Source organism: Nitratidesulfovibrio sp. (genome assembly GCF_040373385.1).
Classification (GTDB): Bacteria; Desulfobacterota; Desulfovibrionia; order Desulfovibrionales; family Desulfovibrionaceae; genus Cupidesulfovibrio.
The window spans coordinates 1-115,343 of the sequence record NZ_JBDXXH010000002.1 but is presented as its reverse complement, the minus strand read 5'-3'; the positions used below and the strand labels follow the sequence as shown (position 1 = coordinate 115,343).

Genomic DNA, 115,343 nt, shown 5'->3' with positions numbered 1-115,343 from the left:
CCCTGACACCCTCCCCAAACCCTCCGCGCGGCCCTTTCCGCTATCCGCGCCATCGCAAGAACACGACATCATGCATACTGCGTTGGATATGCATTGCAGTATTGCACAACGCAACACGCAGCCAATGCGACATCAGAAACAGCATTCATCCCGCATTGCGCACAGACCAAAAGACCACCTGAACATGGTTTTCCGCACAACCAATGGTTGGCATGAAATTTCGCAAACCGGCTTGACTTAAGCTTCCGGCCATGGAATCATGACACCGAGCATCTGATTCACCATGCACACTCTGTCAAGACGTGCGTACACACATCACGATCATGCAGCAGCAGAACACGCCCCCAAAAGGCCCCTCCTTCCTTTCCAGTACGCTACAGGTTAAGTGCGCCGCACATGGCCGTGTTTCGCGTACCGGGGCCTTCCGCCCCACCGCCGCCCCGCGCGGCATCTTCCTCCGTGCCGCCCGCGAGGCGCACGGGGGGTAGTCCTGCTTACCTAGGCCATTCCGGCCACGGACGTCCCCCCTTTCTCCGCAACGGAAAGGGGGGACTTTTGCGTCGTCCGCCCATCGACCGCTTCAGGCTCGCACCCATCACCTTCACGAGGTATCCACCATGCCGCTTTCCGCGCAACCGCCCTGGCACACCGACGCTCCTTCCCGCAGCGCCGTCGTACCCCATTCCGTGATTCCTCCCGTGCCCCCTCCCGCAGCGCCAGCCATGCCAGACACACCGGACACGCCGGACACGCCGGACACACCCGGCTTCCATGGTCCGCATGCCCCGCAGGGTACCCGCGCTCCAGCACAAGGGGCATCCCCGGCAGCAACGCCGCCCCCTGCCCCGGCGGGCCTGCCCCCGGCCACCCTGGCCGCGCGCCACTGCTACCTGCGCCACACCACGCCCGCGCCGGGCAGTCGGTCCGGGTTCCGGCAACTGGGGCCGGTGCGCATGCTGGTGTGCTTCTGGCAGGACCGCATGTCGTTGCTGCAAATCCATTCCGACGCCCGGCGCGCCGGGCACGGTTCGCAGGCCATGGCCCTGCTGGTGGCCATTGCCGAACGGCACGGACTGCACATCGTGGCCAACGCCCTGCCCCTGGCCCACGGCAACGGCTGCCTGGACCAGCGCACGCTGACCGCATGGTACCTGGGGTTCGGCTTTCAGCGAATTCCGGGCAGCACCATGAACGCCATCATCTATTCCCCCGCCCGCCTTCACCGTTCCGCAGGTGCGACCTGAGCCTGCGTGCGCACACCATTGCGCGCGCCGGGCCACCGGGAAACGTTTTCCCTTTACACGACTTTTGCATTCCTTCGGGCACGCCGAAAAGGGCGGCAGGTCCTGCCGGATGCCGTGCGCGTCCTGGCACGCCCGGATGCACCCCGAAACTACCGGGCGCTTCCGCCAACGCCGGGCCGGGCAGCCGCCAGTCATGCACGGAGGATGCGGTGATGAGCGATTGGACAATGGAACTGATGCAGGGCTACGGGGTGTCGTCCACGGACTACATCTCGGGCATCTCCACCACCCGGCGTGCCACGCAAAGCGTTGCCACCACGCAGTCGGGCGACCGGGTGTCCATATCCGAGGAGGCCATGCGCCTTGCCCGCGAAATGCTGGCCGCACGCCAGCAGGCCGAGGCCGATGCCGCGCAGGAAGCGGGCACCCTGACCGAGGCGGGCGCGGCGACCGGCGACGACGACCTGCTGGAAGGTGAAAGCCTGGACGATACCGCCGCTGCCGCCGCCGGGGGCGCTGGCGGGGGAGATTCCACGGCCAAGCAGGTCGAGGAACTGGAAAAGAAGATCGAGCAGTTGCAGCAGCAGATAGCGCAGGTGGAACAGGGTTCCACGCCCGACGGGGTGAAGGAATCGATCACCCGCCCGCTGTACCAGCAGATCAACGAATTGCAGCAGCAAATCAACGAATTGCAAGCCCAGGCAGCCAAGCAGTCCTCCGGCGGGGGCGGCGGGGGCGGCGGGGGCGGCGGGACGGGCAGCGTCGTGTCGTTCGCCTCGCTGGGCAAGTCGACCAAGTAGCACAGGCCGGGCAGATCGAGGGGTTCACCATATCCCCCGCTCCAACCAGCTCCCGCCTGTTCACCATCTGTTCCGCAACGCATGCGGGGCGCGGTCCCTCGGACCGCGCCCCGTTTCGCTTGCGCTTTTTGCCGGGCGCTGCCCGGCCTTGTCACATGAAGAAATCCGAAGGCACGCCCGGCTACTTCACGCCGGACACCCGCTTCACCCCGGCCACGAAGTTGGCCAGCGTGTCCGAGATGGCCCCCTTTTCCAGCCGCACGTCGATAAGCTGGAAGCGCCCGCGCTCCGTGGTGGCCGCAGCGAAGGCCGCCGCCAACTCGCGCCGGGTGGTCACGCGGTGGCCGCGTCCACCCAGCGCATCGGCAAAGGCGGCGAAGTCCAGCGTGTTGATGGCGCTGTACGAAGTTTCCGGCTGGAACACCCGCAGCATTTCCCACGAGGCGTTGTTGAACACCACGATTACCGGGTCGATGCCAAGACGTGCGCAGTTGCCAAGCTCCATGCCAGTCATCTGGAAGGCCCCGTCGCCCACCAGGGTCAGCGAACGCTGGCCGGTGGTCACCTGCAAGCCCATGCCCGCGGGCACGCCAAAGCCCATGCTGGCGTAGTACCCCGGCCCCACCATGGGCACGGGGCGCACCGACAGCGCGGTGAACAGGCAGTCGCCAATGTCGCAGGCCAGCGGCCACGGAAAGGGGTCCGGCTCGGCACCGCCGACGGTTCCGGCATCGCGCCCGGCGCCCACCTGATCGTAGAAATCGTTGAGCAGCACGGCAATGTCGTCGGGGGTGACCGGGGCGTCGTCGGCCACAAAGCCGCGCCGGTACACCACGTTGCGGCCAAGGGGCGCGGTGGCCCCGTCCGTGCCGTCGTCGTTCAGACCAGCCGGAGCCGCACAGGCCCGCGCCCCTTCGGGCATGGCCACCAGCAGGGCATCCACCAGCCTTTCCAGCGGGATGTCATGGTAGGTGTGGAAGCCCATGCGCACCTGGCGATCCTCGGCGTGCATCAGGCGGCGGCGATCGATGTGGCTGGCTGACACCCCGAAGTTGGTGTCGGACATGATCACCCCCAGCAGCAACAGGCCGTCGGAGCCTTCCACTGCCCGGGTGATGGCGGCATCGCCCGCCACGCCCATGTAGGTGCCCTGCAGGCAGGCCTTGCCCGCCAGCAGCCCGCGCCCCATGAAGCTGGTGACCACGGGCACGCCCAGCCTGTCGGCCAGTTCCGCCACGCGGTCCTCAAGGCCGTAGCGGCGCACCTCCACCCCCACCATCAGCACCGGACGGCTGGCGGCGCGCAGCCGGGCCAGCACTTCCGCCGCGCAGGCGGCCACCGCCTCTTCGTCACAGGGGGTGGGGGCATGCGGCGGTACCGGGTCGCAGGCCACGGCGGGCATGTCGCGCGGAATCTCCAGATACACCGGGCGCGAATGTTCCAGGCAGTTGCGCAGCACCCGCTCGATGATGGCGGGCGCGGTGGCCGGGTCGTCCAGAATGCCCTGGTCGCAGGTGACTTCCTGATACATGCGGAACTGCGAGCCCACGGTCTTCACCTGATGGTGCAGCAAAAGCCCACGCGCCCGCTCCGCCGTGCCCGGCGCCCCGGAAATGACCACCACCGGCGACTTTTCGGCAAAGGCCTGGGCTACGGCGTTCAGCATGTTGATGGCCCCGGCCCCGTAGGTGACGGCAGCCACGCTGAGCCCCCGGCGGATGCGCGCGGCGGCGTCTGCGGCAAAGCCCAGACCCGGTTCGTGCGTCAGGGTGATAAGCGGCAGGATGCCGGTCTGTTCGATGATCTTGAAGTAGGGCAGCGCGAAGTCGCCGGGAATGCCCCAGACCTCGCGCGCGCCGCGTTCCTTCAGGGCGTGCAGCAGTGCTTCGGTGATGTTCATGATAATCCTCGCAAGGCTTGTGATCGCGGTAATGTGCCGGGAATATGCCGGGCGATGCGCAGCACGGCCGCCACGCGGGCGGCCAGACCACAGCACACCGCACCTAGACCAAAAGCCGGGGCGCGGCAAGCCGATGCCGCCGCGCCCGGTGGAAAAAAGTCCAACGCCCCGGCGCGGGTCAGCCTGCGTCCCTGCCCAGCGCCCTTGCCACCCGCTCCGGCAGGCTGGCAAGGTCCGGGCACACGGCAAAGCCCGCATCGCGCATGGCCTGCAACTTGCCGTCCACCCCGCCGGTGGCCTCGTCCAGAATGGCCCCGGCGTGGCCCATGCGGCGACCGGGCGGCGCCGTGCGCGCGGCGATGAAGCCCAGCACCGGCTTGGCAAAGCCGGTGGCGGTCACCCAGCGGGCCAGGTCCTCTTCCGCCGTGCCGCCCACTTCGCCCAGCACCAGCACGGCCTCGGTGGCGTCATCGTCGCGGATGCATTCGAACAGCGCAATGAAATCGCTGCCGATGAACGAATCGCCCCCCACCCCGGCGCAGAACGACTGGCCGATGCCCGCCGCCGAAAGGCGGGCCGCCGCCTCGTAGGTCAGCGTGCCCGAGCGCGAGAAAATGGCCACCGGCCCCGGGGTGAACACGTAGCCCGGCATGATGCCGATCTTGGTGGCCCCCGGCACGATGATGCCCGGCGTGTTGGGGCCGATGACCCGCGTGGGCGACGGCGGCACGTTCTTCAGCGCGGAAAGCATGGCCCGCTGCGGAATGCCCTCGGTGATGCACACCGCCCACGGGATTTCCTCCGCCGCCGCCTCCATGACCGCATCCGGCGCGAAGGGCGCGGGCACGAAGATGATGGAAGCATCGATGCGGTGGTGCCTGCACGCCTCGTGCACCGAATCGTACACCGGCACGCCCAGCACGCTCTGCCCGCCCTTGAACGGGGTGACCCCGGCCACGATGCGCGTGCCGTATTCCTGCATCAGCTGCACATGGCGCTGGGCCACCTTGCCGGTGATGCCCTGGACCAGCACCTGCGTGTCCGGCCCCAGCCACGGCACGCCGCGCCTTCCGGAGCGCCGGTAGCCCTTGCGGGCAGCGGGCGGCAGCGGCCACGCCTCGTCGGCCAAAGGATACGCGGCAGGCGGCACGGCGTCCACGCCTTCACGGGCGCGATTGGCGGTGTCGATCCCCCGCAGGGCATCCAGCGCGTCGGACACCTCGTCCGCGATAACCACGTCCGGGTGGGCAAAGGCGCGCAGCAGTTCGCGCCCCTCTGCCGATTCGTGCCCGGCCATGCGCACCACCACGGGCTGGGCGGCGCGTTCCGCGCCCAGCGCCTCCATCAGCGCGCGGGCCACCCCGGCGCAGGACACGATGCCCCCGAACAGGTTGATGAACACCGCCCGCACCTTGGGATTGGCGAACAGCAAGTCCAGCGCCCGGCGCATGCGCGCGCCGTCCGCCGCACCGCCAAGGTCCATGAAGTTGGCGGCGGGCAGGCCGGAAAAGTTCAGCAAGTCCATGGTGGCCATGGCAAGGCCCGCGCCGTTGACCAAAAGGCCCACCCAGCCGGAAAGGCCCACATAGCTCAGCCCGGCATCGCGCGCGGCGTTTTCTTCCGCGCCCTGGTGCTCCGGCGTGTAGTAGCCTTGCAGGTCGGGCCGCAGGTCCATCACGTTGTCATCCAACTCCACCTTGCCGTCCAGGGCCACCCACTGCCCTGCCCCGGTGAACACCAGCGGGTTGATTTCCGCCAGCAGCAGGCCGTCGTCTCGCACGGCGCGGAACAACCGTTCCGCCAGATCGCGGAAGCCCGCCCAGCCCGCCGGGTCTGCCCCCAGCTCGAAGAACGCCGCCCGCAGGTGATGGTCGCGCAGGCCCGCGTCCAGCGGCACCCGCTGCACCAGCGGCTTGCGGGCATCCGCCGTGGCCTCCACCTCCATGCCACCCCGGTGGCTGGTGGTCAGCAGCATTTCGCGCCGCTGGCGCGAAAGCATGAACGACAGGTAACATTCCTTGCGGATGTCCGTGGCCGGTTCCACCCGCACGAAGGGCACGGCGTGGCCCTTGATGGTCATGCCCAGGATGGTCCGCGCGGTGGCGCGCAGCGCATCGGGCGTATCGGCCCGCAGCACCCCGCCCGCCTTGCCGCGCCCGCCTGTAAGCACCTGCGCCTTGACGTACCAGGGGCCGGGAAACGGCGGCGCATACGCGTCCACGTCTTCCGGCCCCAGACAATCCCCGGCGGGGACGGCAATCCCCGCTGCGGCAAACAGCTTCTTGCTCTGGTGTTCGTTCAGGAACATCCGTCCCCCTGCGTGCGGCGTGCGGTGCGCGGGCCGCCAGCTACCGGGGACGCCGCGCGCTCCGGTCCGGCCCGTGTCGCCTCCCCTGCACCCGGAAACATCCCGAAGGACGTTCGATGCATCACCCTTTCAGGGACGGCGCAATCTCAAACAGCCTCGTGTCAGCAAGTGGCCCAAATTAGGATTTTCGTTCGTTGGCGAGGAAAACGAGCCTGCCATGAGGGAGTGCGGCAGCCGTTAGGCGAGCTTGCGAGCCTTACGGATGGCGACCGCAACGCGTACTCTTATCGTATTCGACCGACATGGCAGGCGAAGTTTGACGACGCCAACGGGCGAAAAGACAATTTGGGGGCGAGGCTACAGCCCGGTATCCTCATTGATCAGGACCACGTGAATGCGCTTGGCCGGGAAGGCCTTTTCCGTGATGGTCCAGACATTACAGATGCGGTCGGGGCTCTTGCAGTCCATGCATTCCGCAACCTTGGTGCACGGGGTCTTCTTGGCCAGGCGGATGGCGTTGGTGGGCGCGGAGAATTCCTTGATGCGGCGCATGCCGTCGTCCACGCTGTCCACCACCTTGTTGCGGCCCACGAACAGCACCACCTTCTTGGGGCCGAAGTTGATGCCGCCCACCCGGTTGCCGATCATGTCCAGGTTCACCAGCTTGCCGTCCACGGTAAGGGCGTTGGTGCTGGACAGGAACAGGTCCACCAGCAGGGACTGGCGGCGCAGTTCGTACATTTCCGCCGCAGGCAGCTTGTAGTTCATGGTGTCCAGCAATTCGATGGAATCCATGGCGCGCAGGGCTTCGGGCACACCGCTCTTGCCGATGCTCATGGAACCGCCGAAGGACACGGTTTTGGCGCCGGATGCGGGCAGGATGTCTTGCAGAAAGATGCGGGCAGCGTCGGCCAGGCTTTCGGCCATGGACACCTCGAAGTTGTTGGCTTCAAGGGCTTCCTTGGTGGTGGCCAGGCGGATGGTCCAGAAGGTGTCCACAGGATTGGCGGGCGGGGTGGCGGTCTTGCTCATGGTATTTCTCCAAAAGGATGTGCGTTCCATGCTTATCTGTTGATTAAGAGCGGGGCGGCACGAGTAGGATTTTTGTTCTCTGCCAAGGAAGAATGGTTTTTTATGAAGGGAGTGCGGCAGCCGTTAGGCGAGCCTGCGAGCCTTACGGATGGCGACCGCAGAGCGCACTTTTGCGGTATTCGACCGTAATAAAAAACCATTCTGACGCAGACAGAGGGCAAAAAGGCACTCGTGCCGCCCCGCTCTAAAACCCGTAACGCGTGTATCTCTTCGCCTTTCTGTCAATGCACTGCACGTAGCGATAATTGCCCTTCAGGTGGGCTTCCTCCAGCAGGCGACGGCCAATGCCCGCGCACCTGTCGCAGGCGCTGATGGGAATCTCTATGCCCACGCTGAGCGGGTTCACCGTGGACCAGGTTTCTATCTTCACCGTGCCCGAACAGTCCTGGCACAGCAGCACCGACTCCACCTGGCTTTCACTGATGCCATCGGTATCGTAGTAGATGTCCTTGGTGCGCACCCACCAGTCGCCGGAGCGCTCGCCCTGCTTGGGCAGGGCCGGGGGCTTGCGCCACACCTTCAGCATCTCGTCGCACAGCCGCTCGATGTACGTGCTCACCTGATCGGACTGGGCGATGGCCGCCGGGTCGAATTCCGGCTCGCGCACCCCGTCGAAGTCCAGCCCGGCCATGGCCAGGCAGATGCCCAGATTGACGTACGGCAGCGCCCCCTGGATGGCGTAGCCGCCTTCCAGCACGGCGATGTCGGGGTTCAGCCGCCTGTTCAGCATGGCATAGCCCTGGGCCGAGAAGTTCATGTTGGTGATGGGGTCGGAAAAGTGGTTGTCCTGCCCGGCGGAATTGATGACGAGGTCGGGCTTGAAGTCTTCCAGCACCGGCAGCACCAGGTTGTCGATGACGTGCAGGAAGCCCTTGTCCGACGTGCCGGGCGGCAGCGGAATGTTCAGGGTGCGGCCCATGGCGTTGGGGCCGCCCAGTTCGTGCGGAAAGCCGGTGCCGGGGTACAGGGTGCGGCCATCCTGATGCAGCGAGATGAACAGGGTGTCGCGGTCGTTCCAGTAGATGTCCTGCGTGCCGTCGCCGTGGTGGCAGTCGGTGTCCACGATGGCCACGCGCAACGGGCCGTAGTGCTCGCGGATGTGTTCGAGCATCACGGCTTCGATGTTGATGTTGCAGAACCCCCGGTTGCCGTGCACCACCTTCATGGCGTGGTGGCCCGGCGGGCGCACCAGCGCGAAGGCCTTTTCCTCTTCCTTCTCCATCACCAGCCGGGCGGCGGTAATGGCCCCCCCGGCGGAGATGAGGTGCGACTTGGTGCACACGCTTTCCACGCCGGGAATGCAGAAGTGCACGCGCTCCACGTCTTCGCGGGTGGCGATTTCCGGCTTGTATTCGGTGATGCCCGCGATGTCGAACAGCCCTTCCTCACGCAGTTGGTCCTGCGTGTAGAGCAGCCGTTCCTCGCGTTCCGGGTGGGTGGCGCTGATGGCCCAGTCGAAGGCCGGAAAGAAGATGATGCCCAGCCGGTTCTTTGCTTCCAGCATGGGGATGTCCTTCGCGGGTAATGCCCGCCGTTACGAGTGACCCGCCGTTATGCGCAGTTCGCCGTCATGAGCATCCGTCGTCATGAGCAATTCGTCGTCATGAGCAATTCGTCGTCATGAGCAATTCGTCGTCAGGGATGCGCCGGGACGCCCGCCGGAAAGGCCGCCAGGGCAGACCGCACGGCGCGCATGACGTCCTCGAACACCTCGTCGAGCGTGCGGGTGGCGTCCACCACCCGGAACCGCGCCGGATGCAGCGCGGCCCACGTCAGATAGCCTTCGCGCACCCGGGCGTGAAAGGCAAGGTGCTCCGCCTCGAACCGCCCTTCGGAAACGCTGGTGCCCTCGCGCAGGTTGCGGGTCATGGCCCGGCGCAGGCCTTCTTCCGGCGGCAGGTCGAACACCAGGGTCAGGTCGGGCCACAGCCCGCCCACGGCCATGTCGTTCAGCTCGCGCAGCCGTTCCGGGTCCAGCCCGCGCCCGTAGCCCTGATAGACCACGGTGGAGTCGGCGTAGCGGTCGGACAGCACCACCACGCCCTCGGCCAGGGCCGGGCGGATCACCTGCCCCACGTGCTGGGCGCGGTCGGCCAGGTACAGGAACAGTTCCGCCTCGGGCACGATGTCGTCGTTGGAAAGGTCCAGCAGGATGAAGCGCAGCGTGCGCCCCAGGCGGCTGCCGCCGGGCTCGCGCGTCAGCAGCACCCCGTGCCCTTCGTCCAGCAAGGCCTGCTGCACGCGGTTCAGGGCCGTGCTCTTGCCGGAGCCTTCCATTCCTTCAAAGGTGATGAACATTGCGGGTTCCTGAAAAAAGGGCCTGCGGTTGGGGGCGACAGCGTGCTGCCGCCGTGGTCTACAGCAACGATGCCTGTACGCTCTGCGGCCCGGCCTTGGCGGCATCGTCCGCGTTGTCCGTGGCCGCCTTGCTGGCGCCCTTGTGCGTGCCCCCCTCTTTGCGAACGGGGCGTGCCGGACGGGGTTCCTCGGGCGAGCGCGCCGGGCGGTACAGAAAGCGCCCCAGCGTGGGCTGGAACGGCGTCCAGCCGGTGGCGTCTTCTTCGTAGTTGGCGAACAGCCCCCGGAACTGGGCCATCTTGGCGTCCAGGTTGTCCGCGTAGTGCAGGGCCATGGCTTCCGCCGTCTTGGGCCGCCGGGGCGAGCCGAATTCGTACTCGCCGTGGTGGCTGAGGATCAGGTGCTTGAAATGGGTCACCAGTTCCGGCGCAAGGCCGGACTTGCGCAAGTGCGGCTCTATGCGTTCCAGCCCCATATGGATGTGCCCCAGCAGGCGCCCTTCGTCGGAATAGTCGTTGGCAAGGCCGCCGGTAAGCTCCCACACCTTGCCGATGTCGTGGAACAGCGCCCCGGCCAGCAGGGCCTGGCGGTCCAGTTCCGGGTAATGGTCGGCAATGCGCAGGGCCAGCCCGGCCACGGACAGCATGTGCTCCACAAGGCCGCCCACATAGGCGTGATGCACCGACTTGGCGGCGGGCGCGACCAGCAGGCGGGGGGTGATGTCCTCGTCACGCAGCACGGCCAGCACGAACTTGCGCCACGGCGCGTGGGTGAATTCCGCCTTGCACAGCGCTATCAGCTCATCCAGCATTTCCTGCGCGGGGCGCGGGCTGGCGGGCAGGAACAGGCCAAGGTCCAGCCCGGCCTGCTCTGCGTCGTCCAGCACACGCAGGCGGCCAATGGTCACCTCTACCTTGTCGCGGTAGGTGCCGGAGCGGCCCTCCACGTCCACGATCTGCCCGGCGGCCAGATCCGGATAGGCCTGGCTCTGGGGGCTCCATATCTTGGCCTCCATGCTGCCGGTGGCGTCGCGCAGTTCCAGCCGCCAGAAGGGGCCGTTGCGCGATTGTTGCAGGGTGGCCGAACCGAGCAGGAACAGCCCGCTTACCTCGTCGTTGGCGGCGATATCTCGTATGGTTTGTCTTTTTTCCATGTGCGTCGTAAGGAAGCGGCCATGCCCGATGCCCTGAATGCGCCGGTTACACCGGAAACGCCGGGGCGCGGACAAAAGAAATGCCCGCGCGGGTACGGCCAATTTGCCACAAGGTGCCTGCTTTTCGGCCACGTTGTCAATGCGCGGAGGCACCGGACGCGCGACAGGTGCGCGCACGCACGCTGCCCGTACTCCGCCCGCGCGCGGCCAGACGGAACGCCATTTGCCCGCAACGCGCCCGCCATTCCGCCGCCTCCGGGCTGTCGCCGTTCTGGGGGCAGCATGCGGCATCGCGGCACGGAAACATCACGCAACAGCACCACAGGCGCGCGGCATCACGCCGCCCTACAGAGAAAAGGATACCCCATGATCGTAGCCCTGACCAACGACGACGGCATCCAGGCACCCGGCCTGCGCGCCATGTACAAGGCCCTGCTGGACGCCGGGCACGAAGTGCACGTGGTGGCCCCGGTCACCGAACAATCCGCCGTGGGCCACGCCGTGACCATCAGCCTGCCCCTGCGGGTGAAGGAATTCCACGAAAATGGCTTTCGCGGGCGCGGGGTGTACGGCACCCCCACCGACTGCGTGAAGCTGGGCCTGTCCTGCCTGCTGGACAAGAAGCCCGATGTGGTGGTGTCGGGCATCAACGCCGGGGCCAACGTGGGTCCGGACATCCTGTACTCCGGTACGGTGTCCGCCGCGACGGAGGCGGCGCACATGGGCTACCCCGCCCTGGCCGTGTCCTACGATTCGTTCCGGCCCGCCGATCTTTCCGGGCAGGCCGCCCACGCCGCCGGGCTGCTGGCCACACTGGACTGGAAGGCCCTGCCCGCCCGTTGCGTGGTGAACCTGAACTACCCCGCCCTGCCCATGCCCGAGGTGAAGGGCGTGCGCGCCTGCCCCCAGACCCGCGCGGTATGGAAGGACTGGTACGATCACCGGACGGACCCGCGCGGCAGCTCGTACTGGTGGCTGAACGGGGTCATTCCGCCGGAAACGGTGGCCCCCGGCACCGACCGCGCCCTGCTGACCGAAGGGTGGATCACCCTTACCCCGTTGCGCTTCGACTTCACCGACCACGCGGCCATGGAACTGCTGGCCGGGGTGCAGTGCGAGAATACCGGCGGCCAGACCAACGGTCAGACTGGCGGCGAGATATAGCCACGCGCGCGGCCCCAGCCATTCACGGCGCCATAGGGAGAGTGTCATCCACCTTGCACCGTCCGTGCCGGATCCCCACCGTACCCCATGCAGTGAAGGACGGGCCGCCCTGCGCGGCCCATCTTTATTTTTTCCACGGTTTCAGGTATCTTTCCCGCGCCTTCGTCGAGAGGCCATACCCGTTCCCTGCGCCATGGCATCATGCGCGGCTGCGTCTTCACGGACAGGCCCCGGAGAAACCACGGACAAGCCTGGGACGGGCCACTGCCTGGCTTCATGGACGGGCCTTCCGAAGGCATGCCCGGATCGCGCGCGCCACCCCCGCAGGGCTTGCCGGCGGGACGCGACCGACGAACTCATTTCCACCGCCGGACCAGCAGGCATCACGCCCGTCCGGCGCAGCAGGAGGAATCCATGCCGCTGACCGGTCCCAAGCAGATGTTCGAGCGGGCCTACAAGGAAGGGTACGCCATCGGCGCCTTCAACGTGAACAACATGGAGATCATCCAGGGTATCATGCAGGCGGGCGGTGAAGAAAAGGCCCCGCTGATCCTTCAGGTTTCCGCCGGTGCCCGCAAGTACGCCGGGCAGAACTACATCGTGAAGCTCATCGAGGCGGCCCTGCTGGACACCGACCTGCCGGTGGTGCTGCACCTGGACCACGGCCAGGACTTCAACATCTGCAAGGACTGCATCGACGGCGGTTTCACCTCGGTCATGTATGACGGTTCGCACCTGCCGTACGAAGAGAACATTGCCGTCACCAAGCAGGTGGTGGAATACGCCCACGCGCGCGGCGTGTGGGTGGAAGCGGAACTGGGCCAGCTGGCGGGCGTGGAGGACGAGGTTTCGGCCGAACATTCGGTGTACACCGACCCCGACCAGGCCGTGGACTTCGTGAAGCGCACCGGCTGCGATTCGCTGGCCATCGCCATCGGCACCAGCCACGGGGCCTACAAGTTCACGGGTGATGCCAAACTGGACTTCGCGCGGCTGGAAAAGATCACCAACATGCTGCCCGGCTATCCGCTGGTGCTGCATGGTGCATCCAGCGTGCCGCAGGAATTCGTGGAAATGGCCAACACCTACGGCGGCAAGGTGGGCGGCGCCAAGGGCGTGCCCGAGGACCTGCTGCGCAAGGCGGCCACCTTCGGCGTGTGCAAGATCAACATCGATACCGACATCCGCCTGGCCATGACCGCCACCATTCGCAAGCAGTTCATGGAAAAACCGGCGGACTTCGACCCGCGCTCGTACCTCAAGCCCGCGCGCGATGCCGTGAAGAACATGGTGCAGCACAAGATTCGCAACGTGCTGGGCTGCTCGAACAAGATCTAACCGTCTCAGGGGAACGGACTCATGATCAAGCTTGGGATGAACGGTTTCGGCCGCATCGGTCGCTACCTCGTCAGACTGCTGGCCGACACCGACGACCTTGGCGTGGTGGCCATCAACGCCCGCGCCGACAACGCCTCGCTGGCCCGCCTGTTCAAGTACGATTCGTGCCACGGCACCTTCCGGGGTGAAGTGGCCCACGACGACGCCGGGCTCATCGTCAACGGACGCCGCATCGCCGTCACCCGCGAGCGCGCGGGCGAATGGAAGTGGAAGGACCTTGGCATCGACATCTCGGTGGAAACCACCGGCACCATCAAGGACCGCGCGGGCCTTGCGCAGCACCTGGCCTGCGGCGCGAAGAAATCGGTCATCAGCGCCCCGGCCAAGGACGCCGACGTCACCGTGGTCATGGGCGTGAACCATGGCGATTACGACCCGGCGAAGCACGACGTGATTTCCGCCGCCTCGTGCACCACCAACTGTCTGGCTCCCGCCGCCAAGACCATCCACGAGGCGTTCGGCATCAGGCACGGCCTGATGACCACGGTGCACTCGTACACCATGAGCCAGCGCATCCTGGACGGTTCGCACAAGGACCCGCGCCGCGCCCGTGCCGCCGCGCTGTCCATGATTCCCACCACCACCGGGGCGGCCAAGGCCACCACGCTGGTCATTCCCGCGCTTGTCGGCAAGCTGGACGGCATGGCCGTGCGCGTGCCCACACCCAACGTGTCGCTGGTGGACCTGACCTGCGAACTGGAACGCCCCACCAGCGTCGAAGAAGTGAACGCCCTGCTGAAGGCCGCGGCCGAGGGACCGCTGCTGGGCAACATGGGCTACACCGAAGAACCGCTGGTGTCCGTGGACTACATGGGTTCCATCTACGGCGGTGTGGTTGATGCGCTGTGCACCAGCGTCATCGACGGCACCATGCTGAAGCTGATCATCTGGTACGACAACGAAGCGGGCTTCACCAACCAGCTCGTGCGACTGTTGCGCATGGTCGGCAAGGACATCTAGCCCCACCCCGCATCGCGAACAAATGCAGACGGCGTCCACCCCCTTGCGGGATGGACGCCGTTTTCTTTTCGGATATGGGCAAAAAGCCGGTCAGCACTCCACAACGCTGACAGCAAGTCCGCCGGAAGAGGTTTCCTTGAACTTGGCGTTCATGTCGCGCCCTATCTCGGCCATGGCCGCGATGACGCTGTCCAGCGTCACCCGGTGGTGGCGCGGGTCTTCGCAGGTGGCCAGCAGGCAGGCGTTGTAGGCCTTCACCGCGCCCACGGCGTTGCGTTCGATGCACGGAATCTGCACGTAGCCGCCCACCGGGTCGCAGGTCAGGCCCAAATGATGTTCCAGGGCGATTTCCGCCGCGTTCTCCACCACGTGCACCGGGTTGCCGCGCGCGTGGGCCAGCATGGCGGCAGCCATGGCGGACGCCACGCCCACCTCGCCCTGACAGCCCATCTCGGCCCCGGCGATGCCCGCGTTGTGCTTGGCCAGAAAGCCCACCGCCGCCGATGCCAGCACCCCTTCGCGCACGGCCCGGTCGCCGATGGCAAGGTCGTGGCGCATGGCGTAGAGCAGCGCGGGCATTACCCCGGCGGCACCGCAGGTGGGCGCGGTGACGATGACCCCGCCCGCCGCGTTTTCTTCTGCGGCGGCAAAGGCATAGGCGTTCAGCCGCCCCAGAAAGACATCCACCTCGTTGGGCAGGCGCTGGGCGCGCAGCAGCAGTACGCGGGCCTTGCGGTGCACCCCCAGGGTGCCGGGCAGCGGCCCGCCGTCCTCAATGCCGCGCCGCACGCTGGCTTCCATCAGCTCGATGATGGCGGCCAGCCGGTCCAGGATGGCGGCGCGACCCATGCCGGTAACCGCCATTTCGTTCTCCAGGATCAGTTCGTGGATGGTCAGCCCGGTCTCTTCCAGCCGCGCGCGCAGTTGCGCCATGCTGCGGTAGGGGTGCACGGGCCTGCCGCGCTCTTCGGGCTGCCAGCCCTTCCACTGGATGAACCCGCCGCCCACGGAATAGTACTCGCGCTCGCACAGCACCACGCCGTGCGCGTCCAGCAGTTCCATGACCAGCGTGTTGCTGAAGGGATAGGCGTGCTGCACCGCATCGCGCTGCACCGTGCCATCGGCAAGCACCAGGGTTGCCGGTCCCATGCGCAGGATGCGTTCCGCCTCGGGCAGCGCGGGCAGCGATTCCTGCAGCCCCGGCGGGCAGGTGGCGGGCCGGTGGCCCAGCAGCCCGGCCAGCACCGCGCCGGTGGTGCCGTGGCCCACGCCGGTGGCGCTCAGCGAGCCGTACAGGCGCACCCGGATGTCCGCCGCGCGGGCCAGCACCTCGGGCGGCAGTGCCGTGCACAGGGAGCGGAAGTCGTGCCCGGCCTTCATGGGGCCGATGGTATGGGAACTGGACGGGCCGGGACCGGCCTCGAACATGTCGAACAGCGACGTTTCTATGGTGGCGACCAGAGGCTGCATTCCTACTCCCGGCTGTCGTGAAAGAAGGCGCTCCATTCCAGCGCGCCCGCATAGGCCATGGCCAGATCCACCTGGGTGAGGCCCATGGCCGCGCCGCGGGCCAGCACCTCGTCCCAGCGGCCCCGTTCGTAATGTTCCATCAGTTCCAGCCATGGCGCGTAAGGGCCGGTGTGCTCGGCAAGGGCCTCGGCCAGTTCATCCATCAACGGCAGTGACCGCAGCAGTTCGGCCAGCGGCAGGCACAGCAGGGGTTCCAGCAGCGAGAACAGCCCGAGCATGAACAGCGCCCCCGATTGCGGAACGGGACGGGGCACGGAGAGGGGTGCGACCTCGGGCTGCATCTGCCCGGCCTCCATTTGTCCGGACCCCATTTGTCCGGCCCGCACTTGTCCGGCCCGCACTTGTCCGGCCCGCAACAGGGCGCGGGATGCGCACAACTCCAGGAACTTGGCGCGCAGGGCGGAAACGGCGATGAGCTCGCGCGCGATGGGGCCGGTGTCGAATTCGGAAAGCACGGTGACGCACAGCCACTGCACCAGATTGCGCGTGCCCAGCAACGATATGCCGTGCTGGATGGAGGTAATCTTCACCGGCAACCCGAAGTGCACGGAATTGATGTACCGCAGCAGCTTGTACGAAAGGGCCGCGTCGGACCGTACCACCTCGGTGGCGGCCTTGATGTTCACGTCCTCGCGGGCCAGGGTGGCCAAAAGGCGCATCTTGGCCGCCTGCGAACTGTCCAGCCGCCTGCCGTGCACCAGTTCCGGCCTGCTGAAGAAAAACCCCTGGAACAGCGAAAAGCCCAGGGCCTCGCACTGCCTGTGGGTGGCGAGGTCTTCCACCTTTTCGGCCAGCAGCTGACACTGGCGGGGGCGCAGCCCGGCCACGTCGCGGGCCAGGTCCGGCAGCGGGCGACCCAGCACGTCGATCTTGACGATGTCCGCCATGTCCAGCAGCGCGTCCATGCCGGGCTGTCCCGCGTAGTCGTCCACCACGATCAGGTAGCCCTCGGACTTGAGGTCGGAAAGCACCCGCAGCACGGCCTCGGTGGCGGGCACCGTTTCCAGCACCTCCACTCCGCACACGTCGGGGGGCAGGATGCGCGGCGTGCCCGCCAGCAGCATGTCCTCCGCAAAATTCACCAGCAGGCGCTGGCCCTGCCCAAGGGCCGGACGGGCCATGGCAAAGCCGTCGGCGATGACCGAGGCGGTGGCCACGCTGGCGTCCACGTCGCCGCTGCAACATTCCGGCGAACCGGGATGGCGGAACAGTAGTTCATAGCCCCACACCTCTCCCGAGGCGTCGAAGATCGGCTGCCGGGCCACCAACAGCACCGGGCCGCAGGCCGGACCTTCCTGAGCGGACGGCGAGGCAGACGGCACGACGGACGGCGAGGCGGCCTGCGCGGGGAAACCGCACGGCACGTCGCACGCCGCCTTCCCCGCATCTTGCCCGCTCGCCGCCGACGGGGCGCGGGAAGGCCGGTCGTCACCATCCGCAAGGCCGAGCAAAGACCGCATGCGCCTGAGCATGTGCGATATCCCTTCCCCCCGCTGTTCCCACAATCCCGCGCCAACGGCACGGTACCCTGCGGACCTCCGCACGGTCGTGGCGGACTGTATGCGGTATGCCGCAGGTCGGTCAACACGGCGATACCGCCGGGCGGGAGGGAGGAAAAACGAAGGGGAACGACTCAGCGCCGCCCGCCGCGCCCCTTGCCCGAAGTGCCGGACGGTGACGTTCCGGCGGGGCGCGGGACGGCGTCGTCTCCGGCGTGCTCCAGACGCAGTGCACCTTCCAGCGCGGCGTCGGGCGCCACGGAAAGAGACCGGGCCACCGCATCGACCCGCACGGCACCGGGGGCGGCGCCCTTGACGGCACGCACGTCACGCACCAAGGCCACCATGATCCGGGCGCGGGCGGCGTTGCGCTGCCAGCTTTTCACCGCCACCAGCGCGGCGGCCTCGGCCAGGGTGCGTTCCGGCACCTGATGCGCCGGGTGGTCGCGCCGGATGATCAGGTGCGCGCTGGGGCCATCCTCGGCATGCAGCCACCAGTCGAAGGGCGAGGCGATGCGCAGCAGTTCGGCATTGCCTTCCGCGCAGCGGCCCCGCAACAGCAGAAAGCCGTCGGAACTGCGAAAGCGCTGCACGTCGCTGCCGGTTCCGGCGTCGCGAGGCTGCCTGCGGGAACTGGAACCGCCCTTGCCCGCCCTGCCCGCCCTGCCCGCCTTGTCCGCCTTGTCCGCCTTGTCCCGAAGGCCGGACGCGGGCGTGAACCGGGCCTGCACCGGGGGCAACCCGCCGCCGGGGGGCATGGCCGCGCCCTGCTCGGCGGCGGCCAGGTCGCGGGCAACGTCTGCCCGGCGCCGGGCAAGAATGGCAAGCCCGCGCGCCCCCCGGTCGGACCGGTGGAACATGGCGGCCATGTTCTCGCGCACGGTCAGCAACGGGTCGAGGCGGATGGTGCGAACGGTGTGGGCGCAAACCGGGGCGGACACGTCCGCCGGAGACGATGCGTGACCGTTCCCGACGTCCTGCGGCATGATGTCAGGCTCTGCCCCGTCGGATACCACCACCTCCGACAGGCGGGCATCCGGCGCGTATCGGTAGAGCACCGCTTGCAGGGCTACACCATCGGCGCGCTGGTCCAGCAGGCCGCGCAGGCGGCGTTCCTCGTCGTCCAGCTTGGTCAGCAGCCGACGCAGGCGCTTTGCCTCGGCCTTGAACGGGGCGGCGGCCTCCGTGCGCGCGGCGTCGGCAAGGCCGGTGAACGCGGCGGCCTCGCCCAGGATGGCGGCGGCATCCAGTGCGGATTCGCAGGATTCTTCCGTGCGGTTGCCGCGCAGGGACGCAGGCAGGGGCCACGCGGAAAGCTCGTCGGGTTCGCCGGTCCCGTCCGGGGCGCCCGATTCGCCCGATTCGCCTGATTCCCCCGATCGGCCTGATAGACCAACGTCACACGGGCCACTTGCCCCACCGGGCTCTGCCCCAGCCTTCCTGCTCCTGCGGTACAGGAACACGTCGCCCTCGCCGGTATCCAGGTCCACCAGCAGGGCACAGGCGTCGAGCACGCCGTCCTCCGGGACGTTGCTGGAAGAACCGGGGAGAGCGCCCTCGGATAGGGCGGGGTGGCTGCCGGGTGTGGCATCGGGTGAAGGGCCGGACAAGAGGCATGGCGACGGCAGGGGGCATGGCGACGGCAGGGGGGCTTCGGGCGGCCCGCTGCCCACCAGAGCGGTCAGGGTGCGCCGTAGCGCCGGGGTAAGCACCGGGTCGGACCCTGTGGCTGCACCATCGCACAACGCGCGCAGGGCGGCCCTCAACGCGTCCGGTTGCGAAGGGGGCGGCAGTTGCGGCCAGACGGGTTCCACGCCGAAGTCGGGGGGCAGCGCATCAACAAGATGCATGCCCTCGCGCAGGTCCAGCAGCACCAGCATGCCCTGCCCGTCCGCCAGCCCGTTCGGCTGTCCGGCTTGCGGTGCCATGCGCAGGGCCAGCCTGCGGCGTGACCAGTCGCACCCGGCCCAGACCACGCGGCGTCCGGCCAGATGTTTGCGCAGCAGCATGACTTGGGCATCGGGCCGGGCGGGATTGGGCGGCTTGTGCGCGGCCAGATACAACAGCGGTGCGCGGCGCCCGTGGCGCAACACCAGCACCTGCTTGCGCCCGGCGGCGAAGATGGTGAGGGAGTGGATGTCCGGCGCGGGTGCGTGGATCTTTTCGATGCGGCACCCGGCCAGCAGCGGAAGCAGCGCCCGGCAGACGCGGCGGAACAGATGGGCGTCCATCGTCGTATCCCTGGCAAAGCGACCCGAAACCGAAAACATGGGCGGGACAGGCCCAGGCAGCCCCGGACAGGCCCGGACAGCCCCGAACAGGCCCAGCATGCCCGGACAGGCTGCGGCATGCCGAACAGCCAGTCCGGCAGCCACCGAAAGGCCGGCATGGCCCAACGAAAACGGCCCCTCATCCCGGAAGGGTGAGGGGCCGTGATGGGCTCCTAATCGCCTCGGACGCGCTCGTCGTCTTCCTGCTTGCTCTTGCAGTTGATGCACAGCTTGGTCACGGGGCGCGCCTTCAGGCGCGGTACGCCGATCTCCTCGCCGCAATCATCGCAGATGCCGAACGAACCGTCCTCTATGCGGCCCAGTGCCGCCTGAATTTTCTTGATCAGCCGCCGCTCACGGTCGCGGATGCGCAGCGTGAAGGCGCGGTCCGATTCCATGGTGGCGCGGTCTGCCGGGTCGGCGAAGACCTCGTTGTTATCCGTCATGTCTTCCAGCGTGAGGTCGCCCTTTTGCGTGGCTTCTTCCAGCATCTGGGTCAGCAATACGCGGAAGTATTCAATATCCTTTTGATCCATGGGGAACCTCCTCGCGGTACGCAGCGCGCCGCCGCCAGGCGGCACGCGTGCCGGGTGGGGCTGTCGCTTGCAAGGCAACTGCCATAAATCATCCGGACGATAAAAGTAAAGGGGCGAGACCTGATTTCCGTTCACGGAAACCCGCGCGAAGTGCATGGCGCGTTGGTGGGCGCAGACTGACGGCCTCCAAAGTAGCGGATGGCGCGGAACGGAGGGATGAACGGCCTGGACGCCCCGCGCCGCGTCCAGACTGAACCTGTCCGGCCCGGTCTGAACCTGTCCGGACAATTCTGGGCCGGTCCGGACCAATCCGGTCTGATCGGGCCGGAACCGGACTTGCCGACTTGACCGCACCGTGCCCGCAAACCCGCACCGGACAACTTCTTGCGGGAATCAGTCGAGTTTTTCGGGAACCTCGCTTGACAGGGGACGGGGCTGTGACGTAGAAGGCTCTCCTCGTTGAGCGGGAGTAACTCAGTGGTAGAGTGCAACCTTGCCAAGGTTGAAGTCGCGGGTTCAAATCCCGTCTCCCGCTCCAACGAAACCGACGAGGCGGCATAGCCAAGTGGTAAGGCAGAGGTCTGCAAAACCTCCATTCTCCGGTTCAAATCCGGATGCCGCCTCCAGCATCGGTGCGGGAGTAACTCAGTGGTAGAGTGCAACCTTGCCAAGGTTGAAGTCGCGGGTTCAAATCCCGTCTCCCGCTCCACCGTCTTCTCCGGGTCTGCCGCCAGGCGCGGAAAACCCTAGCAATACCCCACCATTAGCGGGAATAACTCAACGGTAGAGTGTCAGCTTCCCAAGCTGAAGGTTGCGGGTTCAAATCCCGTTTCCCGCTCCAGAACATCAGGCCCTTGTGCAACACGCACAAGGGCTTTTCCATTTCAAACTGTTTTATCTCGCGCAGTTACGGTGCACACCTGCTTTTTTTCCTCTCCCCGGGCAGGCGGGCATCCCCCACCGGGCTGCGACGGGGTGCCCCCACCTTGCCTGATGCGGCGGCGAAGCCGTCCGAAACACTATGCGGCGATCGACTCCCAATGTGTGGAGTCGGCCAACATGAGAATCCGTATCCCTTGGGTGAGATAGCCCACTTCTCATGTTAAATGACCGGGACTAGAGTTGCTACGCGCGCCCCCGCGTGAGTGTATGCCCCCGGCAGGTTCTCCCCTGCCGGAGGCGTTGCGTTCTACTCCATGGCCAGCGTGTCGCGTTGGGCCTCCGCGTCCTCCTCCAGCAGCTTGACGGCCAGCCAGCGCGGCGGGCAGTGCGCGGCCAGAGCGGGCACGCGAGCAAGCCGTTCCGCCAGTTCGCCGATGTACTGTTCCAGCGCCCCGTAAGGTACCCGGATCGGCTCCTCCGCCCCCTGCCCTTTTTTTCCGGCAAGGCGCTCCAGTCCGTCCCTGATGTCTTCCGCCCCGCGCCCCTTCTTGCCCACGGCGGGCAGCACCGGCACCCCCAGCCGCGCGGCAAGGGCGGGCAGGTCCAGACGGATGCCCCGGCGCGCGGCCACATCCATCATGTTCACCACCAGCAGCAGGGGCCTGCCCATTTCCATCAACTGGAGCGTCAGATACAGGCTGCGCTTGAGGTTCGAGGCGTCGGCCACGTCGATGATGGCACCAGGCCTTGCGTGCAGCAGAAAATCCCGCGCCACGCGTTCTTCGAGGGAATAGGACGTCAGGCCGTAGGTACCGGGCAGGTCCACCAGGTGCACGTGCAACGTGGGGGTGCGCAGGCTTCCGCTCTTCTTCTCCACCGTGACGCCGGGATAGTTGGCCACATGCTGTCTGGCCCCTGTGAGCATGTTGAAAATGGTGGACTTGCCGCAGTTGGGCTGCCCGGCCAGGGCCACCAGCGCTCGCGTACGGGTCATGCCGGGCAAACCCCTATCTGGCGCGCCTCGGTGCGGCGGATGCTGATGCAGCAGCCGTCAAGCTCGATCTCCACCGGATCATGCAGCGGCGCATGGCGCAGCATCCTGACCTCGACACCCGGACAGAAACCGAGGTCGGCCAGCCGCTGCCCCAGGGAGCCCGTGGCGGTCATGCGGCTGATGACGCACCGCGCTCCGGGATCGACATCGCAAAGGGTCATGGTGGCTTTCGTCCTGTTCCGCGATGAAAGGTTACGGGGTCTGGCCGGGTGCATCGCGCGACCGTACCGCTGGCGACCACAACGCGTACCGCTGGCACCCTCCGCTACCGGCAGCGCAAGGGACCGGGCGACGCCATGGCAGCATCGCCACCATGCTTCTCTTTGACGCACGAGCAGCCGCATCCGTAACCGGACCGCGAAAGAAAACGCGAATTCGGTGCAAGGGAAGGCGCCAACGCCTTGGGCAGGGGGCCGTCGCACGCCCCGGTCTGGGTGTCGGGGTGGTCTGGGGTGGTCTGGGGTGGTCTGGGGTGGTCTGGGGCGGTCTGGGGCGGTCGGGGGCGAATCGCCGGGTCCATCAGGAAACCCCACACCGGCCAAGGGCGGGTGTGGGGTTGGAAAACAGAGGCCCGCACCGGCAGGCCCCGTCAGGGTGTACAGCCGGGCGGCACGAGCAAAGAGACGCCACGGGCAAACGGACACCGCAACGACGCGAAACCTACCTGAGCACGAACGAAAACGGCAGGATGACCACCGTCATCACGCTGCGGCCATCGATGCGGCCCGGCAGGAACCGATGGCGGCAGGCGGCGGACACGGCCGCATCCTCGAACATCCCAGCGGGCTCGGCGCTCTGCACGGCGCAATCGCGCGGCTGGCCCTGCGTGTCGATGAGCACCCGCACCAGCACCCTGCCCTCGATGTTCCGTCGCCGCGCCTTGTCCGGATATTCGGGGCGCACGCCCCGGACCACGGAGGGCCGTTCGTCCACCGCGTCCGCCTCGTAGGCCTGCATGTCCCCCACCTGCACGGACCGGCGGGCGCGGGTGCCGGAATCCGACGGCGATGCGGGAGAGGCCACACCGGCCGAGTCCCGCACGGGGGCAGGCTCCGCCACGGTGGGGGCCACCCGCTCGGGTTGTTGCGGCGGCACGGCGGCCTGTTCCTGCTTGCGGGGGCTGATGGACCGCACCGCAGGCGTGGGCGTGGTCCTTGGCAGGGGTTTCGGGGCGGGCGCGGGTTTGGGCGCGGGCGCGGGTGGCTCCGGCACCGCCGGTTCGGGCTGTCGGGACGGTACGGGGGCGGGTTCCGGTTGCGCGGGCGGGGCGAACTCCGCCAGGCTCACCTCGTAGACCAGGGGCGGCGGCCCCGCATCTTGCGACGGCAGGGCAAGCGCCACGGCCAGCACCGCCGCATGCACCCCGCAGGAAAACAGGATGTCGGCAAGACGCATGTCAGCTCCGCGCCTGCGGGCCGTGCCCTTCACGTTCCGACACCATGCCCACCTTCTCGATGCCCGCCGCCCGGACACGCCCGATGGCTTCCACTACCGTTCCGTAGGGCACGTCGCGGTCGGCCCGCAGGAACACGGCGGTGGGGCGTTCCGCCGCCCGCGCGGCAAGCAGCCGCTCCAACCCGTCCATGTCGGTGCGGTGGTCGTCCACGAACAGCGTGCCGTCCGCCCGCACGGTCAGCACCACGCTGCCGTCGTCCTCGGGCAGCACCTGCACCGTCTTCGTCTGCGGCAGCGCCACGTCGAGGCCCTCGGTCATCATGGGCGCGGTAACCATGAAGATGATCAGCAACACCAGCATCACGTCCACGAAGGGCGTGACGTTGATCTCGGCCACGAAGCCGCCGCCCGATCCCGTGCTTGCGCCCATGTTCAGCCCCTTCCGCCGGGGACGGCCAGCCCGGCGGCATGGGTGACCGCCTCGTGCTGCAAGCGGTTCAGCAGCAGCCCGGCAAAGCTGATGCATTGCCCTTCCAGCGTTGCCAGCCTGCCGAGCAGCACGTTGTAGGCCATGGCGGCGGGTATGGCCACGGCAAGGCCCAGCGCGGTGGCGATGAGCGCCTCGGAAATGCCCGGCGCCACCGTGGCCAGCGAGGCGGACTTCATCTGCCCGATGGCCTGGAACGAATGCATCACCCCCCACACCGTGCCGAACAACCCGATGAACGGTGCCGTGTTGGCGGTGGTGGCCAGCAGGGGCAGCGCACGCGACAGCCGCCGGATTTCCTCGCCCACGCCGTGGCGCAGGGTGCGGCGCACGTTGTCCGCCAGCAGGCGGTCGGCATCGCCGGTGCTGGCCAGGCGGTTGAATTCGTCCACCCCCAGCCGGGCCATGCGCCGCAGGGGCGAGGTGCCGCGCCCGCCGCGTTCCAGCCGTTGCAGCAGATCGGCAAGGCCGGAAGCCGACAGGGCGTCGGCAATGCCCCCGGCAATGCCCCGGCGGGCGCGTTCCAGCATGCGCCACTTGGCGCAGATGATGGCCCAACTGCCCAGCGACATGACCACCAGCATCAACAGTACCGCCTTGGCCACGGGCGTGGCCTGCGCGGCGAGTTCCAGCATTCCGGAATCCATGTGTGCGTCTCTCCGTTGTTGCGCCAGGGGCTGTTTCTAAATGAGGATTTTCGTTCGTTGGCAAGGAAAACGAGCCCGCCATGAGGGAGTATACTCTTATCGTATTCGACCGATATGGCAGGTGAAGTTTGACGAAGCCAACGGACGAAAGGACAATTTAGAAACATCCCCTAGGCGATGCCCGCCCGGCGAAAATGCCGGTCCAGCATGCGGTAGCCCATGATGCCGCCAAGGCATGCGGCGACCACGTTGGCCAGCAGGATGGCCGCGCCCATGGCCGGGCTGAGGTTGTTCACGAAGATGTCCAGGAATTCCTGGTTCACCTTGCCCGATGCGGCCAGGTCGCCCACGAACGAGTCGGCCCAGAGATAGAAGGGAATGTAGGTGCCCACGGCCTGCGCCACCCGGAAGACCACGTAGGCGGCCACGTTGCTCCACGGCCTGCGGAAATCGCCCGTGGCCGCCACGGCATCCGCAAGGATGCCCCCCACGGCCACGACGAGCGATACGGTGAAGAATCCGGTCAGCATGAAGGCCACGGCCGTGGCCAACCCGTTGGCGGTAAAGGCGCCGCGCCGGGGCACCTTGATCAGCATCAGCACGTAGACGGGACCGGTGACCAGCGCCACCACCGCTTCCTTGAACAGCACGAGGGTGCCGGGCAGGAAATGCAGCGTGGCCAGCAGCAGCATGTTCAGCATCAGCGCCAGCGCGGTGAATATGCCGAGGGTGATGCTGTCGCGAACGTCGAGGGATGGCCGTTTGTTCATGGCAGTACTTCCTTGCGGGTGGGCCAGGCACGGAACGTGCCGTCATGGTTCAAGACGCGGTACGCGTCGTCATGGTTGGGGGCGCGGTACGCGTTGTCATGGTTCAGGACGTCGCAGGCGTCGTTGTTGTTCGGAAAGCGCAGTGCGTCGTTGTTGCAATCTCCACAGGCAACGCCGGGCACAACCGTTTGCCGCAGGGCCTTGCCCAGCGGCACTCCATCAACTTCGCGGGACAGGATGCGCCCGCCGCGCAGGCACAGGGTACGCGTGCAGGCCTGCTGCACGAAGTCGGCATCATGGGTCACGACGAAGACCAGCTTTCCCTGCCCGGCCAGTTCGCGCACCACGTCGGCCAGTTGCAGCATGCGGGCATGGTCCATGCCGCTGGTGGGTTCGTCCAGCAGGACGATATCCCTGCCCGCCATCAGGACGGCGGCGATCAGGGTGCGCTGCTTCTCGCCCATGGAAAGCGCGCCAGGGTGCCGGTCGAGCAGCCCGGAAAGGCCGAAGCGTCCGGCCTGGGCCGCCACGCGGGCGTCAAGGTCGGGCAGCCCCTCGTTGCCCAGGCGCAGTTCGTGGGCCACGGATTCGGTGAACAGCTGATAATCCGGGTCCTGCATGACCACGGCGCAACGCCTGCGCCGTTCCCGGCTGCCCGCCCGCGCGCCGTTGATCAGGATGTTGCCCGACGCCGGACGCAACAGCCCGCACAGGGCGCGCAGCAACGTGGTCTTGCCTGCCCCGTTGTCACCGGTCAGGGCCACCACCTCGCCCGCGTGCAGGGTGCAGTCGGCGGCGTCAATCACGCGCGTGCCGCGCAGTCGCAGGGATACCTTGCGCAACTCCAGCAGGGGCGGCGAACCGGACATGCCGGGTGCACGGGGGGACGCAAGGGCCGCCGCCCCCGACCATGCCCCACCTGACAGCCCAGCGCCGACCGCCACGTCCGCGCGCTCGCCAAGGGCACCGGCCAGGTCTTCCACGGGCCGGATGCGGCCATTCGCCACGCAGGCGGCCCCGTCGGCCACGTCGCGCAGGTAGTTGGTGCGATGATCGGCCACCAGGATGGTGGCGCCTTCTTCCCGCAGGGTTCGCAACAACACGCCAAGGCGCACCAGCCCCGCCGCATCGAGGTTGGACGAGGGTTCATCCAGCAGCACCACCTCAGGACCGTGCACGGCCACCGAGGCGATGGCCACCCGCTGGCGCTGGCCGCTGGACAGCCGGAACACGCTCTTGTGCAGCAGCCCGCCAAGGTCCATCAGGGTCACGGCGCGTTGCAGACGATCGCGGATGACGTCCTGCGGCAGGCCGAAGTTCCCTGCGGCGAACACCAGTTCCTCGGCCACGTGGGTCATGAAGAATTGGGAACGGCAGTCCTGAAACACCGTGCCCACGCCGCGCCCCACGTCATGCAGGGGGCGTCCGGCCACATCGCGACCCGCCACCCGCACCGAACCGGCCACGCCCGCCGTGACGATGGCGGGCACCACGCCGCTGACCAGCTTGAGCACGGTGCTCTTGCCCCCGCCGCTCCGCCCCAGCAGCACCGTGCATCCGCCCCGCCGCACGTGCAGGCTCGCGTCTTCCAGTACTGGCTGCGCGGATGCGGGAAAGCGACAGGTCACCCCGGCAAGGCGGATCATGACAGCAGTCCCCGCATCAATGCTTTCATCAGCGCCCTCATCTGGCCCCCAATTACGCCGCCCCCCACCACCGTTGCCCAGCAGACCGCCACGAATTCCGCGCGGCCCCACAGCGGCAAATCGCGCCGCAGGCTGCCGGGGGCTTCCACGCCACGGGTCATGGCCGATGCGGAAAGCTCGTCGGCCAGACGGGTGGCGCGCATCATGAGCGGCAGCAGGATGTATTCCACCTGCTTCAAAGGCCGGGTGAGCAACCCGTACAGGCCGGTGCGCACGCCCCGCACGGCCATGGCATCGCGGATGCAGGCGTACTCGCCGCACAGCGTCGGCACGAAGCGGTAGGTCACCGCCATGGCAAGCACAATGTCGCGCGGCAAGCGGGCGCAGGTCAGCGCGCCCAGCAGGTCGCCCAGCATGCTGGTGGCCCCGATGGCCGCGAAAAGTGCCGCCAGCGGCGCCACCTTCAGCCCGAAGTAGCAGAGGTAGGCCGCAAGCCCGCCTGCGGTGCCCCCCAGTTGCGCCAGCAGCACGTACCCACCCCACAGCAGGGGCATGGCCCCCGCCAGCAACGCCACCGGGCGCCACTGGCGCAGATGCAGCATGACGGGCAGGGCCATGACCACCGGCGCAAGAATGCCCGGCCTGCCCGCAACGATCACGGAAACAAGCCCCGCCAGGGCAACCACCGCCAGTTTTGCCCGTATGTCCAGGCGTGGCGCGGCCATCGTGCACATGAAAGACATCCGTGAAACTCCGGCGATGCGCGGCCGGGTACCAGCCCCGGCCGCGCACCGGATGCTAGAAGTACAGGCTGGCGGATACGCCGAAGGCCTGGGGCTCGCCCGAACGACCGAACCAGCCCGCACCGGCGGCGCTTTCCACCGCGCGGGTCACGTATTCCTCGTCGAAGATGTTGCGGCCCCACAGGTAGACGTCCCAGCCTTCCTGCTCGTAGCCGAACTTGACGTTGACCGTCTGGTATTCGCCCTGCGACTCGGAGTTGGCGGCGTCGAAGTACACCTTGCCCACCCGGCGGTAAGTGGCCCCGGCGAACCAGCCATCCAGGAAGCGGTAGGTGGCCCCGAGGCTGGCCGTATATTCCGGGGAATCGATGACGTTCTTGCCCGAATAGTCCTCTGACGCGGAGGGGGAGTATTCGTCGTATTCGGCGCGGGTGTAGCCGTAGCTGCCGGTCAGCTCCAGCCCCTGCACGGGGCGGGCGATGGCCTCGATTTCCACGCCGTCGCTGGTGGACTCGCCCGCGTTCTCGATGTGGTACGAACTGCCGCCGGAAGACAGCACCTCCACCTGGCGGTCGGTCCAGTCGATATGGAACAGGGCCAGGTTGACTTGCAGCCGCTTGTCCAGCCACTCGGTCTTCACGCCGACTTCGTAGTTCCACGTGTATTCGGCGTCGTAGGCCTCGCCTATTTCCTCGTTGTCGTTGAAGCCGCCGCTGCGGAACCCGCGCGAAACGCTGACATAGGGGCGGATGTCGTCGGTGGCCTTGTAGCTGATGGCCGCCTTGGGCAGCCAGGCCTCAAAGGTCTTGTTCTCGTCGCCGTCCATGGAGGCGTAGCCCAGCATGTCGCCGTCCTGCTGGGAGTAGGAGAAGTCCTTGGCGATGCGGTCGTAGCGCAGGCCCGTGGTCAGTTCCAGCCGTTCCCACAACGTGTAGCTGGTCTGGAAGAACAGGGCCGAACCCAGCGAGTCTGTGGTGCTGTCCTGCCGGATGGTCTGGGTGCCCATGCCGGTCATGCCCATGTTTTCGAGGTTCATGCGGGTGCTGTAGGCGCGGTCGTCCTTCTCGTAGAAGGCGTAGGCACCCGCCAGCCATTGCAGGGGCGAGGCCTTGTCGTCCGATACCAGGCGCAGTTCCTGGCTCAGCAGGCCCACTTCCTTGTCCAGCTTCAGGCGCACGAGATCCATGGGCAGGAAGTCGATGTCGTTGTCCATCAGGTAGTTTTCCTGCCTGCCGGAGGTGATGGACAGCAGCTTCATGTCGCCAAGGTCGTATTCGCCGCGCATGGCCGTGCCGTAGGCATCCTTTTCGGCCATGCCCGCGTAGTCCACGTCCACGCTTTTGGCGAGGCTGGCGGAATCGATGGGCGCGAATTCCGCGTACCCGTCGCTGCGGTAGTTCTGCACGTCGAAGGTAACGGACAGGTCGAGGTCGGAGGAAGGCAGGGCCTGCACCTTGAACCGGCCGTCGAAGTTCTCGTAGCCGTTCACGCTGTCGTCATCGTCGAACTTGTTGGTGAAGTAGTTGTCGGAGGCCTCGTAGTTGCCCGTGGCCCGCAAGAAGACGGTGTCCTCCACCAGCGCCCCGGTGGCGGTGCCCTGCATACCCCGGGTATTGAAGCTGCCGTAGTCCATGGTCAGCTTGCTCTTCCAGTCGTTCTCGGGCTGCTTCGTGATGATGTTGATGACCCCCGCCTCGGTGTTCCGCCCGTACAGGGTGCCCTGCGGACCGCGCAGAACCTCGATGCGCTCGATGTCCAGCAGGGTCATGTCCAGGCCGGGGTAATAGACGTCATCCACGTAGTAGCCCAACGCGGGGCTGCCCCCCATGGACGAGGTGACGCCGCGCACCGTGGCGAAGGTGGTGAACGCGGCCGCCGGACCGGTCTTGGTCAGGTAGATGTTGGGCACCAGCGGAAAGATGTCCTCGGTCTTCGTCACGCCCTTGTCCTCGACCTGCGTGGCGCCGATCACCGAAACGCTGACCGGTACTTCCTGCACGCTCTGCTCGCGCTTGTCGGCGCTGACGGTAATCTCGTCGAGCACATAGGTTTTCTGTTCGGTGGCGTTGGCGTCCGCCGCGCGGGCAATGCCGATGCCCCCCGGCAGGAAGCCCGCCCCGCCAGCCAGCAGCATGCACAGGACAGCGGCCCCCGATGCATGGGCCAGTGCCTTCAACTGTTGCTTTGCCTTCATCCCTTGGCCCTCGTTCGTTCTTGTTGATGGTGATAATCAGAGTTGTTTTCAGTCGCAAATGGCAGGCTGCGCCCCATGCGAGAAAGGGACGATTGCCCGAACCCCCAGGAATGCCGGGGCAGGCCGGACCCAACCGTTACAGCCGCCAGCCCTGCGCCTGTTCGCGCCTGCGCCAGAAATCGGCGTACAGGCCGCCACGTTCCAGAAGTTCCTCGTGCCTTCCGGCATCCACAACGGTTCCCTGCGCGCCCAGCACCACGATGTGGTCGGCATCGCGAATGGTCTGGAGCCGGTGGGCTATCACGACGATGGTGCGCGTACCGCGCAGGCTGTCGATGGCCTGCTGCACGGCGCGCTGGTTTTCCGGGTCCAGCGCCGCCGTGGCTTCGTCCAGCAGCAGGATGGGGGCGTCCTTCAGCATGGCGCGGCCAATGGCGATGCGCTGGCGCTCTCCGCCGGAAAGCGCCGTGCCGCCCTCACCCACCTGGGTGGCCAGGCCCAGGGGCAGGCGTTCCAGCATCTCGTCGATGCGGGCCCGGCGGATGACCTCCGCCAACTGGACATCGGTGGCGTGCTCGTTGCCGATGCGCAGGTTTTCCTCGATGGTGGCGTCGTACAGATAGACGCTCTGGAACACGAAGGAGAAGCGGCGCATCAGGTCATCGGCGGGCACGTTGCGCACATCCGCCCCGGCCACCCGCACGTTGCCCGCGTCCACGTCGCGGAACCGGGCCGCCAACTGGAGCAGCGTGCTCTTGCCCGCTCCCGACGGCCCCACCAGCGCGGTGACGGCGCGGGATTTCGCGTGCAGGGTCACGCCCCGCAGAACCTGCGTGGTTCCGTAGACAAAACGCACCCCGTCGAATGCGATATCGAAATCATCACCCATGGCCTCCGGCAGGCCGGGTTCCGGCAGCGGGGGGGTATCCAGCACCATGCGCATGCGCTGCAACGTGTTGCCCGCGATGCGCACGGACGCGCCAAGGTCGGCGGCGATGACCATGGGCTCCATGAACCGGGCCGCCAGCACCAGCAACGCCACCAGTTCGGCCAGCCCCAGCGCGCCGGAACGCACCAGCAGCACGCCCTGCCCCAATATGCCCGTGAAGCACAGTTGCAGGACCACGGAAAAGAGAATCAGGCCGGGGACGGCGGTGCGCAGCAGGGCGTGGCCGGTGGCATGCTGCCGCTCGAGCGCCGTGTGCAGCAGTGCTGCGCCCTTGTCGCCCCTGTCATAGGCGCGCAGCACGGCCTGCATGCGCGCGAATTCCACCAGCCGCCCGTTGGCTTCGCTCCCCGCCGCGTCCGCCGCGTGCTCGGCCCGGGCGGCCAGCACGCCCGCATACCGGTAGGCGCCCCACAGGCAGGGAGCCCCGACGGCTGCGGCCAGGGCCACGCGCCAATCGAACAGGAACATGCAGACAAGGACGGTCGCCGGGGTGACGAAGGCGCCGACGATGGGCCGCAGCAGGTGCGCGGGCACCCCCATGACGTCGATGACGCCCTTGCTCATGAGGCGGCTGACCTGTCCCACCCGCTCGCCGCCGAACCAACCCAGCGGCAGTCGGACGATATGGCGCGAAAGGGCCTCGTACAGATCGGCGGCCAACCGTTCGCCGCCTGCGTAGCAGGCCAACTGCGCCCGGTACTGCACCCACGCGTACAGGCCAAGCACCCCGACCATGCCAGCCAGCCACCACCCTGCCGCAGCAACCTGCCCGCGCAGCAGGGCGGAGGTGAACGGCACCAGCAGGGCAAAGCCGATGCCCTGGACAACCGCCGCCATGGCCGTGAGACGCAGGGGGGCCGCCACATCCCGGTCGGCATGCGCCGATACGCTGCGCAGCACCCGGATCATGCCTCCACCTCCTGCATCGCGGCAGGTCGGGGCGCGGGAGCGCGGGGGCCCTCCCCGTCTGGTCCGATATCCGGCAAGGCGGCGCTCCGGCGCCGATGCACGGGCGGCGCATCGGCATCGCCACCGGCCTCTGCGCCCACGTGCGCGGCCCACATCCGGGCATAGTCGCCGCCCTTTTCCAGCAATTCCCCATGGGTACCCGCTTCCGCGATACGCCCTTCAGCCAGGACCACGATGCGGTGCGCGCCGATGATGGTATCCAGCCGGTGGGCAATGACCAGCAGGGTACGCCCGGCGACGAGTGTCGCCAGGGCCTGCTGCACCTCGGCCTCGGAAGCCGGATCGGCGAAGGCGGTGGCCTCGTCCAGGATCAGCACCGGGGTATCGGCCAGCAGGGCACGGGCAATGGCCACGCGCTGGGCCTCGCCTCCGGAAAGGCGGACGTCCTCGTCCATCACGCTGTCGTACCCGCACGGCAGCGCGGCGATGACATCGTGGATGTGCGCGGCACGGGCCACCCGCTCCACCTCGTCCTGCGGTGCGTCGGGCCGGGCGAGGCGGATGTTGTCGCGGATGGAGGCGCGCAGCAGTTGCACCTCCTGAAACACGAAGCCGATGTAGCGGCCCAGTTCCTCGGGGGGCATGTCCCGCAGGTCCACGCCGCCCAGCGTGATGCGGCCCGCTGCGGGGTCCGCGCAACGCAGCAGCAGGTTGGCCAGCGTGGACTTTCCCGATCCGGAACGCCCGACCAGCGCGGTCATGGTGGCGGGCACCAGGTCCAGGGTGATGTCATGCAGCACGGTGCGCACGCCGTCGTAGCTGAAGCTGACCCCGTCGAAGCGGATATGGGAACCCTGTGGCGTTCGTGGTGCGGCCGGACGGGCCAGGGGCGCAACCCCCAGCAGTGCCGCCACGCGGTCGGCTGCGTCCGCCGCCCCCTGCAACTTGGGCACGGTGCTGGTCAGGGTGCCGAGGGGGGCGGCAAGCCCGGTGCCCAGCAGCAGGAAGGGCAACATATCCACGGGCGGCAACCCGCCGCGCGCCACGAACACAAGCCCTGCCGCGCACGTCCAGGCCAATGTCCCCCCCGGCGAAAGCAGCACCTCGTTGGCCGCGGAAAGACGCACCAGCCCGCGCACCCAAGTGCCGAAGGCATCAAGGAATGCGCGTGTCGCCCGTGCAAGCCTGTCATGGGCTTGCCGCGTGCGCCCGAACACCTTCACCACCTCTATGCCGTGGACGAATTCCACGGAGGCGGCGTTTATCTCGGCGAGATGGGCATTATAGGCGTCGAGGTGCCGGGAAAAGTCCGTCATCTGGCGCAGGTACACGACCACGCTGACGGCGCACGGCACGACGGTGAGCAGGGCAAGGGGCCAATGGATCGACGCCAGGTAGCCGAGAATGAGCACCGTCAGCACCAGCGCCCCCACGATGTCCAGACAGGTGTGCGCCACCATGTGGTGCATGGCTGCCACATCGTCCTGCACGGCCTTTTTCACCGCGCCGGATGCATGCCCCGAAAACCAGCCGAGCGGCGCCCGGCGCAGCACTTCCGTCATGCGGTGGCGTACATGAAACTGGAAGTCGTTATCAGCAAAATGTGTCAATGCGCCTGCGGAAAACGAGCACACCACACGCAGGACCACCGCCCCCAGCACCATGGCCGCGATGCCCCATGTTTCCGTTGTGTCCAACCCTGGGCCGTCGAGCAACCGTGCAAGCTCCACCACGGCCACGAACGGAACCATGCCGCAGGTTGTCGCCACCACTTGCAATGCGCAGGCCGCCAGCAACCGCCCCCGAATGGGGCGCAGCAACTGCCACAGTTTGCGGAGTCTGGTCGTATCGATCATCCGTGTTCCTTCGGGACTGGTGGTGTCCAAAGTGTTCAGCAGCTAAACACTCTGCCCAACAAAAAAGGGTACCGCGTACCCCTTGGCGTGGAAGCGCTGCACGCGCCTCATTCGTCAAGGTACCCGCGCATCCACTCGCTCATCCGCCGCCCGAACTCGTTGATGCTGGCGAACGAGCCCTCATCCAGCGTGCCCAGCCAGGCCAGGAATTCCTTGTCGTGGCGGGCATGGAATGCTTCGTGACTAGCGCTGGCACGCTCGCCGGCGCCGGTGGTACAGACCACCACCCGCGAGCGGTTGTCCGGGTCCACGTTCTTTTCAAGCAGGCCCTTCTGCACCAGCTTTGAAACCAGCATGGACACGGCCCCCTTGGTCACGCCCGTCTGCTGGGCCAACTCGGTTATGCTGGCGCCGCCAAGCTTGTGGACCTTGGAAATCATGTGCATCTCTGCCGGATAGAGCGGCATCCCCACCCCGAAATCGTAGGCTTTCCGCTCGATTTCCGAGTAGGTTACCAGCGTCTTTTCCAGGCTTTCGAAAAGAACGGCGATGGCTGCATGTTGTGGCATGGGGAAGTGTTTAGCAGCTAAACACATACCCGTCAACGCCCGGCAGGGTGAGAGTTCAACAGAGGCCGCCCCCTCAAAAAATAAGTGGAATTTGTACGATTTGGAATGGCTTGAGGCATAACGGAGCGCTCTCAAGCCCAGAAAACAGCTATGCACGGCCCTTCCGCTGGTTTGAAAAAAAGTAACATTCAAGAATATCTTCCAGTACACACAGCAACACAAACAGACACCTTTAAATGCCATTCAATAATCACGCATAAACCAATTCGCGCTCGAATAGTGAAGTCTGAAGCGCACCAATGGACAAACGACAAGCATCGACCCGGTGTATCTGTTGGAAGCGGTCCGGCAAGGGTAAGGCGGCGCGGCGGAGGCAAGGCGGTCCGGGCCGCTACCCGTCTCGCGGTACGGACCACGCCCGGACGGCCCGCCCCAAAAGGCTGAAAGCGACGGCGTTCCGAAAAAACACCCAAAAGGGGCATCCTGTTGTTGACAACCCCCGGCCAAAAAGGGTAGCTCTCCCTCCGCACGAGGGAACAGTGGTTTCGCCCGTCCCGCGTGCCGCCCCGAAAGGGCGGGAGTAACTCAGTGGTAGAGTGCAACCTTGCCAAGGTTGAAGTCGCGGGTTCAAATCCCGTCTCCCGCTCCAAAATTTTGCCCCCAGGGCACGGAAGGCCGCCGCAAGGTGGCCTTTGTCGTTTCCGGCGGCAGGAACAGCCACGGATGACGGGGCACGGCACCATGCCCCTGCCCCCTGATCCACCCCGCTCCCCTATCCGGTGCCGGCCACGCCACTCCCGCCTCCTTCCATCCAACGCCCTCCAACCCGGCCCCCTTCCATCCCGCACGCGTCACCACGCTGCCCGCATCCGCTCACGCCACTGCACCGCCGCCACGCCATTGCCGCAATCTGGCAAAGCGGTTGCTCCCCAGCCGTACTCGGCATATGCCGAAAGCATCACCACCAGCCGCAGGACGCCCCATGCCCCGCATTGCCATCCGCCTTGCCACTCCGGACGATGCCGCCGCCGTCACCGCCGCGTTCCATGCCGCCATCCACGGCAAGGCGGCGTGCTGCTACGACGCGGAGCAACTGTCCGCATGGTGCGCGGGTCGGGACGTGGAGCAGTTCCGGCGCGAGCTTGAACTGGGCATGAATCCGTTCCTGGTGGCCGAGGCATTGGCCGCCCCCCCCCTTGAGGTGCTGCCGGAGGCCGCATCCGTGAACGCACGAGAGGCGGAAGCCAGTGAACCACGGAAAGCCGCGCCGCCCGCAACCGTGCCTTCCCCTCGCGTGGTCGGCTTCGGCGCGCTGCGCGGCGACGAGGTGGCCTACCTGTATGCCGCTCCCCAGGCCCCGCCCGGCACCGGCAGCGCACTGCTGCGCGAACTGGAACGCCACGCCGAGGAACTGGGCTGGCCGGAACTGCGCCTGACCGCCTCGCTCAACGCCCTGGATTTCTACAAGGAGCACGGCTACCGCGAACTGCGCCGGGATATCCGGGTGATGTCCGTGGAGGGCGGCTTCGTGCGGCTGGTGGCCATAGAGGCCCGCAAGAGACTCAAGCCGCATGACGGACGGCCTTCCAGAACGTCCGGCGAACCGGCCCTGACGGAATGACCCCTGTGCCGGGCGTCAGGCTTCAATCCCGCGCGCCCGCCTTTCGCATTCCCGCCCGGGCAACCGGGTTCCGCCCTGCCCCCCACCCGACTTCAGCCCCCGTCCCTCCCACCCGGACCATCCATACGGCAGCGCCCCCTTTACGCCGCCGCAAACCGCAAAGCGCGTGCTTACCGTCGCCCAACTTGCACTGGCCGCGCGGTTGAGGCATGAACTCCGGACGCGCCGCCGCAGCCCTCTCGTACCTGCTGGCACGCCGGGTTCTTCCGGCCTTCGCATCCGCCCTGCCCGGCGCATTTCCCGGCAACCGGCACATTCCCTGGCAACCGGCGCATTCCCTGGCAACCGGCGCATTCCCTGGCAACTGGCCCACATCGGCTCCCGCAGCCATCGGCCCACAAAAGGACAGCCCATGACCGAACAACCGGGCACCCTGCCCCCCCATAGCACCGAATCCGCGCCCACGGCGGAATCACACGCCGCCGAACTGGAACGCCTGCTGGCCAAGGCGGGCGAACGCTACGAAGTGGGGTTCGAAACCCTCACCGTGGATGACGCGCCGCTGGAAATCCTGCAAATCCGCAACATGACCGGCCACCTCGACCGGCTCATCGCCACCAACGCCATCAAGGACCCCCTGCGCGACCTGCCCCTGTGGGCCAAGATATGGCCTGCCTCGTTCCTGCTGGGGCGCTTTCTGCGCAAGCTGGACCCGGCAGGCAAGAGCCTGCTGGAAGTCGGCGCGGGATGCGGCGTTACCGGGCTTATCGCGGCGCGCTACGGCTTTGCCCGCGTGACCATCACCGACGTGAACGACGACGCCCTGCTCTTTGCGCGCATCAACGTGCTGCGCAACGGTCTGGCCGACCGGGTGGAGGTGCGCCGTTGCGACATCACCACCGCGCGTCTCGACGCCCGCTACGACGTCATCGCCGGGGCCGAAATCCTGTATCTGGAAGACCTGCACCGCCCGCTGGCCAAGTTCCTTGCCCGCCACGTGGCCCCCGGCGGACAGGCCATGCTGTGTACCGACAAGCGCCGCAAGGCCGCCCACTTCCTGAAGCTGGCCGGGCGCGACTTCGACGTGGCCGAGCAGCCCGTGGGCATCAAGTCCACCGGCGACGACGGGCAGGAAGAACGCCGCCTGTTCCTGGTGCACCGGCTTACCCCCAAGCGCACGGGCGCGAGCCCCGCCGCTCCGGCCCAATCGGCGTAGCCGATCAGGTCAGCAGTCGGCATAGCCGACCAAAACATCAGGCGGCGTTGCCGACCAAAGCATCAGGCGGCGTTGCCGACCAAAGCATCAGGCGGCGTAGCCGCCCAGGCCACCAATCGCCTCGCATCCGCAACCTCGACCCTTCACGGACCAGCGCATGATCAAGCTCTCTCCCTGCCCCAAGGGCTATACCAAGGACCAGGACAAGGCCACCTCGCCGGTGGAAACCGTGCGCCGCGTACGCCAGCGCCTTGCCAGCCTCGACGTGGACATCCTTGCTGAAACCCGCCGCGTGGACGTGGACCGGCTGGGCATTCCCGTGTTTCTCAGCATGTGCGGGGCCGACGCCAAACGCGTCATGCCCACCCGCAAGCAGATGGGCAAAGGCGCGTCCGTGGAGCAGGCCGAGGCATCGGCCCTGATGGAGCTGATGGAGCGCTACAGCTTCTTCACCTTCTGGCGCGACATGCCCGGCATGGTCGAGGCCACCTGGAGCGAGGCGCAGGCCCGCTTCGGCGATGCCCTGCTGCCGGTGCAGGAAATCGCCAAATCAGTACACGACCCCATCGCCCCGCAGGATGCCGTGCGCGCCCTGGACCTGATCCGCTGGAAGTTCTTTCCGGCCACGGTCATCCCGCGCGACGGCACCGAAGGCCGAGAGGTGTGGCTGCCGCTGGACTGGTTCAAGAAGCTGGGCGAGTTCAACGGCTCGTCGGCGGGCAACACCGAAGAGGAATCCATTCTTCAGGGCGCCTGCGAACTGGTGGAGCGCCACGTGTGCTGCGTCATCGACCAGACCATGCCCGAACTGCCCACCATCGACATTTCTCCCGACGGCTCCATCGACGATGCCGTGCTGCGCGACCTGCTGGACCGCTTTGCCCGGCACGGCGTGCAGGTGGCGCTGAAGGACTTTTCGCTGGGCCTGCCCGTGCCCACCGTGGGCGCCGTGGCCTGGGACCCGGCCACCTTCCCGGTGCGCTCCGAGATCGTGTACACTGCGGGCACCGCCGCCACCCCGGCCAAGGCCGCCGTGCGCGCCCTGACAGAAATCGCCCAGCTCGCGGGCGACTTCATCACCGGCGCCTGCTACGAGGCATCCGGCCTGCCCAAATACGAACGGCTGGAAGACATCGAATGGCTGCGGCGCGGCCCCGTGGTGCCGCTGTCCTCGCTGCCCGGCGTGGAGTCGGATGACATCCTGCGCGAGCTCACCACCCTGTCCGACGGCCTTGCGCAGCAGGGCTACACCCTGTTGTCCATCTCTACCCGCAACCCCGACGCGGACGTGGCCACCCACTACAACATCGTGCCGGGGTTCCGCTTTCGCGAACGGGACAAGAACGCCTCCATCGGCCTCTTCGTCGGGCGCATCCTGAGCGAGGAAGCCGATGTCGAAACCGCCCTGCACGGCCTTGAGGTGCTGGCGGAACTGTACCCCGGGGCGCATTTCGTGCCGTTCTTCCGGGGCATGCTGGCCTTGCGCGCCGAAGCCCTGGACGAGGCGCGCCACTGGTTCGAAACCAGCGAGCCCCTGCAACCCGACGCCGACGCGCGTGGCCTTGCCGCCTTCTACGGCGCCTACGTGCATACCCTGGCCCAGGACTGGGCCGCCGCCCTGCCCGGCCTGGACCGCGCCGTGACCGCCTGCCCGGAAATGAAGGAATACTTCAACCTGCGCGGCGTGTGCCACTTCAAGCTCGGCGACTACGCCAAGGCCGCCGCCAACTTCGAAAGCGTGCTGCGCCTGGACAAGGGCTCGGTCATCGACCTCGCCAACCTGGGCCTGTGCCACAAGTTCCTCGGCGATGCCGACACGGCAGCACACCTGCTGGAAGCCGCCCTCGAAATCGATCCCTCCCTCGACTTCGCCCGTACCCATCTTGCGGAGTTGCAGGCCCAGACAGGGTAGAGAAGAGAAGAAAATACAAAGAAGTAACCGGGGGGAAGGAACCTTTTGCGGCAGCCGTTAGGTGAGCGCGAAGATCGACCCGAAGGGCGCGAAGCGTGGCCGTTGGCGAGCTTGCGAGCCGTACGGCCATCGTACGCAACGCGCGAATCTTACGGATGGCGACCGCAGAGCGCAAAAAGGTTCCTTCCCCCGGACCCCCTACCTCCCAAACTTTTTAATTGGGGTAGAAAATTGGCTCATGGCTATCAGCCATGAGACTCACAGAAAACTTTACACGAAAGCAAAGCGGGGAGAAGGCGATGCGCCTTCTCCCCGTTCCTTTTTTTTACCTTGAAGGGGGTGCAGGGGGCGGTAGCCCCCTGCCCGCCGGAGGCTTACAAAAAAGCCACCCACCTACGCCGAAGTCCCACCGGCCTGCTGGTCGCGTTCGCGGATTTCGGCGCGCTTGATCTTGCCGCTGATGGTCTTGGGCAGCTCGGCCACGTAGTCGATGATGCGCGGGTACTTGTACGGCGCGGTCACCTTCTTCACGTGGTCCTGAAGCTCCTTGGTCAGTTCGGGCGAGGCGGTGTAGCCAGCGGCCAGCACCACGGTGGCCTTCACGGCCTGCCCGCGCAGGGGGTCGGGCACGCCGGTCACGGCGGCCTCCACCACGGCGGGGTGGGCCACGAGGGCGCTTTCCACCTCGAACGGTCCGATGCGGTAGCCGGAACTCTTGATCAGGTCATCCACGCGCCCCAGGAACCAGTAGTAGCCGTCTTCGTCCATCCAGGCCTTGTCGCCGGTGTGGTAGTAACCGCCGAACATGACCGAGGCGGTCTTTTCCGGCTCTTCCAGATAGCCCCGGAACAACCCCACGGGCAGCCCCTCGGCCACGCGCACGCAGATTTCGCCCTCTTCGCCGGGGGGGCAGACGTTGCCCGCCGCGTCTTGCAGCACCACGTCCCAGCCGGGCATGGGGCGACCGATGGAACCGGCCTTGGGCGCCATGCACGGCAGCGTGGCTATTTGCAGGGTGGTTTCGGTCTGGCCGTAGCCTTCATGGATTTCAAGGCCGGTGGCGGCCTTCCAGTCGTGGAACACGCTGTCGTTCAGCAGTTCGCCCGCCGTGGTGCAGTGGCGCAGCTTCGACAGGTCGTAGGCGGACAGGTCCTGCCGCACCAGAAAGCGGTACACGGTGGGCGGCGCGCAAAAGGTGGTCACGGCGTGGTCGGCCAGCACGCCCAGCAGGGCCGCCGGTTCGAACTTGCCCCGGAAGTCGTACACGAACACCGATGCCCCGGCCATCCACTGGCCGTAGAACTTGCCCCACACCGCCTTGCCCCAGCCGGTGTCGGCCAGGGTCAGGTGCAGGTCGCCGGGTACCAGGTCGTGCCAGTACACGCCGGTCAGCAGATGGCCCAGCGGATAGGTGTGCACGTGCTCCACCATCTTGGGCATGCCCGTGGTGCCGGACGAAAAGAAGATCAGCAACGGGTCTTCGCCGCCCGCGAATTCCAGCGGACTTTCCGGGCGGGGAAACTTGGCCTCCGCCGGGGTGAAGATGGTGTCGTAGTCCACCCAGCCGCGCGGCAGCCCATCGCCCCCCACCTGCACGCACACGGCAAGGCCGGGACAGTCTGGCCGGGCGGCCTCAACGCGGTCGGTAATGGAGTGATCGACGATGACGCACCGGGTCTTGGCACGCTCCACGCGGAACACGATGTCCTTGGGGGTGAGCTGTGCCGGGGCGGGAATGGCCACCGCGCCAAGGCGGTGCAGGGCCAGCATGGACACCCAGAACTCGATGCGCCGGTACAGCACCAGCATCACCCGGTCGCCCTTGCGGATGCCTTGCAGGCGCAACGCGTTGGCCAGCTTGGCAGAGGCCTCGGCCATCCAGGCAAAGGTGTAGTCGCGCCGCACGCCCGCATCATCCACATGGGCGATGCACAGCCGCCCCGGATCGGACGCCGCGATGGGGTCCAGCACGTCGAAGGCGAAATTGAAGGTCTCCGGGGCGTCGATGCGAAACGTGGCGCAGAATTCCTTGTAATCCCTGGCGGTGAATTTTGTCGTGTAGGTCATGGGTGCATTCCTGCGAAGCAATCCCTTGCGGGCTTGTTGACTGATGGCGTGTACGGCGCGCCCCCCTATTGGCGGTGGGGGCGTTTTCCTGCGGCGTAATCATGGGGGACGTTGGCGCCGACGCTAACGCGACACCGTGCCTCAGGGACCTTCGTACGATGAGGATTTTCGTTTGCTGGCAAGGAAAACAAGTCCGGCATGAGGGAGTATACTCTTCTCGTATTCGACCGAAATGCCGGACGCAGTTTGACGCCGCCAGCAAGCGAAAAGACCATCGTACGACGGTCCCTAGCTAATTACGTCGAGAAACACCGCGTCCGCGCCGTCAAGGCCGCGCAGGGCGTGCGGGATGCGCGAACTGAAGTACAGGCTGTCGCCCGCGCCCAGCACGTGCCGCGCGTCGTTCAGCCAAATCTCCAGGCGGCCTTCCAGGATGTAGATGAATTCCTGGCCCCGGTGGTAGTTGAACACCAGGTCCTTCTCTTCCTTGGGCGGCACGCGCACCAGAAACGGCTCCATGCGGCGGTTGGTGAAGCGCGAGGCAAGGTTCCAGTAGTCGTAGTCCTTGCGGCGCTGCACCGAAAGGCCCTCGCCCTTGCGCACCAGGCTGTAGCCGTGCAGGTGGGCGTCACCGCCAGAAATCAGCGCGGTCAGGTCAACGCCGCATTCACGGGCCACGTCGGTGAGAAAGCTCACCGGTATCTCCACCTCGCCGCTTTCGAAGCGGGCCACCTCGTCCGCAGTGACGCCCACCTTGTCCGCCAGTTCCTGCTGCGAGAAGCCGCAGGCGTCGCGCAGCCCGGCCAGGCGTGGCGCGATCTCCTTGTAGGGCGGTTGTTGCATCGTCCGTTCCTCCTGTTGTGCTCCCACGCCCCCGCACCTTGCAGTGGCGCTCTCGACTGCCGGGGGAAGCATTGCGATACCCCAGCGTGCCGTAAATGAAAAGCCCGCTATGCCAATGGCATCCGCCGCCCGCGTGGCTGACCGCATGGGGTTGCGGGGCCTGTGGGTCAATCCGGCCATTCTCGCCAATCGCACTCGTCCGGTCGGTCGGGCAGCCCGTCAATCCGTCGAATCAGGAGCGCACCAAAACGAAAGGCGGCGCGGACCGGGAGGCCCGCGCCGCCGTGATGGCATGCGCCTTGCCGACCGCAATCGCTGCGGCCCCCCACCTGTTTAGGTGTAGGTAATTCGGCCGTTGCGTTCGATGAGCGACAGCGTGTTGGTCACCTGGCGGCCCAACGGCGTTTCGCGGCTCATCTCGCGCTCGATGGAGGTAATGCCCTTCAGCACCGTGGAGTGGCGGCGGCTGAACCGGTCGCCGATTTCCTTCAGCGAAAGGTCGGTGTGCTTGCGGGCCAGGTAGAACACGGAGTTGCGGGCAACCACGTATTCACGCTTGCGGCTGCGCGAATTGAGCTGCTTGGGCGAGATGCCGAAGCCTTCGCACACCTTGCGCACAATGCCCTCGAAGTCCATGACCACTTCCTGCTGGGCGTAGTGGCCAAGCACTTCCCAGGCCATCTCCATGGAAATCTGACGGTTCAGCAGCTTGGCCTTCAGCACCAGGTTGTGCAGGCAGCTTTCGATCTGGCGCACGTCGGTGCGGATGTGGTCGGCCAGAAGGTCGGTGACGTTGTCAGGCAGCATCACCTGATGCAGGCGGGCCTTTTCGCACAGGATGCGGCGGCGCGTTTCGAAGCCGGGCTTGTCGATGTGCGCGAGAAAGCCGGAGCAGAACCGCGAGACCAACTGGGTATCGAGATTCTTGAGATCGCGCGCGGCGAACGAACTGGACAGCACCACGCGGCTGCCGCGCGACTTCAACGCCTTCACCGTGGCCAGCACCTCGTCCTGCATGCGCTCCTTGCCCTGCAGGAAATGCACGTCCTCCAGCAGCAGCACGTCCACGTCACGGTAGCGGGCCTTGAAGCGGTCCACTTCCCGCGCCTTCAGGGCGGCGATGAGCCGGGTGGCGAATTCTTCTGCGGTCAGGTACTCCACGCGCGGCGTGGCGCGGTTGCTCACGTCGCACAGGGCGCGGCCCACGGCCTGCATCAGGTGCGTCTTGCCAAGGCCCGGGCCGGAACTGAGAAACAGCGTATCGGCGGAAAGGGTTTCGCGGCAGATGCCGCGCGAGGCCGCATAGGCCAGTTCGTTGTTGGGTCCCACCACGAACGAGTCGAATGAAAAGCGCCAGTTCAGGGCGCGGTTCGGGGCGGGTATGTCCAGCGGCAGGCCCAGTTGTGCGGCGTGGGCGGTGTGGGCGGCACGCGCGGCGATACCGGACACGGAACGCGCGGCCACGGCCTGAACGGCCTGGGAAATCTGGGCTGCGGGCACAGGCAGGGCCTGCGTGCCGTCTGCGGCCTCCACGTCCGGTGCGGCACCGGATGCGGAGGCACCAGCGCGGCCCGTGCGCGGCGACAAGGTGCCCGCGCCATGCGGCGCGGCATCCACCACCACGGTGGGGGCACTGCCCAGCACGGCGGTGGCCGCCTGCACGATGTCATCCAGCAGCCGGTCGCGGACCCAGGCCGCAACGAATTCGTTGGGAGCCACCAGGCGCAGCACGTCGTCCTGAATCTCTGCCGCCAACGGTGAGATCCAGACCTTGAAGAGCCCCGGATTGAGACTCTTTTCTAGAATATTCTGAATTTGGCCCCAAATTGAAATCATGGTGCTTGGTTTACGGAGTTCACGGCTGGGTTGCAATGGAGAAAAAGCGCCTGTCATCATGCGGAACACGCGCCCTGTTTCCCAAGACTTTTTCTTGCACAACACACTGTAATCACACAATCTAACCACTCAATGGCGTCATTCCGCCGTTTTGCGCACACCTTGGCAGGCAAGACTTTCCACAGCCAAGGGACCTTGTTTTCCACATCAACGAAAAAACTTTTCCACAGGCACTTTTTTGTTTTTCGCCTCAAAATTGCCCGTGCATCTATTTTTTTTCATCATGGCATTGGCCGCGTGAAACAAAGGCAACATGCCAAGCCTGCTGCGTCACCGTGCAGGCACGCGCGGCGCCATGTTCTGGCAAAAAGCAGGGCACCAACCCGCACATGCGGCGGGAAACAACCCTGCCTCGGACGCGCCGGGCACCTCTGATTTACTCTTTCTTTCCGGAATGTTGGGAAGCAGCCCGCCGATACGGTGCGAATCCGCCCGCCAGGCGGAGAAGCGAACCTTGCGCGTACCGGGCAACTGCCGCCCGCCCCGTCAGCCCGTGCGCTTGCGCACGATCGATCAGGGCTGGCGCAGGGGATACCGGCCGCAGGTGAACCGTTCGCCCTCGGGGCAGTAGCCCAACCGCTCGCACTTGGCCCCGGCCACAGCGAACAGTTCGGGCAGCACGCCACGGCACAGGTCCAGCATGGCGTCGGCCATGGCCCGAATCTCCCACTGGGCGCGCAGGCAGCAGCGATGCTCGAAGAAGTTGAGCAGGCTGCGGCAGTTCATGGTCAGCACGATGCGCGTCTCCGCCGCCTGGGGCAGCACGAAGCGGGCATCCTCGTTGGACTTGGCACCGGCCCGGCCATCGGCCTCCAGCAGGGCCTTGATGTCGCGGTAGGCATCGCCGATCTCGGCCATGCACCGCTCGAAGCGGGCCAGGGCCTGCGGGTTGCGGGCAATGGCCGGGGGCAGCACGTAGTCGAAGTTGCTGCCGTCCACGTAGCGCTGGCTCTGCTGCGAGTACGAGGCAATGCGGTGGCGCACCAACTGGTGGGTCAGCGCGCGGGACACCCCTTCCGCCGCGAAGGTGAAGCTGACGTGCTCCACCGGGCTGGCATGGCCGGATTCCATCACCGAGGCCACGAACTGGGCCTGCTTCTCGCGCGCGATCTCGCCGGACAGCAGGCGCGGCCACATGTCGGCCACGAACCCGGTATGGTAGCACTGGCGAAAGGCGGCATAGATGAGCGAAAGCGGTTCCGGGGTATGGGCCAGCAGTTCGACCCGCAGCGTCGTCTTGGACATGGAGGTTCCGTAACCGGCCACAAGGCCGGGTTAGGGGTGGAAACGTGATGCGGCAATGCGCCCCGTGCCGTATCGCCCGCACGGTCCGCACTGCATGGTACCGCACGGCAGGTTCACGATGGCGCCCATGGCGCACCGCGCCTTACGGTAGCGCACGGTAGCGTGCCTCTCGGTGCCGCGTGCACGGCCCCGGCGGAAAGGCCGCGCGGGGCAAACCGTTTGATCTGCGCTCAGGCCAGCAGGTTCAGGTGCCGGTAAGCCTTGGCCGTGGCCACGCGGCCACGCGGCGTGCGCTTCAGAAAGCCGCACTGGATCAGGTACGGTTCGTAAATGTCTTCTATGGTGCGCACCTCTTCGGAACAGGCCACGGCCAGGGTCTTCACCCCCACCGGCCCGCCGCCGAAGTGCTCGATGAGCACGGACAGCAGCTTGCGGTCCATCTGGTCCAGTCCGCTCTCGTCCACGTCCATGCGGCCCAGCGCGGCGGAGGCCTGCTCCGGGGTGATGGTGCCGTTGCCGTGCACCGAGGCAAAATCGCGCACCCGGCGCAGCAGCCGGTTGGCGATGCGCGGGGTGCCCCGCGAACGACGGCCTATTTCCACGGCGCCTTCCGAGGTCAGGTTGGCCCCAAGGATGCGCGCCGTGCGCGTGACGATGCGCGCGAGGTCGGCGGGCGTGTAGAATTCCAGCCTGCTGATGATGCCGAAGCGGTCGCGCAGGGGCGACGACAGCAGGCCGATGCGGGTGGTGGCCCCCACCAGGGTGAACGGCTCGAGGTCGATCTTCACCGTGCGCGCCCCCGGCCCCTGGCCGATGACCAGATCGAGCTTGAAGTCCTCCAGCGCGGGGTACAGCACTTCCTCGACCGCCACGGGCATGCGGTGGATTTCATCCACAAACAAGATGTCATGCCGCCCGAGGTTGGTCAGGATGGCCGCAAGGTCGCCGCTGCGCTCAAGCACCGGGCCCGAGGTGGACACCAGGTTCACCCCCAGTTCCGCCGCGATGATCTGGGCCAGGGTGGTCTTGCCGAGGCCGGGGTTGCCGTAGAACAGCAGATGGTCCATGGCCTGGCCACGTTCCAGCGCCGCCGCCACGAAAACCTTGAGGTTGGCCCGCAACTCGTTCTGCCCGATGAAGTCGTCCAGGCTGCGCGGCCGCACGTTCTCGTCCATGCAGATGGATGGGCAGATGGATGCGCTGCTACCTGCGCCCTCTCCATCCGGTCCCTTGCACTCCGCCGTCATCAGCGTCCCCTCGCCAAGGCCTTCAGTGCGGCGCGCAGCGCACCGGCCACGTCAAGGTCGGGTTCGGCCTTCAGCGCGTCCTTCAGCACCGGGGCAGCCTCGTCCTCGAGGTACCCAAGGTTGCCGAGCCCGGCCAGCGCGTCGCGGAACACCCCGCCCGGCGCGGTGCCGCCCGCCAGCACCATGCCTGCGGGCAGGTCCTCGACCTTCAGTTTGTACTTCAGTTCCAGAAAGATGTGCTGCGCGGTCTTCTTGCCGATGCCGGACACCCGCGTCAGCGCCAGTACGTCGTCCTCCACCACCAGGCGGCGCAGATCGTCGGGGCGGAACTGCGAAAGGATGGCCAGGGCCGTGCGCGCCCCCACCTTGCTGATGGTGGTGAGCACCATGAAGGTCTGCCGCTCGTCCCAGGTGGAGAAGCCGAACAGTTCCAGGGCGTCCTCGCGCACCTCCGTCCGCACGTGAAAGGCCACCTGCCCGCCCCGTTCCGGCAGGCGCGACAGGGTGTGCGCGGGCAGATGCACTTCGTACCCCACGCCCCCTTCCGTCACCACCACGCAGGCATTGCCCGAGATTTCGGCAACGCGGCCTTCGACATACGCGATCATGGTTCCACCTCTCGCGGGCACCCTACACAAAAAGCGACCGGGCCGGAAGACGGGCGCGCCGCACGGTCCTGCCGCCCGCGCCCGCCGAAAAACCCGCCTTTCCCAGATAATGCCCTTGGTGGGGAACGGAAAATCCCGTAACATCCCCCCCACCCCGCATCAGGGAAACCCGCCCGGAGCAGCCTTCATGCCCTTGCCTGCCCGCCCGTTCTCGCCCTTTACGCGGTTCCGCCAACACGCGGAACACACCCCCATCCGCTTGCTGCTGCTGACGCTGCTGCTGCTGCTGCCCTGCGTGCTCTATGCGGCCGACAGGTACGCGGACATGTGGGCGGCCCACGCCCTGGACGACATGGTGGCCGAGGCCCGGGTGCGGCTGACCCTGCGCCAGCGCACGGTGAACGACGAATTCGAGCTGGCCTTTGCCGGGCTGCGCCGCCTGCCGGACCTGCTGGCCCTGGACGACCGGATACGCGACGAGGTGGCCCCCCGCCCCGAAGCGGCTCCGCCACCCACCCCGGCCCACACCCCCGCCGCACGGCGCGCCCCCCTCAACGCCTTCCTGAAGACCTTTGCCGAAACCATGGGCCTGCACATCGCCTGGCTTATGGACCATTCCGGCACGTGCATCGCCACCAGCAACTACGAAGCGGCAGAGAGCCTGCTGGGCACCAACTACGCCGACCGCGCCTACTTCATCGCCGCCATGTCCGGCGAGCGCGGCCGCCAGTTCGCCGTGGGGCGCATGTCCAGCATACCGGGGTTCTTCTTTGCCTCTCCGGTACGCCAGTACGGCGCGGTGCTGGGCGTGGTGGCCGTGAAGACCGACCTGCCCACCCTTTCGCGCCGGCTGCGCCTGGACGCCGCCTTCATCACCGATGAACAGGGTGTGGTGGTGCTGGCCAACGACAAGGCGCACATCTTTCACGCCCTGCCGGATGCCCCGGTGCGCGACATGCCCGTTTCGGCGCGCATCCTGCGCTACAAGCGCGAGGCATTTCCCGAACTGTCGCTGCGCCCCTTCGTGGTGCGGGGCATCAACGAAAAGCACGGCCTGACACTCATCGGCGATGCCACGCGCCCTGCCCTGCTGGGGGTAACCCACCGGCCCCAGGACGGCCTTTCGCTGCACGTGGCCGAAGAGGTGGGCGAGGCCCTGACCTTGGAAGACAGGCGGCAGGTGCGCTTCCACTTCACGGCGCTGAGCGGGCTTGCCATGCTGGGCACCCTGCTTTCCGCCATCATCTACACCCTGCGCAACCTCTCGCAGTTGCGCATCATCGAGGGCAGCAACCTGGCCCTCACCCACCTGAACGAGGAACTGCGGCGCATGGCGGAACGCGACCACCTGACCGGGTGCTTCAACCGGCGGCGCCTGGACGAGGCCATGAACGCGGAACTGGCCCGCAGCGCGCGCAGCGGGCACCCGCTGGCCCTGGCCATGCTGGACCTTGATCACTTCAAGGCGGTGAATGACCGTTACGGCCACGGCGTGGGCGACGCCATGCTGGCCCACGTGACCGAGATCATCCGCAACCAGTTGCGCGAACCCGACCTGCTGGCCCGCGTGGGCGGCGAGGAATTCGCCCTGCTGCTGCCCGACACGGGCGAGGGCGAGGCGGTTGCCCTGCTGGAACGGGTGCGCCGCAAGGTGGAGGAAACGCCCCTGCCCCATGCCGATGGCCCCATCCCCATGACGGTCAGCGCGGGCGTGGCCGAGGCACGGCCCGAGATAGAGCCGGGCCGCTGGATGCACGAGGCGGACGCCGCCATGTACATGGCCAAGCGCTGTGGCCGCAACCGCACCGTGCGCGCCACGCAGGTGCCGGACGACGCCCTGGCGGGCGGCGAGGCACCGCCACACTGCGAGTTTTTGAGCGAAAACGGGAGCGGGGGCGAAAGCGGGAACCCCTGACGACATGGCGTGACCGCACGCAGCGTGAAAACGCGGTACCGTCAGGGCCGCACCCATCCCCTTTCCCCCAGCAAAAACACATGGCCGCCCGGTAACGCCGGACGGCCTTTTTTTTCAGGGCGCCGCTTCGTTCCGGCATCCGGAATACTGTCTGGCGCGGGATGCGACCAGACACGGCCCCTCCCATCGCGCGCAGGCGACAGGCGGGCGGGGTGCCCCGTCAGCCCAGCTTGGCCAGCCGGGACAGCCTGCGGGCATTCAGGTGGCACACGGCGGCAGCCAGCGCATCGCCGGTATCCAGCCCCCAGCCCCCCTTCACGCCCAGCACCCGTGCCACCATGAAGCTTACCTGCTCCTTGTCCGCCCCGCCGGTGCCCACCAGGGCCTTCTTGATTTCCGTGGGCTGGTAGTCGGCCACGACCACCCCGTGCGCGGCGCAGGCGGCCACGGCCACCCCGCGCGCCTGCCCCAGCTTGAGGGCGGTGGCCACGTTGCGGGCGGCGTGCACGTTCTCGATGGCGGCCTCGTCCGGGGCATGGCGGCCCACCAGGGCGTGCAGTTCGCGGAACAGGTGGCCCAGCCGCGCGGCAAAGTCGTCGCCCTTGGGGCGAATGGCCCCGCAGTCCACCAGGGTGAGCACGCCGGACGCTTCGCGCACTATCCCCCAGCCGGTGCATTGCGAGCCGGGGTCGATGCCGATGACGGTGACGCCGCCAGTGATGCCACCGGTGATGCCAGAAGGACTGGAGGACATGTCTGCCTGGGGCGATGCGGGCTTGCGGGGGGGCATGGTGCCTCCGGCGGGGCCGGGACGCAGGGTGACGCGCGGGGGCGCGGCGGGCGGGGTGCGGAAAAACGGCATGCGCGGAACGGATATTCCGGACCGCCAGAACGGCCAGACCAGCCATGCCTGCCGGAAACGGGACGCCACGCGCGGGCCGGAAACGCCGGAGCCCGCGCAAGGCGGGCTCCGGTACGGGATATGTCGGCTATTCCAGTTCGGCCAGCACTTCGTCGGGCAGGTCGAAGTTGGCGTGCACGTTCTGCACGTCGTCGTTGTCTTCCAGGGCATCCACCAGGCGCATCAGCTTGCGGCCGGTTTCCGCGTCCACTTCCACCGTGTTCTGGGGGATCATGGACAGTTCGGCGGAATCCATCTCCATCCCGGCGGCTTCCAGTGCATCGCGCACGGCGGCAAAGTCGGCCACGGCGGTGTGGATTTCCCAGGTGCCGCCCTCGTCGCGCACGTCGTCGGCGCCCGCTTCCAACGCGGCTTCCATCACCTGGTCCTCGGTGTACTTGCCACCGTCCAGGGTGATCACGCCCTTGCGCTCGAACATCCAGCCAACGCACCCGGCCTCGCCCATGGAGCCGCCGTGCTTGGAAAGGATGTGGCGCACTTCGGCCACGGTGCGGTTGCGGTTGTCGGTGGCCGCTTCCACGATCAGGGCCACGCCGCCGGGGGCGTAGCCTTCGTAGGAAATTTCAAGAATGTCGCCGCCAGCCAGTTCACCGGTGCCCTTCTTGATGGCGTTGTCGATCTTGTCCTTGGGCAGGTTCACGGCCTTGGCGGCCGCGATGGCGGCGCGCAGGCGGGCGTTGCTGGCCGGGTCGCCACCGCCCTTGGCAGCGATGATGATTTCCTTGGCGGCCTTGGTGAACAGCTTGCCGCGCTTGGCGTCCTGACGCCCCTTGCGGTGCTGGATGTTGGCCCATTTGCTATGTCCGGCCATGCGTCCTCCTGAAAGAAATGACGGCGAAAGAGATGTGTGCGGAAACGCCACGGCGCGGCGCACGGCGGGCGGAATGCCAGCCCGGCGCGCGCCATCGGCGCCGTACGTCAGTCCTGCTGTCCGTCGCCTCGGTAGCCGAGGCAGACGTAGAAAGTTTCCTTGCTTTCAGCCCGCGAGCTTTTGGGCTTGAAGGTCTTCACGGTCTCGAAGCGGGCCCGCAGCGCGTCAACCAGTGGCTTGACGTCCGGCCCCATGAAAATCTTGACCACGAAACTGCCGCCCTTTATCAGGCAATGGTCCGCCACCGCAAGGGCCTCGACGCACAATTCCAGCGAACGGGCCTGGTCGGTGAACCTGGTACCCGTGGTGCGCGGGGCCATGTCGCTGATCACGGCATGGAACGGTCCCATGCTCGCCAGTGCGTCCTCGAACGCCTCGGAGCGGTTGAACACGTCCTCTTGCATGAAGGTGACGTTGGGCGGAAACTGGGTGTCGGTGGCTTGCAGGTCGCAGGCCAGCACCCGGCCTTTCGGCCCCACCCGCTCTGCCGCGCCAAGCGACCACGAGCCGGGGGCCGCCCCCAGGTCCAGCACCTTCATGCCCTGACGGAACAGCTTGAAGCGGTTGTCGATTTCCTTCAGCTTGTAGATCGACCGCGCGGGATAGTTTTCCTGCTTGGCCTTCAGAAAATAGTGGTCTCGGTATGTCTTCATGTGGTCACCCGTGGCCGCTTGTACCCGAAAGCCCCGCGCCCGCCAAGGACTCACATGACCCGCCCCGCCCGACTGCGCATTCCCAACGAACTGGGGCAGCTTCGCACCCTGCCGGACGATGCCCTGCCGGACGATGTTGCACCGGACGGCAAGCTGCCCGCCACCTTCGACGTGCTGCCCCCATGCGGACAGGGGACCGAGGCCCCCGCCGAAGTGGTGGTGCTGGGCCTGGGGCCGAACCCGGCCACGGCACGGCGTGCGGTGGAGGGAGCACTGGCGGGGCTGCGGGCAAGGAACACGCCGTCCTGCGGGCAGGGCGCACCGACCGTGCAGGTCATCGAATCCCCGGCGTTCATCCATTATATGGAAGAGGCAACGCACGGCGCCTGGCGCGCGGCCATCCCCGCCGGGTGGACGCTGGCCGGGCCGGAAGCGTTTTCGCCCGAAAGACTGTCCCGCGCGCTGGTGGTGGTCTACCGCGAGGCGGAGCGGCTGTTCCCCACCTTCTGGGGGCCGCTGCTGGGTACGGCGCGTGCCGTGCGCATGGCACCCGCACAGGCACTGTCACCGGAAGGCGTGACGGGCCACGCCGGGCCGCGTTCCACCCGGTCCCGTACCGTGCTGCTGCCCGGCACGGAAGGTTCGCTGCTGCTGCCGGAACTGGAGTCCGCCCTTGCCGCCGAAGGGCTGGCCCCGCGCCGGGTCGATCCGGACACCCTGCACGCCGACCTGCCCCGCCTGCTGGCCGACCAGCGCCCGGCCCTGCTCCTGAGCGTGAATTTACAGGGCCTTGACGCCTGGGGCGAACGCTTCCATTTGCTGCGCGCCTGCGGGGTGGACGTGGCCGTGTGGTGCGTGGACAACCCCTTCCACCTGCTCTCGTCCCTGCGCGGGCCGTGGTGGCGCGGGGCGCTGCTGTGCGTCACCGACGCCTCGTTCATTCCCCTGTTGCGCGCCCACGGGGCGCAGCGGGTGCTGCACCTGCCGCTGGCAACCGGACCGGAGTTTTTCGGGCCGGAACTGGCTGGGGATGACGGAGCCGCCGGGGCGGCCCAGCCTTCTCCGGTGGGCATGCCCCCCCTGAATCCCGTGGTGTTCGTGGGCCGGTCCGCCTTCCCCGGCAAGGGGGGCTTCTTCGCGGGGCAACGTATCGCCCCGGACCTGCTGAACGAGGCGCTGGCCCTGCTCGACGCGCCCGATCACCGGCCCGGCGCGCCCGGTCACCGGTCCGACGCGCCCGGTCACCGGTCCGACATCCACTGCCGGCCCGACTTCCACTGGTGGACGGCGCGCCTTGGCATCGCGGACCTGTGGCCCGGCAATGCGGTGCGCGCGGCGGGGCTGGGGGCCGAGGAATGCGCGCTGGCCCGGCGGGTGCGCTGCCTGAATGCCGCCGCCCCGCAAGGCCTGACCGTGTACGGCGACGACGGGTGGCAGCCGCTGCTGGCGCCGGGCACCGACCTGCGCCCCCCGGTGGACTACTATGTCACCCTGCCCGCCGTGTACCGTGCAGCCCGCTGGTCGCTGAACATCACCAGCCTGCTGCTGCCCGCCGGACTCACCCAGCGCCACTTCGACGTCTGGGCGGCAGGGGGCTTCTGCATCACCGACGACACGCCGGGCCTCGACATCTTTCCCGAAGAACTGCGCCGCGAAATCGCCTTTTCCCCGGCCCGCAGCGGCGGCAACGACTCTGCGCCGCCAGCCGGAACGGGCGATGCGCCCGGCCTTGGCACACTGCTGCACCGGCTGGAACGCGACCCGGCCCTGCGCGCCGACCTTGTGGCGGCATGGCGGGCGCACATCCTGTCCCGCCACACCTACCGTCACCGGGTGTGCACCCTGCTCGACACGCTGGGGCTGGAATAGCGGCCAGCCTCACCGCCCGCGCAAGCCTCCACGGCCCTGCCCGGCGCGTGCGGCCCCTGCCGCCAACCGCGCCGCCACGCCCTTCGCCGCAGAACCGCCCCGCCCCAACGCCCGCGCCGCATTCTCTCCCGTTCCCACCGAAATTTTTCCGCACCGGCCTCTTGCAGTCGGGCGGCAACAGGTATATACAGCCTTCTCCTGACTGGGGACGTAGCTCAACTGGGAGAGCGCAGCGTTCGCAATGCTGAGGTCGTGAGTTCAATCCTCATCGTCTCCACCAGCAAAAAACGGGCTTGCCGAGAACATCGGCAAGCCCTTTTTGTTTGCATGCGCACAAGACCACGACGCGTTTCGAGGTGCTACCCCTCGTGCTCCTGCGACTGCGCCATCCTTGGCAACTGGGCCAACTGGGCCAGCAGCAGTGACAGCGGGCGGCGCGAACAGCACAGGCGGTGGGCCGGTGGCCGCAGTCCCGGCGGCGGCATCTGCGCTCCTGCCACGGCCATTTCCGCAGGCTCCACGTATTCGGCCCGGCAGTGGCAGCCAATGGAGAACGGTGGCAGCCACGCCGCAAGGTCCGGATGGGTACCCGGAAGCACCACGCCATGCAGGGCCACGCATTCCGGGCAGGCTCCGCCCCGGTCCGCTTCGTCCACCACCAGGCGCAAACCGCCGCCCGGTGCATCGCGCAGACGTTCCAGCACGGCCAGCGCGGCACCACGCCATGCGGCATAGTGGTCCATGAACAGGCCGCATTCGTCGTCGTCCGCACCCGCCTCTTCCGCCAGATTCCATACCACCTGCCCGGTCAACCGGGCCAGCAGCGGGTGGCTGTCCACCAGTTTTCCCGTGGCCGGAAGGCCGCCGGACGCCTGTCGCCCGGCGTTCGGCACCTCGCCCCCCTGGCCGGGCGTGCCCTGTCCTGTCGTGGTCATTGTCGCGAATCCCTTGCGTCCCTGTTGATGAACTCCGCATGCCGAAGCTGCGCCGGTCACGGCTTCACGTAGGCATACCCCTTGCGCTGCAAGTCCACCAGTTCCACGATGCCTGCGGGCACCACGGTGCAAGCCGGGTTCAGCCACGCGGCGTCCAGCCCGAAATGACGCATGGCGTTGGCGCACACGCGAATGTCCAGCCCCAGTGCGCGCAGTTCGCGCAGTTGCTCGGCAAAATCCGGATCGTCCGCACCCATCAGCCGGATGCCCGGCCCGTTGACCACCAGCACGCTGCTGAAGGCCACGCCCGCCAGCGCCTTGTGGTAGTTGCGCACGTTGCTGATGGCGATGTTCAGTTCCGCAGGGCCGTTATCGAAATGAAAGACGATGTCGTAGTGCATGGCGCTCCTGCCCGTAGTGGTTGACGACGGCGACGCTACGTCGGAAATGGGGTACGCGCCGCCAGCAGCAGGGTACGCCCGGACGCAACCGGTCAGCGGGCACACCCCGATTCATGGGTACGCCCGCCGCAACGCGGTGGCAAGCCGGACACCCGGTGGCATACGGGGGGCATACGGGAGGGGCATAGGGGGGGCACGCTCCTGCGCCTTCGGGCGAAAGCCCACGGGAAAGGGACCATCGGGACGCAAACCCTGGCGCATCATGCGGCGCACTCCCCACTCTCCTGCATTTGCCGCAGCACCGGGCCACGGCCGAGCGCACGGCCAGGTCGCGACACACGATAAACTGCCCTGCGGCGAAAAGACGCGGTGGGTACACACTGGCGCGGCCACGTCCGTGCCCTGCAACGCCACTGCGAGCCACATCACGCCCTCACGCCCATGGTACCGCATGGGTGCCCGCCACCCGGCACCACCATGTCCACCCTTGCGTCCCGAATCCGGACTGCTACCGCACGCAATCTGAACCTGTAGTGTTTACTCACACAAACAATTGTGAATCGTCACTCATTTCACAAGACGTCTCATGCCTTTTGCCGCATTAGATCAGTCGGCTGACGTCTTCCTGGGCAAATCTTTTGTACTTGCAGCATGATCCGATCAACTTTCGAAAATTTTTTCCTGCGGATGAAAAAATTGGTCGCGCGGTCAAACACTGGCGTCGACACGCTTTTTTCTCTGCCACATCCTGTTTTGTACCACTCGTTCACAATCATGGGGGTTGAAAGAAGTCTCCAGTCAAAATAAGGTGGACTCACGAATTGGTTGTTTAACCAATTTGCACCATACACGCTCAACGACGGAGACTCGCATGACCACCGCTCCGCCTGTCGCCGAACTGCCGTTCCTGGCCATGCTGGGGGCACTGCTGCTGCTCGGCGGCGCCGTGTCGGCCCTAGCGGCACGCCGACGCCCCTTCACCATGCTGGGCCTGATGTGCCTTTCCGACATCGGCCTCACGCTTCTCGGCCTTGGCCTTGGCGATGGTGCCGGGCTGGTCGGGGCAACCACCCAATTCATCTATCAGATGGCGGCGCGGTGTCTTGCGCTGCTCACCCTTGCCCGACTTGCCCGCACGGCGGGGTCGGCCCGGCTGGATGACCTGCGCGGCATTCGCGCGGCGCTGCCCCTGACGGGGCTGTTCTTCGGGTTTGCCATGTTCGCGGGCATGGGCCTTTCCGTGTTCCTCGTGCCGGACGGGCGGGCCTTCATCCTGCACGCCGCCTTTGCCGCCGGGCACTGGGGCTTTGCCGCCGCCGTGGCCTTCGCGGGCATGGCCCTGGCTGCCGCCACCGTGCTATCGGTGCAGGCCATCTGTCTTGAATCCGGCCAGTGGCGCGAATCCGCCCACGTTCCCCACGCCCCGACCTTCACGTTCCACGTGCTGGCGGGGCTTTTTGCGGCCCTCATCGCCGCGTTCGGCCTTGCCGGGCATACCGTCACCGCGCAGGTGGCCGATGCCCTTGGCGTGGCGCACGACGCGCTGCCCGCCTTCGGCGCGCACTGGCACCCGGCCGCCCTCGTACCTTACGCGGGCGCCTTTGCCGTGTGGTGTATCGGCCTTGCCTCCGCTCGCGCCCGCGCCCTGGCCGGCGTGGCCCTGGTGGCCGCCTCGCTGGCGCTCACCTGGACCGACACCGCCATCGACCCGTTGTCCCGCCTGTTCGGCGTAATCATCGCGGGCATCGGCCTGGTGGTGGCGGTGTACTCGGTGGGGTACATCCACCACGACCGCCGCGCGGGTGGCTACTGGTTCTTCCTGCTGTTGCTATGCGGTTCGCTCTCGGGCCTGGCCCTTGCGCGCGACTTCGGCGGCTTCTACGTGTTCTGGGAACTGATGACCTTCTCGTCGTACTTCCTGGTGGCCCACGAGGCCACGGACAAGGCGTTCCACGCCGCCGTGAAGTACTTCGTGATGTGCGTTGCCGGTGCCTGCGCCATGCTGCCCGGCTTCATGCTGCTGTCCGCCCAGGCGGGCACCCTTGATTTCGCGGCCCTGGCCGGTCTTGCCGCCACCCTGCCCGCCCCCGTGGTGAAGGGAGCTGTGGTGCTGGCTTTCATCGGCTTTGCGGTCAAGGCGGGCCTGGTGCCCGGCCACGGCTGGCTGCCCGACGCGCACCCCGCCGCGCCTTCATCCATTTCCGGCCCGCTGTCGGGCATCCTGACCAAGACCGGCGTGTACGGCACCGTGCGGCTGATGCTGGCGGTGTTCGGCTCCGCCGTGCTGCTGAAGGCCGGGGAATCCGCCGGGGGCTTCAGCTCCATGGGCCTGCTGGTCACCGTGCTCGGCACGGCCACCATGCTCTACGGCGAACTGATGGCCCTGAAGCAGGACGACCTGAAGCGCCTGCTGGCCTACTCGACCATGGGCCAGGTGGGTGAGATATTCATGGTCATCGGCCTCGGCACCTGGCTGGCCACCACCGGCTCGCTGCTGCACGTGCTGAACCATGCCATCATGAAGAACCTGCTGTTCCTCTGCGCGGGCGGTCTCATCCTGCGCGCGGGCAGCAAGAAGCTGGCGGACCTTGCGGGCATGGCCCGGGTCATGCCCTTCACCTCCGGGTGCATGGTGGTCGGCCTCATCTCCATCATGGGCCTGCCGCCGTTCAACGGCTTTGTCGGCAAGTACCTGATGCTGCAAGCGCTGGTGGCCGCAGGGCACCCCGCCGTGGCCGCCGTGCTGCTGCTGGGCAGCCTTGCCGGGTGTGTCTACTACATGCGCATCGTGCGCACGCTGGTCTTCCAGCCCTACACCGGCCCCATGGTGCAGGAGGCCCCGGCCTCCATGCGCGTGGCCACCGGCGTGCTGGCGGCGCTGTGCCTGGTGCTGGGCGTGCTGCCGCAGCTGGGCCTGTCGCTGGTCACCCCCGTGGCCGACATGCTGGCGGGCGCGGGCAAGCTGGACGCCCAGACCCTGCCCATGCTGGCGGTGACCTGGCATCCCTTCGTGCTCATCCCCATGCTGGGTGCCGTGGTGCCCTTCCTGCTGCGGCGCGACCGCAAGGCGGCGGGCCTGGCCACCGCCATCATCCTGGCCGTGGCGGCCATCGCGGTGGTGGTGTTCGGGCGCGGGCTGGATTCCCTGTCCTTTGCCTTCGCCCTCATCGTGCCGGTCATCGGCTGCCTGAACATGTTCTACGCCGTGGGCTACATGGAGCACAGCCACACCCAGTGGCGCTTCTACACGTTCTTCCTGTTCATGGTGGGCGGGCTGATGGGCGTTGCCGCAAGCAACGACCTGTTCGGCTTCTTCACCTTCTGGGAGATCATGAGCTCGTGGAGCCTGTACTTCGTCATCGTGCATGAGGAAAACCCCGCCGCGCTGCGCGAGGGCTTCAAGTACTTCTTCTTCAACGTGCTGGGCGCGGCCTTCCTGTTCCTGGGGGTGGTCATGCTGTCCGCCATGGCGGGCGACCCCAGCTTCGGCGCGGTGCGTTCGGCCCTGCCGACCATGCCGGTGGCCCTTGCCGCCACGGCCGTGGCCCTGATGGCCATCGGCTTCACCATGAAGGCGGCGCAGCTGCCCTTCCGCATCGACGTGCAGATGCACCCGGCAACGGCCCCCACGCCGGTTTCCGGCTACATCTCGTCGGTGCTGCTGAAGAGCGCCCTGTTCGGCCTCGCCAAGCTGTTCTTCGTGCTGGGCGGTGCGGGCTTCTTCACCGGTCTGGCCGCCCAGTGGGGCCAGCCGCAGGTGATGTACGCCATCGCCTGGGTGGGCGGCATCACCATCGTCATGGCCGCCCTGCTGGCCGTGATGCAGTCGGACCTCAAGCTGGTGCTCATCTACTCCACCGTCAGCCAGTTGGGCTACATGGTGGTGGGCGTGGCCCTGGGCACGCCGCTGGGCATGGCCGGTGGCATGCTGCACCTGGTCAACCACGTGCTGTTCAAGGACCTGCTGTTCCTTGTGGCCGGGTCGCTCATCCTGTGCACCCACAAGCACTCGCTGGACGAACTGGGCGGCATCGGGCAGCGCATGCCCGTCACCCTGACCATGTTCGCCATCGGGGCGCTTTCGGTGGTCGGCGTGCCGCCCACCAACGGCTTTGCCTCCAAGTGGATTCTCTACCACGCGCTGATGGCCGAGGGCGAAGTGGCGCTGGCCCTGCTCTCGCTGGCTGGCAGCGTGCTGACCCTGGCCTACTTCGCCAAGTTCCTGCACTCGGCCTTCCTGGGCCGTCCCTCGCCGAAGCTGGCCCACGTGCAGGAAGCCCCGCGCATCATGCTGGTGCCCATGGGCATCCTGGCCGCCGGGTGCATCATCACCGGCGTGTTCCCCGGCCTGCCCCTGCTGGCCATCGACATGATGGGCCGCGAACTGGGCTTCGCGGGGCTGGCGGTGGCGCCGTGGGGCGTGGCTTCCGGCGCGGGGGCGTTCAACGCCACCGCCCTGGCCGTGCTGCTGGCGGTTGCCTTCTTCGGCGGGCGTACCCTCCTGCACCGGCTCATCGGCACCGTGCGCACCACCGACATTCACACCTGCGGCGTGGCCATGACGGCCGACGAGGCCCGCCTCGCCCCGCAGGACATCTACGGCGCTCCCCTGGCCCTGCTGCGGCAGCTGGCCCAGGCGGCCGTGCCCGCCCTGAAGCGGAGGTAGACCATGTCCTACGCCACCGAACTCTTCACCCAGCTGATCACGCAGACCGGCCTTGGCCTGCTTGGCCTGCTGGTGTTCCCAGGCGGGTTGTTCGCCCTTGCGGTGGGCCTGTTCCTGAAGGGGCTTGACCGGCGCATCGAGGCGCGCTTGCAGCGCCGCGTTGGCCCGCCCCTGATCCAGCCCTATCTGGACATCGCCAAGCTGTTCACCAAGGAAACGATCATGCCCGCCTCCGCCAACCGGGCCGCCTTCCTGCTGGCCCCGCTGCTGGGCCTGACCGGCATGGCGGTGTGCGCCGCGCTGCTGCCCGTGCCGGGCGTCAGCGGCGGCCTGCCCGCCATGGGCGACCTGCTGGTGATCTTCTACCTGCTGCCGCTGCCCGCCATCGCGCTGATGGTTGGCGGTTCCGCCTCCAGCTCGCCGTTCGGGGCCATGGGCTTCTCGCGCGAGATGACGCTGATGTTCGCCTACGAAATGCCGCTGCTGGCCGTCATGCTGGCGGTGGCCATGAAGGTGGGCATGGCCACGGGCAGCGGGGCCGAGTTCTCGCTGGCCAGCATCGTGGACTACCAGCTGGCCAACGGCCAATTGGCCTTCGACCCGGTGATGATTCCGGCCCTGCTGGCCTACCTGCTGTTCCTGCCCGGCACCATGGGCACCGTGCCTTTCGACGTGCCCGAGGCCGAAACGGAAATCATCGAAGGACCCCTGCTGGAATACTCCGGCCCGGCGCTGGCGTTCTTCCACATCGCCTCGGCGCTGAAGACCGTGGTGGTGCTGGGCCTTGGCGTGGCGCTGTTCCTGCCGGGCACGGTTCCCGGCGGCGTCCTGGCGAACATTCCGTGGTTCGTGCTGAAGTGCGCGGCGCTGATGGTCGTTTCGCTGACGCTGGTCAAGTCGGCCACTGGGCGCTTCCGCGTGGACCAGGCCTTCACCTTCTACCTCAAGTACCCCTCGGTGCTGGCTCTGGCGAGTCTGGTGCTGGCATGGCGCGGTATGTAGACGGAGAGGAAACTATATGAACTTCCTGAAAAAGCTCTCCGTGCGGTCGCCGTGGCTGTACCGGATCAATGCGGGCTCGTGCAACGGCTGCGACGTGGAACTGGCCACCACCGCCTGCATCCCCCGCTATGACGTGGAACGCCTGGGCTGCAAGTACTGCGGCAGCCCCCGCCACGCGGACATCGTGCTGATCACCGGGCCGCTGACGGCCCGCGTGAAGGACAAGGTGCTGCGCGTGTGGGACGAAATTCCCGAACCCAAGGTCACCGTGGCCGTGGGCATCTGTCCGGTAAGCGGCGGCGTGTTCCGCGACGGGTACTCCATCGAGGGGCCCATCGACCGCTACATCCCCGTGGACGTCAACGTGCCCGGCTGCCCGCCGCGCCCGCAGGCCATCATCGAAGGCGTGATCAAGGCCCGCGACGTGTGGATGGCCCGCCTCGGATTGCAGGAGTAAGCCATGTTGGGATTCCTGAAGATACTCGCCCGCAACGTGGCCCAGGGGCCGTCCACCGACCCCTTCCCCTTTGCCGAGACGCATACCCCCAGCCGCTTTCGCGGCAAGGTGACCATGGACCCCGCCAAGTGCGTGGGCTGTGCCATCTGCCGCCACGTGTGCGCTGGCGGGGCCATCCGCATCGAGCCGCGCGAGGACCGCAGCGGCTACGACTTCACGGTGTGGCACAACACCTGCGCCCTGTGCGGGCTGTGCCGCCACTACTGCCCCACCGGGGCCATCACCATGACCAACGACTGGCACAACGCGCACCTGCAGGAACGCAAGTACGACTGGGCGGAGCACCATTTCGTGCCCTATCTGCGCTGCACCGGCTGCGATGCGCACATCCGCATGCTGCCGCCGGACCTTGCCACCCGCGTGTACGCCAACCACGCCCAGGACCTGGACTTCCCTGCGCTGCTGCGCATGTGCCCCAAGTGCCGCCAGGTTGCCGCCGCCACCCGCGCCGCCTCGCTGACCGCGCACGCGGATGCCGATGGCGCCGCCCCTGCGGACACGGGCAACGGCAACGGGTCCCGCCCGTCGGCCAAGGCCGCCCGGAATGACCAGAACGACCAGACCGCCGAAACTCCCCCCGCCCCCACTGACGGAGGACGCACCGATGCTGACACGCCCCGCGCAACTGCAAGCTAAGGCACTGCTGGACCAGCGGCTGCCCGACGCGGCAGGCGCAGACATATCCTGGACCGAGGACGCCCACGGCAACATCTACGGCTGGATCATGCTGGACAACGCCCCGCGCCTTGCGGAGCTGGCCCCGGCCATGGCCCGCTGCCGCCTGCGCCTGTGCACCATGACCGCCTACGACCCGGAGCGCGATCCGGCCAACCCGCAGCGCGCCATCGCCTACCACTTCGACCTGGACGGCCTGACCCTTACGGTCACCGTGCCGCTGGTCATGCCACCCGCAGATGACGCTGATGAAAACGGCGACGTGACCGGCAAGCCCGAGGTGCCGTCCATCACCCCGTGGTTCCGCAATGCCGACTGGAACGAGCGCGAATTCATGGAGATGTACGACATCGCGGTTACCGGCCACCCCAACCCCCGGCGGCTGTTCCTGGACGAACGGCTGGACGCGGGCATCATGGGCCAGATGATTCCCCTTTCCACCATGATGAACGGTGCCTCCACCCAGGATCTGTGGGAGCGCATCATGTCGGCGAAGCTGCCCGAGGGCACCACCGTCGCCACAGTCACCGACGAGGAGACCCAGGCATGAGCACCCTCACCCATACCCCGCACGACCAGCACCACGGTGGCGACCACGTGAACACCGACCCGCGCGCGGGCTTCACCCTGCCCATCGGCCCGCTGCACGTTGCGCTGGAAGAACCCATGTACTTCCGCGTGCACGTGGAAGGCGAAACCGTGAAGCAGGTGGACATCACCGCCGGGCACGTGCACCGGGGCATGGAGGCGCTGGCCCTGCGGCGCAACCTGTTCCAGAACATCGTGCTCACCGAGCGGGTGTGCTCGCTGTGTTCCAACAGCCACCCCTTCACCTACTGCATGGCGGTGGAAAACCTGGCGGGCATCGTGGTGCCCGAACGGGCCCGCTACCTGCGCTCCATGGCCGAGGAAATCAAGCGCATCGCCTCGCACCTCTTCAACGTGGCCATCCTGGCGCATATCATCGGCTTCAAGTCGTTGTTCATGCACGTGATGGAAGTGCGCGAGATCATGCAGGACATCAAGGAAACGGTGTACGGCAACCGCATGGACCTCGCCGCCAACTGCATCGGCGGCGTGAAGTACAACGTGGATGCCGACCTGCTCACCTTCCTGACCCGCAACCTGGACCGCGTGCAGAAGCACGTTGAAGAGATCTACAACATCTACCGCAACGATTCCATGGTGCGCGGGCGTACCGTGGGTGTGGGCGTGCTGTCGCCCGAAAACGCGCTGGAATACGCCGTTGTCGGCCCCGTGGCGCGCGGCAGCGGCCTGGCCGTGGACATCCGCAAGGATGTGCCCCACGCCGCCTACCCCCGCCTGGCCTTCGACGTGATCACCGAACCCGGTTGCGACGTGCATTCGCGCGCCCTGGTGCGCCTGCGCGAAGCTCTGGAATCCATCAGCCTGGTGCGCCAGTGCGCCCGCGACCTGCCCGGCGGCGATACGGTGGCCCGGCTGCCGGAAATTCCGGCGGGCGAGGCCGTGGCCCGCAGCGAGGCCCCGCGCGGCGAGCTGATCTACTTCCTGCGCACCGACGGCACCGACGTGCCCAACCGCCTGAAGTGGCGCGTGCCCTCGTACATGAACTGGGACGCGCTGGGCGTGATGATGCACGACTGCAAGGTTTCGGACGTGCCGCTCATCGTCAACTCCATCGACCCGTGCATTTCGTGCACCGAACGTTAACAGCGCGAAACAATACGGAATAGCGGAGGCAGGCGGTCATGCACGAATCGTCCATTGTCGAAGGTATCCTGCGCATCGTCTCTGACGAGGCGGCGCGACACGGCGCACCCCGCATCAGCCGGGTGAACCTGGCCGTGGGCCTTCTGGCGTGCGTCGAATCGCGCACCCTGACCGCCTGTTTCGAACTGCTGGCCGAAGGGACGCCCGCCGAGGGCGCGCCGCTGGACGTGCAACTGCTGCCCCTGCGCGGCGTCTGCCCGGCCTGCGGCGACGTGGAAACCCGGAAACGGAAATTCTCCTGCCCTTCGTGCGGCGACGACGCCGTGCACTGGATTGGCGGCAGGGAACTGTACATCGCAAGCATAGAAGTGCCCGGCCCGGATGCCACCGACCTTCCGGCAGCGGCGCAAACCACGGAAGGATAGCACCATGACCAATTCGCTCATGCGGTACGTCGTCTACGCGGAAGCAGACAAGTGCAAGGCATGCAAGAAGTGCGAACTTGCCTGCATTGCCTCGCACAACAACATGACCATCAAGGAGGCTGTGAAGAAGCGCAACCTCTTCCAGCCCCGCGTGCACGTCATCAAGACCGACAGCGTCAAGATGCCCGTGCAGTGCCGCCAGTGCGCCGACGCGCCCTGCGCCCGCGTGTGCCCCACCGACGCGCTGGTCCAGGAGGACGGCGTGGTGGTGATGCGCCAGCAGTACTGCGCCGCCTGCCAGTTGTGCGTCATGGCCTGCCCGTACGGCGCCATCGAGCTGTCCTTCATCGGCCTGCCCGAGGAAGGCACCGCAGATGCCGCCCACCCCGTGCAGCACCGCCGCGAAGTGGCCGTGCGCTGCGACGTTTGCGCCGACTGGCGTGCCAAGGAAGGCAAGGACCAGGGCGCCTGCGTGGAAGCCTGCCCGGTCAAGGCCCTGCACATGGTCACCGTGGACGAATACCGCGCCATGCAGCGCTAGGCGCCGCTTGCGGCGAGCCTTTCCGTCAGCCCGCGCCCAAAGTGGCGCACGGGCCTGGCGGTCGCCACCCGGATAATACGCCCATGACGGGGCGGGGAATTCCCCGCCCCGTTTTTTTGCGCCGCGCGGCCATCCTTCGAGGCCAGGCGACCGTCACGAACACGCCGTCACAAACGCGGTCCACACAGGCGAAATCGCCATTGTTCAAACACTCAACATGCTGACACAAAAGGACTTCTCGAAACATTCACCCTTGTCACCATTCCGTAACAAAACCGCGTTATTTCGTGACGAATTCATGACAATGCCGGTTGCCCGGACGCCGGGGGAAGCGTAGAATCCCCGCGGTCCCGACCGGCCTTTTTTGCGCACGGGGCAGTACCGTACGGCACCAGCCGGGGTTGCAGCATTTCCGTAACCGCCTGCCCCATGACGGACCATCTTCACGATGGCCCCAAACAGCACGCCAGGACCAAACGAACCCAGGGGCCGACCGGGCCCACGAGCACAACGACAACACCGGAGCCACCGCATGGCCTTGAACCTGTTTCCCAAGTCCGTCCGCTTCTTCGAACTGCTGGGCCGCCAGAATGCCATGCTGGTGGAAGCGGCCGACTTGCTCACCTGCATCCTCGAGGACTTCGGAAAGGTTGACGACGCCTGCAAGCGCGTCAACATGGTCGAGGTGGAGGCCGACGAACTGTGCCGCGAAATCTCGCGCCAGCTCTCGGTCACCTTCATCACCCCCATCGACCGCGAGGACATCTACCGCCTGAACCTGGCGCAGGAAGACTCCATCAATCTCATCAAGGGCATCGCCACGCGGGCGCGGCTGTACGGGTTCACCTACATCCGCTTTCCGGCCCGCAAGATGGTCCGCAACCTGCGCGAGATGGCCGCCGTCACCGGCGAAATGATCTGTTGCCTGAAGGACAAGACCGACGTGGCCGCGCAGGTCAAGCAGTTGAAGGCCATCAAGACCGAATGCGAAATGCTGCTGGGCACCGGCCTTGCCGAGTTGCACGACACCGAGAATCTCGACATGCGCGCCGTGGTGGACATCATGAAGTGGACCCAGGTGTACGACCGCATCGAGCTGGCCGTGGAACGCCTGGACGATCTCGCGGACGCCATCGAGGAAGTGGTGCTGAAGAATGCTTGAGATACCGGTGCTGCTCGTCGTCATCGTCCTCGTCGCGCTGATCTTCGACTTCACCAACGGGGCGCACGACTGCGCCAACGCCATCGCCACCGTGGTCTCCACCAAGGTGCTTTCCCCGCGCACCGCCGTGGCCATGGCCGCCGTGCTGAACCTTTTCGGGGCCATGCTGGGCGAAGAGGTGGCGCATACCCTTGGCCAGGGCATCGTGAACACCGACATGGTCATGGGCAGCCAGGCCCTGGTGCTGGCGGCGCTCATCGGGGCCATCGCCTGGAACCTGATCACCTGGTACTACGGCCTGCCGTCCTCGTCGTCGCATGCGCTCATCGGGGGGCTGATGGGGGCTGCCATCACCCACGCGGGGTTCAGCACCCTGAACGCCATGTCCATCGTCAAGAAGATCCTGCTGCCGCTGGTGCTCTCGCCCATGGCGGGCTTTATCGTCAGCTACGCGTGCATGACGCTGCTGATGCTGCTGTTCTGGCGCACCAACCGGCGCACGGTGACGCGGTCGTTCGAAAAGTTGCAGATCGTTTCCTCCGCGTTCATGGCCACCAGCCACGGCCTCAACGACGCGCAGAAGACCATGGGCGTCATCACCCTGGCCCTGTTCCTGTTTCACCAGATCGACACCATCCACGTGCCGCTGTGGGTCAAACTGTCGTGTGCGCTGGCCATGGCCATGGGCACCGCCCTTGGCGGCTGGAAGATCGTGAAGACCATGGGGCACCGCATCTTCAAGCTGGAGCCGGTGCACGGCTTCGCGGCGGAAACGTCCGCCGCCATGGTCATCACCGGGGCTTCGCTGATGGGCGCGCCCATTTCCACCACCCACACCATCACCGCCTGCGTGTTCGGCGTGGGGTCCACCAAGCGCCTGTCCGCCGTGCGCTGGGGCATTGCCGGCAACCTGGTGGTGGCGTGGATACTCACCATTCCCGCCGCCGCCACCATGGCCTCCATCAGCTTCCTGATACTGGAATTGCTGGGCATCGCCGACTAGGGCTGCCCTTGGCCGAACCTTCCTTTTTCAACGCAAGAGGGGGGTGCATGCCGTGGCATGCACCCCCCTCTTGCGTTGGGGCGCGGTGCGCGTCGCAGCCGGTCACTCCCCGCGCCCGCTTTCCGAGCCGTACCCCAATTCACGAAGGTAGATGCAGAACATGTCGGCCATGCCGTCGGCAAAGGCCGCCACCTCTTCCGGTGTGCGGGGTGTTTCCGAAAAACGCTTGCCAGCGGCGGCGAGCGTTGCAGTGACCAGTTCTCCGGCCAGTGTCCGGGTGGCGTCGGTGGCCGTGGGCAGGACCTCGCGCATGAAGGACTGAATGGTCACGCTGGCCGATGCTTTCGCCGTCCGTGCCTCCGGCTCGTTGCGATACAGGGGGGCTGCATCGCTGAGCGCGAGGCGCATGGCCGCCTCGTCGCATTCGGAACGGATGAAGGCATGGACGAGCGCTCGCAACCGCTCCAGTGGTGGTGTGCCCACTTCCTCCAGGATGCCGCGCAGAACGTCCGCGGTCTGCCGCCACTCGTCGCGTTGCAGGCGGAACAGGATGGCCGCCTTGTTGGGAAAATACTGGTACAGCGACCCCACGCTCACCCCGGCCCGCTCGGCCACGCGGGCGGTGGTGAAGCGGTGCGCCCCTTCCTGGGCCAAAACCTGAGCTGCTGCGGTCAGAATGGCGCCGACAAGTTCCGACGACCTGACCTGCTTCGGCTGTTTTCTCGGAGTGATCGTGCTTTTCTGACGTTCCGGCATGGGACCTTCCGCAATGCGAATTGTGAATGCGACCAATCATTCGTATTTTACTCCGGTGCCCAAAGACATGCAACCTGCAACCGGAGCCCCCATGACCACATCGCCCCAATCGCCCCCCTGCCCCATCCGGACAACCCTGGCCGCCCCACCCCTTGCCCCGCTGCTGGAGCGCCTGTTCCGCGAGGACGACGAATCGTCGCTCCAGGCAAACCCGGCCATGGCTGCCCTTTCCGACGAGGAGTGCGAGCGCCGTCTGCGCAGCAGAACCGGCTACCTCGACTTCTACGGACAGCTCAAGGACATGCCGCTGGCCGTCACGCGCGAGACGGGCGCCCTGCTCTACATGCTGGCGCGCGGCTGCCGGGCGCGGTCCATCGTGGAATTCGGCACCTCGTTCGGCATCTCCACCCTGCACCTTGCAGCGGCGCTGCGCGACAACGGTGGCGGCCGCCTGATCACCAGCGAGTTCGAACCGTCCAAGGTGGCGCGGGCCAGGGACAACCTGTCCTGCGGCGGCCTCGCGGACCTGGTGGATATCCGCCAGGGGGATGCGCTGCACACCCTTGCTTGCGGACTTCCCGATTCCGTGGACATGCTGTTGCTGGACGGAGCCAAGGCCCTCTACCCCGAAATCCTGGAACTGGTCGAACCGCATCTGCGGCCCGGCGCGATCATCATCGCCGACAACGCCGGGTACAGCCCGGACTATCTGGCGCGGGTGCGTTCGCCCGCACACGGGTACATGTCCATTCCGTTCACTGGAGATGTCGAGCTGTCCGTGCGGGCTGGATGATACTGCTTGATACGGGCGGGAACACAGCCGCGACGGCCTTCGCCATCACCACGCGGAACGGCCCGCGAGCACATGCTTGCGGGCCGTTCGGTACTCGTCGGGGGGGGGTGACCGGGTAATGGGCTAACTGCCCCCTTCCATCTCTTCCTGGCAGGCCTTGCACAGCCCCACCCCCGGCACGGCGGCCAGCCGGGCGGGGGGAATGGGTTCGCCGCACTCGCGGCAGCAGGCAACGCCGTCGATCCATTCGGGCCCCTCGCGCCCCTGCGCGGAGGCATTCCGCGCACGGGACAAGGCGGCTTCGCGTTCCAGCCGCTCCAGTTCCTGGGCCTGATCGAAAATATCCATGAGACCTCCTGGTTGTCCCGATCCGCTCCCTGTCAGTGCCAGGTCCGCCCCCCATGGGCGCGGGTGGTGCCCGCGCGCATCCGGCCTGCCTCCATCAGCCGTCAAGGGTCCGCAATCCCCTGCCGGCTCAGCCGATTTCGTTGATTCCGTTGCTCCCGCCCGCTGGCCCGGCGCATCCGGCTCCTGCTACCCGTCCAGTCCTCGCGGCGGTATGCCCGCCACCCTCAGCGCGTCCACCCTCACCTTGGCCACCGCCTTGACCATGGCGGGCGGGGCACCCTGCACGGCGATGCCGGGCATGTGCGCGTCTTCCGGAAACAGCGCCGCGAAGGTGCCGGGTTGCAGCAGCACGCGGGTACAGGGGTGCCCCGTCACGGAAAAGAACCGCACGTCCCTGTCATCGACATATGGTCCCTGGGCACCCAGACCGGGCAGTGGCGTCCAGTCCAACCATTCCATACCCGAAAGAACGTACTGGATGTCAATATGCCTGCGGTGGGCCTCCAGCCGCCCGCTACCCTCTGGCCTGGTGTCGTAGCGCCCCACCTCCACGTACACGCTGCCTTCCGGTGCATCGGCGCAGGGCACGGGGTGGCGGCCGGTGGCCGCATCGGGGGCAAGGTTCGCCAGAAAGGCGAAGGCCGCCCGCCATGCCGGGCCAAGGTCGTAGCGCATCCACGTGTCCAGCGTGCCGATGATCATCGTTTCCTCCAGGTTCGTGGCAGGTTCCACCTTGTCGGCCGCGGACAATATAGTGTCGCCGTGCGGCGCGCAACAGGTCGCCGTCGGGTCGCAGTACCGGGGGATGCAGCGGTACCGCAACCGGCTCGGAGCGTGCGAAAATGCGCACAATGATGCACTGCCGCCATACCGCAACACAACCGTCACCATCGCGGAGTGTGGTGTCGCCATCAGGTCTTGCATCATGCGGTGCAACCCGCGCCTTGCCAATCATCACGAATGTGGGCATGAAAACCGCGCGGCACGCGGATGCAGCTGGGGAGCCATCCGCAGGTCGCAGCGGGCACACACTCACGCAATCCCGCGCCACGCGACGGAAGGGTTCACGGCGGGCAAACCGTAAACAGCCAGTCGCCTTGGGGGGCAACATGTCTTTGACCATCCGCAGCAAGCTGATCATCGCCTTTCTCCTGTCCATCGTCGTCGCCATCGGCAGCGTTTCCGCCGTGGTGTCCATCGAAATCCGGCGTGCCTCGCTACGCGACTTCGAGGATTCGTCCGGCGCCCAGTTGGAACGGGTGAACGACTTCGTCACCACCTTCTTCGAAGCGGCCCAGCGCAACGTGGTCTACCTGGCCTCGCTGCCCCGCGTGGTGGACGCCAAGGGGCAGGTGGCCTCGTACGCCGACACCAAGCAGGACAACAAACTGCACCACGCCTCGCTGACGGCAGAGGAACAGGCGCTGGCCAAGGTGTTCACCCTGATGGGCAAGGCCAACAACTGGTACGATGAAATCTTCATCGGCTATCAGGACAGCGGCTTTCTCAGCCATATCGACGGTTCCGGCGTGCCCGCAGGCTACGACCCGCGCAAGCGCCCGTGGTACAAGGAAGCCATGGCCGACTCGGGCAACACGCTGATCAGCAAGGCCTACATGTCCACCACCGGCTACCCGGTGGCCAGCGTCATGAGCAAGGTGCGTACCGGCTCGGGCGACATCGTGGGGGTCATGGGCGTGGACATCAACCTTTCCACCCTGACCAAGGTCACCTCCAACCTGCGCATCGGCAAAACCGGCTACGTCATGCTGCTGGAGGACACCTCGGTCATCCTGTCCGACCCACGGCACGAAAAATTCGGCTTCAAGAAGGCCGAAGACACCGGCGTGCCTGCGCTTGCGCAGATCATGAAGATGCAGCGCGGCACCTTCGAGGCGGCCATGGACGGCACGGACAAGCTGGTCACCGTGTTCACCGGCTATCAGGGCTGGAAGCTGGTGGCCGTCATCGACAAGGCCGAAGTGTACGCCCAGTCGGGCAGCGTGGTGAACTATATTCTGATGGTGGGCGCGGGCATTGCCCTGGCCCTGATGGTGGTGGCCTGGCTGCTGGCCCGTTCCGTGGCCAACCCGGTGCAGATGCTGGTGGCCGCGTCCGGTCGCGTGGCGGCAGGCGAGTTCGACGCCCTGCCCGACGCGCGCCACTTCTCGGGCGAACTGCTGGACCTGCACGGCAGCCTGCGCGCCATGGTGGGCAACCTTGGCGAACTGCTGGCCACGGGCAAGGCCAAGACCGCCGAGGCAGAAGAGCAGACCCGCAAGGCCGAAACCGCCCTGCGCGAGGCCGAACAGGCCCGCCTGCGCGGTGAACAGGCCCGCAAGGAAGGCATCCGCCATACGGCGGAACGGCTGGAAGGCATCGTGGGCAACGTCCGCAACGCCTCGCACGAACTGGCCGGGCAGGTGGACGAAGCCCGGTCAGGTGCCGAAGTGCAGCGCGCCCGCACGGCGGAAGCCGCCACCGCCATGGAACAGATGAACGCATCCGTGCTCGAGGTCGCCGCCAATGCCTCGCGCGCGGCGGAAAGCGCCGAAAACGCCAGGGCCCAGGCCGAGGCGGGCGGTGCCATCGTGCGCGACGTGGTGGACAGCATCCGCAAGGTGGACGAGTTCACCCGCGAGATGAGCGGCGGCCTGGGCGACCTGGGCAAGCGGGCCGAGGGCATCGGCAACATCATGACCGTGATCACCGACATCGCCGACCAGACCAACCTGCTGGCGCTGAACGCGGCCATCGAGGCGGCCCGCGCCGGTGACGCCGGGCGCGGCTTTGCCGTGGTGGCCGACGAGGTGCGCAAACTGGCCGAAAAGACCATGACCGCCACCAAGGAAGTGGGCGACGCCATCACCGCCATCCAGCGCGGCACGCAGGAAAACATCACCGGCATGGGCCGCGCGGCGGAAGTGGTACAGCGCAGCACCGACCTTGCCTCCAGGGCGGGCGAGGCGCTGGCGCGCATCGTGTCCATCGTGGAATCCACCGCCGACCAGGTGCGCTCCATCGCCACGGCGTCGGAGCAGCAGTCCGCCGCGTCCGAGCAGATCAACCGGGGCACCGACGAGGTGAACCGCATCGCGTCCGAAATGGCCGAGGCCATGGCCCAGTCCACCCGTGAGGTGGGTGAGCTGGCCCGGCTGTCGTCGGAATTGCAGGACGTCATCCGCGAACTGAAGGAAGACAGCTAGACGGACGGTTGGGCGCCCTCCGGCTTTGAAAGACACTCCACGCCCCGGCATCCCCGCGATGTCGGGGCGTTTCGCATGCAGCCACGCGAAGAACCGTGCCTGTCCTGTAACGGACGTGGCCCCGCCGCAAACATTTCCCACCGAATCAGGAGGAAATCGTGACAAGCGGGGCCGAAGTGCTTACTCTCTGCCCCGTGGCGGGGCGCGCCCTTCCGGCAGTGCATCCACGGAGCACATGCCCACGGTGAGCGCACGCTCAGAAGGCTATCGCGCATCGCCATTGGCCGGACGCATGTGGGACGCGCCCGGCACCCCGCCCGTACCCGCGCTTGCCGTGGGTCCGGGCGTCTTCCGGCAACCGTCAGCACGCGAGGCGTCGCATGAAGTACCGCATCCACCCCATCGTCATGGGTTCCAAGGTCTTCGACAAGGGCATGATGACCTACCAGCACGACTACGGCACGCCCTACACCATCCCCATCTATACCTGGTACATAGAGGGCGGCGACAAGCGCATCCTGGTGGACACCGGGGAACTGAATCCCATCGTCTCGCCGGACCGCGAGGCGGCGCTGGGCGGCAAGATCTACACCTTCGAGGCGGGGTTGGCCAAATTCGGGCTCACCCCGGCGGACATCGACGTGGTCATCCACACCCACCTGCACAACGACCACTGTGAAAACGACTACAAGTGCGAAAACGCGGAAATCTGGGTGCACGAAAAGGAACTGGAGTCCATCCACAACCCGCATCCCCTGGATTTCCGCTATCTCGAAGACTACATCACCGACGTGGAAGACAACGGCCAGTTGCGCGTGATCACGGAAGAAGAGCGCGAAATCCTGCCCGGCATCCGCGTGATGCACACCCCGGTGCACACCGAGGGCGGCCTGACCGTGTTCGTGGACACGGAACAGGGCACCGCCGCCATCACCGGGTTCTGCATCATCGACGAGAACATGAACCCGCCCGCCGCCATCCGGGGCATGGAGATGGAGGTCATTCCTCCCGGCACCTGCATCAACCCCAAACAGGGCTACGACATCATGCTCAAGGTGAAGGAGCAGGCGGACATCGTCATCCCGCTGCACGAACCGCGCTTTGCCCGCATGGAGACCATCGGCTGACCGACGCTGGCCCGCGCGGCACACTGAACGCGGCCATGCCGCCGGACGACGCCCGGCAACGCCACCACGCACCACCCGACACTGCCCGACAGGATACCGGACACGGCGCGCCGTTCCCGCGCCCGCTCCACCGCACCTGAATGCCGGAACATCCACAGGAGCCGCAGCATGACCATGAAGTTCATCGACGTCGCCTTCAACGGCGGCATGAAGATCGACGCCGTACTCCACCCCGCCTTCACCGCCGGACAGGACGCGCCGGACGCTCCCGCCCCCGCTTCCACCGTCATCCGCACCGACCAGCCGGTGAAGGACGGCGGCGAAGGCTCCGCCCCCACGCCGTTCGAGCTGTTCCTGGCCTCACTGGCCACCTGCGCGGGCGTGTACGCCCAGCGCTTCTGCGAGGCCCGCAAGATTTCCACGGAAGGGCTGGGCATTCGCGTGGGGTGCGAATTCGCGTCCAAGGGCTTTCAGGTTACCCGCATGACCTTCGTGGTAACGCCGCCGCAAGGCTTTCCCGGCGAGTACCGCGATGCGCTGGTACGCGCCGTGGAACTGTGCACCGTGAAGAAGCACATCATGACGCCGCCTGCGTTCGAGGTGGTCCTGGCATAGCCCGTTGACCGACCGAGGCGGCGGCACCCGCCGCGCGCGTGTCCGTCAGTCTCCGTCCCTTTCCGCCAATCCCCCCAGCGCCGTGGCCTGCCACGGCGCTGTCGCATTCCTGGGGCACACTGGCCCCGCCGGGCAGCATTGCCCCCTTTGCCATTCCCACGCGGGCGGTCCTGTGGCAGATTCGTCATCTCCGACATATCCATCATGTCCATAAGGGGGAGCAGTTCCGCCCGCGTATCGCCCCCGACAAAAACCGCCAACCAGAATCGCCGTCACCGGAGCCGCCATGTCCAACCGTTCCATCAATCTCGCCCTGCACGTCATGAAGGATCCGGCCGCCATGGCCGAAAAGACCGCCCAACTGCTGCTGGAACGCTGCGAGCGGGCCGTGGCCGCGCGCGGCGTGTTCACCCTGGCCCTGTCCGGCGGCAGCACGCCCGTCCCGCTGTTCCGCCTGCTGGCCACCACGGCCTGGCTGGAGCGCCTGCCGTGGGAAAAGATCGCCGTGTACTGGGTGGACGAGCGCTGCGTGGAGCCGGACCATCCGCAGAGCAACTACGGCGTGGCCCGGCGCGAACTGCTGTCGCTGGCCCCGGCCACCCGCTTCTACCGCATGAAGGGCGAGATGGACCCCATGGAGGGTGCCGCCGCCTACGAATCGCTGCTGCGCGAACATTTCGACCTGGAGAACGGCGGCTGGCCGCGCTTCGACATGGTGCTGCTGGGCATGGGCGAGGACGGACACACCGCATCGCTGTTCCCCGACGGGACCGGTCTTGCCGAGCACACCCGCCTGGTCATCGACCAGTACGTGCCCGCCACCAAGAGCGACCGGCTTACCCTGACCCTGCCGGTACTGAACAACGCCCGCTGTTGCGTGTTCCTTGTTTCCGGCAGGGAAAAGCACCCCGTGCTGGCACGGGCGCTGGACCTGCTGGCCGAACCCACCCTGCCCGCGCAGTTCGTGAAGCCCGCCAACGGGGATCTGGTGTGGATTGTCGACGAGGGTGCCGCCAAGGGCTAGCTATTGGCGCTTTGGGGTCAGCCTTCCGCAGACGGCAGCTCGTCCACCAGCGCCTCTCCGGCGGCCATGTCGATGACGGCGGCCATGAACGCGGCGGCGTGCTCCACGGGCAGGCCGATGATGCATTCCACGTCGGCCCCGTGCACTTCGGACAGGATGGCCGCCTCGTACGCGGGCAGCAGCCGCCGCAGCGCTCCGGCCCTGCCGTGGGCCAGCACCACGGACACCCGCGCAGGCACGATGCGCTGGCGCAGGGGCAGGCCGTCCAGCCCCAGCCGGGCCATGGCGGCATAGGCCCGCACCAGCCCGCCGGTGCCCAGCTTGACCCCGCCGAAATATCGTGTCACCACCGCCGCCACCTCGCCCACGCCGCCGTGCAGCAGTTGTTGCAGCATGGGGCGCCCGGCGGTGCCGTGGGGTTCGCCGTCGTCGCTGCACCCGATGCGCGCGGTGTCGCCCGGCGGCCCGGCGGCAAAGGCCCAGCAGTTGTGGGTGGCATCGGCGAATTCGGCGCGCACCGCCTCGATGAAAGCCCGCGCCGTGGCCGCGTCCGGCGCGTGGGCCACGCTGACGATGAACCGGCTGCGCTTGATGGAATCTTCCCGCCGGTACACGCCCCCGGCAAACCCGGTAACCCCGGCCATGTGGACCAGTTCGGCCCCCTGCGCCAATGTCTCCGGCCCTGCCGTGCGCGCCCCGCTCGATTGGCCGGGCAGCAAGGGCACCGGATAGCGGGCGGGAGCGGGCTGCGCCGCAGCAGGTGCGGATTCGCCCGTTGCGGATTCTGCTCCCGGCGCGGTTCCGGATGGGGTACCAGATGGGGTAAGGGTACGCTGGTCGGTCATGGCCTCCGGCTGTAGCCGCCTGCCGGTGGCGGGTCAAGGTACCGGTCGGGATGCCGGGCGGCACCCCGGTCAAGGAACCCCGCGCCCATAACGGTCCCGCACTCCAACATTTCACCCATCGCCCCCGCAACCAACCATTCACCATGTCCAAAACCCTGATCATCGCCGAAAAGCCCTCCGTGGCGCGCGAACTGGCCCCCCTTGTGGGCGCCACGCAGCGCCGTGCGGGCTTTCTGGAAGGGCCGGACCATCTGGTGAGCTGGGCCGTGGGGCACCTTGTGGGCATTGCCGAACCGGAGGAACAGGACCCGGCCTGGGCGGGCCGCTGGACCCTGGACCAGTTGCCCATGCTGCCGCCGCGCTTTCGGCTGCGGGTGCTGCCGGAAACGGCGGACCAGTTCGCCGTGCTGCGCCGCCTGCTCACCGACGAGCGCGTTACCGGCGTCATCAACGCCACCGACGCCGGGCGCGAGGGCGAACTGATCTTCCGGCGCATCTACCTGATGGCCGAATGCGGCAAACCCGTGCGCCGCCTGTGGGCCAGCGACATGACCGAAGAAGGCCTGCGCAAGAGCCTGGCCCGTCTGCTGCCCGACGCGGAAAAGCGCAACCTGGGGCTGGCCTCCTTTGCCCGGGCCGAGGCCGACTGGCTGGTAGGCATGAACTATTCGCGCCTGTTCACGGTAAAGACCGGCGGCCTTGTGTCCGTGGGACGCGTGCAGACCCCGGTGCTGTGCCTGCTCACCGCCCGCCGCCGCGAGATAGAACAGTTCGTGCCGCAGGATTTCTGGACCGTGGAAGGGGTGTTCACCCCCGGCGGCGGCAAGGGGCGGGCCGCGCACGACGCTGGGGCCGCCCCCGATGCGGCACCCGACGCGTCTTCCGATGCGGGACCGGACACGTCACCAGTTGCATCACCGGACACACTCGCCGCCGACGCGCCGGACTCCTTCCCCGCCGTATGGCACCGCCCGCCGGAACTGCGCGAAACCCGCGTGGACAGCGAGGACGAGGCCACGGCCATCGCCGCCGCCTGCACCGGGCGCGAAGGCGTGGTGGAATCGGTGGTCAGCAAGGCAGGCACCCAGCAACCGCCCCTGCCCTTCGACCTGACCACCTTGCAGCGAGAAGCCAACACCCGTTTCGGCCTGTCCGCAAAGGACACCCTGGCCCACGCCCAGGCGCTGTACGAAACCCACAAGCTGATCACCTACCCCCGTACCGATTCCCGCCACCTGACCAAGGAACTGTTCGCGGAAATCCTGAACCACTTCCGGGCCATCCACCACCTGTACCCGGACGAGACCATGCTGGCGGTCGCGCGCATCAAGTCCGGCAAGATCAAGTTTCCCTGCGTGGACGACCGCAAGGTCACCGACCACCACGCCATCATCCCCACCGCCCGCAAGGGCGACCCGGCCCGCCTTTCGCAACCGGAACGGCAGATCTACGAAATGATCTGCCGCCGGTTCATCGCCGCCTTCTGCGCCGAGGCCAAGTTTGCCACTTCCACCGTCACGGTGAAGGTGGGCGAGCACGCCTTCATCGCGCGGGGCAAGGTGTTCAAGGAAAAGGGCTGGCTGGCCGTGGAACCGTGGCGCGCGGCGGAGGACACCCCCCTGCCCCCCCTGCGCAAGGGCGCCAAACTGCATACGGACGACATCCGCCGGGTGACGCGCCAGACCAAGGCCCCGGCCCACTATACCGATGCCTCGCTGCTGGCGGCCATGGAAACCGCCGGCAAGCTGGTGGAGGACGAGGAACTGCGCCAGGCCATGAAGGAACGCGGCCTCGGCACCCCCGCCACCCGCGCCCAGGTCATCGAAACGCTGCTCCAGCGCGGCTATGTGGGCAGGCACGGCAAGCGGCTCATCGCCAGCGACCGGGGCATGCAGGTGGCCGAGGTCATCGAGGCGCTGCTGCCCGACGTGGCCTCGCCCGAGCTGACCGGCACATGGGAAAAGGCCCTCAAGGACATGGAGGCGGGCACCGCCACCTACCCGCAGTTCATGCACGGGATACGCGAAAGCGTGTGGAACGGCGTGCACCGCATCAAGCGGGTGGGCGGGCGCAACCTGGACCGTTTGCTGGACACGGCGTCCGAACGGTACGCCCGCACGCCCGACGGTCTGTGCCCCCTGTGCGGCGGCGAGGTGCGCGAAACCCCGCGCGGCTGGGGCTGCACCGGGCAGCCGCCCGCCCCTTCCGGAAAGAAACGCGGCAAGGCGGCAAACGGGGACGACGGCGCCGGGCAGGACGCCGAGCGCGCCAAACGCGGCGCGAAAAAGGCCGATGCGCCCAATGGCGGGCCAGACGCCGCGCCGGACGGTGGGGAGAACAGCGGTACGGCTTCCCCCACTGCCAATGGGGGCCGCTGCCCGTTCATCCTCTGGCGCACCTCCTTCGGACGCGAACTGGACGAGCCCACGGCGCGCGAACTGCTGGCCACCGGTCGCACCGCGCAGGCCATGGACTTCACCTCGCGCCAGGGCAAGCCGTTCCGGGCGCATCTGGTACTGAAGGGGGGCCGCCTGCGTCCGGAATTCGTGCCGGACGGGCCACGCCCTGCCCCGCAGCGGACAGCGGAACAGGCAACGCCGGGTTCACCTGACGCCCCTGCTGCGGCATCCCCGTCGATTCCCGGTGGCGGTGCGCCCACCGCCGCCTCCGGCACCTTGCCGGAAACACCCGTGACGCCAGCAACGCCAGACCCAAGCGAAGCCCCCGACACGGTCGAAGCCCCCGGCACGCCCGAAGCCCATCCCGGCACCGACAGCTAGCGTCGGCACACTCCCGCACGCCTTTCCCCCCGCTCCCGTCATGCTCCTTGCAGGGCACCCGGGCCACATCGCCGCGCCAACGCACCTCCCCCGCAAGCCGTTCCGCCGTCGGTCCCCTTGGGCATGCCCATACCTCCGGGTCCGTCCGGATCCTTCCACCCGGCTCCTCGCGCTCCCGTCCGGCAGGCGCCCCAGTCCCACCGCGGCCCCGGTCTCCCGTTTCCTGCGCCCGTACCTTTCCCCGCCCGGCCCGATGACGTATGGTCAAAACGATTTCTTTCGGGGAATTTCAAAAAAGCGCTTTACAAGTCTATGGATGGAGTCTAAACAGGAATTGTTCCTAACAAGGAACCCCACAACGCAACCAACAAGGAGCATATCGATGAGCAAGACCCACGAGAACATGATGGCGGCCTTTGCCGGTGAATCCCAAGCCAACCGCAAGTACCTCGCCTTCGCCAAGCAGGCCGACAAGGAAGGTATGCCCCAGGTCGCCAAGCTGTTCCGCGCCGCCGCCGAGGCGGAAACCATCCATGCCCACGGCCACCTGCGCAACGCGGGCAAGATCGGTTCCACCCTCGACAACCTTCAGGCCGCCATCGACGGCGAAACCTACGAATTCACCAAGATGTACCCGCAGATGATCGCCGAGGCCGAGGCCGAGGGCGAAAAGGTGCCCGCGCGCTACTTCGGCTGGGCCAACGCCGTGGAAGAGGTGCACGCCAATCTCTACCGCAAGGCGCTGGAAAACCCCTCCGCCCTGGCCGATGTGGACTACTACGTCTGTTCCGTGTGCGGCTACACCCACGAAGGCCCGCACGACGACAAGTGCCCCATCTGCAACGCCGCGGCGTCCGCGTTCTACAAGGTGGCCTAGTCCGCTCCCTGCGCGGACAGCGTACACCCTTCGGAGGGCCCCGGCATGCACGCCGGGGCCCTCCTGTCATTCACGCGCCCGAGACTCGGCGCCCTCGACACCGCGCACGGGGTGCAGTATCCCGGCTCATGCACACCCGCTGCTTCGTTCCGGAACACACATGCTGATCCTGCTCCGCACCGCCGACGCACGCATCGCCGCACACATGACCGCCCCCCTTGCCGAGGCCGGGCTGCGACTGGTGGTGGAAATGCCCACCGTTGCGGATGCGCGGATGCAGGCCCCGGAAGGCACGGCGCCCATGGTGCATCCGGAACCGGATGCGCTGGTGGCCGACCTTGACCTGCTGGCCCCGCCGAGCCCGGACGGCGGCCCGGACGGCGGTCCGGTCGGCAAAGGTCTTTCCGGTGACGCCCCCGGCATCCCCCCCGGCATTCCATTGATCCTGCTGCACACCGCCACGGCCCGGCAGGAATCGCGCCGCGTGCGCGCAGCCGGGTTGCCCGCATCCGCCCGCCTGCTGCGCGCGCCGTTTGCCGCCGGGGCGCTGGTCACCGCGCTGCGGGCGGCGGGGCTGGCCGCTCCGCCCGGCAGGGGACCGCTGGCCGCCGGGGTGCTGGCGTTGGGCGACATCGTGTTCGACCCGGTCACCGGGCGCGCCACCCGCGATTTTCGGCCCCTTTCGCTGCACCCGCAGGAACGGCTGCTGCTGGAACTGCTGCTGCGCCGGGCGGGCAGCGTGGTGCACCGGACGGACATCGCCCACTGGTGCCTGGATTACGCCGCCACCCCCGCGCCCCATGCACCCCATTCGCCCCATTCACCCCATTCGCCCCATTCCCCCCATTCCGTGGACGTGCTCGTCTCTCGCCTGCGGCGCACGCTGGCACGCGCGGCCAGCCCCGGCTCGCCCGGCTCGCCCGGCTCTCACAGTCGCACGGTCGGCACGCGCCTGCGCACGGTGCGCGGCGTGGGCTACCGACTTGAAACGGACTGACACCCGCCCCGCTTACCCACCCCCCGATCACCCGCCCCCCGGTCACACCCCGCGATCACAGCCCGCCGCCACGCCCACCATCGCCCGCGCCGCGCCCTTGCCCCACTCCGGGCTTGCGTCGCGGGCAAGGTTGTCGCATTCTCGCATTCCCGAACCCCGCCGCGCCGCCGGTCATCACCCGTCGCCAACGCACTGCCCATGCGGCATGCCGCCCGGCCCGCGCGAAACGTGGACATGACGCCCCCAGCACGAGGAACCCGTGACCTACCGCAATCTTTCCGCCTGCGTGGCCGACCTTGAACGCCACAAGCACCTCGTGCGCATCGACGCAGAGGTGGACGCCAACCTGGAAATGGCCGCCATCCAGCGCCGCGCCTACCGCGCGGGCGCGCCCGCCATGCTGTTCACGCGGGTGAAGGGCTGCCGCTTTCCCATGCTGGCCAACCTGTTCGGCACCATGGAGCGCACCAAATTCATCTTTCGCGATACGTTGCGCGCCGTGGAAGGCATCTTTCGCCTGAAGCTGGACCCCTTCGACGCCTTCCACCATCCCCTGCGCTATACCGGCGTGCCGCGCGCCCTGTGGTCCATGCTGCCGAAATCGGTGTCCGATGGCCCGGTGCTGCGCCACCGCTGCGCCGTCAGCGACCTGCCGCGCCTGATATCCTGGCCCATGGACGGCGGCGGCTACGTCACCCTGCCGCAGGTGTACACCGAAAGCCCTGACGCCCCCGGCCCCATGCAGTCCAACATCGGCATGTACCGCGTGCAGTTGGACGGCCCGGACTACGAAAAGGACCGAGAGGTGGGCCTGCACTACCAGATTCACCGGGGCATCGGGTACCACCACGCCCAGGCCCTGCGCCGGGGTGAGCCGCTGAAGGTGAACATCTTCGTGGGCGGTCCGCCCGCCATGACCCTGGCCGCCGTCATGCCCCTGCCGGAAGGCCTGGCCGAAATCCTGTTTGCCGGGGCCATGGCGGGCTTCCGCATCCCCATGATCCGTCGTCCCGGCGGCCTGCCCATTCTGGCCGAGGCCGATTTCTGCATCAGCGGCACCATTGCCCCGTACCAGAAGCCGGAAGGCCCCTTCGGCGACCACCTTGGCTACTACAGCCTGGCGCACGACTTTCCCGTGCTGCGGGTGGACGCAGTGCACCACCGCCCGGACGCCATCTGGCCGTTCACCACGGTGGGCCGCCCCCCGCAGGAAGACACCGTGTTCGGCGACTTCATCCACCAGCTTACCGCAGACCTTGTGCCGCAGGTGTTCGCCGGGGTGCGCGAAATCCACGCCGTGGATGCCGCCGGGGTGCACCCGCTGCTGCTGGCCATCGGCAGCGAACGCTACGTGCCCTACGCCGGTGAACGCCAGCCGCAGGAACTGATTACCTGCGGCATGGCCCTCTTGGGATCCACCCAGACATCCCTGTCCAAGTACGTGCTGATCATGGCCCACGAGGACGCGCCCTCCATGTCCACGCACGACTTCCCCGGCTTCTTCACGCACATGCTGGAACGCACCGACTTCACCCGCGACCTGCACTTCGTCACCCGCACCACCATCGACACCCTGGACTACACCGGCATCAGCCTGAACCAGGGGTCCAAGCTGGTGTGGGCGGCGGCGGGCCCGCGCAAGCGGCAACTGGCCGATACCCTGCCCGGCGACCTGCCGCTGGACGCGCGGACAGGGAATGGCGGGGGGGATGGCGAGGCGGCTGGCGGCAGCTTTAACGATCCGCGCCTGTTCGGCAGGGGCATCGTGGTGCTGCGCGGGCCAAAGCATACGGCAAGGCGCGACGAGCACGACCCGGCCATGCACGCGCTGGCCGCCCGGCTGGCCCACGCACACGGCCTGGTCGGCCTGCCGCTGTTCGTGGTGGTGGACGACCCGGCCTTCACCGCCGCCAACTGGGAAAACTTCCTGTGGGTGGTCTTTACCCGATCCGACCCGGCCACCGACATGTACGGCGCCGGTGAATTCACCCATTGCAAGCACTGGGGCTGCACCGGCCCGCTGGTCATCGACGCGCGGCTGAAGTCATTCCATGCCCCGGCGCTGGAAACGGACCCCGACGTGGAACGCCGCGTGGACGCGCTGGCCGCTCCCGGCGGCCCGCTGCACGGGTACCTGTAGTTTTCCCCTTCCCTCTCCCCCCGATCCGCACATAACGACGGCACGACGACATGCTCGCCGTGCCGTCGCTTTTGCCAGCAACCGCTTACGAATATTCCTCTTTATCGCTTCCGCGCGGCATTACGCCACACCGCCGTCACCCGTTTGCCACGCGCAACCTCCCTTTTCCGCTGTCCTTTTCTTGAGCTTGTGCTACATTTGATGCATTCTTGCATGCCCATCCCCACCGGCACCGCACGCACACGCGCCGCTGGGGCAGTTTCGTACCGTTCACAGAGGTTGTCATGCCCCATTCCGGCTCCGAGTTGCTGACCCGGCCCGCCGCCCCCACCATCGCCCCCGTGCGCGCCCATGTCGCGGACGCGGATACCGGCTGCGACGTTGCCTTGCAGCCCTTTGCCGCCAAGATGACGCGCGCCGGGCTGCCATCCCCGCTGGTGGCCCTGTTTGCCTCCTACCTGGAGGAAATGGCCTGCGGCAGCACCGGACTCATCCCCGAAGCGGACATCCTGCCCGTGGGGCGCGACGATCTGCCCCTGCTGGCCGACCTTGCCCCCTACGCCGCCACCGGACGCGCCCGCCTGCGCGAGGCTGCGTGCATCAAGCTGAACGGCGGCCTTGGCACCAGCATGGGCATGACCCACGCCAAGTCGTTGCTGCCCGCCAAGGACGGGGCCACCTTTCTCGAACTCATCGTGCGCCAGGCCGAGCACCAGCGCCGCACCCACGGCGGGCCTTCGCCGCTGCTGTTCATGAACAGCTTCTCCACCCATCAGGACACCCTGCGCGCGCTGGACGTGCTGGGCCTGCACCACACCGGCAGGCCGGGTACCTTCCTGCAGCACCGTTTTCCCAAGGTGGCGCGGGCAACCCTGTTGCCCGTGGCGTACCCGGAAAACCCCGACCTGGAATGGAACCCGCCCGGCCACGGCGACCTGTACGCCGCACTGGCCCTGTCCGGACATCTTGCCCGGCTGCTGGAATCGGGCCGCCGCTACGCGCTCATCTCCAACGCCGACAACCTGGGCGCCACGCTGGACCCGGCCATTCTCGGCTATCTCATGGAAGAGGATATCCCCTTCCTGATGGAATGCGCGCCGCGCACCCCCTCCGACCGCAAGGGGGGCCACCTGGCCCGCTCACGCAACGGCGGGCTGGTGCTGCGCGAACTGGCCCAGTGCCCGGACGAGGACCTGCCCCGCTTCCAGGACATCGCGCGGTACGGGCTGTTCAATACCAACAACATCTGGCTGGACCTGCACGCCCTGCGCCAGCACATCGACGAACACGGCCTGCTGCACCTGCCCATGATCCGCAACCCCAAGACCGTGAACCCCCGCGACCCCGATTCGGAAAAGGTCTGGCAGGTGGAAACGGCCATGGGCGCGGCCATTTCGCTGTTCCCCAGGGCCCGGGCCATCGTTACCCGGCGCGAACGGTTCCTGCCGGTGAAGCGGTGCAGCGACCTTCTGGTGCTGTGGTCCGACCGCACCCTGCTGGAACCCGATGGCCGCGTACTTCCCAACCCCGCCTGCACCACCCCCAACGTGCTGGTGGAACTGGATGGCGCGCACTACGGCACGTGGGATCGCCTGATGGCCCGCTTTCCGCACGGGGCGCCATCGCTGCTGCACTGCGATGCGCTGTCCGTGCACGGCGACGTGCTGTTCGGCGGCGATATCACCGTGCGTGGGCGGGTAGCGGTGCGCAATCCCTCGTGCATGCAGGCCGTCATTCCGCACGGCACTGTGCTGGAAGGCGACGTGTACCTGTAGCCGTGCCCCGCGCGCATCCGTTGTCGCAGCCGCGTCCGCGCACGGCAGCAGGCGCTTTCACCCCTGTGCCACAACGCATTCGCCCCTTCCCTCCCCATGGTTCGCCCCGCCGTGCGACTACGCACAACCCTGTGCGCTGCCGCATGCGCGTAACCACGCGTGCCCATTTCTAGATTTTTTCTTGAGCTTTTTTTCACTCTGACCTAACGTGCCCGTGAGACCGGTGTGCACGGGGCATGCTTGGCAATTGCGTTGCGCCCGTGTGGCGCGCATGCAGGCCATGCGGCCCGGCCCGCCGGAACGGAGACGCACGGGTGGAGCACGTCGTACCCCGCCGCCGTCACCGCCCCGCAGGACGACAGCCGCACCCCGAGCAGGGAGGGCGAACATGCCTCAGGTTGCCGCCAGAATATCTTCGGACCAGGAACGCTGGCTCAAGGACTATTTCCGCACCAAGAGCGCCGGTGCGGAATTCATCCTGCCGTGGGCCGTGGATACCTTTTTCCGCGCCATTTCCGCCATCAAGGGCATCTTTTCCGGCCCGGAACTCAAGACCATCATCGAGGCCCACCGCGACCTGCGCCTGTTGCCCGACCACACCCGGCTGTCCTACCTGCTGTTGCGGGTCATGGACGCCTGCGACGTGGGCATGGTGCACACCAAGCACGGGGCCAGCAAGGCCAGCCTGGAAGCCAAGCTGAAACGCCTGGACGACACCCAGGCCACCGCGCTGATGGTCTGGGCCGCCGCCTACTGGGTAAGCCGCAACTGCACCGCCGACAGCCTGGACGAGTACATCAAGGAATACTAGGCCGTTGCGGGTTCGGCCCGCCGCTGACGCACCCGCACATGCGGACAGTCGAAACCGCGAAGCCGAAACAGGCGAAACCGGCCAGTCGGACCCTGGGACGGAACGGCAAGGGGCGCCGGATCATCACGATCCGGCGCCCCTTGCGTTATCCCCCACGGCGTGGCGGCTATGCGTCCTTTTCCGACCCGGCCTTCGGGCTGGCATCCTGTCCACCTTCCGGCCCGTTATCCGTCGTGAAGAAACGCAACCGCAACGCGTTGCTGACCACGGAAACCGACGAAAGGGCCATGGCTCCGCCCGCGATCATGGGCGACAGGGTGGGCCCGCCAAAGGCGTGCAGCAGCCCCGCTGCCACGGGAATGCCCAACACGTTGTAGCCGAAGGCCCAGAAGAGGTTCTGGCGGATGTTGCGTACCGTGGCCCGGCTGAGGGCAAGGGCCGTAAGCACCCCGTCCAGCCCGCCGCGCAGCAGCACGATGTCGCCCGCCTCCACCGCCACGTCGATGCCGGTGCCCATGGCGATGCCCACGTGGGCGCGGGCCAGGGCCGGGGCATCGTTGATGCCGTCGCCCACCATGCCCACCACGTACCCCTCGGCCTGCAACGCGCTGACGGCCTGCTCCTTCTGGTCGGGCAGCACTTCGGCCCGCACGTCGTCGATGCCTGCCTGCCGGGCCACGGCCAGGGCGGTACGACGGTTGTCGCCGGTTAGCATCACCACGCGCACGCCCATGCGGCGCAGGCGGCGGACAACCGCCGGGGCCTCCGGTTTCAGCGGGTCGGCCACGCCCAACAGGGCGGCCATGCGGCCATCCACGGCCATGTACAGCGGGGTGCGGCCCTGTTCGGCCAGCATATCGGCCTGGCCGGTGACGTGCGGGGCATCATGCCCGGCCACGTCTTCCGCCGCCATGAAGGCCCGGTTGCCGATGGCGACGGTATGCGGGGAACCATCAGCCGTCGCCACCCGCCCCCGCACGCCCTTGCCGGGCACGGCCAGAAAGTCCTGCACCGGCCACGTGGCAAGGCCGCGCTCCGTGGCTCCGGCTGCCACGGCCTCAGCCAGCGGGTGCTCGGACAGCGCTTCCAGCGAGGCGGCAAGGCGCACCAGTACGGATTCGTCGCCCGCCCCGTCGTCCACCCCGTCGTCCACCTTGTCACCGGGTGCACCGCCGGGGGCCGGTGTGGCCTCCCCGTCCGCGCCCGACACCGCCGCTTCTGTCAGCACCACCACGTCTGTCAGGCGCGGGCTGCCCACGGTCAGCGTGCCGGTCTTGTCGAACACCAGCGCGGTAAGCCGCCCGGCCTGTTCCAGCGCCTCTCCGCTCTTGATCAGCACGCCAAGCTGCGCGCCGCGCCCGGTGCCCACCATGATGGACGTGGGCGTGGCCAACCCCATGGCGCACGGGCAGGCAATGACCATCACCGCCACAAAGATGCGCAGGGCAAACGTGAATTCCGCACCGGCGACATACCACGCCACACCGGCCAGCACCGCCAGCGCCATTACCGCCGGGACGAACCACAGGCTCACCCGGTCGGCCAGGTTGGCGATGGGGGCTTTCGACCCCTGGGCGTCCTGCACCAGCCGGATGATCCGGGCCAGCACCGTGTCCGCGCCCACCCGTTCCGCCCGCATGACGAACGAGCCGTGCCGGTTGATGGTGCCGCCCGCCACCGGGTCGCCGGGGTTCTTGGTCACGGGCAGGCTTTCGCCGGTCAGCATGGCCTCGTCCACGCTGCTGGTTCCCTCCTCGACCACGCCGTCCACGGCAATGCGCGCGCCGGGCCGCACCAGCAGCCGGTCACCGGCATGCACGGACGCCACGGGCACCTCGCGGGCCTCACCGCTTTCCATGCGCAGGGCGGTATCCGGCGCCAGCTCCATCAGGGCCTTGATGGCCTCGGACGTGCGGGTGCGCGAGCGCAACTCGAAGTACTTGCCCAGCGACACCAGCGCGATGAGCACCGCAGCCGACTCGTAGTACAGGTCCATGACCCGCCGGGCCACCTCCACCCCAAGGCCGATCTCCACGGTGTTCCACAGGCTGTACGCAAAGGCCGCGCCCGTGCCCACGGCCACCAGCGAATCCATGTTGGGAGCACGGCGGGCCAGATTGCCGAAGCCGATGCGGTAGAAATCGCGCCCGAACCACATCACCGGCAGCGTCAGCAGCAGCTGCGCCAGCGCGAAGGCCAGCGGCGCGTGGTGTGGATCGAGCCAGGCGGGCAGGGGCAGGCCCGCCATGTGCCCCATGGACAGCACCAGCAGCGGGATGGTGAAGGCGAACTCGCGCGCCAGCTTGCCGCGCATGCGGGCAAGACGTGCGGAGGCTTCCTCGCGCTGGGACTCCCACAGGGCGGCACCTGCATCCTGCCGGGGCAGGATGCGTTCCGCCTCGAACCCCAGTTCCGCGATGCGCGCGGGAATGGCGGCGGCCAAGGCATCCACCGCATCCGGGGCAAGGCCAGGGGTGGGGGTGACCTGCGCAGTTTCCGTGGCCAGGCTGACGGTTACGGCGGCCACGCCCTCCATCTGCCCCACAGCGCGCTCGATGCGCGCGGAGCATGCCGCGCAATGCATGCCGCGCACGGCGTAGCGCAACAGGCCATCGCCTGCGGCAGTGGACAACGCGGGGTCGGGCAGCACCGCCTCGAAGCCCAGGTCCTTCACCCGCTCGGCAATGTCGTCCAGATGCAGGGCGGCGGGGTTCCACGCCACGTCCATGGTCTCCGTGGCCAGGTTCACGCTGATGCGCGACACCCCGTCCATCTGCCCCACCATGCGCTCTATGCGTCCCGCGCACACCGCGCAGGTCATGCCGCGTACGGGCAGTATCTGCCGGGACAGGTCGGGGGATGCAGCCCCGGCCGGAACGGGGGCGGCACCCGAAGCCGCAGAGACGCCGCCCGGAGAGGCGACGATTCCGGATGAAGCGGCGGGCTGTTGCGGAATGCCGGACAATTCGTCTGGTAATTCCTTGGGCAATTCTTCGGGCCATTCATTGGGCGTGGACATGCGGGCTCCTGCGATCGGTGGCACGCGACAAACAGCAACAGACAAGGGTGTTGCTGCCCGGCACCGACCGAAACGACGGCCCCGGACCACGGCGGCCTGTTGCCAAACCGCACCCCGGAGCCTATGTTTTGAAAGGCGTTCTCATTGAAGTAATCCCGTGCCCGCCGCAAGGCAAGGGTGCGCGCACCGTTCATGCCCCCTCAAGCCAAGGAGACAGACCATGCCCAGCGTTACCGTGAAGGGAATGTCGTGCGATCACTGCAAGATGTCCGTAACCAAGGCCGTTGCCGGGGTTTCCGGCGTCAAGGACGTGGACGTCAGCCTGGAAAAGGGCGAGGCCGAGTGGACCGAATCGGCCCCGGTGGACATGGATGCCGTGAAGGCCGCCATCCGCAAGGCCGGATTCGACGTGGAATAGCCCCTTCGGGCCGCACGCCGCGCCCTTCCGGAAGGCGGACATGAAAAAAAGCGGGATGGCGCATGCCATCCCGCTTTTTGCGTTTGCAAAGGGAGAACCCAGTTAAGGGCTGTTTCCAAATCGGGCGATCAGGGCAAGTGCACCGGGGGTTATTGGACGCGGACCTCTATGCCCTTATCCCCGCTCTTCACCACTTCATGCTTGGTGGGCGCGGCCTTCAGGTCCAGCACGATGCGGGTGTTCTCGCCGTAGCGGCCCACGCGCACCTTTTCGATGACCCGGTTGGAAGGCACCGCAGGCGCGGACACCGACCAGGCGCCAACCAGGTCCAGGGCCAGCCGGTCGGGGTTGGGCAGCACGATGTACTTGTACTGGATGGGCGCATCGCCTTGCAGATGCAGGATGGCCGTGCTGCCGGAGAACTTGATGGTGGCCGAGGTGATGGCATGGTCGCCCTTGGCCGTCTGCGGTGTTGCCGGGGCGGCAGCGGTCTTGGCCGGGGCTGCCTGTACGGCGGGAGCGGCAGCCTGCGGCTTGGCGGCGGGAGCGGCCTTTTCAGCCTTGTCGCCCTTGGCCGGGGCCGAAGCTGCCTTCTCTGCCTGCCTGGCGGGGGCGGCCTTGTCGGTGCCCTTGTCGGTGCCCTTGACCGGCTCCTTCTTCTTGCCTTCCAGCGGGGTGGCAAGGTCGGCACCGGACTTGGAGGCCATGCGGCCCAGCGCCGTGCGCGGCTCGCCGGACGCGGCAGAACCGGGAGAACCGGTCGGGATGGTGGCGGGCTCGCCCTCGCCGGGAGAAACCATGCCCGCCGGGGTCTCGGTCATCATGCCGCCGGGCTGGCCGGGGGCCAGGGCGCCCTGCCCGCCCTGCTCGAAGTAGGGCATGCCGGACTGACCCGGCTGACCCGGCTGAGCGGATTGGGCGGGCTGGCCCTGCGCGGGGGCTTGCATCGGCGCCTGAACGGAGGGGCCTTCCACCGGGGCGGACTTGTCGTCGCCGGAACCGAAATGGTTGAACAGGATGAGCGCCATGGCGAACAGCACGACGGTGGGTATCAGCATGGCGATGGTTTTGTTCATCTCGCGAAAGTCTCCTTACCGGGCAGCCTTGCGGGCCGCCCCATCAACGTTGGCGGCGCCTGCCTTCCGTTCCAGCACAAAGTCGAGAAAGCGGCGCGAGGGCTCGAGGTCGGGCGTCAGGTCCAGCGATGCGCGCAGGTGCCGTTCCGCCCGGTCCATGTCGCCCATGTCGTAGTATGCACGGGCGATGTTGAAATGCACGTGGCTGTCGTCCGGCGAAAGATCCAGCGCGCGCAGATGATGCCGGATGGCGATGCGCGGCAGCTTGCTCTTGCGCAGGTTGATGCCGAAATCGGTGAACATGTGGCGATGCGCGGGCACGAATTCGCCGGGAACCTCGGCCAGCCGTTCCAGCGCGCGCACGGCGCGGTCGCGGTCGCCGCGCCGCAGCTGGGCCAGCGCGGTGGCGAAGTCGGCCCGCAACGAACGTTCAGTCTGCGCGCCCACCTCGTGCCCGGCGATATCGCCGGAACGACGGACGGCATCTCGTCCGGCGGCCATGCCGGAGGCCTGACCGCCGTGCCTGACGGGGCTGGGCTGGCTGGCCGGGCTGGCCGAATCCGCCCCGCCTGGCGCAGCCTTGCCGGAAGCCGCTGATCGGCCCGCGTCCTCGCGTTCTCCGTAGGCGGGGCCCATGGGGGCGGTCCTGATCGGCACGGCAAGGATGTCCGGCTCGAAGGCGTAGCCGCGTACAAGTTCCGCCGAGCTGACGGCACGGCGCTCGCCCGTGGGTTCCATGCTGGCCGACAGGGGCTGCACCACGTACCCGCCCGCGTCGTGTTCCCACACGAACCAGTAGCGCTTGCGCGCAACGTTGCGCCCCGGTACGCCGCCGCCGGGCCTGCCTGCCTGGCGGGGCTCGACGCTGGAATAGACGCCCTTGAAGATGCCGGTCTCCATATCTGCTCCTGTGGCGGCACGGCACGCCGCATGGCGCGGGCGCGCCGGGCTCAGATGTACCCTTTTTCGCGGGCGTTGCAAACGGGCCGAGACGTACGGGACGATGGCGGCAGCGCGCCTGCCGTGTTCGTTGCCGCATCCGTTCCACCCCTTTGGCCCCTTTGGCCCACTGTCCGCATGACATGGCGAAACCGATGCCGCCATGACGGGGCCGGGCACCCTGCGGCAGATCATGCCACGCCCCGTGCCGCTTCCCTCAACTGGACGCGCCGTGGCTTTTCCTTTATCCATGCCGGATGCATGAAATGTCCGTCGCGTCCAGCGTCATTTCCATCGTTCAGGAAGAGCTGGCCAAGCACTCCGCCACCCGGCTGCTGCTTGTCCGCGTGCGCTACGGCGCGCTGGCCAACCTCGTCCCCGAGGCCATGGAATTCGCCTTCGAGGCCATGACCATCGGCACCGACTTCGAGGGAGCCAGGCTGGAACTGGCCAGAGGGCCGGTGAAGCTGCTGTGCGGCGGCTGCGGCAAGGAGTTCGAGCCGCAGGGCAGGGAACTGCTGTTCGCGCCCTGCCCCGCCTGCGGCGAGGAAGCCGGGCACCACGTGCTGGCCGGGCGCGAACTGTACGTCGAACACATCGAAGCCGAATAGGGGGCTAGCGTGGAAATACCCGTAGTCAGGAACGTGCTGGAAGCCAACGACAAGATGGCCGTGCAACTGAAAGGCCTGTTCGCCCGGCACGGCATTCTGGTCCTGAACATGATCAGTTCGCCCGGCGCGGGCAAGACCTCCGTGCTCGAACGCACCCTGACCGACCTGCGCGGCGAATTCCGCATGGCGGTCATCGAGGGCGACCTGCAAACCGACAACGACGCCCGCCGCGTGGCCGCCACCGGGGCCAAGGCCGTGCAGATCAACACCGACGGCGGCTGCCACCTGGACAGCAACATGATCCTCGAGGCGTTGTCCAACTTCGACCTCGCGGACATCGACATCCTGTTCATCGAGAACGTGGGCAACCTGGTCTGCCCGGTGGAGTTCGACTGCGGCGAAGACCACAAGGTGGCCCTGCTCAGCGTGACCGAGGGCGACGACAAGCCCGAAAAGTATCCGCTGCTGTTCAATCTTTCCAAGGTCATGCTGCTGAACAAGGTGGACCTGCTGCCCTACGTGGACTTTGACGTGGAGCGGGCCAAGCGCTTCGCCACGCACCTGAACAAGGAGCTGACCATCTTCCCCATGTCCTGCCGCAGTGGCGAAGGGCTGGAAGGCTGGTACGACTGGCTGCGCACGGCGCGAGCCGCCAAGCGCGACTAGGCAGGACGGACTGGCGGCCCGCCAGCATTCGCCCGGTTGCGCGCCGTCATTTCCGGCCACGGGCTTGCGACATGACGGGCGCGTGGTTACAGTTGCATACGTCGGGCAGCATCCCGTACCGACGTCGAATTCACCCCCCGGCCCGTCCGGCACGCAGTTCGTGCCCGGACGGTTCCGGGGGTATGCCATTGCCGGAGGCAACACCCCATGAGCGATTCTTCTTCCTGTCAGGGCTGCCCCAGCGCGGCCGGTTGCGGCTCCGCCGGAAATCCCGGGGACTGTCCCTCGTCGGCCTCGTCCGCCCCATCTGGTCCTGCCGCAAGCTCCGGCTGCGGGGGCGGATGCGGCGGCCCCACCCCGGAACAGCAGGCCGATGAGGCCCGCTTGCAGACCACCCTGTCGCACATCCGCAACACCATCGTGGTCATGTCCGGCAAGGGCGGCGTGGGCAAAAGCTCCACCGCCGCCAACATTGCCGCCGGCCTTGCCCTTGCGGGCAAGCGCGTGGGCCTGCTGGACGTGGACGTGCACGGCCCGTCCATCCCCCGCCTGCTGAAGCTGGACGCGGCGCACGCCGACGTGGACGGCGACACCATCCAGCCCGTGCAGTGGCGCGAGGGCGTTACGCTTTCCGTCATGTCGCTGGGCTTCTTTCTGCCCGATGCCCGTCAGGCGGTTATCTGGCGCGGCCCGGTGAAGATGGGCTTCATCAAGCAGTTGCTGTCCGACGTGGCCTGGGGCGAGCTGGACTTTCTGGTGGTGGACTGCCCCCCCGGCACCGGCGATGAACCGCTGTCCGTGCTGCAACTGCTGGGCGATGCCGCCCGCGCGCTCATCGTCACCACGCCGCAGGCCGTGGCCGTTGACGACGTGCGCCGCTCGCTGGGCTTCTGCGAAGACCTGAACGTGCCGGTGCTGGGCGTCATCGAGAACATGAGCGGCATCGTCTGTTCCAAGTGCGGCAACGTGGAATCGCTGTTCGGGCAGGGCGGCGGCGAACGCCTGGCCAAGGAAATGAACGTGCCCTTCCTGGGCGCGGTGCCGCTGGACCCGGAAATCGTCCGCGCCGGGGATGAAGGCAACATCTACATCGCCTCGCACCCCGACCGCCCCGCCGCCACCGTGCTGCGCACCATCGTGGATGCGCTGGTGGAAGCGGACGCGCCGCAGGCGTAGTTGCGCAAATACGGTTAAAGAACCCCCCCCCCGCCATGCCATCATGACGGGGGGTGCCTTATTAACGTATCCCCCCAATTGAAAAGTTTTGAGAGAGGGATGGGGGTTCGGGGGAAGGGAGAGAACTTTGCGGCAGCCGTTAGGCGAGCCTGCGAGCCTTACGGATGGCGACCGCAAAGCGCAAAGTTCTCTCCCTTCCCCCGATTATTCCCTTTGGCTGTTCCTACATCCCGGCCTCGGGCAGCCACAGGTAATGGAACCCGGCGCGCGAGGCGGCCTCCATGCCAGGCAGGCCCAGGTCGATGAGCGCCATGCGGCCGGACCCGGCGGGGGTGGTGGCGGTGGCGTATTCGGTGGCGCCGGGCAGGGGATCGCGGCGATAGGTGACCACGCGCAGGTCGCCGGTGCCGGTCAGGCTGGCGGCTTCGGCCAGGGCGTCCTCGAAGTAGCCGATGCGGTCCACCAGTCCGGCGGCCTGGGCCTGGCGGGCGGTGAGGATGCGCGCATCGGCGAACGCGGCTTCGTGCCCGTGGCTGGCGGGCCTGCGTTCGCGCACAAGGCCCTGAAAGCGGCCATTCATGTCGGCAATCATGGACTGGAACAGGGCGCGTTCCTCGTCGGTACCTTCGCGGAAGGGCGACCCCATGTCCTTGTGGTCGCCGGATTTGGTGACCACGGCGCGCACGCCGATCTTGTCCATGAGTCCGGCCACCTCGGGCCGCAGGAAGATGACGCCGATACTGCCGGTGACCGTGGAGGGATGCGCCACGATACGGTCGGCGGCAAGCGCGGTGTAGTAGCCGCCGGAGGCGGCGGTATCCAGCATCAGCGCGACGACTTTCTGGCCGGTGCGCTCGCGGTGGCGCATCAGTTCGTGGTACAGCACGTCGCTGGCGGTGACGCCGCCGCCGGGGCTGTCGATGGCCACGATGACGGCCTTCACGTCCGGGTCTTCGGCGGCCAGGCGCAGTTGCGCCACGACCTCCTGCACCATGCCGGGCCGTTCGCGGAACAGGCCGGACTTGGCGCGGTTGTCGATGACGCCGTTGACGTTGATCAGCACGGCCTTGTTCCGTCCCTGGCCGAACACGGTCTCCTCGCCGAAGGGGTCTGGCCCGCCAAAGAACGACGAACGCGCGCCGCACCCGACAAGCAGGGCGGAACATGCCAGCAGCAGTACGAGAACAGGAAGAATGCGCGCGCCACGGCGCGGGGAATGCGTTATGGTCATGATGAACCTCCGTTGTGCCGATGCCTACCACATCCGGCCGGCCGTGGACAATGCACGGTCGTTTGCGCGCGTGTAACAGCGTGTAACCGGGCCGGAGTCCGTCGCCAACACAGCGGGCCTTGACACTACCCCGCCCCGCACGGAGAATCCCCCACCTGACACCACCCCGTATTCCTGCGGGACCGGCGGCACGCCCCCTCACCACCCAGGCGCGCCCTGGCCGCCCCGCCCACATATCCCGGAGACGCCCCATGGCCGATACCCCTGACGACGATTTCGACAGCGCCAACCCCTTCCGCTCGCTGAACAAACGCGCCTTTCGCGACGCCCGCGCGCCCAGGCCCGCCGCCAAACCCGCGCCTTCCGCACCCAAGGCCGGGGCACGCCACGGCGGGGGCCTCACGCAACCGGACGAACCCCTCTCTTCCGAGGACGCAGAGGCGTTTCTGTTCGCCATGGGCACCGTGCAGCGGCTGGACGCGCCGAAAAAGCCCGCAAAGGGCACGCCGCAAGGCCATGCGAACCAGAAGCCTGCCCCTGTTGCGGCAGTGCAGGAGGCGGCAGTGCAGGAGGCGCCCGCACCTCCTCCCGTCGCCAACACACCGACGTCCCCCCGCACCGATGGCAGTCAGAACGTCCGGCCCGCCGCGCCCGCATCCACGGTGCGCGCCGCAGAGCGTGACAAACTGGCCCCCGGCACGGCTGCCCGGCTGGACGCCGACGCGGGCCGCAACGGCTTTGCGTTGCAGGATCAGCCGGGGTTCCGGCGGCTGCTGGAGCAGGCGGCTGATGCGCCTGAGAGTTCCGGGCCGCCTCCCGCCGAAAAGCATCCTGACGCCCCTTCGCCAGCCGCTTCTGCCACGGCCCCCACCGGCAAGCCCGATGCCGTGCCCGTCACCGCCTCTGAACGCAAGGAGGCGGTACGCCTGCGGTCGCGGCAGGCCGTGGCCGACCACGACCACACCCCGCCACCTGATGAGGACAACCTGTTCAGCAAGGCCATGTCCGGCGTGCGCACACTGGCGGGCAAGGGGCGCGAGGTGCCGCCGGAAACCGCCCCGCGCGAAGCCGCCGCGCCCGCCGTGGGGCACCCGCTGCAGGATTTCATGGATGGCGTGGTGGAGTTTGCGCTGGAATTCACCGACGAATACCTGGAAGGGCACGTGGTGGGGCTGGATGCGCTGACCGTGGGCAAGCTGCGCGCCGGGCAGTACAGCCCGGAAGGTCACCTGGACCTGCACGGCATGAACGCCCTGCAAGCCTACGAAGCCATGATCGGCTTCATGCGCGCGGCCTACCACAAGGGCATGCGCACCGTGCTGGTCATACCGGGCCGGGGCAGGAACTCTCCCGACGGCATGGGCGTGCTGCGCGAAAAGGTGCAGGCCTGGTTGACGCACGACCCGTTCAAGCGGGTGGTTCTGGCCTTCTGCACGGCCCAGCCCGCCCACGGCGGCGCGGGCGCACTGTACGTGCTGCTGCGCAAGTACAAGAAATCGCGCGGCAAGGTCCAGTGGGACCGCACGCCCACCGACGCCGACCTGTTCCTGTAGGGGCGGAGCGCCTGCCATCAGGCCCCGCCACGCCATTCTCCAAACGCAGAAATCCCCCGCCGCGTTGATGCGACGGGGGATCGTGCGTTCCATGGTCCTTCCACAGCACAAGGCCGGGGAAAGCCGGAAGGTCTGGGGAAGCGCGAGATGCCCCGCTTACTTCTCCATTTCCAGCCCGCGTGTGTAGGCCGCCAGCACCGCATCCATGATGCGGCCCCGCACGGCCTCGCGGTCCAGTTGGTTCATGGCGGCAATGGTGTTGCCCGCGGGCGAGCAGACCTGTTCGCGCAGCACCGAAAGGTGCGTGCCGGACTGCTCCGCCAGGGCCACCGAGCCGGAGAACAGGCCCTTGACCAGTTCCGTGGCGTCCTGCCGGGTGAAGCCCAGCGTCACGGCCACCTCGGTCACCGCCTCCATGAAGTAGAAGACATAGGCAGGGCCGCAGCCCACCACCGCCGTGAAGGCGGTGAACTTGGACTCGGGCAGCACGATGGCGGTGCCTATGGCTTCGAACAGCCCGCGCACCAGATCGCGCCGGGGCGCATCCAGTGCCGGGTCTTCGAAGCACAGCGCGTACACGCCCTTGCCCACCATGGCGGGGGTGTTGGGCATGACGCGCACCACCGGGCATTCGGGGCCGCCCGCTTCCGCAATGGCAGCCTTCATGGCTGCGATGGACACGCCGGAGGCGATGGACACCACCACCTTGTCCGGCGTGAGCGACGGCGCGATGGCGCGCAGCACGTCGGGCACCAGGTACGGCTTCACCCCCAGCAGCACCACGTCGGCCTGTGCGGCCAGCGCGGCGGCATCGGGCATGGCGCGCACGCCGACATCTGCCAGCGCAAGCACCTTGGCGGGCGTGGGATTGTACCCCAGCAGGGAAAGCCCCTGACGGCCCGAAAGACCGCGCAGGATGGCGGACCCCATGTTGCCGCAGCCGATGCAGCCGAGAACGGTGCCCCCAGTGCTCATTGTGCTACCCTACCATCTCCAGAGCGTTGAAGAAGTACGCGATTTCGTACGCAGCCGTTTCGGGCGCGTCGGAACCGTGCACGGAATTGGCCTCTATGCTGACGGCGTAGGTCTTGCGGATGGTGCCTTCGGCCGCGTTGGCCGGGTTGGTGGCGCCCATCAGGTCGCGGTAACGCTGGATGGCGTTGTCGCCTTCCAGCACGGAGCAGACCACCGGGCCGGAGCACATGTAGGTGACCAGGCTGTCGAAGAAGGGACGCTCGCGGTGCACGGCGTAGAAGCCTTCGGCCTGGCTGCGGGTGAGGTGGATCATCTTCATGGCGACGACCTTCAGCCCGCTGTCCTGAATCATCTTCAGGATCGCGCCGGACAGGTTGCGTTCCACGGCGTCGGGCTTGATGATCGAAAAGGTGCGCTCGGCCATTCATTTCCTCCGGATACTGCAAGGGTTGCGGTTGCGGCGCGGGCGGCAACGGAACAGTTCACCCGCGCCCGTACAGGGGACATGCCATCAGGTGCGTGGCTGCACTGAACGCCGCATCACTCACATACGGCTTCCTGCACATGCAACACGCACCCGTCACGCCGCGGCAATTTCGTTCTCCGGCAAGGAGGACGCGCCGCGCGCGGTCTCTTCAGGCGGTGCTGGCATAAGAGGGTATTTTGTTCTCTGCCAAGGAAGAACGCCGTTTTATGGAGGAAGTGCGGCAGCCGTTGGCGAGCTTGCGAGCCTTACGGATGGCGACCGCAACGAGTACTCTTATCGTACTCGACCGGAATAAAAAGGCGTTCTGACGCAGGCAGAGGGCAAAAGACACCTTGTGGCTGCACCGCCTAGTGGGAAAGCTGCCGGACGGTCACAATGCTAACACTGCGATCCCGCGTCCGCGCCCACTCCTTCAGGGCGGCCACGGTTTCCGGCAGGGGATGGCCAATGGCGATGGCCTGCCCCTCGGCCTGCGCGATGCGGGCCGCCTTGTCCAACTGGAACATGATGTTGCGCTTGTCGGCGATGACGTCGAGGAACACGTTCCGCTTGTAGGCGGGCAGTCCCGCGCGCTTCGCCTCGAAGTACAGTTTCGAATTCTGGTGCGTCATGCTGTCGAGCACGAACAGCCCCGTGCCGTCAAGCGCCTCGCACACGGTGCGCATGGCCGCCGCGTTCTGGGTGGCGCGCGAGCCCATGTGGTTGTTCAGCCCCACGGCGTACGGCACGCGGCGCACTGCATCGCGCACCAGCGCGGCCATTTCCTGCGGTTGCTGGCCGGACAGGATGGCGCCGGGGCCGGGCTTTACCTGCGGGTAGCGTACCGGCTCCATGGGCAGGTGAATCATCACCTCGCGCCCGGCCCTGTGGGCAACCTCCGCCGCCTCGCGGGCGTGGGTGCTGCGCGGCCAGACGGAGAAGGTCACCGGATAGTCCAGCGCGGCCAGGTCGCGCACGGAGGACATGCTTTCACCGATGTCGTCGATGACGATGGCCAGGCGCGCCCCGCCCGGCGCCACCACAACGGGGGGCGGTGTCCCCTCGTAGAGCAGCAGCGAAATTTCGTGGGTGGGAAGGCCGTCCACGGTGACGATGAGCAGGTCGTCGGCCCGCTGCTCGACGTTGGCGGTATCGGACCAGGCGGCCAGCGTTTCCTTCAGGGTCTGCACGAAGCGGTCGGGCGCGCCATCCAGGCGCATTTCCATGCGCTGGAAGTGGAAGGTCTGGCCCTTGGCCTGGCGGTTCTCTATGGAGGCCAGACGCAGCCGGTCGCGGCCAAGCCCAAGGCGGGTCACGGTCTGGACCAGGGCGTAGTCCACCTGCTTCACGCCCGCCTCCACGGGGGCGTCCAGGGTTTCCTCGTAGGGCAGGTTGCCGGGGGTCACGGGCTGGCGGACTTCGCCGTCCGCCTCGCGCGCCTCGGCGGGAATGGGCTTGCCGTTGGCCGCGCGTTCGGGCTGGGCAGGCTGCGGTGCATCGGCCCCGGCAGTGCCCGCCGCGTCCCCCTTTGCGCCATCGGTCGAAACCTCGCCGTTTGGCGCATCGCCCACCGGGGTCTGCGGAAGCTGGGGCAGTTGGGGAAATTGGGGAAGCTGGGGCAATTCTGCCTGCTCGCCGCGTTTCGGCTCGCCCTTCTGCGGCTTCTGGCCCGACTGCGGGGTTTGCGGTTTCTTGTCGCTTTTCTCGGCCACGGCGGGCTTGCGCGCGCCGCTGTCCGTGAAGTGTTTCATGGGCGAGCCGAACACGAACAACAGCATCACCAGCAGCGTGGCAGCCACGCAGATGGCCAGCACGGCCCGCGCCACCAGCGGCGTCAGGGTGGGCTTGCCGCGCTTGCCGCCGGAACGCCGTGTTCCGGATGCACCCGACGGCTTGCCCGATTTGCCCGATGGGGCGGGCTTGCGGCCCGCGCCCCCCTTGGCGTCGTCCTTGCGGGGGGCCTTCTTTCCGGGGTTCTTCTCCCCTGCCATGCACTCTCCTGCTCCATGCCGTGGCCATGCCGTGCCGTCCGTGACAACCGTTGCGGGGCAACCGTCCGGGAGTACTTGTCCGGCAGTATCCGCCGGGGGCAACCGCCCCGGCCGCGATATGACATGTCCTGACATGACAGGGGCGCGGTCTCCCGCGCCCCCGGTTTTCATCGTGTAGCGTTACGGCATCATCGGCAGCCCGCCGCCTGCGCGGCGGCCCGCCTACTGGATATCCTTGAGGCGGGGCAGACGCTTGACGAACTGCAACGCCATGCGCAGCTGGTTGTCCTTTTCCAGGGCCTGCTTCACGTCGTCTGCCCGCGCGGAAGGACGTGCGTCCTTGCCCGACGAACCGTTTTCGAGGTGACGATTCAGGTCCTTTTCGCGCACCATGTTCAGGCGGTGGGCCTTTTCTTCTTCACGCGGCAGTTCGAAAGGCACCTCGAAGTCGGGCTCGACGCCTTCCGCCTGGATGGAGCGGCCATTGGGCGTGTAGTACAGGGCCACGGTCAGCTTCAGTCCCGCGCCGTCGGATAGCGGAATGACGTTCTGCACCGAGCCCTTGCCGAAGGTGCGTTCGCCCAGGATCAGCGCGCGGTTGTGGTCGCGCAGGGCACCGGCCACGATTTCCGAGGCCGAGGCGGAACCGGCGTTGACCAGCACCACCATGGGTACGGACACGTCGCCGGGTTGGGCCTTGGCGCGGTATTCGCGGCTGGCGTCTTCCATGCGGCCCCGAATGGACACGATGACCCCGTCCTTGAGGAAGGTGTCGGACACGCTCACGGCCTGGTCCAGCAACCCGCCGGGGTTGTTGCGCAGGTCGAGGATGATGCCCTTCATGCCCTTCTTGCCCGCTTCCTTCAGCGCGTCCACCAGTTCGCCGGTGGTGCGTTCGCTGAAGCGGGTCAGGCGCACCCAGTGGTAGCCGTCCTCGAGCATCTTGGACTTGACGCTGATGAGCGGGATGGCGTCGCGCACCAGGCGCACCACTTCGGGGGCCTTGGCGTCGCGGTGCAGGATGGACAGTTCCACCTCGGTGCCCTTGGCGCCACGGATGCGGCTGACCGCTTCCTGGGTGGTCATGTCCTGGGTGGGCACGCCGTCCACGGCAAGAATGATGTCGCCGCTCTTCAGGCCCGCCTTGTGGGCGGGGGTATCCTCGATGGGGGCAACGACGATGAGTTGGCCGTTCTCGCTGGAAATTTCGATGCCGATGCCGAAGAATTCGCCAGAGGTGCTTTCCTGCATCTCCTTGAATTCCTCCACCGACAGGAACGTCGAATGGGGGTCCAGCCCTTGCAGCAAGCCCTTGACGGCACCGTTGATCAGATCCTTGCGGGGCACGTCGCGCACGTAATAGCGCTCCACCAGGTCGAGCACCTGGCTGAAGCGCTTCAGCGAGTCGTATTTGCCCTCGTCACTCGCCGCACCGACGGTGTCGGGCACCAAGGCCGCCCCGCCGGAAATGGCGAGCACGCCAAGAATGAGCAGCGTGGCCGTCCACAGCGTCACACGCATAATGAAACCTCCGAAAGCCTGAAAAGAGGCTAATTTGCTGAAAGAAGCCACGCATCAGGGTTAATGGCTTTTTGGTGAAAACGCAATTCGAAATAGACTCCGGGGCCATTGGCGTCCGGATAGAACCCGGCGGTGCCCACCTGCTGGCCGCCGCCCACCTCCTGCCCCAGCCGCAACGGGCTGTCGGCCAGGAAGGCGTACAGCGTGTAGTATGCCTGCCCGTGCATCAGAATGACGACGCGTCCGAACCCGCGCATGGTGTCGTTGTGCACCACGCGGCCATAGGCCACGGCGCGCACCGGCTCGCCCTGCCCCACCGAAAGGCCCAGCCCGCGCACGGGGGGCTTGGCCTCGGGCGCGTAGCGGCGCACCACCCTGCCCTTGGCGGGCCACGGCAGGCGGCCCTTCTGCTTCTCTATGTCGCCGCGCGACAGGGCCTGCTCCAGCCGGGCATTGAGGGTCTGGATCATCTCGAACAGGTCGGCCAGTTCCGCCTCGGCGTCCTCGCGCTGCTGGCGTACCGACGACAACGACTGGCGGAAGCGCTGCTTGTCCGCCAGCAGCTTCGAACGGTCCGCCCCCAGGGCCTCCACCTGCCTGCGCACCTGTTCGGACAGGGCCTCGCGCCGGGTCAGGGCCTCTGCCATCGCGGTTTCCTGAACGTGCAGTTCCTGCTGGCGCTCGCCGATGACCTTGTAGATTTCCTGCGTCCAGGCGTAGTCGCGCTCGGCCATGCGCCAGTCGGTCAGGTCGCGCGCGCCCACCCCCTTCTGGCGCACGTACAGCGGCCAGAGCAGTTGCAGCAGCCCGGACAGCGAGGCTTCCGTGCGGGACCGCTCGGCGGCCAGCCGCTCGTAGGCGGCGCGCACGTCGGTGGCGGCGGCCTCCAGTTGGGAAAGTTCCTGCTCCTGCCGGGCCACCTTGGCCTCCAGCGCGGTAATGCGGTCCTCGGCCATGGCCAGGTCGGTGTTCAGGGCGCGTTCCTGGACCGAAAGCTTGGTGATGCTCTCCTGCCGGGCGCGCAGGCGGACCTGCTGGGCCTCCAGCGCCTTGCGGATGTCTTCTTCCGTGGTCAGCTGCCCCACGGGCGCGGCCTTGCCCCGCGCGTCCTGGCGCTGCGGAGTCCCCTTCGCCCCCTTGCCTGCCGCATCTGAACGCGCGGGCGCATCGTCATCGTCCGTGTCGCCCGGAGTTGGCCTGATCGGTCCCGCCTTGCCGATGGAGCCGGACGTTGCGGCCAGCAGCGGCTCCGGCCACGCGGCCAGCCCCCCGGCCAACGCCAGTGCAAGGCACAACAGGCCGCACGCCGCCATGCCGGGACGCCCGGCACCCCGTACGGTCCCGGCCGCAGCCGCCCGGAACGGCAAGAACGGAAGCCGGAACGGACTCATGGCTCAGGCCACCCCGCCGTCGAGAAAAGTGCACAGGGGGCAGTCGGCGCAACGCGGCGCGCGGGCGCGGCACCACTGCGCGGCAACCCGCACCAGAAGGGCGTGGAATTCGTTGTACAGGGGCACGTCCGGTTCCAGTACGTCCATGAACACGTCGCGCAGTTCGTGGTAGGGAATGTCGTCCGGCACCATGGCGTGCCGGTGCAGGATGCGCCGGGTGTAGGCGTCCACCACGAAGGTGGGCAGGCCCACGGCGTACAGCAATACGGAATCCGCCGTTTCCGGCCCGATGCCCGACACCTTGAGCAGGCGGGGGCGCAAATCGTCAAGCTCCTGCCCGGCCAGCACCCCGAAATCGAAGCCGCAGGCATCGTCCAGGAAACGCAGCAGGTTGCGCAGCCGCACCGCCTTCAGCCGAAAGAACCCCGCCGGGCGGATCAGTTCGGCCAGTTCCGCCTCGGGCAGGGACAGCAGCGCCTGACCGCTGGCCAGCACGCCCGCATCCCGCAGGCGCTGGATGGCCTTTGTCACGTTGGTCCACGCGGTATTCTGGGTCAGCACCGCGCCCACGCAGACTTCCAGCGGCGTCTCGCCCGGCCACCAGCCACTTGGCCCCAGCCTGGCGTGCATGACCGCGTACATCTCGCGCAACAGGCGTTCCCGTTTCCCTCGCATAGGCCGACACCCTAGCCTCATCGGGCATGCCCCGCAACCGATGGCGCAGCTCCGTTCCGGGCGCTGTATATGAACGTTTTTTGTATGCCTCGGGCAGCAGGGCGTGTCTTTTTTTACGCCTCCGGCGGGCAGGGGGCATGGCCCCCTGCACCCCTGTGAAAGGGGGATTTCTCCAATAAAAAAAACCGCATCGCTTGTTAAGCGCGGCGGCATAGATACTCTCCTGCCCCCCTTACCCCACCCAATTGAAAAGTTTTGGGGGGAGCTTCAGCCGTTATGCGAGTCTTCGAGCATTACGGATGAAGACAGCAGAGTGGGGTCCGGGGAGGGAGACCTTTTTACGCTCTGCGGTCGCCATCCGTAAGACTCGCGCTTCGCGCTCATCTAACGGCTGCCGCAAAAGGTCCCCTCCCCGGTACGTTTTCAATTCTCTGAATCTTCTCTTCCCTACTCCCAAATCAGGGCGGCCCATTCGCCTTCCACGCGGCGGCGTGCGGGGGGCATGCCGAGACTGGTGTAGGCGGCTTCCACGCCGTCTGCTTGCACGGCAAGCAGGCCGGAGAGGACGAGGCACCCGCCGGGGGCCAGCAGGGCAAGGATGTCGGGGGCAAGGTCCTTCAGGGGCTGGGCAAGGATGTTGGCGAGGATCACGTCGTAGCGTTCGCCCTGGGCGGCGTCGGTGCTGCCGAGGCGCACGTCGATGGCGGGGGCCACGGCGTTGATGACGCGGTTTTCCTCGGCGTTTTCCACGGCCAGCATGTCGATGTCGGTGGCCACGCCGGCCAGGCCCAGCTTGGCGCAGCCAATGGCGAGGATGCCGGAGCCGGTGCCCAGGTCGAGAAAGCGCAGGCCCGCGCGCAGCCGACCGGACGCGGCCAGCTCGGAAACGCTGCCGAGACACAGGGCGGTGGTGGGATGGTGCCCGGTGCCGAAGGCGGTCTTGGGCTCGATGACGATGGGGATGCGGCCCTGAAGGTCCGTGGTGTCGACCATCCACGGGGCGATGACCATGAAGTGGGTGCCGCAGGCCACGGGCGTGAAGAAGTCGCGCCAGGCCAGGGTCCAGTCGGTATCGGGCACGGAATCGCGGGTTACTTCGGCGCGCGGCAGTTCGGCGCGCAGGGTGGCCAGCAATTGTTCGCAGAAGGCGGGGTTGTCGGTGTGCACGCGCAGGCGCACGGAACCGTCGGGCAGGCTTTCCTCTTCCCAGCCGAAGGGCACGGCAAGGGCCAGCACGGCGTCGACGGTTTCGAGGTCTTCGGGGCAGTCGGCGGCAATGACGATGCTGATGCGGATAAGGTCGGACACGTGGTTACCTTGCCTGGTATCGGGCCATCTGCCGTTCCATCCGTCGGCTTGCGGCGGTCAGGGTCCAGCAGACGATGAAGTACAGCACGGCGATGGTGAAGAAGAGTTCGGCCGGAGCGGTCAGCTCGCGGTTGTTGATCTGGGTAGCCGTGCGGGTGAGTTCGGAAACGCCGATGATGTAGGCGAGCGAGGTGTCCTTGGTCAAGCTGACAAACTGGTTCACGAACGAGGGAATCATGTTGCGCAGGGCCTGCGGCAGGATGACGTGGATCATGGCCTGCGACTTGGAAAGCCCGGTGCCGCGCGCGGCCTCCATCTGCCCGTGCGGCAGGGCCAGCACCCCGGCGCGCACGATTTCGGCGATGTAGGCGCCGGTGAACACGATGAAGGCCACAAGGGCGCTTTCCGCCTCGGGCAGGGTGTGCCCGAGCACGATGGGCGCCAGGAAATAGAACCAGAAGATCAGCATCAGCAACGGGATGCCGCGGATGATCTCTACGTAGATGATGGCGGGCAGGCGCAGCCACCAGCGCTCGGACAGGCGCAGCAGGCCGAAGCCAAGGCCCAGCCAGAACGCCCCGAAGATGCCGCCAATGGACAGCAGCACGCTCATGGCAAGGCCGCCCAACGGTCCTTGCGGCCACGAACCCACGAGCAGGTAATCGAAATTTCTCCAGACGACGTCCCACTGCACGCCGGTTGCTCCTTGCGACTGATTCTGAAACCGTGACGGCGCGCGGCCCGGTGTTGACCGGGGTCACGCGGCGCCGCCGCGCGAAAAGGCCGGGCCGCCGTTGCGGCGCGGGGTGCGTCAGTACTTGATGGTCCGCAGGAAGTACTTGTTGTACTGGGTGATGCTGAACGACACCAGCAGCGAGATGACGAGGTAGATCAGCGTGCTGACCGTGAACGCCTCGAACCCGTGGAAGGTGTACGATTCGATCTGGCGGGCCATGTAGGTAAGTTCCATGACCCCGATGGTCATGCACAGCGACGAGTTCTTGAAGAGGTTGAGCGCCTGCGAGATCAGCGGCGGCACGATGATGCGGAAGGCCTGCGGCAGGACCACGTAGCGCATGGCCTGCAGAAAGGTGAGGCCGCAGGCGCGCGAGGCTTCCAACTGCGTGCGCGGAATGGAGAAGATGCCCGAGCGTATCTCTTCGGCAATGAACGCGGCGGTGTACACGGCAAGGGCGATGACCCCCGCCGCAAACTCGAAATTCTGCTTGTACAGCCACTGGTTGACAAAGGTGGGCAACACCGCGTCGGAACCGAAGTACCAGAAGAATATCTGGACCAGCAGCGGCGTGTTGCGGAAGAATTCGGTAAAGCCCGCGCTGAACCACACCAGCGGGCGCACGGCGGAAAGACGCATCACCGCGATGAGCGTGCCAATCGCCATGGCGAGGACCAGCGAAAGGGCGGAAATCTGGCAGGTGACCACGACGCCGTCGATGATCCACTGCAAGTATTCGCCGGAGAGGACGAGTTTCCAGTCGAAGTTGTACTGCAAGACGTTATCCGCGTGAAAACGGGGGGCGCGGCAATGGTGCCGCGTCCCCCGTCGGGTTGGTGCGTGCTAGTAGGGCCAGGTTTCCATCTTCCAGGTGAGCGGCAGGTAGTACTTGGTGTCCTTGCCGAACCACTTGTCGTAGATCTTCGTGTATTCGCCGGTGTTCCACAGGTCCACCAGGGTGCGGTTGACGAGATCGCGGAACTTGGAATCGTTTTCGGCAATGCCGAGGCCGTAGGGTTCGGCGGCGATGTAGTCGCCCACGATTTCCCACTTGTCGGGCTCGGGGTCGGAGTTGCGCAGGCCGAGCAGGATGGTGGAGTCGGTGGTGACGGCTTCGGCCTTGCCCTGCTTGAGGGCCAGGAACGCCTGCGGGTACTCGTCGAAGGAGACCACGGTGGCGCCGGGCTGGGCGATCTTGATGTTCTTTTCGGAGGTGGAGCCCTTGGCGGTGGCCACCTTCTTGCCCTTGAGGTCCGCCGCGCTCTTCACGCCGCCGCCCTTCTTCACCAGCAGCTTCTGGCCGTCCATGAAGTAGGTGATGGAGAAGTCGATGACGTCGTCACGCTCGAACTTGTGGGTCATGGTGGCGGCCAGCATGTCCACGGAGCCCTGGGTCAGCATGGGGATGCGGGTGGCGCTGGTGACGGTCTTCAGTTCCAGCTTCACGCCCAGGTTGTCGGCGACGGCCTTGCAGATGTCCACGTCGAAGCCGACGATCTGCTTGGTCTGCTCGTCGATGAAACCGAAGGGCACGGTGGAGTCCTTGACGCCGCAGATGAGCGCGCCGCGGGCCTTGATGTCCTCGATCTTGCCCGCGTGGGCGATGGTGCCGGAAAGCACCACGCACAGGGCCACGGCCAGTAGCACAAGACGCTTCATGAGAGTTCTCCCTGCTGATGCGGTTCGGGGGGCCGTAGGCCCCCGGGATGGGCGTTCGTCCGTCGTCCGAACCCGGCGTGCCGCTGCGCGGCGACCGGGGGTATCGCGTGTCGTGCCCGAGGCGCCGTGGCGCCGCCCGGCCAGAAGGTGCCGTGCCGCAGGGCCATCCGCCTCCTGCCCGAAAGGCAGGGGGCAAGGGGCCAAGGCGCGGACGGTACTACAGGATCTCTCGCAGGAACGCCTGCGTACGCTCGTGCCGGGGATTGGAGAAGAAGATGTCCGGCGGGGCCTCTTCGATCACCTTGCCCCCGTCCATGAAGACGACCCTGTCCGCCACTTCCCGCGCGAAGCCCATTTCGTGGGTCACGCAGAGCATGGTCATGCCGGCGCGGGCCAGGTCCTTCATGGCGTTGAGCACTTCGTTGATCATTTCGGGGTCGAGCGCGCTGGTGGGCTCGTCGAACAGCATAACCTTGGGCTGCATGGCCAGGGCGCGGGCAATGGCCACGCGCTGCTGCTGGCCACCGGAAAGCTCCACGGGGTACTTGCGGGCCTGATCGTGGATGCCGACGCGCTCCAGCAGTTCCATGGCGATGGATTCCGCCTTGGCCTTCGGCATCTTGCGCACCTTGGTGGGCGCAAGGGTCACGTTGTGCAGCACGGAAAGATGCGGGTACAGGTTGAACTGCTGGAAGACGATGCCCACCTCGGTGCGCAACTCGTTCACGTCCACGCTCTTGTCGTGGATGCTCTTGCCTTCGAGCAGTATCTGCCCCTTCTGGATGGGCTCCAGACGGTTGAGGCACCGGATGAAGGAGCTCTTGCCGGAGCCGGAGGGGCCACAGATGACCAGCACCTCGCCCTTCTCCACCTTTTGGGTGATGCCCTTGAGCACGTGAAATTCGCCGTACCACTTGTGCACGTCGTGGAATTCGATCATCGCCATGCGCGGCCGTCCGTAAGCTGTATCGGCGGTGGCGCGGGCCGCCGCCGTCTTTTTACCAGATTGTCGAAATTGTGCCCCTTGATGCAGGACACTGGTCCGGCACGGGTGCGAACCCGACCGGAGCGGCGGCCTCTCTTGCACGATGCGACCAGACAAGGCGGCACGGGCGAAAAAACCCTGTCCGCCGCCGCTGCCAGCTGCACCGCGAAAGCCGTACTGCCGATACGGGAAAGCCCCCACATCGACCGCAGGAAGTGCCACACGTTTCTACAGGCGTGTTGCGGAGTTGTAGCGGACGGTTTGAAGCGCTGTCAAGCGAAATCATTAACAAAAACGTAAATAGCCTGTACCTGCGGGGGATTGCGGAATCAAAGCGCCGCTCCGCGCTCCCACCAGTTCCGCAGCGCCCGCCACGCCCGGCAGGCACCGTCGCCACCCTGCGGCGCATGGCCGCAACACCTTGCGGCAGAGGCAAAAGTGAAACGGCGCCCCCCCATGCGGGCGGACGCCGTGTAGCAACCGGTCAGGCCCTGTCTGGCCGCGCCACTCGGGGCGATCATCAGGCGTACACGTCCACCAGGGTACCCGCGCCGGAATAGGCCGCCCCCAGTACCGATTTCTGGAAATCGTAGTCGGCGCCCATGGAACCGGACCAGCCGGTATTCCCGGTCCTGCCCGTGCTCCCCAGCCCCGGCGCGTTCATGTAGTCCAGCGTCTTGCCGACCACGGCCGCACCAAAGGTCTGCTTGTCCCAGGGGGCCGCCTGTAGCGGCGAAGACGCCACGCCGTTCATGGTGTCCAGCGTCTTGCTCACCACCGCAGCCCCAAAGGTCTGGCTGTCCCACGCGCCGGAACTGCCAAAACTGGTTGACGATATGCCGAGGTCGCTCATGCCCCTCCCCTCCTTCGCGCGGGCCGGGCATCCGTGCCGTGCGGCGGGCGCGCCATGCATGTACCGCGCGGCCACGTCCTGCCGCACGGTTTTCCCATGTTCACTGCCCATACTAAGACCGGCAACCGGATCACGCCATTATTTTGCAGGACTTGCGGGTTGCCGAGCTTGCAAGTTGCCGGGCTGGCCAGCCTGACCAGCCTGACCGGACGGACAGGACAGACCGGGCGGATCGGCCGCCCCTCCCCCCCTCCGGCGGCACGGCGAAAGGCACGGCCCATCCCATGCGAAACGCCCCGCCGGGCGGTCCGGAAGACCAGCCGACGGGGCGTCGTGCAGCATGTGCGGCAGGGGCATCGCCCCCATCTGGGCCTGCCCTATGCGGGCGTGCGCGCGGACAGGATTTCCTCCAGCGCGTCGGCAAAGGCATCCAGGTCGGCGCGGGGAACGGTCAGCGCGGGCAACAGGCGCAGCACGCAATCCTGGGTCAGGTTGCAGATGAACCCCCTGTCGATGAGCGCCTGCCAGACCTCCTTGCCGGGGAAGGCCAGCACCACGCCGATCATCAGGCCAAGACCGCGCACGTGGTCGATGGTGCCGGGAAGCTTCTGGCCCATGGCCCGGAAGCGGTCCATGATCCGCGTGCCCTCGGTGGCGGCCCGCCCGGCCAGGTCGTCGCGCAGCATGATTTCCACGGTCTTGTCCGCCACGGCGGAAACTAGCGCCCCCGCCCCGAAGGTAGTGGCGTGGCTGCCCGCCACAAAGCCCCTGGCCACCTCGTCGGTGGTCATCATGGCACCCATGGGCAGGCCGTTGGCCAGGGCCTTGGCGCAGCTGACGATGTCCGGCGTGAGGCCGTAGTTCTGGAAGGACCAGAACCGACCGGTGCGGCACATGCCCGCCTGGATCTCGTCGGTCATGAACAGCACGCCCGTCTCGCGACACAGGGCCTGCACCGCGCGGGCGTAGTCGGGGTCAAGCGGACACACGCCGCCCTCGCCCTGCACCACTTCCACCAGCACCCCGGCTGTCTGCGGGCCGATGGCGGCGCGCAGGGCCTCGATGTCGCCCGCCGGAACCTGCCGGAACCCTTCCGGCATGGGCAAAAAGCCGTCCTGGAACTTGGCCTGCCCGGTGGCGGCCACGGTGGCCAGGGTGCGCCCGTGGAAGGCTCCGGTCAGGGTGATGATTTCGTACGCCTCGCGCCCCTGCACGCGCTGCATGTAGCGCCGGGCCAGCTTGATGGCCGCCTCGTTGGCTTCCGCGCCGGAATTGCAGAAGAACGCCTTGGTGCAGTGGCTGGTGGACAGCAGCCGTTCGGCCAGGTCCAACTGTTCTTCCTGATAGAAAAGGTTGCTGACGTGCACCAGCTTGCGGGCCTGGGCGGCGGCCACCTCGGCCAGTTCCTCGTGGCAATGGCCCAGCGAGGTCACCGCGATGCCGGACAGAAGGTCCACGTATTCGCGACCGTCAACGTCCCACAGGCGCGAACCCTGGCCCCGCGCAACGGAAATGGGGTACCGGCCGTAGGTGCGGCACAACAGGGATTCCTCGCGCGCTTTCAGCGCTTCGAACCGTTCGCTCATGGCGTGTCTCCGAAATAGGGGGAAAGATGTATCGAATGCGGCGGAGTGCGGTGGCCGGAAAATCCGTGCCGCAGGCCTGGGGCATTCCCGACCAGGAAAAAGTCCCTACAGGGTGCCGGTATGCCCGAACCCACCCGCGCCGCGCGCCGTCTCGCCAAGGGCATCCGCCTCTTCGACGAGGGCGTGGAAATACGGCTGGAACACTAGCTGCGCGATGCGCTCGCCACGGCGAATTCGTCGTTCCTCGCCAGAGGTGTTCAGCAGCGAGACCACGATCTCGCCGCGATAATCGGGGTCGATGACGCCTACCCCCTGGCTGACGGTAAGCCCCATGCGCGTGCCAAGCCCGCTGCGAGAGTACACGAACCCCGCCGCGCCGGGCGACAGCGGCTCCACGGCCACCCCGGCGGGGATGGCCAGCCGTGAACCGGCAGGCAGGACCGCCTCTTCCGCGTCCATGCAGGCGCGCAGATCCATGCCCGCCGCGAAAGGCGTGGCCGGGGCGAGGCCGCCGGGGCCGTCACCGAGGGCGTACAGCGCCCGCGCGTCGCGCAGGTAGCGTACCCGCACGCGCAACATCGGGGTACCCTCAATAACGCTGCTTGCACTTGTCACGAAAAAGCTCCTGTGAAAGAATACCATAACTCCACAGACCCATCCGGCACGCCGCCCGCCGACAAACAGGGGGGGCCACCGGACCGTCTGTTCCTATGCCACTCTCGCAGGCAAGTCAAAAGCACACACGCCGCACCGCCGGGAGGTACGCAGCATGCAGCCACTCAAGGTCTTCAGCGTCATCCCCAAGTTGCCCGAAGGGCTGGAAGGACTGTGGGAACTGGCCTACAACCTCTGGTTCTCGTGGAACAACGACATGGAGACCATCTTCTCACAGATGGACCAGCGCCTGTGGCAGGAAAGCTACCGCAACCCGGTATGGTTCCTGAACCACGTTCCCCAGCGCACCCTTGAAGAACTCTCTCGCGATGCGTTCTTCAAGGAACGGCTGTCCGACGCCGTGACGCAACTACGCCAATACGTGGGCAGGCCGTCGCCCCACAGGTTCGAGGGCGTGGCCCCCGGCACCCCCGCCGTGGCCTATTTCAGCCTGGAATTCGGCCTGGCCCTGTGCCTGCCCATCTATTCCGGCGGCCTCGGCATCCTGGCGGGCGACCACCTGAAGTCGGCCAGCGACCTCAACGTGCCGCTGGTGGGCGTGGGCATCGCCTATCAACAGGGGTATTTCCGCCAGTACATGACCCCCGACGGCTGGCAGCAGGAACGCTACCCCGTCTACGACTTCGAGCAGATGCCCATGCGTCCGGCCCTGACGCCCGACGGACAGCCCGCCGTGGTGCGGCTGGACGTGGGCGACCGGCCCCTTGCGGCGCGCATCTGGCAGGTGGCCGTGGGCCGGGTGACCCTGTACCTGCTGGACACCAACCTGCCGGAAAACCCGCCCGATTTTCGCCAGATCACCGAACGGCTGTACGGCGGCAACATCGAAATGCGCCTGTGGCAGGAAATCCTGCTGGGCATCGGCGGCATCAAGGCACTGAAGGTGCTGGGCATCGACCCCAAGGTCATCCACATGAACGAGGGGCATTCCGCCTTTGCCGGGCTTGAGCGGGTGCGGCTGTTCATGAAGGAGCACGGCCTGCCCTTCGAGGCCGCAACCGAGGTGGCCGCGTCCGGTTCCATCTTCACCACGCACACCCCGGTGCCCGCAGGCAACGACCGCTTCGCGCCGGACCTGATGCACCGCTACTTCGAATCCTACGCCCGCGACATGGGGCTGGCCTTCAAGGTGTTCATGGCCCTTGGGCGAGAAGCCCCCCACGACGACGCCGAACCCTTCTGCATGACCGTGCTGGCCCTGCGCCTGTCACGCGCCAACAACGGCGTTTCCACCCTGCATGGCCGTGTTTCGCGCAACATGTGGAAACAGGTGTGGCACCAGTTCCCCATGGAGGATGTGCCCATCGGCGCGCTGACCAACGGGGTGCACGCGCCCACCTGGGTGGCCCAGGACATCGGCATGCTGTACGATCGGTACCTTGGCTCCAACTGGCGCGAGGACCCGGACTGCGCCCGCGCCTGGAGCCAGGTGGACACCATTTCCGACGCCGAATTCTGGCGCACCCACGAACGGTTGCGTGCCCGGCTGGTGGATTTCGTGCGCGAGCGGCTGCGCCGCCAGCTGGCCGCGCAGGGCGCGCGGCGGCAGGATCTGCAAGCCGCCGAAGAGGTGCTGAACCCCGAGGCCCTGACCATCGGCTTTGCCCGGCGTTTCGCCACGTACAAGCGCGCCAACCTGCTGTTGCAGGACCGCGTGCGGCTGGAACGCATCCTGGGTGACCGCGAACGCCCGGTGCAGTTCATCATCGCGGGCAAGGCGCACCCCCAGGACCAGGACGGCAAGCAGCTGATCAAGGATCTGATCGCCTTCAGCCGTTCGCAGGGCGCGAACATGAGCGTGGTCTTTCTCGAGGACTACGACATGGAGGTGGCCTCGTACCTGGTCACGGGCTGCGACGTGTGGCTGAACAATCCCCGCCGCCCGCTGGAGGCCTGCGGCACCAGCGGCATGAAGGCCATGCTCAACGGCGTGGTGCAGTTTTCCACGCTGGACGGCTGGTGGGACGAGGCCTACAGGCCGGACAACAGCCTGGGCTGGGCCATCGGCAAGGGCGAGGAATACGACGACCCGGACTACCAGGACTTCGTGGAGATGCAGACCCTCTACAACATCCTGGAAAACGACATCATCCCGGAATTCTACGATCGAGGCCGGGGCGGCCTGCCCCGCTCGTGGATCCGCCGCATGAAGGCCGCCCTGAAGGAACTGGCCCCCCGCTACAATTCGCACCGCATGGTGCTGGACTATCTGGGCACGGCCTATTCCCCGGCCCACGGCTACTACATGCGCCTCGCGCGCGACGGCTTTGTCCCGGCGCGCGAACTTTCCGAATGGCGCATGGAAATGATGACCAAGTGGAGCGCGGTGCAGATACGCAACGTGCGCAGCCGGGTGGAGGACACCCTGCATGTGGGCGATTCGTTGCGGGTGGAGGCGGAACTGTATCTCGACGACATCGCGGCGGAGCATGTGCTCGTCCAGTTGTACGCCGGGCCGCTGGGGCAGGACGGCTCCTTTGCCCAGCGCCAGTTGACCGTCATGACCCCCGAGGGCGAACGGCGCGACGGCTGGCAGACCTTCGGCGGCAGCACCCGCCCGGCAGAGGCCGGGCGCTTCGGCTTTACCGTGCGGGCCGCCCCGGTGCACCCGCTGCTGGCGGATCCGCACTCGCTGGGCCTCATCCGCTGGGCCGCGCCCGCATAGGAAGCCCGCGTGACGCGCCCGCGCATAGGGCGCGCCGCCTGCATCCCCCACCGGATGCGGGCGGCGGCGCCGACCGTCCTGCGCCAGGCGGCGCGGCTGGTGGCGCCGTGCGTGCTGGCCGGACTGACGGTGCTGGCAGGTCTGCCGGAACCGGGCACCATCGCCCCGCCGTCGGCACTGGCCCAACCGGGGCAATCCCGGCCAGACCAGCCCCGGCCAAGCCAGCCCCAACCAGACCAGCCCCAACCAGACCAGTACCAACCAGACCAGCCCCGGCCAAGCCAGGCGGTACCGATGTCCGACGGTACCGCCGTACCCGCAAAATCTCTCCCCCCGCCTGCCGGGGCACCTCCCGCGCACCGCAGCGAACCCCGTTCCACCGCATCCCCTGCCCACCCTCGCAAAGGCGACACTGACACTGCCGACATCATCGTCATCGCCACCCTGGACTGGCCCCCCTATGTGGAGCGCTACCTGCCCCACGGCGGCTATGCCGTGCAGGTCATCCGGGCCGCACTGGCATCGGGCGGAGTGGCGGCGCGGTTCGAATTCATGCCGTGGTCGCGGGCCGTGGCCCAGTTGCGGGAAGGCAAGGTGGCCGCCATCGCCCCGGAATACCGCACCGTCGAACGCGAGGTCGACTGCGACTTTTCCGCCCCGTTTCCCGGCGGCACCCTGGTGCTTCTGGGGGTGGCGGGCAATGAGCGGCACTGGAACGACCTGCGCGAACTGGCCGGGCTGCGCATCGGCGTGGTGCGCGGCTACGTGCACACCGATGCCTTCGACGCCGCCACCTTCCTGCGCAAGGAACCCGCCAACGACGAACTGGCCAACATCCGCAAACTGCTGGCCGGGCGCATCGACGCCATGGCCGCCGACCGCAACGTGGTGCGCTTCCTGCTGCGGCGCGACCTGCCCGCCCAGACCTCCAGCGTTGCCGAATTCGACCCCATCCTGGGCGAACGCGACCTGCACGTGTGCTTCTCTCGCGCACGGCCAGACCATGCGGCCCTGCGCGCTGCCTTCGACAAAGGGCTGGCCGCCACGCGGGCCGCCGGGCTGGTGGACACCCTGCACCGCGAAATGCACCGTCTGGCCGGGGGGCAACCAGCGGGGCAGTGACGCCGTGGCACCGCTCCGCGCCCGCTCGCCACTCCCCCCCCCCGTTGCCGCACCCATCCGCCCGCAGCGCGCCCCCGCCCTCGCCACATCCTATCCCTGATCCTGCCCTGCCCCGCTTGCCTGACGGGCGGAAATGCCCTACCTCACCCGCAGGCTTGGCGCGCCCGCCGCGCCGCAGGCCGTTTTCATCCCATCCGCCCAGCCCTTCCGGAGGACATCTTGACCGCTCTCGTCACCGCCGCCATCGCCGGTGGGGGCCTTGCAGGCTGCGAATGCGCCCGCAGGCTCGCCCGCGCCGGGGTTGCCGTCACCCTGTACGAAATGAAGCCCCAGGCATATTCCCCGGCCCACACCAGCCCGGACCTTGCCGAACTGGTGTGTTCCAATTCTTTGCGTTCGGATGACATCGCATCCGGCGTGGGGCTGCTGAAGCAGGAGATGCGCGAACTGGACAGCCTGGTCATGCAGGTGGCCGAGGCCACCCGCGTGCCTGCGGGCAAGGCCCTTGCGGTGGACCGCGAACTGTTCGCCCGGCGCATGACAGAGGCCATGGAGGCGGAACCGAACATCACCGTGGTGCGCCGCGAGATTTCATCCATCCACGCGCCGGAACTGACCGCCGCCGACGTGGCCGTGGTGGCCGCCGGGCCGCTGGCCAGCGAACCGCTGGCCGCATCGCTGGCCGAGGTGGTCGGCTCGCGCCACCTGTATTTCTACGACGCCATCGCGCCCATCATTGCCGCCGAATCCATAGACACCTCCATCGCCTTTCAGGGGTCGCGCTACGACGAAGGCGAGGGCGACTACCTGAACTGCCCCATGAACCGCGAGGAGTACGAAGCCTTCCACGCCGCCCTGCTGGCCGCCGAAAAGGCCCCCACCCACGATTTCGAGAAGGAAATCCACTTCGAAGGCTGCATGCCCATCGAGGCCCTGGCCGAACGCGGCGAACGCACCCTGGTCTTCGGGCCGTTCAAGCCCGTGGGCTTCACCGACCCGCGCACCGGCCAGCGGCCCTACGCCATCGTGCAACTGCGCGCCGAAAACCTGAATCGCACCGCCTACAATCTGGTGGGCTGCCAGACCAAGCTGAAGTACGGCGAGCAGGAACGCGTGTTCCGCATGATCCCCGGCCTTGCCAACGCCGAATTCGTGCGCCACGGCTCCATGCACCGCAACACCTACGTCAACGCGCCCCTGGTGCTTGGCGACGACCTGTCCCTGCGCCCCCACCGCCACGTGCACCTTGCCGGGCAGATCACCGGCGTGGAAGGCTACGTGGAATCCGCCGCCTGCGGCCTGTGGCTGGGCATGGTGCTGGCCGCCCGCGCCCTGGGCCGCGACCTGCCCCAGCCCCCTGTGGACACCGCCCTCGGCGCGCTGCTCCAGCACCTGCGCACCCCCGCCAAGAACTTCCAGCCCTCCAACGTCAACTTCGGCCTGATGCCCGAACTCACCCAGCGCGCCAAAAAACGCGACCGCAAGGCCCTGTACGCCGAACGTGCCCGCGCCAGCTTTGCCGCATGGATGGAAGGTGTGCCGGAGTTGGAGAAGGCGGAATAGGATACGTAAAAGACGAACCGGGGAAGGGGGGCTTTGGAAAGCCCCCCTTCCCCGGACCCCATCCCCGCAAACTTTTCAATTGTGGGGATGAATCATAAAGGGATAACCCCCGTTAACTCGATATGAATCTGATTCAGCCACTCCGTATCGAGTTACTTTCACCACCCAATTGAAAAGTTTTGGATGGAGGGGGTGGGGTTCGGGGCGGGGGAGGAAACCTTTTCCAAAAGGT

The 115,343-nt window shown here is 67.2% G+C and carries 94 protein-coding genes and 6 tRNA genes; 45 read left to right on the top strand and 55 right to left on the bottom strand.

The window, feature by feature from the left end; genetic code table 11:
* The first annotated feature begins 722 nt into the window (after positions 1–722).
* Both ABWO17_RS03530 and ABWO17_RS03525 read left to right on the top strand, forming a co-directional pair.
* Positions 723–1,244 carry a GNAT family N-acetyltransferase gene (locus ABWO17_RS03530; protein WP_353116139.1) on the top strand — a complete coding sequence of 174 codons (522 nt, stop codon included), beginning with the start codon at positions 723–725 and terminating at the stop codon, positions 1,242–1,244.
* Between the two features lie 212 nt (positions 1,245–1,456).
* Positions 1,457–2,044 carry a FlxA-like family protein gene (locus tag ABWO17_RS03525; protein WP_353116137.1) on the top strand — a complete coding sequence of 196 codons (588 nt, stop codon included), beginning with the start codon at positions 1,457–1,459 and terminating at the stop codon, positions 2,042–2,044.
* 181 nt (positions 2,045–2,225) lie between these two features.
* Here the strand turns inward: ABWO17_RS03525 and ipdC are convergent, their stop codons facing one another.
* The 6 genes from ipdC to ABWO17_RS03495 all read right to left on the bottom strand — a co-directional run bounded on the left by ipdC (position 2,226) and on the right by ABWO17_RS03495 (position 10,795).
* Positions 2,226–3,944 (bottom strand): indolepyruvate/phenylpyruvate decarboxylase, encoded by a 1,719-nt coding sequence (ipdC, locus tag ABWO17_RS03520; RefSeq protein ID WP_353116135.1) that lies wholly within the window; start codon positions 3,942–3,944, stop codon positions 2,226–2,228.
* Positions 3,945–4,122: 178 nt separating this feature from the next.
* Entirely contained in the window at positions 4,123–6,252 is a 2,130-nt protein-coding gene (gene sucD / locus ABWO17_RS03515) for a succinate--CoA ligase subunit alpha (RefSeq protein WP_353116133.1), read from the bottom strand.
* Between the two features lie 357 nt (positions 6,253–6,609).
* The gene (locus ABWO17_RS03510; protein ID WP_353116131.1) at positions 6,610–7,284 is read right to left on the bottom strand and encodes a lactate utilization protein; all 675 of its coding nucleotides are present in this window, start codon (positions 7,282–7,284) and stop codon (positions 6,610–6,612) included.
* A gap of 244 nt (positions 7,285–7,528) precedes the next feature.
* Entirely contained in the window at positions 7,529–8,848 is a 1,320-nt protein-coding gene (locus ABWO17_RS03505) for a histone deacetylase family protein (RefSeq protein WP_353116129.1), read from the bottom strand.
* A 131-nt stretch (positions 8,849–8,979) separates the two neighbouring features.
* Positions 8,980–9,642 (bottom strand): dTMP kinase, encoded by a 663-nt coding sequence (gene tmk, locus ABWO17_RS03500; RefSeq protein WP_353116127.1) that lies wholly within the window; start codon positions 9,640–9,642, stop codon positions 8,980–8,982.
* Between the two features lie 58 nt (positions 9,643–9,700).
* Entirely contained in the window at positions 9,701–10,795 is a 1,095-nt protein-coding gene (locus ABWO17_RS03495) for a 3'-5' exoribonuclease YhaM family protein (protein WP_353116125.1), read from the bottom strand.
* A 366-nt stretch (positions 10,796–11,161) separates the two neighbouring features.
* Between ABWO17_RS03495 and surE the strand changes: the two genes are divergently transcribed.
* From surE to gap, 3 genes are all read left to right on the top strand, one after another.
* Positions 11,162–11,959 carry a 5'/3'-nucleotidase SurE gene (surE, locus tag ABWO17_RS03490; protein WP_353116123.1) on the top strand — a complete coding sequence of 266 codons (798 nt, stop codon included), beginning with the start codon at positions 11,162–11,164 and terminating at the stop codon, positions 11,957–11,959.
* A 414-nt stretch (positions 11,960–12,373) separates the two neighbouring features.
* Positions 12,374–13,297 carry a class II fructose-1,6-bisphosphate aldolase gene (fba, locus tag ABWO17_RS03485; RefSeq protein WP_353116121.1) on the top strand — a complete coding sequence of 308 codons (924 nt, stop codon included), beginning with the start codon at positions 12,374–12,376 and terminating at the stop codon, positions 13,295–13,297.
* 21 nt (positions 13,298–13,318) lie between these two features.
* Positions 13,319–14,317: a type I glyceraldehyde-3-phosphate dehydrogenase gene (gap, locus tag ABWO17_RS03480; RefSeq protein ID WP_353116119.1), complete on the top strand. Its 999-nt coding sequence runs from the start codon at positions 13,319–13,321 to the stop codon at positions 14,315–14,317.
* Between the two features lie 90 nt (positions 14,318–14,407).
* Here gap and ABWO17_RS03475 read toward each other — a convergent pair whose 3' ends face one another.
* The 4 genes from ABWO17_RS03475 to dksA form a co-directional block, all read right to left on the bottom strand.
* The gene (locus ABWO17_RS03475) at positions 14,408–15,787 is read right to left on the bottom strand and encodes an L-serine ammonia-lyase (protein WP_353116117.1); all 1,380 of its coding nucleotides are present in this window, start codon (positions 15,785–15,787) and stop codon (positions 14,408–14,410) included.
* A 2-nt stretch (positions 15,788–15,789) separates the two neighbouring features.
* Complete coding sequence (locus ABWO17_RS03470) at positions 15,790–17,211, bottom strand: EAL and HDOD domain-containing protein (RefSeq protein WP_353116115.1); 1,422 nt, start codon at positions 17,209–17,211, stop codon at positions 15,790–15,792.
* A 269-nt stretch (positions 17,212–17,480) separates the two neighbouring features.
* On the bottom strand, positions 17,481–19,577 hold the full coding sequence (locus ABWO17_RS03465; RefSeq protein WP_353116113.1) for an NFACT RNA binding domain-containing protein: 2,097 nt from the start codon (positions 19,575–19,577) through the stop codon (positions 17,481–17,483).
* 212 nt (positions 19,578–19,789) lie between these two features.
* Positions 19,790–20,152, bottom strand: a complete 363-nt coding sequence (dksA, locus tag ABWO17_RS03460) for an RNA polymerase-binding protein DksA (RefSeq protein ID WP_353116111.1) — start codon at positions 20,150–20,152, stop codon at positions 19,790–19,792.
* Positions 20,153–20,615: 463 nt separating this feature from the next.
* On the opposite strand from dksA, the gene ABWO17_RS03455 reads away from it, so the two are divergent.
* From ABWO17_RS03455 to ABWO17_RS03440, 4 genes are all read left to right on the top strand, one after another.
* Positions 20,616–20,690 (top strand) — tRNA-Gly (locus tag ABWO17_RS03455).
* A gap of 13 nt (positions 20,691–20,703) precedes the next feature.
* Positions 20,704–20,778 (top strand) — tRNA-Cys (locus ABWO17_RS03450).
* 8 nt (positions 20,779–20,786) lie between these two features.
* A tRNA-Gly gene (locus ABWO17_RS03445) sits at positions 20,787–20,861 on the top strand.
* 57 nt (positions 20,862–20,918) lie between these two features.
* Positions 20,919–20,993: transfer RNA gene (locus tag ABWO17_RS03440), tRNA-Gly, on the top strand.
* 348 nt (positions 20,994–21,341) lie between these two features.
* Here the strand turns inward: ABWO17_RS03440 and ABWO17_RS03435 are convergent.
* The 12 genes from ABWO17_RS03435 to ABWO17_RS03380 form a co-directional block, all read right to left on the bottom strand.
* Entirely contained in the window at positions 21,342–22,028 is a 687-nt protein-coding gene (locus tag ABWO17_RS03435) for a FeoB small GTPase domain-containing protein (protein WP_353116109.1), read from the bottom strand.
* Positions 22,025–22,249 carry a FeoA family protein gene (locus ABWO17_RS03430; RefSeq protein ID WP_353116107.1) on the bottom strand — a complete coding sequence of 75 codons (225 nt, stop codon included), beginning with the start codon at positions 22,247–22,249 and terminating at the stop codon, positions 22,025–22,027. The genes ABWO17_RS03435 and ABWO17_RS03430 overlap by 4 nt, the downstream gene beginning before the upstream one ends.
* Before the next feature lie 499 nt (positions 22,250–22,748).
* On the bottom strand, positions 22,749–23,483 hold the full coding sequence (locus tag ABWO17_RS03425; protein WP_353116105.1) for an energy transducer TonB: 735 nt from the start codon (positions 23,481–23,483) through the stop codon (positions 22,749–22,751).
* A gap of 1 nt (position 23,484) precedes the next feature.
* On the bottom strand, positions 23,485–23,913 hold the full coding sequence (locus ABWO17_RS03420) for an ExbD/TolR family protein (RefSeq protein ID WP_353116103.1): 429 nt from the start codon (positions 23,911–23,913) through the stop codon (positions 23,485–23,487).
* A gap of 2 nt (positions 23,914–23,915) precedes the next feature.
* The gene (locus ABWO17_RS03415; protein ID WP_353116101.1) at positions 23,916–24,617 is read right to left on the bottom strand and encodes a MotA/TolQ/ExbB proton channel family protein; all 702 of its coding nucleotides are present in this window, start codon (positions 24,615–24,617) and stop codon (positions 23,916–23,918) included.
* 170 nt (positions 24,618–24,787) lie between these two features.
* On the bottom strand, positions 24,788–25,387 hold the full coding sequence (locus ABWO17_RS03410; RefSeq protein WP_353116099.1) for an MptD family putative ECF transporter S component: 600 nt from the start codon (positions 25,385–25,387) through the stop codon (positions 24,788–24,790).
* On the bottom strand, positions 25,384–27,033 hold the full coding sequence (locus ABWO17_RS03405) for an ABC transporter ATP-binding protein (RefSeq protein WP_353116097.1): 1,650 nt from the start codon (positions 27,031–27,033) through the stop codon (positions 25,384–25,386). Before ABWO17_RS03405 ends, ABWO17_RS03410 begins: the two co-directional genes overlap by 4 nt.
* Positions 27,030–27,767: an energy-coupling factor transporter transmembrane component T gene (locus tag ABWO17_RS03400; protein WP_353116095.1), complete on the bottom strand. Its 738-nt coding sequence runs from the start codon at positions 27,765–27,767 to the stop codon at positions 27,030–27,032. The genes ABWO17_RS03405 and ABWO17_RS03400 overlap by 4 nt, the downstream gene beginning before the upstream one ends.
* Before the next feature lie 64 nt (positions 27,768–27,831).
* Positions 27,832–29,970 carry a TonB-dependent receptor gene (locus ABWO17_RS03395; RefSeq protein WP_353116093.1) on the bottom strand — a complete coding sequence of 713 codons (2,139 nt, stop codon included), beginning with the start codon at positions 29,968–29,970 and terminating at the stop codon, positions 27,832–27,834.
* Positions 29,971–30,106: 136 nt separating this feature from the next.
* Positions 30,107–31,828: an ABC transporter ATP-binding protein gene (locus tag ABWO17_RS03390; protein ID WP_353116091.1), complete on the bottom strand. Its 1,722-nt coding sequence runs from the start codon at positions 31,826–31,828 to the stop codon at positions 30,107–30,109.
* Positions 31,825–33,684 carry an ABC transporter ATP-binding protein gene (locus ABWO17_RS03385; RefSeq protein ID WP_353116089.1) on the bottom strand — a complete coding sequence of 620 codons (1,860 nt, stop codon included), beginning with the start codon at positions 33,682–33,684 and terminating at the stop codon, positions 31,825–31,827. Before ABWO17_RS03385 ends, ABWO17_RS03390 begins: the two co-directional genes overlap by 4 nt.
* A gap of 107 nt (positions 33,685–33,791) precedes the next feature.
* A complete protein-coding gene (locus tag ABWO17_RS03380; RefSeq protein ID WP_353116087.1) occupies positions 33,792–34,253 on the bottom strand; it encodes a MarR family winged helix-turn-helix transcriptional regulator in 462 nt (153 codons plus the stop codon).
* Positions 34,254–34,827: 574 nt separating this feature from the next.
* Between ABWO17_RS03380 and ABWO17_RS03375 the strand changes: the two genes are divergently transcribed.
* The 4 genes from ABWO17_RS03375 to ABWO17_RS03360 all read left to right on the top strand — a co-directional run bounded on the left by ABWO17_RS03375 (position 34,828) and on the right by ABWO17_RS03360 (position 39,002).
* Positions 34,828–34,902: transfer RNA gene (locus tag ABWO17_RS03375), tRNA-Gly, on the top strand.
* A gap of 333 nt (positions 34,903–35,235) precedes the next feature.
* Complete coding sequence (locus ABWO17_RS03370; RefSeq protein ID WP_353116085.1) at positions 35,236–35,874, top strand: GNAT family N-acetyltransferase; 639 nt, start codon at positions 35,236–35,238, stop codon at positions 35,872–35,874.
* Positions 35,875–36,286: 412 nt separating this feature from the next.
* Positions 36,287–37,090: a class I SAM-dependent methyltransferase gene (locus ABWO17_RS03365; protein WP_353116083.1), complete on the top strand. Its 804-nt coding sequence runs from the start codon at positions 36,287–36,289 to the stop codon at positions 37,088–37,090.
* A 157-nt stretch (positions 37,091–37,247) separates the two neighbouring features.
* Complete coding sequence (locus ABWO17_RS03360) at positions 37,248–39,002, top strand: YcaO-like family protein (RefSeq protein ID WP_353116081.1); 1,755 nt, start codon at positions 37,248–37,250, stop codon at positions 39,000–39,002.
* A gap of 393 nt (positions 39,003–39,395) precedes the next feature.
* Here ABWO17_RS03360 and ABWO17_RS03355 read toward each other — a convergent pair whose 3' ends face one another.
* The 6 genes from ABWO17_RS03355 to ruvA all read right to left on the bottom strand — a co-directional run bounded on the left by ABWO17_RS03355 (position 39,396) and on the right by ruvA (position 46,908).
* Positions 39,396–41,069: an AMP-binding protein gene (locus ABWO17_RS03355; protein WP_353116079.1), complete on the bottom strand. Its 1,674-nt coding sequence runs from the start codon at positions 41,067–41,069 to the stop codon at positions 39,396–39,398.
* Positions 41,070–41,357: 288 nt separating this feature from the next.
* Positions 41,358–41,912 (bottom strand): helix-turn-helix domain-containing protein, encoded by a 555-nt coding sequence (locus tag ABWO17_RS03350; protein WP_353116077.1) that lies wholly within the window; start codon positions 41,910–41,912, stop codon positions 41,358–41,360.
* 333 nt (positions 41,913–42,245) lie between these two features.
* On the bottom strand, positions 42,246–43,748 hold the full coding sequence (dnaA, locus tag ABWO17_RS03345; protein ID WP_353116075.1) for a chromosomal replication initiator protein DnaA: 1,503 nt from the start codon (positions 43,746–43,748) through the stop codon (positions 42,246–42,248).
* Positions 43,749–44,321: 573 nt separating this feature from the next.
* Complete coding sequence (thyX, locus tag ABWO17_RS03340) at positions 44,322–45,053, bottom strand: FAD-dependent thymidylate synthase (protein WP_353116073.1); 732 nt, start codon at positions 45,051–45,053, stop codon at positions 44,322–44,324.
* Positions 45,054–45,283: 230 nt separating this feature from the next.
* Positions 45,284–46,228 (bottom strand): Holliday junction branch migration DNA helicase RuvB, encoded by a 945-nt coding sequence (gene ruvB, locus ABWO17_RS03335; RefSeq protein ID WP_502914877.1) that lies wholly within the window; start codon positions 46,226–46,228, stop codon positions 45,284–45,286.
* Between the two features lie 71 nt (positions 46,229–46,299).
* The gene (gene ruvA, locus ABWO17_RS03330; RefSeq protein WP_353116071.1) at positions 46,300–46,908 is read right to left on the bottom strand and encodes a Holliday junction branch migration protein RuvA; all 609 of its coding nucleotides are present in this window, start codon (positions 46,906–46,908) and stop codon (positions 46,300–46,302) included.
* A 187-nt stretch (positions 46,909–47,095) separates the two neighbouring features.
* Between ruvA and ABWO17_RS03325 the strand changes: the two genes are divergently transcribed.
* A complete protein-coding gene (locus ABWO17_RS03325; protein WP_353116069.1) occupies positions 47,096–48,823 on the top strand; it encodes a sensor domain-containing diguanylate cyclase in 1,728 nt (575 codons plus the stop codon).
* A 220-nt stretch (positions 48,824–49,043) separates the two neighbouring features.
* On the opposite strand, the gene ruvC is transcribed toward ABWO17_RS03325, so the two are convergent.
* The 3 genes from ruvC to ABWO17_RS03310 form a co-directional block, all read right to left on the bottom strand.
* Positions 49,044–49,544: a crossover junction endodeoxyribonuclease RuvC gene (gene ruvC / locus ABWO17_RS03320; RefSeq protein WP_353116638.1), complete on the bottom strand. Its 501-nt coding sequence runs from the start codon at positions 49,542–49,544 to the stop codon at positions 49,044–49,046.
* Between the two features lie 268 nt (positions 49,545–49,812).
* On the bottom strand, positions 49,813–50,556 hold the full coding sequence (locus ABWO17_RS03315; RefSeq protein WP_353116067.1) for a YebC/PmpR family DNA-binding transcriptional regulator: 744 nt from the start codon (positions 50,554–50,556) through the stop codon (positions 49,813–49,815).
* A 107-nt stretch (positions 50,557–50,663) separates the two neighbouring features.
* Complete coding sequence (locus ABWO17_RS03310) at positions 50,664–51,269, bottom strand: RlmE family RNA methyltransferase (RefSeq protein ID WP_353116065.1); 606 nt, start codon at positions 51,267–51,269, stop codon at positions 50,664–50,666.
* Positions 51,270–51,323: 54 nt separating this feature from the next.
* Between ABWO17_RS03310 and ABWO17_RS03305 the strand changes: the two genes are divergently transcribed.
* The gene (locus ABWO17_RS03305; protein WP_353116063.1) at positions 51,324–53,138 is read left to right on the top strand and encodes a glycosyltransferase family protein; all 1,815 of its coding nucleotides are present in this window, start codon (positions 51,324–51,326) and stop codon (positions 53,136–53,138) included.
* A 204-nt stretch (positions 53,139–53,342) separates the two neighbouring features.
* Positions 53,343–53,418, top strand: a tRNA-Ala gene (locus tag ABWO17_RS03300).
* Between the two features lie 79 nt (positions 53,419–53,497).
* On the opposite strand, the gene ABWO17_RS03295 is transcribed toward ABWO17_RS03300, so the two are convergent.
* Entirely contained in the window at positions 53,498–54,073 is a 576-nt protein-coding gene (locus ABWO17_RS03295) for a putative phage head morphogenesis protein (RefSeq protein ID WP_353116061.1), read from the bottom strand.
* A gap of 56 nt (positions 54,074–54,129) precedes the next feature.
* On the bottom strand, positions 54,130–54,474 hold the full coding sequence (locus ABWO17_RS03290) for a DsrE family protein (RefSeq protein WP_353116059.1): 345 nt from the start codon (positions 54,472–54,474) through the stop codon (positions 54,130–54,132).
* An 871-nt stretch (positions 54,475–55,345) separates the two neighbouring features.
* Here ABWO17_RS03290 and ABWO17_RS03285 point away from each other — a divergent pair.
* The 10 genes from ABWO17_RS03285 (at position 55,346) to ABWO17_RS03240 (ending at position 66,157) form a co-directional block, all read left to right on the top strand.
* Entirely contained in the window at positions 55,346–59,140 is a 3,795-nt protein-coding gene (locus ABWO17_RS03285; protein ID WP_353116057.1) for a complex I subunit 5 family protein, read from the top strand.
* A 3-nt stretch (positions 59,141–59,143) separates the two neighbouring features.
* Positions 59,144–60,142, top strand: coding sequence for a respiratory chain complex I subunit 1 family protein (locus ABWO17_RS03280; protein WP_353116055.1), 999 nt, complete (start codon positions 59,144–59,146; stop codon positions 60,140–60,142).
* Between the two features lie 16 nt (positions 60,143–60,158).
* Complete coding sequence (locus ABWO17_RS03275; protein WP_007527825.1) at positions 60,159–60,599, top strand: NADH-quinone oxidoreductase subunit B family protein; 441 nt, start codon at positions 60,159–60,161, stop codon at positions 60,597–60,599.
* 3 nt (positions 60,600–60,602) lie between these two features.
* Positions 60,603–61,295, top strand: a complete 693-nt coding sequence (locus tag ABWO17_RS03270) for a 4Fe-4S dicluster domain-containing protein (protein WP_353116052.1) — start codon at positions 60,603–60,605, stop codon at positions 61,293–61,295.
* Complete coding sequence (locus ABWO17_RS03265; protein ID WP_353116050.1) at positions 61,264–61,884, top strand: NADH-quinone oxidoreductase subunit C; 621 nt, start codon at positions 61,264–61,266, stop codon at positions 61,882–61,884. The genes ABWO17_RS03270 and ABWO17_RS03265 overlap by 32 nt, the downstream gene beginning before the upstream one ends.
* On the top strand, positions 61,881–63,026 hold the full coding sequence (locus ABWO17_RS03260; protein ID WP_502914866.1) for a hydrogenase large subunit: 1,146 nt from the start codon (positions 61,881–61,883) through the stop codon (positions 63,024–63,026). Before ABWO17_RS03265 ends, ABWO17_RS03260 begins: the two co-directional genes overlap by 4 nt.
* Before the next feature lie 38 nt (positions 63,027–63,064).
* Positions 63,065–63,451 (top strand): hydrogenase maturation nickel metallochaperone HypA/HybF, encoded by a 387-nt coding sequence (locus tag ABWO17_RS03255; RefSeq protein WP_353116048.1) that lies wholly within the window; start codon positions 63,065–63,067, stop codon positions 63,449–63,451.
* A 4-nt stretch (positions 63,452–63,455) separates the two neighbouring features.
* A complete protein-coding gene (locus tag ABWO17_RS03250) occupies positions 63,456–63,992 on the top strand; it encodes a 4Fe-4S dicluster domain-containing protein (RefSeq protein ID WP_353116046.1) in 537 nt (178 codons plus the stop codon).
* A 532-nt stretch (positions 63,993–64,524) separates the two neighbouring features.
* Positions 64,525–65,154, top strand: coding sequence for a DUF47 domain-containing protein (locus ABWO17_RS03245; RefSeq protein ID WP_353116044.1), 630 nt, complete (start codon positions 64,525–64,527; stop codon positions 65,152–65,154).
* On the top strand, positions 65,147–66,157 hold the full coding sequence (locus ABWO17_RS03240) for an inorganic phosphate transporter (protein WP_353116042.1): 1,011 nt from the start codon (positions 65,147–65,149) through the stop codon (positions 66,155–66,157). Before ABWO17_RS03245 ends, ABWO17_RS03240 begins: the two co-directional genes overlap by 8 nt.
* Positions 66,158–66,259: 102 nt before the next feature.
* Here the strand turns inward: ABWO17_RS03240 and ABWO17_RS03235 are convergent, their stop codons facing one another.
* Positions 66,260–66,913, bottom strand: a complete 654-nt coding sequence (locus tag ABWO17_RS03235) for a TetR/AcrR family transcriptional regulator (protein ID WP_353116040.1) — start codon at positions 66,911–66,913, stop codon at positions 66,260–66,262.
* Between the two features lie 91 nt (positions 66,914–67,004).
* Here ABWO17_RS03235 and ABWO17_RS03230 point away from each other — a divergent pair, with 91 nt between their 5' ends.
* Positions 67,005–67,706 carry an O-methyltransferase gene (locus tag ABWO17_RS03230; RefSeq protein ID WP_353116038.1) on the top strand — a complete coding sequence of 234 codons (702 nt, stop codon included), beginning with the start codon at positions 67,005–67,007 and terminating at the stop codon, positions 67,704–67,706.
* 123 nt (positions 67,707–67,829) lie between these two features.
* Here ABWO17_RS03230 and ABWO17_RS03225 read toward each other — a convergent pair whose 3' ends face one another.
* Positions 67,830–68,054 carry a TraR/DksA family transcriptional regulator gene (locus ABWO17_RS03225; RefSeq protein WP_015946797.1) on the bottom strand — a complete coding sequence of 75 codons (225 nt, stop codon included), beginning with the start codon at positions 68,052–68,054 and terminating at the stop codon, positions 67,830–67,832.
* Between the two features lie 186 nt (positions 68,055–68,240).
* On the bottom strand, positions 68,241–68,756 hold the full coding sequence (locus ABWO17_RS03220) for a NanQ anomerase/TabA/YiaL family protein (protein ID WP_353116036.1): 516 nt from the start codon (positions 68,754–68,756) through the stop codon (positions 68,241–68,243).
* 407 nt (positions 68,757–69,163) lie between these two features.
* On the opposite strand from ABWO17_RS03220, the gene ABWO17_RS03215 reads away from it, so the two are divergent.
* The 4 genes from ABWO17_RS03215 (at position 69,164) to pgl (ending at position 74,026) form a co-directional block, all read left to right on the top strand.
* Positions 69,164–71,260 (top strand): methyl-accepting chemotaxis protein, encoded by a 2,097-nt coding sequence (locus tag ABWO17_RS03215; RefSeq protein WP_353116034.1) that lies wholly within the window; start codon positions 69,164–69,166, stop codon positions 71,258–71,260.
* 380 nt (positions 71,261–71,640) lie between these two features.
* Positions 71,641–72,387 (top strand): N-acyl homoserine lactonase family protein, encoded by a 747-nt coding sequence (locus tag ABWO17_RS03210; RefSeq protein ID WP_353116032.1) that lies wholly within the window; start codon positions 71,641–71,643, stop codon positions 72,385–72,387.
* A gap of 168 nt (positions 72,388–72,555) precedes the next feature.
* Entirely contained in the window at positions 72,556–73,002 is a 447-nt protein-coding gene (locus tag ABWO17_RS03205; RefSeq protein ID WP_353116030.1) for an OsmC family protein, read from the top strand.
* 286 nt (positions 73,003–73,288) lie between these two features.
* Positions 73,289–74,026 carry a 6-phosphogluconolactonase gene (gene pgl / locus ABWO17_RS03200; RefSeq protein ID WP_353116028.1) on the top strand — a complete coding sequence of 246 codons (738 nt, stop codon included), beginning with the start codon at positions 73,289–73,291 and terminating at the stop codon, positions 74,024–74,026.
* Positions 74,027–74,043: 17 nt separating this feature from the next.
* Here pgl and ABWO17_RS03195 read toward each other — a convergent pair whose 3' ends face one another.
* Positions 74,044–74,871, bottom strand: coding sequence for an IMPACT family protein (locus ABWO17_RS03195; protein ID WP_353116026.1), 828 nt, complete (start codon positions 74,869–74,871; stop codon positions 74,044–74,046).
* 143 nt (positions 74,872–75,014) lie between these two features.
* Here ABWO17_RS03195 and ABWO17_RS03190 point away from each other — a divergent pair, with 143 nt between their 5' ends.
* The 6 genes from ABWO17_RS03190 to ABWO17_RS03165 all read left to right on the top strand — a co-directional run bounded on the left by ABWO17_RS03190 (position 75,015) and on the right by ABWO17_RS03165 (position 84,251).
* Entirely contained in the window at positions 75,015–77,651 is a 2,637-nt protein-coding gene (locus tag ABWO17_RS03190; protein WP_353116024.1) for a type IA DNA topoisomerase, read from the top strand.
* Positions 77,652–78,033: 382 nt separating this feature from the next.
* The gene (locus ABWO17_RS03185) at positions 78,034–78,528 is read left to right on the top strand and encodes a rubrerythrin family protein (RefSeq protein ID WP_353116022.1); all 495 of its coding nucleotides are present in this window, start codon (positions 78,034–78,036) and stop codon (positions 78,526–78,528) included.
* Positions 78,529–78,688: 160 nt separating this feature from the next.
* Complete coding sequence (locus tag ABWO17_RS03180) at positions 78,689–79,525, top strand: DNA-binding response regulator (RefSeq protein WP_353116020.1); 837 nt, start codon at positions 78,689–78,691, stop codon at positions 79,523–79,525.
* Between the two features lie 259 nt (positions 79,526–79,784).
* A complete protein-coding gene (locus tag ABWO17_RS03175; RefSeq protein WP_353116018.1) occupies positions 79,785–81,665 on the top strand; it encodes a UbiD family decarboxylase in 1,881 nt (626 codons plus the stop codon).
* Positions 81,666–81,949: 284 nt separating this feature from the next.
* Positions 81,950–83,440 carry a UTP--glucose-1-phosphate uridylyltransferase gene (locus ABWO17_RS03170; RefSeq protein WP_353116016.1) on the top strand — a complete coding sequence of 497 codons (1,491 nt, stop codon included), beginning with the start codon at positions 81,950–81,952 and terminating at the stop codon, positions 83,438–83,440.
* A gap of 388 nt (positions 83,441–83,828) precedes the next feature.
* Positions 83,829–84,251 carry a hypothetical protein gene (locus ABWO17_RS03165; RefSeq protein WP_015946785.1) on the top strand — a complete coding sequence of 141 codons (423 nt, stop codon included), beginning with the start codon at positions 83,829–83,831 and terminating at the stop codon, positions 84,249–84,251.
* 166 nt (positions 84,252–84,417) lie between these two features.
* Here the strand turns inward: ABWO17_RS03165 and ABWO17_RS03160 are convergent, their stop codons facing one another.
* Positions 84,418–87,072, bottom strand: coding sequence for a heavy metal translocating P-type ATPase (locus tag ABWO17_RS03160; RefSeq protein WP_502914876.1), 2,655 nt, complete (start codon positions 87,070–87,072; stop codon positions 84,418–84,420).
* Positions 87,073–87,490: 418 nt separating this feature from the next.
* Between ABWO17_RS03160 and ABWO17_RS03155 the strand changes: the two genes are divergently transcribed.
* Positions 87,491–87,688 carry a heavy-metal-associated domain-containing protein gene (locus ABWO17_RS03155; RefSeq protein ID WP_353116011.1) on the top strand — a complete coding sequence of 66 codons (198 nt, stop codon included), beginning with the start codon at positions 87,491–87,493 and terminating at the stop codon, positions 87,686–87,688.
* Positions 87,689–87,837: 149 nt separating this feature from the next.
* Here the strand turns inward: ABWO17_RS03155 and ABWO17_RS03150 are convergent, their stop codons facing one another.
* Complete coding sequence (locus tag ABWO17_RS03150) at positions 87,838–88,764, bottom strand: AMIN domain-containing protein (protein ID WP_353116009.1); 927 nt, start codon at positions 88,762–88,764, stop codon at positions 87,838–87,840.
* A 15-nt stretch (positions 88,765–88,779) separates the two neighbouring features.
* Positions 88,780–89,664 (bottom strand): tetratricopeptide repeat protein, encoded by an 885-nt coding sequence (locus tag ABWO17_RS03145; protein ID WP_353116007.1) that lies wholly within the window; start codon positions 89,662–89,664, stop codon positions 88,780–88,782.
* A 305-nt stretch (positions 89,665–89,969) separates the two neighbouring features.
* Here ABWO17_RS03145 and ABWO17_RS03140 point away from each other — a divergent pair, with 305 nt between their 5' ends.
* From ABWO17_RS03140 to ABWO17_RS03130, 3 genes are all read left to right on the top strand, one after another.
* Positions 89,970–90,314 (top strand): hydrogenase maturation nickel metallochaperone HypA, encoded by a 345-nt coding sequence (locus tag ABWO17_RS03140; RefSeq protein ID WP_353116005.1) that lies wholly within the window; start codon positions 89,970–89,972, stop codon positions 90,312–90,314.
* Positions 90,315–90,323: 9 nt separating this feature from the next.
* Positions 90,324–90,980: a hydrogenase nickel incorporation protein HypB gene (hypB, locus tag ABWO17_RS03135; RefSeq protein ID WP_353116003.1), complete on the top strand. Its 657-nt coding sequence runs from the start codon at positions 90,324–90,326 to the stop codon at positions 90,978–90,980.
* Positions 90,981–91,187: 207 nt separating this feature from the next.
* On the top strand, positions 91,188–92,156 hold the full coding sequence (locus ABWO17_RS03130) for a P-loop NTPase (protein WP_353116001.1): 969 nt from the start codon (positions 91,188–91,190) through the stop codon (positions 92,154–92,156).
* A 223-nt stretch (positions 92,157–92,379) separates the two neighbouring features.
* On the opposite strand, the gene sppA is transcribed toward ABWO17_RS03130, so the two are convergent.
* Positions 92,380–93,387 carry a signal peptide peptidase SppA gene (gene sppA, locus ABWO17_RS03125; protein ID WP_353115999.1) on the bottom strand — a complete coding sequence of 336 codons (1,008 nt, stop codon included), beginning with the start codon at positions 93,385–93,387 and terminating at the stop codon, positions 92,380–92,382.
* Between the two features lie 251 nt (positions 93,388–93,638).
* Between sppA and ABWO17_RS03120 the strand changes: the two genes are divergently transcribed.
* The gene (locus ABWO17_RS03120) at positions 93,639–94,940 is read left to right on the top strand and encodes a Smr/MutS family protein (protein WP_353115997.1); all 1,302 of its coding nucleotides are present in this window, start codon (positions 93,639–93,641) and stop codon (positions 94,938–94,940) included.
* A 156-nt stretch (positions 94,941–95,096) separates the two neighbouring features.
* On the opposite strand, the gene proC is transcribed toward ABWO17_RS03120, so the two are convergent.
* From proC to dut, 14 genes are all read right to left on the bottom strand, one after another.
* Entirely contained in the window at positions 95,097–95,915 is an 819-nt protein-coding gene (gene proC, locus ABWO17_RS03115) for a pyrroline-5-carboxylate reductase (protein ID WP_353115995.1), read from the bottom strand.
* Positions 95,916–95,919: 4 nt separating this feature from the next.
* Positions 95,920–96,339 carry a nucleoside-diphosphate kinase gene (gene ndk, locus ABWO17_RS03110; RefSeq protein WP_007527740.1) on the bottom strand — a complete coding sequence of 140 codons (420 nt, stop codon included), beginning with the start codon at positions 96,337–96,339 and terminating at the stop codon, positions 95,920–95,922.
* A 410-nt stretch (positions 96,340–96,749) separates the two neighbouring features.
* Positions 96,750–98,372 carry a divergent polysaccharide deacetylase family protein gene (locus tag ABWO17_RS03105; protein WP_353115992.1) on the bottom strand — a complete coding sequence of 541 codons (1,623 nt, stop codon included), beginning with the start codon at positions 98,370–98,372 and terminating at the stop codon, positions 96,750–96,752.
* A gap of 222 nt (positions 98,373–98,594) precedes the next feature.
* Positions 98,595–99,893 carry a S41 family peptidase gene (locus ABWO17_RS03100; RefSeq protein WP_353115990.1) on the bottom strand — a complete coding sequence of 433 codons (1,299 nt, stop codon included), beginning with the start codon at positions 99,891–99,893 and terminating at the stop codon, positions 98,595–98,597.
* A 29-nt stretch (positions 99,894–99,922) separates the two neighbouring features.
* Positions 99,923–101,206: a murein hydrolase activator EnvC family protein gene (locus ABWO17_RS03095; RefSeq protein WP_353115988.1), complete on the bottom strand. Its 1,284-nt coding sequence runs from the start codon at positions 101,204–101,206 to the stop codon at positions 99,923–99,925.
* Positions 101,207–101,287: 81 nt separating this feature from the next.
* A complete protein-coding gene (locus tag ABWO17_RS03090; protein ID WP_353115986.1) occupies positions 101,288–101,959 on the bottom strand; it encodes an endonuclease III domain-containing protein in 672 nt (223 codons plus the stop codon).
* Between the two features lie 447 nt (positions 101,960–102,406).
* Positions 102,407–103,267, bottom strand: a complete 861-nt coding sequence (locus ABWO17_RS03085; RefSeq protein WP_353115984.1) for a 50S ribosomal protein L11 methyltransferase — start codon at positions 103,265–103,267, stop codon at positions 102,407–102,409.
* A gap of 4 nt (positions 103,268–103,271) precedes the next feature.
* Positions 103,272–103,961, bottom strand: coding sequence for an amino acid ABC transporter permease (locus tag ABWO17_RS03080; protein ID WP_353115982.1), 690 nt, complete (start codon positions 103,959–103,961; stop codon positions 103,272–103,274).
* Between the two features lie 117 nt (positions 103,962–104,078).
* Complete coding sequence (locus tag ABWO17_RS03075; RefSeq protein ID WP_353115980.1) at positions 104,079–104,780, bottom strand: amino acid ABC transporter permease; 702 nt, start codon at positions 104,778–104,780, stop codon at positions 104,079–104,081.
* Positions 104,781–104,846: 66 nt separating this feature from the next.
* A complete protein-coding gene (locus tag ABWO17_RS03070; RefSeq protein WP_353115978.1) occupies positions 104,847–105,662 on the bottom strand; it encodes an ABC transporter substrate-binding protein in 816 nt (271 codons plus the stop codon).
* Between the two features lie 217 nt (positions 105,663–105,879).
* The gene (locus ABWO17_RS03065) at positions 105,880–106,608 is read right to left on the bottom strand and encodes an amino acid ABC transporter ATP-binding protein (RefSeq protein WP_353115976.1); all 729 of its coding nucleotides are present in this window, start codon (positions 106,606–106,608) and stop codon (positions 105,880–105,882) included.
* Between the two features lie 559 nt (positions 106,609–107,167).
* Positions 107,168–107,500: a hypothetical protein gene (locus ABWO17_RS03060; RefSeq protein ID WP_353115974.1), complete on the bottom strand. Its 333-nt coding sequence runs from the start codon at positions 107,498–107,500 to the stop codon at positions 107,168–107,170.
* Positions 107,501–107,877: 377 nt separating this feature from the next.
* On the bottom strand, positions 107,878–109,086 hold the full coding sequence (locus ABWO17_RS03055) for an aspartate aminotransferase family protein (RefSeq protein ID WP_353115972.1): 1,209 nt from the start codon (positions 109,084–109,086) through the stop codon (positions 107,878–107,880).
* A 105-nt stretch (positions 109,087–109,191) separates the two neighbouring features.
* A complete protein-coding gene (gene dut, locus ABWO17_RS03050) occupies positions 109,192–109,665 on the bottom strand; it encodes a dUTP diphosphatase (protein ID WP_353116636.1) in 474 nt (157 codons plus the stop codon).
* A 190-nt stretch (positions 109,666–109,855) separates the two neighbouring features.
* On the opposite strand from dut, the gene glgP reads away from it, so the two are divergent.
* From glgP to trmFO, 3 genes are all read left to right on the top strand, one after another.
* Positions 109,856–112,426, top strand: a complete 2,571-nt coding sequence (glgP, locus tag ABWO17_RS03045; protein ID WP_353115970.1) for an alpha-glucan family phosphorylase — start codon at positions 109,856–109,858, stop codon at positions 112,424–112,426.
* Between the two features lie 9 nt (positions 112,427–112,435).
* The gene (locus tag ABWO17_RS03040) at positions 112,436–113,548 is read left to right on the top strand and encodes a substrate-binding periplasmic protein (protein WP_353115968.1); all 1,113 of its coding nucleotides are present in this window, start codon (positions 112,436–112,438) and stop codon (positions 113,546–113,548) included.
* Between the two features lie 219 nt (positions 113,549–113,767).
* Positions 113,768–115,111 (top strand): methylenetetrahydrofolate--tRNA-(uracil(54)-C(5))-methyltransferase (FADH(2)-oxidizing) TrmFO, encoded by a 1,344-nt coding sequence (gene trmFO, locus ABWO17_RS03035; protein ID WP_353115966.1) that lies wholly within the window; start codon positions 113,768–113,770, stop codon positions 115,109–115,111.
* Positions 115,112–115,343: the final 232 nt, after the last annotated feature.

Bases quoted from the DNA above. Each gene is read 5' to 3' on its own strand.
- ABWO17_RS03235 (WP_353116040.1), bottom strand. From the start codon at position 66,913: ATGCCGGAACGTCAGAAAAGCACGATCACTCCGAGAAAACAGCCGAAG.
- ABWO17_RS03265 (WP_353116050.1), top strand. From the start codon at position 61,264: ATGCTGACACGCCCCGCGCAACTGCAAGCTAAGGCACTGCTGGACCAG.
- ABWO17_RS03530 (WP_353116139.1), top strand. From the start codon at position 723: ATGCCAGACACACCGGACACGCCGGACACGCCGGACACACCCGGCTTC.
- ABWO17_RS03365 (WP_353116083.1), top strand. From the start codon at position 36,287: ATGACCGAACAACCGGGCACCCTGCCCCCCCATAGCACCGAATCCGCG.
- ABWO17_RS03240 (WP_353116042.1), top strand. From the start codon at position 65,147: ATGCTTGAGATACCGGTGCTGCTCGTCGTCATCGTCCTCGTCGCGCTG.
- ABWO17_RS03315 (WP_353116067.1), bottom strand. From the start codon at position 50,556: ATGGCCGGACATAGCAAATGGGCCAACATCCAGCACCGCAAGGGGCGT.
- ABWO17_RS03220 (WP_353116036.1), bottom strand. From the start codon at position 68,756: ATGATCATCGGCACGCTGGACACGTGGATGCGCTACGACCTTGGCCCG.
- ABWO17_RS03095 (WP_353115988.1), bottom strand. From the start codon at position 101,206: ATGGCGGCGTGCGGCCTGTTGTGCCTTGCACTGGCGTTGGCCGGGGGG.
- ABWO17_RS03225 (WP_015946797.1), bottom strand. From the start codon at position 68,054: ATGGATATTTTCGATCAGGCCCAGGAACTGGAGCGGCTGGAACGCGAA.
- ABWO17_RS03295 (WP_353116061.1), bottom strand. From the start codon at position 54,073: ATGACCACGACAGGACAGGGCACGCCCGGCCAGGGGGGCGAGGTGCCG.
- ABWO17_RS03475 (WP_353116117.1), bottom strand. From the start codon at position 15,787: ATGCAGCCTCTGGTCGCCACCATAGAAACGTCGCTGTTCGACATGTTC.
- ABWO17_RS03305 (WP_353116063.1), top strand. From the start codon at position 51,324: ATGACCCGCCCCGCCCGACTGCGCATTCCCAACGAACTGGGGCAGCTT.
- gap (WP_353116119.1), top strand. From the start codon at position 13,319: ATGATCAAGCTTGGGATGAACGGTTTCGGCCGCATCGGTCGCTACCTC.
- dnaA (WP_353116075.1), bottom strand. From the start codon at position 43,748: ATGATTTCAATTTGGGGCCAAATTCAGAATATTCTAGAAAAGAGTCTC.
- dut (WP_353116636.1), bottom strand. From the start codon at position 109,665: ATGTTGCGCGTGCGGGTACGCTACCTGCGCGACGCGCGGGCGCTGTAC.
- ABWO17_RS03310 (WP_353116065.1), bottom strand. From the start codon at position 51,269: ATGAAGACATACCGAGACCACTATTTTCTGAAGGCCAAGCAGGAAAAC.
- ABWO17_RS03180 (WP_353116020.1), top strand. From the start codon at position 78,689: ATGCTGATCCTGCTCCGCACCGCCGACGCACGCATCGCCGCACACATG.
- ABWO17_RS03105 (WP_353115992.1), bottom strand. From the start codon at position 98,372: ATGGCAGGGGAGAAGAACCCCGGAAAGAAGGCCCCCCGCAAGGACGAC.
- dksA (WP_353116111.1), bottom strand. From the start codon at position 20,152: ATGGATCAAAAGGATATTGAATACTTCCGCGTATTGCTGACCCAGATG.
- ruvB (WP_502914877.1), bottom strand. From the start codon at position 46,228: ATGGACGAGAACGTGCGGCCGCGCAGCCTGGACGACTTCATCGGGCAG.
- fba (WP_353116121.1), top strand. From the start codon at position 12,374: ATGCCGCTGACCGGTCCCAAGCAGATGTTCGAGCGGGCCTACAAGGAA.
- ABWO17_RS03210 (WP_353116032.1), top strand. From the start codon at position 71,641: ATGAAGTACCGCATCCACCCCATCGTCATGGGTTCCAAGGTCTTCGAC.
- ABWO17_RS03130 (WP_353116001.1), top strand. From the start codon at position 91,188: ATGAGCGATTCTTCTTCCTGTCAGGGCTGCCCCAGCGCGGCCGGTTGC.
- ABWO17_RS03055 (WP_353115972.1), bottom strand. From the start codon at position 109,086: ATGAGCGAACGGTTCGAAGCGCTGAAAGCGCGCGAGGAATCCCTGTTG.
- ABWO17_RS03275 (WP_007527825.1), top strand. From the start codon at position 60,159: ATGAACTTCCTGAAAAAGCTCTCCGTGCGGTCGCCGTGGCTGTACCGG.
- ABWO17_RS03370 (WP_353116085.1), top strand. From the start codon at position 35,236: ATGCCCCGCATTGCCATCCGCCTTGCCACTCCGGACGATGCCGCCGCC.
- ABWO17_RS03150 (WP_353116009.1), bottom strand. From the start codon at position 88,764: ATGAACAAAACCATCGCCATGCTGATACCCACCGTCGTGCTGTTCGCC.
- ABWO17_RS03495 (WP_353116125.1), bottom strand. From the start codon at position 10,795: ATGGAAAAAAGACAAACCATACGAGATATCGCCGCCAACGACGAGGTA.
- ABWO17_RS03430 (WP_353116107.1), bottom strand. From the start codon at position 22,249: ATGACCCTTTGCGATGTCGATCCCGGAGCGCGGTGCGTCATCAGCCGC.
- ABWO17_RS03350 (WP_353116077.1), bottom strand. From the start codon at position 41,912: ATGCAACAACCGCCCTACAAGGAGATCGCGCCACGCCTGGCCGGGCTG.
- ABWO17_RS03065 (WP_353115976.1), bottom strand. From the start codon at position 106,608: ATGGCGATGATCGAATTCCACGACGTGCACAAGTGGTACGGCGAATTT.
- ABWO17_RS03100 (WP_353115990.1), bottom strand. From the start codon at position 99,893: ATGCGTGTGACGCTGTGGACGGCCACGCTGCTCATTCTTGGCGTGCTC.
- ABWO17_RS03505 (WP_353116129.1), bottom strand. From the start codon at position 8,848: ATGCTGGAAGCAAAGAACCGGCTGGGCATCATCTTCTTTCCGGCCTTC.
- ABWO17_RS03405 (WP_353116097.1), bottom strand. From the start codon at position 27,033: ATGATCCGCCTTGCCGGGGTGACCTGTCGCTTTCCCGCATCCGCGCAG.
- ABWO17_RS03325 (WP_353116069.1), top strand. From the start codon at position 47,096: ATGCCCTTGCCTGCCCGCCCGTTCTCGCCCTTTACGCGGTTCCGCCAA.
- ABWO17_RS03355 (WP_353116079.1), bottom strand. From the start codon at position 41,069: ATGACCTACACGACAAAATTCACCGCCAGGGATTACAAGGAATTCTGC.
- ABWO17_RS03090 (WP_353115986.1), bottom strand. From the start codon at position 101,959: ATGCGAGGGAAACGGGAACGCCTGTTGCGCGAGATGTACGCGGTCATG.
- ABWO17_RS03380 (WP_353116087.1), bottom strand. From the start codon at position 34,253: ATGCCACAACATGCAGCCATCGCCGTTCTTTTCGAAAGCCTGGAAAAG.
- ipdC (WP_353116135.1), bottom strand. From the start codon at position 3,944: ATGAACATCACCGAAGCACTGCTGCACGCCCTGAAGGAACGCGGCGCG.
- ABWO17_RS03255 (WP_353116048.1), top strand. From the start codon at position 63,065: ATGCACGAATCGTCCATTGTCGAAGGTATCCTGCGCATCGTCTCTGAC.
- ndk (WP_007527740.1), bottom strand. From the start codon at position 96,339: ATGGCCGAGCGCACCTTTTCGATCATCAAGCCCGACGCCGTGGAACGC.
- pgl (WP_353116028.1), top strand. From the start codon at position 73,289: ATGTCCAACCGTTCCATCAATCTCGCCCTGCACGTCATGAAGGATCCG.
- surE (WP_353116123.1), top strand. From the start codon at position 11,162: ATGATCGTAGCCCTGACCAACGACGACGGCATCCAGGCACCCGGCCTG.
- ABWO17_RS03260 (WP_502914866.1), top strand. From the start codon at position 61,881: ATGAGCACCCTCACCCATACCCCGCACGACCAGCACCACGGTGGCGAC.
- ABWO17_RS03360 (WP_353116081.1), top strand. From the start codon at position 37,248: ATGATCAAGCTCTCTCCCTGCCCCAAGGGCTATACCAAGGACCAGGAC.
- glgP (WP_353115970.1), top strand. From the start codon at position 109,856: ATGCAGCCACTCAAGGTCTTCAGCGTCATCCCCAAGTTGCCCGAAGGG.
- ABWO17_RS03170 (WP_353116016.1), top strand. From the start codon at position 81,950: ATGCCCCATTCCGGCTCCGAGTTGCTGACCCGGCCCGCCGCCCCCACC.
- ABWO17_RS03160 (WP_502914876.1), bottom strand. From the start codon at position 87,072: ATGACCTGCGCGGTGTGCGCGGGACGCATAGAGCGCATGGTGGGGCAG.
- ABWO17_RS03525 (WP_353116137.1), top strand. From the start codon at position 1,457: ATGAGCGATTGGACAATGGAACTGATGCAGGGCTACGGGGTGTCGTCC.
- ABWO17_RS03120 (WP_353115997.1), top strand. From the start codon at position 93,639: ATGGCCGATACCCCTGACGACGATTTCGACAGCGCCAACCCCTTCCGC.
- ABWO17_RS03465 (WP_353116113.1), bottom strand. From the start codon at position 19,577: ATGGACGCCCATCTGTTCCGCCGCGTCTGCCGGGCGCTGCTTCCGCTG.
- sppA (WP_353115999.1), bottom strand. From the start codon at position 93,387: ATGACCATAACGCATTCCCCGCGCCGTGGCGCGCGCATTCTTCCTGTT.
- ABWO17_RS03395 (WP_353116093.1), bottom strand. From the start codon at position 29,970: ATGAAGGCAAAGCAACAGTTGAAGGCACTGGCCCATGCATCGGGGGCC.
- ABWO17_RS03205 (WP_353116030.1), top strand. From the start codon at position 72,556: ATGACCATGAAGTTCATCGACGTCGCCTTCAACGGCGGCATGAAGATC.
- thyX (WP_353116073.1), bottom strand. From the start codon at position 45,053: ATGTCCAAGACGACGCTGCGGGTCGAACTGCTGGCCCATACCCCGGAA.
- ABWO17_RS03245 (WP_353116044.1), top strand. From the start codon at position 64,525: ATGGCCTTGAACCTGTTTCCCAAGTCCGTCCGCTTCTTCGAACTGCTG.
- sucD (WP_353116133.1), bottom strand. From the start codon at position 6,252: ATGTTCCTGAACGAACACCAGAGCAAGAAGCTGTTTGCCGCAGCGGGG.
- ABWO17_RS03410 (WP_353116099.1), bottom strand. From the start codon at position 25,387: ATGAACAAACGGCCATCCCTCGACGTTCGCGACAGCATCACCCTCGGC.
- ABWO17_RS03230 (WP_353116038.1), top strand. From the start codon at position 67,005: ATGACCACATCGCCCCAATCGCCCCCCTGCCCCATCCGGACAACCCTG.
- ABWO17_RS03435 (WP_353116109.1), bottom strand. From the start codon at position 22,028: ATGACCCGTACGCGAGCGCTGGTGGCCCTGGCCGGGCAGCCCAACTGC.
- ABWO17_RS03250 (WP_353116046.1), top strand. From the start codon at position 63,456: ATGACCAATTCGCTCATGCGGTACGTCGTCTACGCGGAAGCAGACAAG.
- ABWO17_RS03280 (WP_353116055.1), top strand. From the start codon at position 59,144: ATGTCCTACGCCACCGAACTCTTCACCCAGCTGATCACGCAGACCGGC.
- ABWO17_RS03425 (WP_353116105.1), bottom strand. From the start codon at position 23,483: ATGCGTCTTGCCGACATCCTGTTTTCCTGCGGGGTGCATGCGGCGGTG.
- ruvA (WP_353116071.1), bottom strand. From the start codon at position 46,908: ATGATCGCGTATGTCGAAGGCCGCGTTGCCGAAATCTCGGGCAATGCC.
- ABWO17_RS03195 (WP_353116026.1), bottom strand. From the start codon at position 74,871: ATGACCGACCAGCGTACCCTTACCCCATCTGGTACCCCATCCGGAACC.
- ABWO17_RS03070 (WP_353115978.1), bottom strand. From the start codon at position 105,662: ATGAAGCGTCTTGTGCTACTGGCCGTGGCCCTGTGCGTGGTGCTTTCC.
- ABWO17_RS03510 (WP_353116131.1), bottom strand. From the start codon at position 7,284: ATGAGCAAGACCGCCACCCCGCCCGCCAATCCTGTGGACACCTTCTGG.
- ABWO17_RS03145 (WP_353116007.1), bottom strand. From the start codon at position 89,664: ATGGAGACCGGCATCTTCAAGGGCGTCTATTCCAGCGTCGAGCCCCGC.
- ABWO17_RS03390 (WP_353116091.1), bottom strand. From the start codon at position 31,828: ATGATCCGGGTGCTGCGCAGCGTATCGGCGCATGCCGACCGGGATGTG.
- ABWO17_RS03140 (WP_353116005.1), top strand. From the start codon at position 89,970: ATGTCCGTCGCGTCCAGCGTCATTTCCATCGTTCAGGAAGAGCTGGCC.
- ABWO17_RS03400 (WP_353116095.1), bottom strand. From the start codon at position 27,767: ATGTGCACGATGGCCGCGCCACGCCTGGACATACGGGCAAAACTGGCG.
- ABWO17_RS03155 (WP_353116011.1), top strand. From the start codon at position 87,491: ATGCCCAGCGTTACCGTGAAGGGAATGTCGTGCGATCACTGCAAGATG.
- tmk (WP_353116127.1), bottom strand. From the start codon at position 9,642: ATGTTCATCACCTTTGAAGGAATGGAAGGCTCCGGCAAGAGCACGGCC.
- proC (WP_353115995.1), bottom strand. From the start codon at position 95,915: ATGAGCACTGGGGGCACCGTTCTCGGCTGCATCGGCTGCGGCAACATG.
- ABWO17_RS03285 (WP_353116057.1), top strand. From the start codon at position 55,346: ATGACCACCGCTCCGCCTGTCGCCGAACTGCCGTTCCTGGCCATGCTG.
- ABWO17_RS03415 (WP_353116101.1), bottom strand. From the start codon at position 24,617: ATGGATTCCGGAATGCTGGAACTCGCCGCGCAGGCCACGCCCGTGGCC.
- ABWO17_RS03270 (WP_353116052.1), top strand. From the start codon at position 60,603: ATGTTGGGATTCCTGAAGATACTCGCCCGCAACGTGGCCCAGGGGCCG.
- ABWO17_RS03385 (WP_353116089.1), bottom strand. From the start codon at position 33,684: ATGATCGATACGACCAGACTCCGCAAACTGTGGCAGTTGCTGCGCCCC.
- ABWO17_RS03165 (WP_015946785.1), top strand. From the start codon at position 83,829: ATGCCTCAGGTTGCCGCCAGAATATCTTCGGACCAGGAACGCTGGCTC.
- ABWO17_RS03190 (WP_353116024.1), top strand. From the start codon at position 75,015: ATGTCCAAAACCCTGATCATCGCCGAAAAGCCCTCCGTGGCGCGCGAA.
- ABWO17_RS03215 (WP_353116034.1), top strand. From the start codon at position 69,164: ATGTCTTTGACCATCCGCAGCAAGCTGATCATCGCCTTTCTCCTGTCC.
- ABWO17_RS03420 (WP_353116103.1), bottom strand. From the start codon at position 23,913: ATGGGCGCAAGCACGGGATCGGGCGGCGGCTTCGTGGCCGAGATCAAC.
- ABWO17_RS03060 (WP_353115974.1), bottom strand. From the start codon at position 107,500: ATGAGCGACCTCGGCATATCGTCAACCAGTTTTGGCAGTTCCGGCGCG.
- ABWO17_RS03290 (WP_353116059.1), bottom strand. From the start codon at position 54,474: ATGCACTACGACATCGTCTTTCATTTCGATAACGGCCCTGCGGAACTG.
- ABWO17_RS03185 (WP_353116022.1), top strand. From the start codon at position 78,034: ATGAGCAAGACCCACGAGAACATGATGGCGGCCTTTGCCGGTGAATCC.